The 115,343-nt window shown below is 49.6% G+C and carries 96 protein-coding genes (2 of these 96 only partly in view); 38 read left to right on the forward strand and 58 right to left on the reverse strand.

The window, feature by feature from the left end; translation table 11 throughout:
* On the reverse strand, nt 1-250 hold the 5' portion of the coding sequence (locus tag E8E00_RS16185) for an aspartoacylase (protein ID WP_069590448.1). It extends 638 nt beyond the left edge of the window; only the first 250 of its 888 coding nucleotides appear in the window; the start codon lies at nt 248-250; the stop codon falls past the left edge of the window.
* A 230-nt stretch (nt 251-480) separates the two neighbouring features.
* Between E8E00_RS16185 and E8E00_RS16190 the strand changes: the two genes are divergently transcribed.
* Nucleotides 481-1,908: a 6-phospho-beta-glucosidase gene (locus tag E8E00_RS16190; RefSeq protein WP_096631872.1), complete on the forward strand. Its 1,428-nt coding sequence runs from the start codon at nt 481-483 to the stop codon at nt 1,906-1,908.
* A 180-nt stretch (nt 1,909-2,088) separates the two neighbouring features.
* On the opposite strand, the gene E8E00_RS16195 is transcribed toward E8E00_RS16190, so the two are convergent.
* The 5 genes from E8E00_RS16195 to E8E00_RS16215 form a co-directional block, all read right to left on the reverse strand.
* Nucleotides 2,089-3,081 carry an OmpG family monomeric porin gene (locus E8E00_RS16195; RefSeq protein ID WP_096631869.1) on the reverse strand — a complete coding sequence of 331 codons (993 nt, stop codon included), beginning with the start codon at nt 3,079-3,081 and terminating at the stop codon, nt 2,089-2,091.
* Nucleotides 3,082-3,104: 23 nt separating this feature from the next.
* Nucleotides 3,105-4,997, reverse strand: coding sequence for a glycoside hydrolase family 3 protein (locus E8E00_RS16200; RefSeq protein ID WP_096631866.1), 1,893 nt, complete (start codon nt 4,995-4,997; stop codon nt 3,105-3,107).
* An 854-nt stretch (nt 4,998-5,851) separates the two neighbouring features.
* Nucleotides 5,852-6,391 carry a histidine phosphatase family protein gene (locus E8E00_RS16205; protein ID WP_096631863.1) on the reverse strand — a complete coding sequence of 180 codons (540 nt, stop codon included), beginning with the start codon at nt 6,389-6,391 and terminating at the stop codon, nt 5,852-5,854.
* Nucleotides 6,392-6,562: 171 nt separating this feature from the next.
* Entirely contained in the window at nt 6,563-8,398 is a 1,836-nt protein-coding gene (locus tag E8E00_RS16210; RefSeq protein ID WP_096631861.1) for a diguanylate cyclase domain-containing protein, read from the reverse strand.
* Nucleotides 8,395-9,468, reverse strand: a complete 1,074-nt coding sequence (locus E8E00_RS16215; RefSeq protein ID WP_084781503.1) for an ABC transporter substrate-binding protein — start codon at nt 9,466-9,468, stop codon at nt 8,395-8,397. The genes E8E00_RS16210 and E8E00_RS16215 overlap by 4 nt, the downstream gene beginning before the upstream one ends.
* A 285-nt stretch (nt 9,469-9,753) precedes the next feature.
* On the opposite strand from E8E00_RS16215, the gene E8E00_RS16220 reads away from it, so the two are divergent.
* The 4 genes from E8E00_RS16220 (at nt 9,754) to E8E00_RS16240 (ending at nt 12,618) form a co-directional block, all read left to right on the forward strand.
* Nucleotides 9,754-10,140 (forward strand): hypothetical protein, encoded by a 387-nt coding sequence (locus E8E00_RS16220; protein WP_136588414.1) that lies wholly within the window; start codon nt 9,754-9,756, stop codon nt 10,138-10,140.
* 56 nt (nt 10,141-10,196) lie between these two features.
* Complete coding sequence (locus tag E8E00_RS16225) at nt 10,197-10,553, forward strand: NADH:ubiquinone oxidoreductase (protein WP_069590438.1); 357 nt, start codon at nt 10,197-10,199, stop codon at nt 10,551-10,553.
* Nucleotides 10,554-10,602: 49 nt separating this feature from the next.
* Nucleotides 10,603-11,157: a GNAT family N-acetyltransferase gene (locus tag E8E00_RS16230; RefSeq protein WP_069590436.1), complete on the forward strand. Its 555-nt coding sequence runs from the start codon at nt 10,603-10,605 to the stop codon at nt 11,155-11,157.
* A gap of 156 nt (nt 11,158-11,313) precedes the next feature.
* Nucleotides 11,314-12,618, forward strand: coding sequence for an MFS transporter (locus E8E00_RS16240; RefSeq protein WP_096631858.1), 1,305 nt, complete (start codon nt 11,314-11,316; stop codon nt 12,616-12,618).
* Between the two features lie 62 nt (nt 12,619-12,680).
* Here the strand turns inward: E8E00_RS16240 and E8E00_RS16245 are convergent, their stop codons facing one another.
* Together E8E00_RS16245 and trpS are read right to left on the reverse strand one after the other, a co-directional pair.
* On the reverse strand, nt 12,681-14,351 hold the full coding sequence (locus E8E00_RS16245) for a methyl-accepting chemotaxis protein (RefSeq protein WP_096631856.1): 1,671 nt from the start codon (nt 14,349-14,351) through the stop codon (nt 12,681-12,683).
* 221 nt (nt 14,352-14,572) lie between these two features.
* The gene (trpS, locus tag E8E00_RS16250) at nt 14,573-15,595 is read right to left on the reverse strand and encodes a tryptophan--tRNA ligase (protein ID WP_096631854.1); all 1,023 of its coding nucleotides are present in this window, start codon (nt 15,593-15,595) and stop codon (nt 14,573-14,575) included.
* Nucleotides 15,596-15,883: 288 nt separating this feature from the next.
* Between trpS and E8E00_RS16255 the strand changes: the two genes are divergently transcribed.
* The 3 genes from E8E00_RS16255 to E8E00_RS16265 are packed head-to-tail and all read left to right on the forward strand — an operon-like array spanning nt 15,884 to nt 18,242.
* Entirely contained in the window at nt 15,884-16,615 is a 732-nt protein-coding gene (locus E8E00_RS16255) for a 5-oxoprolinase subunit PxpA (protein ID WP_371414246.1), read from the forward strand.
* Nucleotides 16,612-17,307 carry a 5-oxoprolinase subunit PxpB gene (gene pxpB, locus E8E00_RS16260; RefSeq protein WP_096631849.1) on the forward strand — a complete coding sequence of 232 codons (696 nt, stop codon included), beginning with the start codon at nt 16,612-16,614 and terminating at the stop codon, nt 17,305-17,307. Before E8E00_RS16255 ends, pxpB begins: the two co-directional genes overlap by 4 nt.
* Nucleotides 17,292-18,242 carry a biotin-dependent carboxyltransferase family protein gene (locus E8E00_RS16265; protein ID WP_096631846.1) on the forward strand — a complete coding sequence of 317 codons (951 nt, stop codon included), beginning with the start codon at nt 17,292-17,294 and terminating at the stop codon, nt 18,240-18,242. Before pxpB ends, E8E00_RS16265 begins: the two co-directional genes overlap by 16 nt.
* Before the next feature lie 73 nt (nt 18,243-18,315).
* Here the strand turns inward: E8E00_RS16265 and E8E00_RS16270 are convergent, their stop codons facing one another.
* On the reverse strand, nt 18,316-20,145 hold the full coding sequence (locus tag E8E00_RS16270) for a DUF3413 domain-containing protein (protein WP_096631844.1): 1,830 nt from the start codon (nt 20,143-20,145) through the stop codon (nt 18,316-18,318).
* Nucleotides 20,146-20,218: 73 nt separating this feature from the next.
* Nucleotides 20,219-20,620: a diacylglycerol kinase gene (locus E8E00_RS16275; RefSeq protein WP_096631842.1), complete on the reverse strand. Its 402-nt coding sequence runs from the start codon at nt 20,618-20,620 to the stop codon at nt 20,219-20,221.
* 96 nt (nt 20,621-20,716) lie between these two features.
* On the opposite strand from E8E00_RS16275, the gene E8E00_RS16280 reads away from it, so the two are divergent.
* Nucleotides 20,717-21,760, forward strand: a complete 1,044-nt coding sequence (locus E8E00_RS16280) for a glycosyltransferase family 9 protein (RefSeq protein ID WP_096631840.1) — start codon at nt 20,717-20,719, stop codon at nt 21,758-21,760.
* Nucleotides 21,761-21,799: 39 nt separating this feature from the next.
* Here E8E00_RS16280 and acnA read toward each other — a convergent pair whose 3' ends face one another.
* The gene (acnA, locus tag E8E00_RS16285) at nt 21,800-24,544 is read right to left on the reverse strand and encodes an aconitate hydratase AcnA (protein WP_096631837.1); all 2,745 of its coding nucleotides are present in this window, start codon (nt 24,542-24,544) and stop codon (nt 21,800-21,802) included.
* A gap of 162 nt (nt 24,545-24,706) precedes the next feature.
* On the reverse strand, nt 24,707-25,312 hold the full coding sequence (locus tag E8E00_RS16290; protein ID WP_096631835.1) for a DUF6151 family protein: 606 nt from the start codon (nt 25,310-25,312) through the stop codon (nt 24,707-24,709).
* A gap of 425 nt (nt 25,313-25,737) precedes the next feature.
* Here E8E00_RS16290 and E8E00_RS16295 point away from each other — a divergent pair, with 425 nt between their 5' ends.
* The 3 genes from E8E00_RS16295 to E8E00_RS16305 all read left to right on the forward strand — a co-directional run bounded on the left by E8E00_RS16295 (nt 25,738) and on the right by E8E00_RS16305 (nt 28,319).
* The gene (locus tag E8E00_RS16295; RefSeq protein ID WP_069590414.1) at nt 25,738-26,373 is read left to right on the forward strand and encodes a 2OG-Fe dioxygenase family protein; all 636 of its coding nucleotides are present in this window, start codon (nt 25,738-25,740) and stop codon (nt 26,371-26,373) included.
* A gap of 2 nt (nt 26,374-26,375) precedes the next feature.
* On the forward strand, nt 26,376-27,623 hold the full coding sequence (locus tag E8E00_RS16300; protein ID WP_096631833.1) for a cysteine desulfurase-like protein: 1,248 nt from the start codon (nt 26,376-26,378) through the stop codon (nt 27,621-27,623).
* A 228-nt stretch (nt 27,624-27,851) separates the two neighbouring features.
* Nucleotides 27,852-28,319, forward strand: coding sequence for an ASCH domain-containing protein (locus tag E8E00_RS16305; RefSeq protein ID WP_096631830.1), 468 nt, complete (start codon nt 27,852-27,854; stop codon nt 28,317-28,319).
* Between the two features lie 27 nt (nt 28,320-28,346).
* Here E8E00_RS16305 and E8E00_RS16310 read toward each other — a convergent pair whose 3' ends face one another.
* Nucleotides 28,347-29,117 carry a helix-turn-helix domain-containing protein gene (locus E8E00_RS16310; protein WP_096631828.1) on the reverse strand — a complete coding sequence of 257 codons (771 nt, stop codon included), beginning with the start codon at nt 29,115-29,117 and terminating at the stop codon, nt 28,347-28,349.
* A gap of 102 nt (nt 29,118-29,219) precedes the next feature.
* On the opposite strand from E8E00_RS16310, the gene E8E00_RS16315 reads away from it, so the two are divergent.
* Complete coding sequence (locus tag E8E00_RS16315; RefSeq protein ID WP_096631825.1) at nt 29,220-30,353, forward strand: multidrug effflux MFS transporter; 1,134 nt, start codon at nt 29,220-29,222, stop codon at nt 30,351-30,353.
* Nucleotides 30,354-30,398: 45 nt separating this feature from the next.
* Here the strand turns inward: E8E00_RS16315 and E8E00_RS16320 are convergent, their stop codons facing one another.
* Nucleotides 30,399-30,683 carry a hypothetical protein gene (locus E8E00_RS16320; protein WP_077641331.1) on the reverse strand — a complete coding sequence of 95 codons (285 nt, stop codon included), beginning with the start codon at nt 30,681-30,683 and terminating at the stop codon, nt 30,399-30,401.
* A gap of 160 nt (nt 30,684-30,843) precedes the next feature.
* On the opposite strand from E8E00_RS16320, the gene E8E00_RS16325 reads away from it, so the two are divergent.
* Nucleotides 30,844-32,229 (forward strand): aspartate ammonia-lyase, encoded by a 1,386-nt coding sequence (locus E8E00_RS16325; protein WP_096632752.1) that lies wholly within the window; start codon nt 30,844-30,846, stop codon nt 32,227-32,229.
* A 3-nt stretch (nt 32,230-32,232) separates the two neighbouring features.
* Here E8E00_RS16325 and E8E00_RS16330 read toward each other — a convergent pair whose 3' ends face one another.
* The 5 genes from E8E00_RS16330 to E8E00_RS16350 all read right to left on the reverse strand — a co-directional run bounded on the left by E8E00_RS16330 (nt 32,233) and on the right by E8E00_RS16350 (nt 36,727).
* Nucleotides 32,233-33,630, reverse strand: a complete 1,398-nt coding sequence (locus E8E00_RS16330) for a GGDEF domain-containing protein (protein ID WP_096631823.1) — start codon at nt 33,628-33,630, stop codon at nt 32,233-32,235.
* Nucleotides 33,631-33,755: 125 nt separating this feature from the next.
* The gene (gene msrB / locus E8E00_RS16335) at nt 33,756-34,199 is read right to left on the reverse strand and encodes a peptide-methionine (R)-S-oxide reductase MsrB (protein ID WP_069590400.1); all 444 of its coding nucleotides are present in this window, start codon (nt 34,197-34,199) and stop codon (nt 33,756-33,758) included.
* A 114-nt stretch (nt 34,200-34,313) separates the two neighbouring features.
* Nucleotides 34,314-35,375, reverse strand: coding sequence for a succinylglutamate desuccinylase/aspartoacylase family protein (locus E8E00_RS16340; protein WP_069590398.1), 1,062 nt, complete (start codon nt 35,373-35,375; stop codon nt 34,314-34,316).
* On the reverse strand, nt 35,362-36,267 hold the full coding sequence (rimK, locus tag E8E00_RS16345; protein WP_069590396.1) for a 30S ribosomal protein S6--L-glutamate ligase: 906 nt from the start codon (nt 36,265-36,267) through the stop codon (nt 35,362-35,364). Before rimK ends, E8E00_RS16340 begins: the two co-directional genes overlap by 14 nt.
* A gap of 13 nt (nt 36,268-36,280) precedes the next feature.
* A complete protein-coding gene (locus E8E00_RS16350) occupies nt 36,281-36,727 on the reverse strand; it encodes an ATP-dependent zinc protease (protein WP_077641337.1) in 447 nt (148 codons plus the stop codon).
* 318 nt (nt 36,728-37,045) lie between these two features.
* On the opposite strand from E8E00_RS16350, the gene E8E00_RS16355 reads away from it, so the two are divergent.
* Nucleotides 37,046-38,386, forward strand: a complete 1,341-nt coding sequence (locus tag E8E00_RS16355) for a magnesium transporter (protein WP_069590392.1) — start codon at nt 37,046-37,048, stop codon at nt 38,384-38,386.
* Nucleotides 38,387-38,444: 58 nt separating this feature from the next.
* Here the strand turns inward: E8E00_RS16355 and E8E00_RS16360 are convergent, their stop codons facing one another.
* The 6 genes from E8E00_RS16360 to E8E00_RS16385 all read right to left on the reverse strand — a co-directional run bounded on the left by E8E00_RS16360 (nt 38,445) and on the right by E8E00_RS16385 (nt 58,210).
* A complete protein-coding gene (locus E8E00_RS16360; RefSeq protein WP_069590390.1) occupies nt 38,445-39,356 on the reverse strand; it encodes a mechanosensitive ion channel family protein in 912 nt (303 codons plus the stop codon).
* A 117-nt stretch (nt 39,357-39,473) separates the two neighbouring features.
* A complete protein-coding gene (locus tag E8E00_RS17405; protein ID WP_096631820.1) occupies nt 39,474-53,495 on the reverse strand; it encodes an S-layer family protein in 14,022 nt (4,673 codons plus the stop codon).
* A 255-nt stretch (nt 53,496-53,750) separates the two neighbouring features.
* Nucleotides 53,751-55,622, reverse strand: a complete 1,872-nt coding sequence (locus E8E00_RS16370) for a PhoX family phosphatase (protein WP_205907448.1) — start codon at nt 55,620-55,622, stop codon at nt 53,751-53,753.
* Nucleotides 55,623-55,848: 226 nt separating this feature from the next.
* A complete protein-coding gene (locus tag E8E00_RS16375; protein ID WP_096631818.1) occupies nt 55,849-56,700 on the reverse strand; it encodes an Mbeg1-like protein in 852 nt (283 codons plus the stop codon).
* 127 nt (nt 56,701-56,827) lie between these two features.
* Nucleotides 56,828-57,331 carry a hypothetical protein gene (locus tag E8E00_RS16380; protein ID WP_069589796.1) on the reverse strand — a complete coding sequence of 168 codons (504 nt, stop codon included), beginning with the start codon at nt 57,329-57,331 and terminating at the stop codon, nt 56,828-56,830.
* A 144-nt stretch (nt 57,332-57,475) separates the two neighbouring features.
* On the reverse strand, nt 57,476-58,210 hold the full coding sequence (locus E8E00_RS16385) for an ABC transporter substrate-binding protein (protein WP_096631816.1): 735 nt from the start codon (nt 58,208-58,210) through the stop codon (nt 57,476-57,478).
* A 452-nt stretch (nt 58,211-58,662) separates the two neighbouring features.
* Here E8E00_RS16385 and E8E00_RS16390 point away from each other — a divergent pair, with 452 nt between their 5' ends.
* Entirely contained in the window at nt 58,663-59,328 is a 666-nt protein-coding gene (locus E8E00_RS16390; RefSeq protein ID WP_077481052.1) for a TetR/AcrR family transcriptional regulator, read from the forward strand.
* A gap of 33 nt (nt 59,329-59,361) precedes the next feature.
* On the opposite strand, the gene E8E00_RS16395 is transcribed toward E8E00_RS16390, so the two are convergent.
* The 11 genes from E8E00_RS16395 to E8E00_RS16445 all read right to left on the reverse strand — a co-directional run bounded on the left by E8E00_RS16395 (nt 59,362) and on the right by E8E00_RS16445 (nt 72,006).
* Complete coding sequence (locus tag E8E00_RS16395) at nt 59,362-60,081, reverse strand: YebC/PmpR family DNA-binding transcriptional regulator (RefSeq protein WP_077641132.1); 720 nt, start codon at nt 60,079-60,081, stop codon at nt 59,362-59,364.
* Between the two features lie 152 nt (nt 60,082-60,233).
* Nucleotides 60,234-62,468 carry a methyl-accepting chemotaxis protein gene (locus tag E8E00_RS16400; RefSeq protein ID WP_096631814.1) on the reverse strand — a complete coding sequence of 745 codons (2,235 nt, stop codon included), beginning with the start codon at nt 62,466-62,468 and terminating at the stop codon, nt 60,234-60,236.
* A gap of 192 nt (nt 62,469-62,660) precedes the next feature.
* The gene (locus E8E00_RS16405; RefSeq protein WP_096631812.1) at nt 62,661-64,190 is read right to left on the reverse strand and encodes a bifunctional GNAT family N-acetyltransferase/carbon-nitrogen hydrolase family protein; all 1,530 of its coding nucleotides are present in this window, start codon (nt 64,188-64,190) and stop codon (nt 62,661-62,663) included.
* A gap of 32 nt (nt 64,191-64,222) precedes the next feature.
* Entirely contained in the window at nt 64,223-65,083 is an 861-nt protein-coding gene (locus E8E00_RS16410) for a GGDEF domain-containing protein (RefSeq protein WP_136588415.1), read from the reverse strand.
* A gap of 557 nt (nt 65,084-65,640) precedes the next feature.
* A complete protein-coding gene (locus E8E00_RS16415) occupies nt 65,641-66,276 on the reverse strand; it encodes a LysE family translocator (RefSeq protein ID WP_096631810.1) in 636 nt (211 codons plus the stop codon).
* A gap of 212 nt (nt 66,277-66,488) precedes the next feature.
* On the reverse strand, nt 66,489-67,916 hold the full coding sequence (locus E8E00_RS16420) for an aspartate kinase (protein WP_069589806.1): 1,428 nt from the start codon (nt 67,914-67,916) through the stop codon (nt 66,489-66,491).
* Between the two features lie 78 nt (nt 67,917-67,994).
* Nucleotides 67,995-68,384 carry an ectoine synthase gene (locus E8E00_RS16425; RefSeq protein ID WP_077457892.1) on the reverse strand — a complete coding sequence of 130 codons (390 nt, stop codon included), beginning with the start codon at nt 68,382-68,384 and terminating at the stop codon, nt 67,995-67,997.
* Between the two features lie 45 nt (nt 68,385-68,429).
* Complete coding sequence (ectB, locus tag E8E00_RS16430) at nt 68,430-69,707, reverse strand: diaminobutyrate--2-oxoglutarate transaminase (protein WP_077457894.1); 1,278 nt, start codon at nt 69,705-69,707, stop codon at nt 68,430-68,432.
* 11 nt (nt 69,708-69,718) lie between these two features.
* Nucleotides 69,719-70,276 carry a diaminobutyrate acetyltransferase gene (gene ectA / locus E8E00_RS16435; protein WP_077457896.1) on the reverse strand — a complete coding sequence of 186 codons (558 nt, stop codon included), beginning with the start codon at nt 70,274-70,276 and terminating at the stop codon, nt 69,719-69,721.
* A gap of 358 nt (nt 70,277-70,634) precedes the next feature.
* Nucleotides 70,635-71,633: a bacteriohemerythrin gene (locus E8E00_RS16440; RefSeq protein ID WP_069589810.1), complete on the reverse strand. Its 999-nt coding sequence runs from the start codon at nt 71,631-71,633 to the stop codon at nt 70,635-70,637.
* Nucleotides 71,634-71,799: 166 nt separating this feature from the next.
* Nucleotides 71,800-72,006, reverse strand: a complete 207-nt coding sequence (locus tag E8E00_RS16445) for a cold-shock protein (RefSeq protein ID WP_069589811.1) — start codon at nt 72,004-72,006, stop codon at nt 71,800-71,802.
* Nucleotides 72,007-72,555: 549 nt separating this feature from the next.
* Between E8E00_RS16445 and E8E00_RS16450 the strand changes: the two genes are divergently transcribed.
* Both E8E00_RS16450 and E8E00_RS16455 read left to right on the forward strand, forming a co-directional pair.
* A complete protein-coding gene (locus E8E00_RS16450; protein ID WP_069589812.1) occupies nt 72,556-73,503 on the forward strand; it encodes a slipin family protein in 948 nt (315 codons plus the stop codon).
* A 1-nt stretch (nt 73,504) separates the two neighbouring features.
* Complete coding sequence (locus tag E8E00_RS16455) at nt 73,505-73,999, forward strand: NfeD family protein (RefSeq protein ID WP_069589814.1); 495 nt, start codon at nt 73,505-73,507, stop codon at nt 73,997-73,999.
* Between the two features lie 337 nt (nt 74,000-74,336).
* On the opposite strand, the gene E8E00_RS17215 is transcribed toward E8E00_RS16455, so the two are convergent.
* The gene (locus E8E00_RS17215) at nt 74,337-74,510 is read right to left on the reverse strand and encodes a hypothetical protein (RefSeq protein ID WP_167370411.1); all 174 of its coding nucleotides are present in this window, start codon (nt 74,508-74,510) and stop codon (nt 74,337-74,339) included.
* A gap of 268 nt (nt 74,511-74,778) precedes the next feature.
* Between E8E00_RS17215 and metC the strand changes: the two genes are divergently transcribed.
* Complete coding sequence (metC, locus tag E8E00_RS16460; RefSeq protein WP_096631805.1) at nt 74,779-75,975, forward strand: cystathionine beta-lyase; 1,197 nt, start codon at nt 74,779-74,781, stop codon at nt 75,973-75,975.
* A 49-nt stretch (nt 75,976-76,024) separates the two neighbouring features.
* On the opposite strand, the gene E8E00_RS16465 is transcribed toward metC, so the two are convergent.
* From E8E00_RS16465 to E8E00_RS16485, 5 genes are all read right to left on the reverse strand, one after another.
* Nucleotides 76,025-77,623 carry a methyl-accepting chemotaxis protein gene (locus tag E8E00_RS16465; protein WP_096631802.1) on the reverse strand — a complete coding sequence of 533 codons (1,599 nt, stop codon included), beginning with the start codon at nt 77,621-77,623 and terminating at the stop codon, nt 76,025-76,027.
* A gap of 155 nt (nt 77,624-77,778) precedes the next feature.
* The gene (locus E8E00_RS16470) at nt 77,779-79,005 is read right to left on the reverse strand and encodes a glycine betaine/L-proline ABC transporter ATP-binding protein (RefSeq protein ID WP_096631800.1); all 1,227 of its coding nucleotides are present in this window, start codon (nt 79,003-79,005) and stop codon (nt 77,779-77,781) included.
* On the reverse strand, nt 78,998-79,894 hold the full coding sequence (locus E8E00_RS16475) for a proline/glycine betaine ABC transporter permease (protein ID WP_096631797.1): 897 nt from the start codon (nt 79,892-79,894) through the stop codon (nt 78,998-79,000). The genes E8E00_RS16470 and E8E00_RS16475 overlap by 8 nt, the downstream gene beginning before the upstream one ends.
* Nucleotides 79,895-79,956: 62 nt before the next feature.
* Nucleotides 79,957-80,952, reverse strand: coding sequence for an ABC transporter substrate-binding protein (locus tag E8E00_RS16480; RefSeq protein WP_096631795.1), 996 nt, complete (start codon nt 80,950-80,952; stop codon nt 79,957-79,959).
* Between the two features lie 166 nt (nt 80,953-81,118).
* Nucleotides 81,119-81,658, reverse strand: a complete 540-nt coding sequence (locus E8E00_RS16485; RefSeq protein ID WP_069589827.1) for a hydrolase — start codon at nt 81,656-81,658, stop codon at nt 81,119-81,121.
* A gap of 159 nt (nt 81,659-81,817) precedes the next feature.
* Between E8E00_RS16485 and E8E00_RS16490 the strand changes: the two genes are divergently transcribed.
* Nucleotides 81,818-82,693 (forward strand): DMT family transporter, encoded by an 876-nt coding sequence (locus tag E8E00_RS16490; protein WP_096631792.1) that lies wholly within the window; start codon nt 81,818-81,820, stop codon nt 82,691-82,693.
* Here E8E00_RS16490 and E8E00_RS16495 read toward each other — a convergent pair.
* Nucleotides 82,690-83,664: a lipid A deacylase LpxR family protein gene (locus tag E8E00_RS16495; RefSeq protein ID WP_168174077.1), complete on the reverse strand. Its 975-nt coding sequence runs from the start codon at nt 83,662-83,664 to the stop codon at nt 82,690-82,692. The genes E8E00_RS16490 and E8E00_RS16495 overlap by 4 nt on opposite strands.
* 138 nt (nt 83,665-83,802) lie before the next feature.
* On the opposite strand from E8E00_RS16495, the gene E8E00_RS16500 reads away from it, so the two are divergent.
* A complete protein-coding gene (locus E8E00_RS16500; protein ID WP_069589833.1) occupies nt 83,803-84,642 on the forward strand; it encodes a sulfurtransferase in 840 nt (279 codons plus the stop codon).
* 8 nt (nt 84,643-84,650) lie between these two features.
* Here E8E00_RS16500 and E8E00_RS16505 read toward each other — a convergent pair whose 3' ends face one another.
* A complete protein-coding gene (locus E8E00_RS16505; protein WP_069589834.1) occupies nt 84,651-85,490 on the reverse strand; it encodes a phosphate ABC transporter substrate-binding protein in 840 nt (279 codons plus the stop codon).
* A 361-nt stretch (nt 85,491-85,851) separates the two neighbouring features.
* On the opposite strand from E8E00_RS16505, the gene E8E00_RS16510 reads away from it, so the two are divergent.
* Nucleotides 85,852-87,525, forward strand: coding sequence for an AAA family ATPase (locus E8E00_RS16510; protein WP_096631788.1), 1,674 nt, complete (start codon nt 85,852-85,854; stop codon nt 87,523-87,525).
* Nucleotides 87,518-88,987 carry an ATPase RavA stimulator ViaA gene (viaA, locus tag E8E00_RS16515; RefSeq protein ID WP_096631785.1) on the forward strand — a complete coding sequence of 490 codons (1,470 nt, stop codon included), beginning with the start codon at nt 87,518-87,520 and terminating at the stop codon, nt 88,985-88,987. Before E8E00_RS16510 ends, viaA begins: the two co-directional genes overlap by 8 nt.
* Here viaA and E8E00_RS16520 read toward each other — a convergent pair.
* From E8E00_RS16520 to E8E00_RS16535, 4 genes are all read right to left on the reverse strand, one after another.
* Nucleotides 88,981-89,898 (reverse strand): EamA family transporter, encoded by a 918-nt coding sequence (locus E8E00_RS16520; RefSeq protein ID WP_069589839.1) that lies wholly within the window; start codon nt 89,896-89,898, stop codon nt 88,981-88,983. The two genes, viaA and E8E00_RS16520, sit on opposite strands and share 7 nt — an antisense overlap.
* Before the next feature lie 151 nt (nt 89,899-90,049).
* Nucleotides 90,050-90,844 carry an ABC transporter ATP-binding protein gene (locus E8E00_RS16525; RefSeq protein WP_069588411.1) on the reverse strand — a complete coding sequence of 265 codons (795 nt, stop codon included), beginning with the start codon at nt 90,842-90,844 and terminating at the stop codon, nt 90,050-90,052.
* Nucleotides 90,841-91,752: an ABC transporter permease gene (locus tag E8E00_RS16530; RefSeq protein ID WP_077765065.1), complete on the reverse strand. Its 912-nt coding sequence runs from the start codon at nt 91,750-91,752 to the stop codon at nt 90,841-90,843. The genes E8E00_RS16525 and E8E00_RS16530 overlap by 4 nt, the downstream gene beginning before the upstream one ends.
* Before the next feature lie 25 nt (nt 91,753-91,777).
* Nucleotides 91,778-92,746 (reverse strand): ABC transporter substrate binding protein, encoded by a 969-nt coding sequence (locus E8E00_RS16535; protein ID WP_096631782.1) that lies wholly within the window; start codon nt 92,744-92,746, stop codon nt 91,778-91,780.
* Between the two features lie 510 nt (nt 92,747-93,256).
* Here E8E00_RS16535 and nhaD point away from each other — a divergent pair.
* Nucleotides 93,257-94,687 (forward strand): sodium:proton antiporter NhaD, encoded by a 1,431-nt coding sequence (nhaD, locus tag E8E00_RS16540; protein WP_069588405.1) that lies wholly within the window; start codon nt 93,257-93,259, stop codon nt 94,685-94,687.
* Between the two features lie 102 nt (nt 94,688-94,789).
* Here the strand turns inward: nhaD and E8E00_RS16545 are convergent, their stop codons facing one another.
* From E8E00_RS16545 to dctP, 4 genes are read right to left on the reverse strand one after another with little or no spacing between them, the layout of a single operon-like run.
* Nucleotides 94,790-95,230: a universal stress protein gene (locus E8E00_RS16545; protein ID WP_069588403.1), complete on the reverse strand. Its 441-nt coding sequence runs from the start codon at nt 95,228-95,230 to the stop codon at nt 94,790-94,792.
* A gap of 21 nt (nt 95,231-95,251) precedes the next feature.
* Nucleotides 95,252-96,535, reverse strand: coding sequence for a TRAP transporter large permease (locus E8E00_RS16550; protein WP_069588401.1), 1,284 nt, complete (start codon nt 96,533-96,535; stop codon nt 95,252-95,254).
* Between the two features lie 12 nt (nt 96,536-96,547).
* Entirely contained in the window at nt 96,548-97,123 is a 576-nt protein-coding gene (locus E8E00_RS16555; protein ID WP_069588399.1) for a TRAP transporter small permease, read from the reverse strand.
* A gap of 57 nt (nt 97,124-97,180) precedes the next feature.
* Nucleotides 97,181-98,203, reverse strand: a complete 1,023-nt coding sequence (dctP, locus tag E8E00_RS16560; RefSeq protein WP_096631779.1) for a TRAP transporter substrate-binding protein DctP — start codon at nt 98,201-98,203, stop codon at nt 97,181-97,183.
* A 505-nt stretch (nt 98,204-98,708) separates the two neighbouring features.
* Between dctP and E8E00_RS16565 the strand changes: the two genes are divergently transcribed.
* The 9 genes from E8E00_RS16565 (at nt 98,709) to E8E00_RS16595 (ending at nt 106,665) form a co-directional block, all read left to right on the forward strand.
* Nucleotides 98,709-99,182, forward strand: coding sequence for an HIT family protein (locus E8E00_RS16565; protein ID WP_096631777.1), 474 nt, complete (start codon nt 98,709-98,711; stop codon nt 99,180-99,182).
* Nucleotides 99,183-99,249: 67 nt separating this feature from the next.
* Entirely contained in the window at nt 99,250-99,531 is a 282-nt protein-coding gene (ppiC, locus tag E8E00_RS16570; protein ID WP_069588393.1) for a peptidylprolyl isomerase PpiC, read from the forward strand.
* A gap of 151 nt (nt 99,532-99,682) precedes the next feature.
* A complete protein-coding gene (locus tag E8E00_RS16575) occupies nt 99,683-100,855 on the forward strand; it encodes a GGDEF domain-containing protein (RefSeq protein WP_096631775.1) in 1,173 nt (390 codons plus the stop codon).
* Between the two features lie 369 nt (nt 100,856-101,224).
* On the forward strand, nt 101,225-101,704 hold the full coding sequence (locus E8E00_RS17525) for an ATP-binding cassette domain-containing protein (RefSeq protein WP_205907446.1): 480 nt from the start codon (nt 101,225-101,227) through the stop codon (nt 101,702-101,704).
* A complete protein-coding gene (locus E8E00_RS17530; protein WP_256369736.1) occupies nt 101,680-102,609 on the forward strand; it encodes an ATP-binding cassette domain-containing protein in 930 nt (309 codons plus the stop codon). Before E8E00_RS17525 ends, E8E00_RS17530 begins: the two co-directional genes overlap by 25 nt.
* Nucleotides 102,581-102,754 carry a hypothetical protein gene (locus E8E00_RS17535; RefSeq protein WP_205911755.1) on the forward strand — a complete coding sequence of 58 codons (174 nt, stop codon included), beginning with the start codon at nt 102,581-102,583 and terminating at the stop codon, nt 102,752-102,754. The genes E8E00_RS17530 and E8E00_RS17535 overlap by 29 nt, the downstream gene beginning before the upstream one ends.
* Before the next feature lie 144 nt (nt 102,755-102,898).
* Nucleotides 102,899-103,546 carry a hypothetical protein gene (locus E8E00_RS16585; protein WP_069586803.1) on the forward strand — a complete coding sequence of 216 codons (648 nt, stop codon included), beginning with the start codon at nt 102,899-102,901 and terminating at the stop codon, nt 103,544-103,546.
* Nucleotides 103,543-104,301 (forward strand): DUF3307 domain-containing protein, encoded by a 759-nt coding sequence (locus E8E00_RS16590; protein ID WP_096631772.1) that lies wholly within the window; start codon nt 103,543-103,545, stop codon nt 104,299-104,301. The genes E8E00_RS16585 and E8E00_RS16590 overlap by 4 nt, the downstream gene beginning before the upstream one ends.
* Before the next feature lie 204 nt (nt 104,302-104,505).
* Nucleotides 104,506-106,665 carry a S9 family peptidase gene (locus E8E00_RS16595; protein WP_096631770.1) on the forward strand — a complete coding sequence of 720 codons (2,160 nt, stop codon included), beginning with the start codon at nt 104,506-104,508 and terminating at the stop codon, nt 106,663-106,665.
* 109 nt (nt 106,666-106,774) lie between these two features.
* Here the strand turns inward: E8E00_RS16595 and E8E00_RS16600 are convergent, their stop codons facing one another.
* Nucleotides 106,775-107,542 carry a siderophore-interacting protein gene (locus tag E8E00_RS16600; RefSeq protein ID WP_096631768.1) on the reverse strand — a complete coding sequence of 256 codons (768 nt, stop codon included), beginning with the start codon at nt 107,540-107,542 and terminating at the stop codon, nt 106,775-106,777.
* Nucleotides 107,543-107,708: 166 nt separating this feature from the next.
* Here E8E00_RS16600 and E8E00_RS16605 point away from each other — a divergent pair, with 166 nt between their 5' ends.
* The 3 genes from E8E00_RS16605 (at nt 107,709) to E8E00_RS16615 (ending at nt 109,664) form a co-directional block, all read left to right on the forward strand.
* Nucleotides 107,709-108,092 carry a cytochrome b562 gene (locus E8E00_RS16605; protein WP_069589925.1) on the forward strand — a complete coding sequence of 128 codons (384 nt, stop codon included), beginning with the start codon at nt 107,709-107,711 and terminating at the stop codon, nt 108,090-108,092.
* 37 nt (nt 108,093-108,129) lie between these two features.
* Nucleotides 108,130-108,867: a biotin/lipoate A/B protein ligase family protein gene (locus E8E00_RS16610; RefSeq protein WP_371414252.1), complete on the forward strand. Its 738-nt coding sequence runs from the start codon at nt 108,130-108,132 to the stop codon at nt 108,865-108,867.
* Between the two features lie 65 nt (nt 108,868-108,932).
* A complete protein-coding gene (locus E8E00_RS16615; protein WP_069589928.1) occupies nt 108,933-109,664 on the forward strand; it encodes a gamma-glutamyl-gamma-aminobutyrate hydrolase family protein in 732 nt (243 codons plus the stop codon).
* A 92-nt stretch (nt 109,665-109,756) separates the two neighbouring features.
* On the opposite strand, the gene pcp is transcribed toward E8E00_RS16615, so the two are convergent.
* Nucleotides 109,757-110,401: a pyroglutamyl-peptidase I gene (pcp, locus tag E8E00_RS16620; protein WP_069589930.1), complete on the reverse strand. Its 645-nt coding sequence runs from the start codon at nt 110,399-110,401 to the stop codon at nt 109,757-109,759.
* A gap of 161 nt (nt 110,402-110,562) precedes the next feature.
* On the opposite strand from pcp, the gene E8E00_RS16625 reads away from it, so the two are divergent.
* On the forward strand, nt 110,563-111,303 hold the full coding sequence (locus E8E00_RS16625) for an ABC transporter substrate-binding protein (protein WP_096631763.1): 741 nt from the start codon (nt 110,563-110,565) through the stop codon (nt 111,301-111,303).
* Nucleotides 111,304-111,375: 72 nt separating this feature from the next.
* Here E8E00_RS16625 and msrB (E8E00_RS16630) read toward each other — a convergent pair whose 3' ends face one another.
* The 3 genes from msrB (E8E00_RS16630) to E8E00_RS16640 form a co-directional block, all read right to left on the reverse strand.
* Entirely contained in the window at nt 111,376-112,521 is a 1,146-nt protein-coding gene (msrB, locus tag E8E00_RS16630) for a peptide-methionine (R)-S-oxide reductase MsrB (RefSeq protein WP_096631760.1), read from the reverse strand.
* A gap of 120 nt (nt 112,522-112,641) precedes the next feature.
* On the reverse strand, nt 112,642-113,352 hold the full coding sequence (locus E8E00_RS16635; protein WP_069589951.1) for an LrgB family protein: 711 nt from the start codon (nt 113,350-113,352) through the stop codon (nt 112,642-112,644).
* A 6-nt stretch (nt 113,353-113,358) separates the two neighbouring features.
* Nucleotides 113,359-113,790: a CidA/LrgA family protein gene (locus E8E00_RS16640; protein WP_046075946.1), complete on the reverse strand. Its 432-nt coding sequence runs from the start codon at nt 113,788-113,790 to the stop codon at nt 113,359-113,361.
* Nucleotides 113,791-113,919: 129 nt separating this feature from the next.
* Here E8E00_RS16640 and E8E00_RS16645 point away from each other — a divergent pair, with 129 nt between their 5' ends.
* The gene (locus E8E00_RS16645) at nt 113,920-114,822 is read left to right on the forward strand and encodes a LysR family transcriptional regulator (protein WP_096631758.1); all 903 of its coding nucleotides are present in this window, start codon (nt 113,920-113,922) and stop codon (nt 114,820-114,822) included.
* Nucleotides 114,823-114,910: 88 nt separating this feature from the next.
* Here the strand turns inward: E8E00_RS16645 and E8E00_RS16650 are convergent, their stop codons facing one another.
* Nucleotides 114,911-115,343 carry the 3' portion of a hypothetical protein gene (locus E8E00_RS16650; RefSeq protein ID WP_046075942.1) on the reverse strand. It continues 365 nt past the right edge of the window, so 433 of the gene's 798 nt are visible here — the last part of the coding sequence; its start codon lies beyond the right edge, outside the window; it ends in the stop codon at nt 114,911-114,913.

The following is a 115,343-nucleotide window of genomic DNA, read 5'->3' on the forward strand; positions in this document are numbered from 1 at the left end:
CTCTGCTCTGCTCATAGTTAGCAAGTGATTGATCAGCGAGTAACTTGGGATCAAATTGCCGATTAAGGTCACAATCGAGATAGCGCTTGTTGGCTTGATATGCGCAGGGATTTGCGAAAAATAACTCAGTAGAAAAACTGCTTCGTGTGACCGTCTCGCTATTCTGCTGCCACTGTTTAAGTGCGTAGATGCCACTGAATTCATTGCCATGGGTGCCACCAACAATCGCGACCTGACTAAAAATGCTCATTGATACTCCTTGTGGGCTGATCAAACGGTATCCGTTGTATATCACTTAAGCGTATCACTGCCAGCGAAATAAGTTAACAGAATAAATTGTCTTTTATTTTGCGTTTTTATTCACTCTGGCATGGCTGTTTCCAGCAACTATATTAACTATCAATTAATCTTGGATTCAGTTCACACTTCAGCAGTGTTGAACGGGGTAGGCTAGCGACGAAGACGGATAAGAGGTGATACATGAGTAAATTTCCTGAGAACTTCCTTTGGGGTGGCGCTGTGGCTGCGCATCAAGTGGAAGGCGGTTGGAACGCCGATGGCAAGGGGATAAGCATTGTCGATGTGTTGACCAAAGGTGAGCACGGTGTTCCCAGAAAGATGACCGATAACATTGAGGATGGCGAGGTGTATCCGAATCATCAAGCGGTTGACTTTTACCACCGATATCCGCAAGACATCGCTCTGTTCGCAGAAATGGGGTTTAAGTGTTTCCGAACCTCGATTGCATGGTCGCGGATCTTCCCTAACGGTGACGAATCCACTCCGAATGAAGCCGGATTAGCGTTTTATGACCGCTTGATTGATAACTTGTTATCACAGGGAATCGAGCCGGTGATAACTCTGTCGCATTTTGAAATGCCTTATCACCTTGTGAAAGCGTATGGGGGCTGGGCCAACCGCAAAGTGGTGGACTGCTTTGTCCGTTTTTGTGAAACGGTATTCACGCGTTATCGCGATAAAGTCACCTACTGGATTACCTTTAACGAGATTAACAATCAGCTGAATTGGGACTATCCGCTGTTTGGCTATTGTAATTCAGGGGTCATTTTTTCCGAACACGATCACCCCGAGCAGATGCTTTATCAGGTGCTGCACCATCAATTCGTGGCGAGTGCCAAAGTGGTCGCGCTGGGCCACGTCATTAACCCAGATTTTCAAATTGGCAGCATGATCCATATGATGCCGCTGTACCCGGCAACGTGCCATCCTGATGATCTACTGACATCTCAACGTGCGATGCGAGATAAATATTTATGCAGCGACGTGCAGGTTAGGGGTCACTATCCTCATTACATCTGGCCACAATGGGCTGCAAAAGGGATTCAGGTCGCAATGGACGACGATGACGTGCAAATTCTAGAAAATGGCCGCGCGGATTTTCTGGCGATCAGTTACTACATGACCAACATTGTCGATGCTAACCCACCCGAGGAAGATGAAAATGCATTGTTCAGCGCCAGTCGTTTGAATCCGCACTTACCGGCTTCGGATTGGGGCTGGCAGATTGACCCTAAGGGTTTGCGCTACGCGCTGTCGGAGCTTTACGAACGTTACGAGAAACCGATTTTTGTGGTGGAAAATGGTTTAGGTGCGCTGGATACGATGGAGGCATCGGGCGAGATTAATGATGATTATCGTATTAGCTATTTATCACAACACATCGAGGCGTTGGGAGAGGCAATTTCGCAAGATGGGGTGGATGTAATTGGTTATACCCCGTGGGGCTGTATTGATTGTGTTTCGTTTACCACTGGAGAGTATCGCAAGCGTTATGGGTTTATTTATGTTGACCGTCATGACGATGGCAGTGGTGACTTTTCACGTCATCGCAAAAAGAGCTTTTACTGGTATCAAAGCGTGATTGCCAATAATGGCCGGACAAAATAGTAGCGACGGCAAAGGGACGCTGTGGCGTCCCTTTTTACCGTACGCAAGGGGGAATGGTTCACCCGTGCCATTAATAGCCAAACGATGCGCACTCATCAAAACTACTGCCTGCCTGTTGGCTATTGAGTAGAAAAAACCGCAGGGGGTGCCTGCGGATTCAATGTATTTGCTTTTAAACCGTTACCACTGATACTTCCAACCTATTTGAGCAAGGTGGAATGTTTGGCGGTTGTCGGAATCACTGGTTAACCCCGCAGACTTAGGCTCTGACCATTTGGTTTCTTCGTAAGCCATACCAGCCCATAACGTTGATTTAGGGCTCAGTTTATAGTCGACATTCAAACCTAAACGCAGCCCATCGTCTGTTTCATTGATAACGCTATAGTTGTTAGAGGCATCATAAATCTTTTCGTTAATGAAGTAGCGGAAGTAAGGCATGACGCTCCAGTGGTCATTGATTTTTGTTGGGAAGTAACCGCGAATCTGGTTTTGTTCCCAGTTCTTGTTGCGGTCGTTATCCCAAGTCCAATCAGTGTATAGGTAGATTTTTGCCGTGAAGTCGTCGCTGTATCGGTAAGAAAAACCGTGCTCCGCTTCCCATTCGTAATCGTTTTGCCCCACAAAACGATCATAATAGTAAAATGCATCCCAGTAAGAGAACGAGAGTTTTTCGGTTATCTTGAACTCGCCACTTGGCATCACCCAGTAGAGGTTGTGGCTACCTCGTGCATCTGTGTCCGGCGCAGAATCGTTAGATTCCTTTCGGTAGGTCGCATTCAGATTAAAAACCACATCATCATTGCGAATCAGATTTCGAGTTGCCCCGAACTGAGTGCGGTTCCGTTGAAAGGAGTTTTCCGTATTGTTGAGATCTTCAGTGATTGAGCGGCGCGCCACTTTATGTTCAACAAAATAACTCCATTTTGAATTGGGGTTGTTAATGAATAGCTGCACGACAGGGGTCAGCTTGTCTATCACGGCATTACCATCTGGGTCTCTATGCCCTTCAAACTTTTCTAACTCCATGTAAATATTCGACGTTAGGTTCCACTCTGAGGTAAAGCTTTGGTCTTGCTCGTTGGTTTCAGAATCAACGACGTTGTCTTCTGTCGCAAAAACAAAATTGGGTAGAAGCACGGCTAATAGGATAAGTTTTGATTTATTGTTCAACATTTTATTATTCCTATAATTAATTATTAGTAGTTGACTGAATGACCCAATGGATAAATAACGTCACCGTTTTCATTTTTAATATTTACAGGTAGCGTCCCTGTTGGTGCGTTCAAAGGAAGCCCTGTTTCAGGATTCATAAACAAAGTACGAATACCAGAACGAATATTGGCTTCAAGTGAATTGCGGTCGTTGTTAGTCACGTCGAAACCAGTAATACCGTAAATCGCAATGTTTGCTTTTACACCATTGACATGGGCAATGTCGTAAGGGTTACGAGTGGAAATCATTACCAGCTTTTTGCCTTCCACATTCGCGATGTCTACGATTTTCTGGGCATTTGCTGCATGGGTAGTAAGGTTATACGTCGCCATGATAATTAAATCGGATTTTGCCACTGTTCGCTGAAGCGCTTGAGTATTGAGGTTGTCTTCCGCCAACACTGTTTTTAGTTTGCTAATGAACAGTGGATGATTACCGGTTTCTTGCTTCACGACGTTTAGATATTTGCTCACAAGTGCATTGCGGCTATCTTCGTCTGAAATGACGAGGATATTGGTTACTTCACGTGGGTCGATCGGCAGTACATGATTTTGGTTTTCGATAAGCGTGATTGATGCATCAGCGATTTTTCTTTCTTCATCTTTGTGTGCTTCTGAGCCCACAGTGTCGATGGCAAATTTTTTGTTTGTGTCTTGGTAGACTAGGCCCATTTGGAGCTTTTTCTTGACGACGCGCGTTGCGGCTTCCGTTATGCGCTTAAGAAACGCTGGATTGGTCTCCATTTTGTCTTCCAGATAGACAAATAGACTTTCCAATTGTTTGATTTGGTCTCGATGGGTAATTTGAAGCGGCATCAAAGCAATATCAGCACCGGCGACAAGTGCCGCATGAGCCGCATAGCTACGATCAAAGTTATCAGCGATAGCCCCCATATCTAGCGCATCAGTAACAATCAGACCGTCAAAGCCAACCTGGTCACGTAAAATACCTGTCAAAATAGGCTTAGAGAAGGTCGCAGGGACCAACATTTCTTTATCGCTTAAGGTCGCTTGAATCATGGTGTCATCCACACTTGGTAGCGTAACGTGCGCTGACATAATGGAATCGGCACCCTGCTCAATGGCATATTTAAAGGGAGCAAGGTCGATCGCTTCCCACTCTTCACGTGAGTAGCTCACTTCTGGTAAGTCGTAGTGAGAATCGACGCTCACGTTGCCATGCCCGGGGAAATGCTTCAATGCGCTGATCACGCCAGACTCATGGATACCCGCCATATAGGCGCTAGACATCGCATTGACCACATCTATATTGCTACTGTACGAGCGAACGCCAATGATTGGGTTTTTCTGATTCACATTCACGTCAACCACGGGGCCGAAGTTATAGTTAATGCCCAACGCGGATAGCTCAGCGCCATGCACTTTGCCGGCAATATAGGCATTGTTAGCATCGCCAGTTGCGGCTAACGCCATATTGCCCGGCATTTCAGTCCCCGTTTGCAATCGCGTGACGTAACCGCCTTCTTGGTCGGTTGCAATTAAAAGAGGCAAGTTACTACTCGCTTGCTGAAGCGCGTCTGTGAATTCGATAATTTGCGAAGCGTTCACTAAATTTTGGCGGAACAGAATCACACCACCGATATGATAATTGGTGATTATCGAGCTAATGTCGTCATTAATGCGAGTCACTGGGATGTCTTCATCCGTGTAAGAATCTTTTCCCCATGAGCGGAAATCCATCATCAGTGTTTGACCAATTATTTCTCTTTTATTCATCGTACTTACGATGAATTCAGCGTATTTCTCTGGTTGCTGATGGTACTGTTCTAGCTCTTGGTTGCTAAGTTTATTGATGCCACTAGAACAGCCGACAACAGACAATATCGCTGTACTCAAAATGATCTTATTCAATTTCATTACTGTATTTTCCTACGCAAAATCAAAGCGTTGTAATCAAACCCGTAGGTCACTAGAAAACCGATGACATACGAAATAAGCAGGTCAACGACAAATACCGCCATACCTGCAGGATGCTGCTTTAGGGTGTTATGAATGAAGTCGCCGTGCGCGGCATCGCTCCCACCGCTAGTGCCAGTTTTTGATCTGCTTGATAGATGACGCTGAGCATCTGGAAGATGGATAGGGTATCAACCTCTGTACTGACAGAGTCGGGGTGTTCAACAATCAACCGCCTCAAACAAACTTTCATGACGGACACTTCTCAAGAATGGGTTTTGAATTGATCGCGATTCTATGGAATAAAATATTCATTCATAGTGGCAAAAGTCACATTTAAGAGTATTCTTTAGACGGGTGAATACTGGAATAACGCGGCTAAACGCAGGGTAAGAGTGACTAGGAATAATCAAAAAGCTTATTTTATTAGTGCTTTGCTGGTTTCATTTTTATTTTCTGTTTGGAATAATTTATTCGTAATTTTTGTTCTTTGTTGATGTCGGTTATCAATAAGAAAGCAGCAATCTAGTATCAGTTGTCTATACGCCGTGTGAATCGTCAGTGGCAGTGTTATTCAATCTCAATTCGCGCATAGAGACATCTGATGAGGGGGACAAGTTCAGGGACGGCATGTGCTCGCTTGTTGAAGTCTGTAACAAACAAGGCATGTCGAGTGTATCTGCTCTTACGGAAATCGTTCTCAAGCAGTTACCCTTTGCATGCCTTACTCTGACTTTTTTGACCTGTAATCTGCGAAATTAGGAGACTACGGGTCAACGCTTACACGGTATGGGTGCGCTCCTGAGCGCGGAGGGTTATTGACTGGGCTGATAATCAAATTCGATAATTTCGCCGTATTCAATGCCTTGCTCACGATACCCCACAATCGCTTCTATCACATTAAAGTGAGCGACAACGGCGATGGTTGAGTAGGTTTGATAGCTATCGAGCACGGCACTGACGCGGCGGTGCAACGAGGTTGCCGATTCATAGCCAGCGTTGGTGACTTCGTTGCCATTGGCAAACAGCTCGCGATACTCAAGCCAGCGTCTATCACGCTCTGAAAGGGGAATATAGCTGCCTTTGACATCCGCTTGCCACTCGCGTAGGTCATGTTCCACAAACAACGGGTTTTGTAGCTGACGATTAAGGATTTCAGCGGTTTGTAATGCACGCGTGTAGGGCGAAGACAGAATAATCTCTGCTTGCTGTAAGCTAGGATGACTGGCCAAGACCTGAATGTCAGGGATACACGCACGCTGCAAGGGGGCATAGTCTTTTTCCAACTGGCTCATTTGGCGCGCGTCTGCCAGTGAGTAATCGGTTTTTCCATGACGGATAAAAACGACTTTCATAGGGCTTCCTTTTCTTGAGTCGATAACAATTTATTATTATGTTGCGCGGATGCGCTTATCGATGGGCATTGCAAAGGCAGCTGCCACACCATGATGTTGGCGTTGTAGCATACCGTCATCGTCCTGTCATGAATGTCGATGGCTAGTCGTAAACGGTCGTGAGCTGGCTCGCTATTTTTTCTCTCGCTGGTCGAGAATGTTAATGCAATCGCGGCCGTCGTCTTTGGCTTGATAGAGTTGCTGATCGGCGGCCTCTAACAGATAGGAGTCTGATATATCATCACCCGGTATCGTGATGATCCCGCCGATACTGACAGTGACATAATCGCCATCAGGGTTTTTCTCATGCGCCATCGCTAATTCAGCAATATCATCGCGAATCGCATTGGCTAAGTCGTCGAGCTGTGCGCCATGCTTAGGGGGCAGTGTGATGGCAAATTCTTCTCCCCCAAATCGTGCAACCGTGCCTTCATACTCCTGGGTGCGGGTGAGTAGAACACGCGCGATTTGAGTGAGTACGTCATCGCCTTGTAAGTGCCCATACTCATCGTTGTAGGCTTTAAAATGGTCGACATCGATCATCATGACCGCGACAGGGTGGTTTTTTTTGATGCCTTCGTAAATATGATTGCTGAGTTCACGTTTGAACGGGCGACGGTTCATGAGTCGGGTTAAATCGTCGGTTTCTGCTTGTACTTTGAGGCGCTCATTGGCAATGATCAATTCTTCTTGCAACTGCTCCATGGCAACATGATTGCGCTCGCGGATCATGACCTCACTGATTGCAGTCGCAAAGCGTTTGAGCAACAGTGTTTTATTGTTATCCCAAATAAAGGGTAAGTGACGGTTCGCCACCGTGATCATGCCAAAGCTTTTTCGGCCGTCAGTCAGCGGAAATGCGGCAATAGAGAGAATGCCGCGATGGCGTAACCAAGTTCGTTCGTTGATGGCGTCTTCACCCAACTGCCCGACATGGGGAACCACAAGCGCTTCTGTGTCCGCAAGCCAACGCTTTATCATGTGCATTTCACTTAGGTCGACCACATCTGGGGCGAAGGTAATGTCCTGTGGCCAATAGCAACGGCGCTCAGCGCGATAGGCATCGAAGGCATACCAGCTAATTGCTTCTACTCCTAAAAGCTTTGCCATGCTGGGGAGCACTTGTTCAACATCTTCCGTGATGTTGTGGGAGTCAGAGCTTAAAAACTGGATGGAAATATCTGCGAGCAAAGAGCTTGCGTTTGATTGCCAATTGAGTGCTTTGGTGCGCTGTTCGACCTGCTCTTCCAGTAAGGTTTGGTGTTGTCGTAGCTCTCGCTCGGTTATGCGCTTTTGCAGAAAGTCATCGCGGATACGCGATTGCATGGCATTGATAGAACGTGCCACCTTACCTATCTCATCGCTGCGTTGGATCAAACTTACCGGTACGCACGTTTGATTGGCTTTGTCTGCTTGATACCTATCCAGCGCATCGGTCAATTGTTTTAATGGACGAGAACACAGACGGGTGACCACCCAAAGCACAATCACTGTCATGATGAGCGCTTCGGTGAAGTGCACGAGTGCGAGGGGAGTTGCGCTATCTAGGGCCTCACGTTTTACCTCGTAGCGGTTAACGACCATGTTGAGTGTTCCGATGTTGTTCCCTTGCACGCTAAGAAGAACCTGATGATTGGCGTCACAATGACTACTAGTACTATTGACTTCACTTATTTGGGTTCCGTCAAAGCCTTTTACCTCAACGCGGCAAACGGTTGGGATCATCGACAGCCCTTTAACACTGCGACGCACGAGCTCTAAATCAACCACCCAGAGTGCATGACTAATCACTCTTGCGGCGTCCGTGCTGCGATTTTCTATCAGCGTGGTCGAGGTGGCTACCGCACGTTGGTAGTTGATATACATCTGAGACAAGGTGCTTCCGATAGAAAACAGCAGACTGAGTGCGAGTACCACAAAAGCGATACGGGCTTGAAGACCTTTTAAATTAATATCGAGTTTGGTCACTGGATGTTCCGTTCTGTTTTATCAGCACCGCAGTGCGAGCGTGGCTGGCGTGCCATTTTTTTGAAAGGGATACGATGCCAACTGTCAGCCTGTAAAAAAGAAAAATAGGATGTGTTGGGTTCTATCAACTGGAACAACTGGTCGGCGCATAATAACGGTAATGGGAGGCCTTTAGCATGGGCATAAATGCGCGTTAACGCTAAGCCTCCTGCAGAGAAATGTCCGCCTCCTAGTGCTGATACCGTTCCCTGCTCTCTGAGGGCGAGTACTTGTGCCGAGGTATTGATTGTGGCGAAAAAAATATCTTCACCCGGCTTTTTCCCCATTTCTTGCGCCGCTTTGATGGCGCCAAATGCCATATGATCATTCGCGGTCCAAACGTATCTCAACGCTGGGTAACGTTGCAGCAATGTGCCCATTTGTTCATAGCTGATTGCTTCATCCCATTGCCCATGAACGACCTGCATTAATTCAATTTGCTTATGGCTTTTGAAATAGTCGCGTGCGCCAGCTTCGCGGGCCACCGAGGCGGGGGTGGTGAGATCGCCCGATATCATCACCGCTTCGCCGGGTTGTTGGTGACCGGCTTTTACCATGGCGTCAGCAGTTTTTTCACCAATATAACGATTATCTGGGATCACGCTGGGTAACAAATATTGTTGCCAATGAGGATCGTTCAACAGTTTTGCGCGCACGTCTGCATCGATGTCATTTAAGATGACCTGAACGTAAATCGGGTGTTGACGTAAAATCGGAAAAAGGTGATTGGCTGCTAGCTTTTCATTCACAATGATTACGTAATTGGGGAGCGGGCGTTTATTCAGTCTTGCCGAGAGTATCTGACGCATCGCAAAGTGATTACGGGAGGCGTGGCGGATGTCTAACTCGATCCCAAGTGCGTCCGCTGCGGCTATGCTGTACTGATCGACTTCCTGCCAGAAGCTTTCTGATGCATGCCCAGGATTGATGAATAATACTCGGATTGGCTGCTCTGAGTATGCAGATGCACTCAGCATAATGCTGACAAGACTGATAAACATCCCCAGACAACGGATTATTCTATTTCTCATCCTCTCTCGCGGCCTCGTTGATGAAAATCTCCCAGTACAAATAATAGTTTAGCTAGATATTATAAGAATGAGGGTGTGGTTCAGTATTTTCACGACAAAACTATGATCATTGCTTTGCACTAAGCAAGGTTGCGAGGCTATTCATAATTTACATGTTTAATTGCTAGACGTTTGGGCATTGTCGCGTAAATTTGATTAGGCAAGCGTTGGACGATAGGGCATGATAATGCAGTAATTATGGCGATGATTGTCATTGATAGTGACGAAAAAAACGACAATTGAACAATGAAAACCTATAACGATAAAAAGAGAATAAAGCGTCATTTCCCAATGGATTTTTACGGTGACGGTGAAGGTTGGCGCTTTGCAGTACGGGCAGAAACGCCCCAACAAGTGCTGGCGGCAAAATGTTGGGTAGCGCTTTTAAGTGCGCGTCGTCGCGAGTTTCGGATTGTGGATTTAGCGATTGAGTGTTTCACCTACGTGGGTAGCGTGGATGAGGGCGCTGGACACATTGGGGCTGACTATGGCACGCGTGTTAGTGTAAAACGCCAAGGGCAAGTGATCACCGTGGATGCGCTGACACAACGCTACGGCGCCATCATGACGGTAAAATCCCGCACCCTTTCATCCATGTGCACTCAACCTGTAAGCGGCGTCGCACTCTCTTAAGCCTTCACTCTCACCCTTAGCCAACCAGTGGCATAATAGAGAAAAAGGCAGGAAACATGGCATTTATTCTTCTTCTCGTGCTGACCATAATCGGTGGTGTGTTGGCGGGTGATCACTTCCATTCTTATCTTCTTGGGCTGGGCGTCGCTAGTACAGCGGTGGGTGCTTGCTATTGGATCACGTTTCGTAGCAGCCATTACCCCCAGTTTGCGTTGTTTTTGTTGTTGCTCGGGGTGGTCGCTAAGATTGCAGTGACGGCGGCGGGTGTCCTGCTCGGGTTAAAACATGCGCTGATCACCTCACCTTTGATATTTTCGCTTTCGTATTTGTTTTTCTTGTTTGCCTCGACCTATTGCTATTTTCGCTATCGTGAATATTGGCTTACGCGCTTGCGCCACAAAGATTTACAGTAGCAGGCTCGATGGTGTGCAGCCTTGTATCTAGAGAGGAGTGGTATTGGCAATGTACTCGACGGAGCGACTGACGCTACGCGCATGGCAAGCGTCCGATTTGCCCCCTTTTGCCGCACTCAATAAAGACTCAGACGTCATGCGGTATTTTCCCAGTGTGCTCTCACGCGCCCAAAGTGATGCGATGGCGGCACATATTCAATCCAAACTGGCGGATAACGGGTTTGGATTTTGGGCGGTAGAACTGACGGAGACTCGGGAATTCATTGGCTTTGTGGGGTTAAACCGGCCCACCTTCGACCTCGGCCATCAGCCGTTTGTTGAAATTGGTTGGCGTTTAGCGTCGCCACATTGGGGAAAAGGCTATGCCACTGAAGCGGCACAAAAAGCACTTGCTATCGGCTTTGAGGACGCTGAGCTTCCGGCGATTTATGCGTTTACCACCGAGAGTAACCTGCCCTCACAAGCGGTGATGAAAAAACTCGGGATGACACCGGCTGCTCCCTCTACCTTTTCGCATCCTCATTTGGCGGCAGATCATCCGCTCGCCACGCATGTTTTATACGCGATATCGAAACCCACTTGGCAGGCAGACCATGCTGATTAATCGCCAGTACGATACCCCGTATGGGCAGTATTTAAAGCGACATATTCAGTTTTCAACGCGGCGGTCTTGGGTTCGCCATGATGAACATTATCACGTTGATTTTGCTGTGCCTTGCCAATAAGGGCAGAATAAAAACAAAAAAGACTGGGAGACAGTGTGCACAAACTAGCGGATGACTTACACCAAAAACTATTTAATGAAGAAGATGCGCGTGCCTGTAAAGACATTGATGGCAGTGCGTGTCGTGAGGTTCCGGGCAACTTTTTCCGCATCATCGTTAGCCAAGGACTCACCAAAATTGGCGACGCGGTATCTAACCCGAAAATTGTCTTGCCAGCGCTTCTCACCGCGGTTGGCGCTCCCTTGGCGCTAATTGGCTTATTGGTGCCAATACGAGAGGCGGGGTCGTTAGTGCCTCAGTTAGGTATCGCCGGTTATGTCCGCCAATTTGCGGTACGTAAGTGGGCATGGGTGGCAGGCTCTGTTATTCAAGGAGCGTGTATCCTAGCAATGGCGATCGCAGCGTTGCTTTTAACCGGTCAAGTAGCCGGCTGGAGCATTGTTGGCTTGCTGGTGGTATTTAGTCTGGCGCGAGGCTTGTGCTCGGTCGCTTCGAAAGATGTGTTAGGGAAAACCATTCCTAAGCCGCAACGAGGACGCTTGAATGGATGGTCGTCAAGCTTGGCGGGGGCGGTGACTATTGCCGCTGGTGTCGGATTATTCAGCGTCTCGGAACAACAGCATGTGTGGGTCTATTGCGCGCTATTGGCGTTCGGCGCAGTGCTTTGGTGGATTGCCGCGGCGGTTTACAGCCAAGTGGATGAATACGAAGGGGCCACTGAAGGTGGTGCCAATGCGCTGACGCATGCACTGTCTAAACTGCGCTTATTGGTGGATGATAGACGCCTACGCCACTTTGTGATCACCCGTTCACTGTTACTCTGTTCGGCCCTATCCGCGCCCTATTATGTGCTGTTAGCCAGTCAGCATAGCCAAGCGCTGGCGATCACCACCGCAAGCTTTGTCGCAATTAGCGGCATCGCAAGTTTGTTGTCGGCCCCTTTTTGGGGACTGTTTGCCGATCGATCTAGTCGCCAAGTGATGATAATGGCTGCCGTGGTGACGGCGTTATTGGGGCTGGTGGTGGTGAGTATCAGTTACTGGTATCCCGCGTTATTTTCTTCGCCATGGGTACTGCCTGCCGTCTATTTTGTTCTGACCATTGCTCACGAGGGTGTGCGCCTTGGGCGTAAAACCTATATCGTGAATATGGCCGAAGGCAATCAGCGCACCGATTATGTCTCGGTTAGCAATACGTTGATTGGCTTTGTGCTCTTATTTATGGGCGGCGTCACGGCATGGTTGAGCCAGTGGGGATTAATGGTGGTCATTGCGGTGTTATCGGCGTTGGGCCTGCTGGGTGCATTGATGGCGCGCGCGCTGCCCGAAGTAGAAAGATAAGCCGGCGGGCGGAGTAGAAAAAGGCGCTGGTGATCAGCGCCTTTTTGGTTTGGTGTTGCCGGTTAGACTTTAAACTGGCTGACCAGACGTTTGAGCTCTTCGCCTGTCTGGTTCAAGTCAGTCGCCGCTTGTGCCGAGTCATTACTGGCGTTGAGTAGCTGGCTAACAATGTCGCGAATCGATACCAGATTACGGTGAATGTCTTCGGTCACTGTGGTTTGCTCCGAGGCAGCCGAGGCAATGTAGCTGGTCATGTCATTGATTTGGGTAATGGCGTTACTCACCGAATCAATGCCGCTACCAATTTCATTGGATGCTTCCGAGGTTTGTTGGCAGGTATCGTTACTTTGCTTCATTCCCTCTACAGCCTGATTGACGTACGACTGTAGCTCATCCAGCATTTCGCGAATTTCGTGAGTGCTTTTTTGCGTACGGCTTGCGAGGGTTCTCACTTCATCAGCGACCACCGCAAAGCCGCGACCCTGTTCGCCTGCACGTGCGGCCTCAATGGCAGCGTTTAGCGCCAGCAAGTTGGTTTGTTCAGCAATATCGCCAATCACAGAAAGCACGCCAGTAATTTTATGAGACTGCTCATTCAGCGAATCCACATGTGTACTCGAGGTATTCATTTGCTCGACCAGCGCTTGCATCGAGGTGATCGAGAATTGCACTTTCTCTTGGGCGTGACGCGCATCGTCAGTAGCTGCACTGGTGGCATCAGCTACTTGGGTGGCGTTCTGTGACACCTCTTGCGCAGCCGAGCTCATCTGGGTAACAGCGGTGACCACTTGCTCAGTCTCGTTATCGTGAGTCTGTAACTGCGTGGCAACCATCTGGGTTTGTTCGTCAATCGTACGTGCGGTGTGACTCACTTTTTCTGTGACATCCACCACGCTACGTATGGTGGTTTGTAGCTTATCGATAAAGCGGTTAAACGCATCCCCAAGCAGCGCAATCTCGTCACTGCCTTTAATTTTCAGGCGCTGAGTCAGGTCGCCATCACCGTCGGCAATATCATTGAGGTTGTCCAGCATGTCTTTCACCGGCGTTGACATCCGTTGGGCAACAAAGGCAACCGCGACAAAGGTAACAATCAAAATAAGAATGCCTGCAATGACCATTCGCGCAGTTTGTGCTGCTAAAGCCTCTTCTGCATTTTCACGGAAATCGGTAACACGTGCCTCAATGTCGTCAATGTACGCCCCCGTTCCCAACATCCATTGGCCGTTGTTGACCATATCGGCATAGCCAATCTTTTCGATCAGTTCATCGGTACCCGGCTTTTGATAGAGGTAGGTGAAGGTGCCATCACCGTTTTGCGCCGCTTCGAGCAGACCCACAATAATTTTGTTGCCTTTGGGATCAGTAAGGTTAATTAACGATTGTCCTTCGACTTCAGGTTTCAGCGCGTGAAAGATATTGGTTCCCTGACGATCGTAAATATAAAAGTAGCCCGCCTTACCAAAAGTCACTTCGCGAAGTGCGTCTTTGACATTTTGCGTAGCATCGCCCCCCGCTTGCTGTGCGTTTTTTACCACAGTCGCGGCAATTTCTGTGGCTTCGCGAAGCTGCATTTTTCGCTCATCAATTAATTTGGTTCGAAAAGTGGCAATGTTCTCGTCGACCAGCTCCCGCTCGTAGTAGGTAGTGATAAACAACGTAACGAGAATGGATAATACCAAGGGTACGATGGCGAGCACTAAGAGCTTTCCGCGCAGCATTAACTTCAACATACCGGATACCTTGTGTTAATTATGGTTTCGATTTCGCTAAAGTATGGAAGACATTTTTTCCGTTTGCCGCGCAAAAAGCCCTTTTATTTGATGTGGATTGGGAAACATCTTGCAATCTTTTACATCTGTCTAACTCGTTATGCACAAGAGATTGCGATAACTATCTGATTCATCACTGGTAAGTAAATATAAGCCATTTTTCACTCACTCCTCTTACCTCTTTATCCCACAAGCAGGCCCAACGCACGCTTAACATTCTGGCATGTTTGGTCTGTCTGTATACGCGCCTTTTTCTGCCCACATTTTAGGACATCATACAAGTAATCAGGGGCGTTCATGAGTGCTTTTCGCCGTTCTCGAATGGGTGATATCAGGGAGATCAAGCTATCGGTCAGCACGTTTTTCACTGTCATATCCCCCAGACCGCCGCGCTGATAATGGGCTTTGAGTTCGGCGACGTGTTGAGCGTCAGGGTGGAAAGCATCCAAGTAGGTAAAAACGACATTGCCCTCGACTTGGCCGGGATCTGAGACGCGCAGGTGTTGAGGGTCTGTGTACATGGATCGTACCGCGTCACGTATGGTGTCATTTTCATCGCTAAGATAGATAGCGTTACCCAAAGATTTTGACATTTTACTTTTACCATCAACACCCGGCAAGCGCGATGCTTTGCTGGTGAGTGCACGACATTCGCGTAATACAGGCTCGCCGACAACGTGATTAAATTTGCGCACAATGTCGTTGGTTTGCTCGATCATAGGAAGTTGATCATCGCCCACTGGCACGAGGTTAGCGCCAAATGCGGTGATGTCGGCAGCTTGACTGATTGGGTAGGTTAAAAAACCGACGGGAACTTGCTGTCCAAACTGCTTGTCGTTGATTTCGTGTTTTACTGTGGGGTTGCGGACCAGTCGTGCGTAACTCACTAAATTACTGTAAAACATGGTGAGTTCTGCGAGCGCAGGAAGTTGGGATTGCTGACAAATTGTGACCTTATCAGGGTCAAGCCCGACCGCGAGATAGTCCGCGACCAAGCCTAAAATATGCGTGGCGACGTGACTCGGTTGATGGCCATTGTCGGTTAATCCCTGCATATCTGCGACCAGAATGGTTTGAGCACATTGTCCTTGTAAGGCAAGTCGTTGGCTAAGTGAGCCACTGTAATGACCAAGATGTAAGCGGCCAGTGGCGCGATCGCCGGTCAGAATAACGTCGTTTTTATCGATAGCGTAGGGGGTGTGCATTGTTGTCTCCTTGAGGATAAAGGCCGACGGAGACAGGGAAGTTGAAAACGATTCATTGACTGCCTACCGGCGGCCAATGAATACCCAGACTCAATGGCACGCTAAAGCGCGCGCCACCACTGGGTGCGAAAAATCAATAGAGTGTGTGTATCAAATACCGTTTTCATAGTGGTTTAAACTATCAGTCTTATGAGTACGACACAAGACTCACATCCTTACTATTTTGTTGGTTTATCCGCGGGTTAAAAAGCCGTAAGGTAAAGCAAAGTCAGTGAAATCGAGGGAGTGATGAAACTAAACGCAGACATGGGTGAAAGCTTTGGTGCGTGGACAATGGGAATGGATAGCGCGCTGATGCCGTGGATTGATATGGCCAATATTGCGTGTGGCTTTCATGCCTCTGATCCTGATGTAATGGCGGCCACGGTAGCACTCGCAGTGAAGCACAATGTGAGTATTGGTGCTCATCCTGGCTACGCCGATAAGCAGGGCTTTGGCCGCCGTCATATTGATCATACCCCGGCACAAATTAGTCACCTCGTTCGCTATCAAATCGGCGCGTTACAAGGGATCTGTGCACGCTTTAATGCGAGCCTTGATTATGTGAAGCCTCATGGTGCGCTGTATAACACCATGATGGTGGACAATGATTGCTTTGAAGCGGTGTTGGCTGCGGTGGCTGATACGCTACCAAATACGCCATTAATGGTGTTGGCATTGCCTGATAACCGTCAGCATCGCCAGCTTGCCCAACGAGCTGGTGTGCCGCTGATTTTTGAGGCCTTTGCTGATAGAGCTTATCTGGCGTCAGGGCAATTGGCGCCGCGCGATCAACCGGGCGCGGTGTTAGATGACGCCAACGCGATGATTGCACAGGTGTTGCAGTTATCCCAACATGGCACGGTGACAACCCTCGAGGGACAAACGCTCTCTCTTTCGCCGGATACGGTGTGTGTGCATGGAGATAACCTACAATCGGTCGAGGCGATAAAACAACTCAGAAAGGCCTTAACACCATGACACTCAAGGTTGAGCAGGTCAGTGAAACGACGGTAATGATCCGGTTGGGCAATGAGATCGATCTTGCCTTAGTCCCACAGTTATCCGCGCTGTGTGAGCGAATCCAGCAACACTTTGGCCGTGGTGTGGTTGAGTTAATTCCCGCCTACACCAGTGTTCTGGTGGAAGTGAATGTTCGCTTACTCTCGCCAGAAACGTTGAAAACCTGGGTGATGAATCAAGGCGACTCACTGCGAGTCACCCGTGACGCTGGGAGCGGAAAACACGTGTCGTTGCCGGTGTATTATCACCCCTCGGTCGGACCCGATCTGGCTGCGGTCGCCGAGTTTGCCGGCGTAAGTGAACACGAGGTGATTGCGCGACACAGCCAACAAACTTACACGGTTTGTGCGATTGGTTTCGCGCCCGGCTTTGCCTTCCTTGCGTCGGTGGATGAGACCATAGCCATGCCACGTCATACCACGCCTCGTCATCAGATCCCCGCTGGTAGTGTGGGCATTGCACAACAGCAAACTGCGGTGTATCCGGCGGCTTCGCCCGCAGGCTGGCAAATTATTGGCAACTGCCCCAAAGTGCTATTTAATCCCCGTCAATCGCCCATGATGCCGTTTGATGTAGGTGATACCGTCTGTTTTGAGCCGATGTCAGAGTCTGATTACCGCGCGGCAGGAGGTCAATGGTGGCAGGATTAACGGTGCTCGACCCCGGCGTATTGAGCTTGGTGCAAGACACAGGGCGCTACGGGGTGGGCCAGCTTGGCTTAAGCCAAGGCGGGCCGGTCGATTGCCACGCATTTGCTTGGGCGAATTATTTACTCGATAACCCCGCGAATACACCGCTTGTCGAGATAACCATGGGTCAAGCACGTTTTCGTGCTGACCACGCGATGTCGATCGCTATCACCGGTGCAGACATGCAACCTTGTATCAATGGTCAGCGCGTGGGTATATGGCAGACGTTGACGCTAAATGCGGGTGATGAATTGCGTTTACGCTACGCGCGCCGTGGTTTGCGGGCCTATCTCGCGGTGCGTGGCGGCTGGACGGTCGATGGTGCATTTGGCAGTGCCGCGACGGTGATGCGCAATCAACTCGGCGGCCTGTATTCCGGATTAGGTGAACAGGCGGGAGGCATGGCGCTCACCAAAGGAGATGTGTTGCCTTGCCGACCGCATGCGCTGTTGCCGAGGGTGCGCGGTGTACCGACACGTTTTATTCCTGACTACAATGCCCTGACTCCACTGGCGCTTGTGCCGGGGTATCAGTTTGATAACTTCAGCGCCGAGGCGCTAACGGCATTTTTTGATGGTGAATACACGGTCGATCAGCACAGTGATCGTATGGGTGTGCGGCTCAATGGACCGAGCGTCGTAAGCAAGCAACCGGGTATTGTCTCCGAAGGCATTGCGCTCGGGGCCGTGCAAGTGCCCCCTGACGGTCAGCCAATTGTACTACTCAATGATCGGCAAACACTCGGTGGCTATCCTAAGCTTGGCTGTTTAACCCGTGCCAGCTTGAGCATGTTGGCGCAAACGCGACCCGGCCAGACCGTGCGTTTTTATCCGGCGCGGCTGGCGGATGCATCAGTGCAATGGCAGACGTTTGTGCAGTTTTTTGACTGGCTGTAGTCCGAAGAAAAACGGAAAGATGAGCCTCTGGAAAACAGAGGCTCGTGAAGGGTAATCACGCGCAAACAACGGACTAGCGGAAACGGCTAATTTGCTCGAGGGCTTTTTCCATTTGCGCAAAGTCAGGTGACGCGTTTTCTATCGGTCGGTTGGTGTTATCCATGTATTGATATTGCCCCCCCGCACCCACTTCTAAAATGGTGTCGTCGGTGACCAATGCATAGCCGCTGTAGTTTGACGACAACACCCAATCTTGCCCAGGGTTTGGTGCAAGTAAGTCATGACCAATCGCGTAGCTGGCCGGATCGGACGTTACGCCTAAGTAATGCTTCATCAGGGTGGGCGCAACATCTTGGTGGCTGGTTAGCTGCTTGCCGGTATCGATCTGCTTTGCATCGATGCCGGGGCCTATCATCGCGAAAGGCACATGAATTTGTGGGTCAGTAAAGTTACTGTTGTGCCCCCAAAAATTCAGTTGGTTGTCGTTCATTTCTTGGCCGTGATCGCCGGTAACAACAATCAAGGTATTATCGAACTCTCCGCTTTGTTTTAGCTCCTCAATGACCTTGGCCACCAAGCTATCCACGTAGCGCACGCTGGTCTTATAGCGATTGAAAAACGGTGTCGGATCTGTCTCGTTATTTAATTTGAGATAGTTAATTTCGTCCAACATTGGTTGATACTTGGGGGTAAAGTCCGCAGGAAAATCATAGCCATGTGGCGCATCGTAAAACAAAAACGAGAAGGTGGGACGATTGGGGTCACGCTTTTGGTGCCAACGGATCCAATCTTGGGTCAGATCTGCGTCTAGCTCGGCGGGAGAGTCGCCTTCAGAACCGTTACGTAAATCGGATACCTTGGCAAACACGGTTTGGTTAAATTCCGGCTTTTCCAATTGCGCGGCGGTAAAAATACCCAGTTGATAATCGAGTGCCTGTAGACGATCCATCAATACCGGTGATTGTTGATTGGCAAGAAAGCTGTGCCAATAGGTGCCAGGCATGCCATAAAACAGGCCAAAAATGCCGGTACGGGTGGCGTTCCCCGTTGCAAGATGATGTGAATAGGTACGACCATTTTGTGCCAGTGCCCAAAGATTGGGCGTGTTGTCAGCATTGAAGGTGTCCGCGCGCCATGAGTCAACCACCAAAAACATGATATTTACCGGTTGTTCAACTTGGATGGTTTCTAATGGTGAAAGCGGGTAGTTCAGGTCGGCTTCGCGATCTACATCCATGGCTTTTTGGCGCGCGAGAGCTTGTTCATCAATCCAGCCGTTTTTGCGCATCATGCTGTTGGCCGTGGCTGGATAGAAAAGTGGCAAATAACGTTTCACCGTTGTCACGGGTTGGTACGCGTAGGCCGCAGCCCAAATATGAATCCCGTGGGTGGCGAGTAAGGTCAGAAACGTGAGCAGCGCAAATTTTTTGCCGACTTTGTGCTGGGAAGAAAACCGTGTCCGTGATAATGCAGCCAGAAGTGCCCATTGCGCAGCGAGGCAGGCAATCACGCCACCTATCACCATCAGCCAAGTGATCAGCGGGAAACTGACAATCTGCCCGGCGAGAATCAGATCCAGCACCATGGCGTTGATATGGAACCGGTACTGGGCAAACACGATGGTATCGATGAAAAGGGTGATCACACCCACCGAGGCTATCAAGGCGAGCAATGGTTGGCGTACCTTGGTTGGCAGTAGTAACAGCGGGAGTGTTAGCAGGCCAACAATGGCGGCAAGCAAGGCCATCTGGCTAAAGGTGCTGACCACGATAAAGGTAATGCCAAGTGGCTCAGTGGGAAAACTCGGTAGAAATGCAAAGTAGCGGCTGGCTATTGCCATCAACACAAGGGCGTTAATGGCAATAAACCAGCTATGGGTTTGAAGTCGCGATTTAAAAGACATGGTTTCTCATCACAGTTGAGTTAATCAATTGGCAACGTAACGGGCGCGTTGCCGGGTTGTATGTCGACGTGTGTTATTGAATAAGTGGGACACTAAAGTGATGCCATAAAATGGTAAGCCAGACCACACCCGCCAAAAGCAAACTGACAAATACCGCCGCAGAGCCGATGTCCTTTGCTCTGCCACTGAGCTCATGACGTTCTTCTCCCACTCGGTCGACCACGGCTTCAATGGCGGAGTTAAGCAGTTCGACAATAATCACTAACACAATGACGCCGAACATCATCAAAGATTCCATCACAGGCAATTGTAGCCAGAGTAATACGGCTAACGTCGTTGCCAATAATACAACTTCTTGACGGATCGCGGCTTCATGGTGATATGCCGCTTTTAATCCAGCCCAAGAATAGCCAGTGGCTTTAATGATACGTATCAGCCCTCGTGGCTTTTCTGAGGGGGATGTATTAGCGCCCATAAATACATTCTCGTAACAATTTGATCGATAGGCTGGCATTTTACATTTTACCGAGCCAACTGCATAATCGGCGCGATAACTTAATTGGAATTTGTTATGCCTCTGTTTACTCACGCCCCACGCTCCCTGTGTTTTTTACGCCTATCTGCGATTGGCGATGTTTGTCATGCGGTCGCGGCGATTCAAGCCGTGCAGCGCCATTGGCCTCAGACGCAGATCACTTGGGTGGTTGGTAAAGTTGAAGCACAGCTTTTAGCTGGGCTTGATGGGGTGGAGCTAGTGGTGTTTGATAAAAAAGCGGGCTTAGCAGGCATGCGTCACGTCTGGCGGCAGCTGAAAGGGCGCCGGTTTGATGCGTTAGTGCATATGCAGCTTGCTTTGCGCGCGAGCTTATTGACTGTGGGGATCGGCGCGCGCTATCGCGTGGGGTTTCACCGCCACCGGGCGAAAGAGGGACAGTGGCTGTTTACCAATAAACGGATCCCTGATACCCAATCTTGCCATGTGTTAGATAGCTTTTTCGCCTTCACTCAATATTTGGGCGTGCCGGTTACGCCGCCGCAGTGGCAACTACCACTTTCTGAAGACGATCATGCCTTTGCCAAAGCGCAACTGGGTGACAAGCCCACTGTCGTGATCAGTCCTGCCGCGAGTAAAGATGAGCGTAACTGGTTGCCAGAGCGCTACGCCCAATTTGCCGACTACGCGGTCGGTAAAGGTTATCAAGTGGTACTCTGTGGTTCACCGGCGGCGCGTGAAAAAACGCTGGCCGCTCGCATTATTGCCGCTGCTAACGCGCCACTGGTTAACTTGGTGGGACAAACCAGCCTTAAGCAATTAGCTGCGGTGCTCGCACGCGCCGATGCGGTGCTGGCCCCCGATTCCGGCCCCGCGCACATGGCAACCACGCAAGGCACGCCCGTCTTAGGTCTTTACGGGCATAGCAATCCGAAGCGGACCGGCCCTTATAACAACCTCGCGGATGTGGTCAGTGTTTATGAAACCTTTGCTGATCAGCAACATGGCAAGCCCGTTGAGCAATTGGCATGGAGCACGCGGGTGAAAGGCGATCATGTGATGGCTGCCATTGATACACAGCAGGTGATCGACGCGTTTGAAACCATGATGGCGAAGCAATAAAAAAGGCCCCGCGGGGCCTTTGTGGTAGCGGTGCGAGTACTAGCTGGCGAGTTGGCGCAGCACGTAGTGGAGAATACCGCCATGGCGGTAGTAATCCCATTCAACTGCAGTGTCGATACGGACGTTGACGTCAAACTCGATGGTTTTATCATCCCGAACTGCACGCACCTTGAGGATCGAGGGCTCGCCGTTGATCTCCTCAAAGTCGAACACTTCTGTGCCGTCCAATCCAAGTGATTCAACGGAATCACCCTCTTTAAATTGCAGTGGCAACACGCCGAAGCCCACTAAGTTAGAGCGGTGAATACGCTCGAAGCTTTCAGCAATGACGGCTTTGATACCCAGCAAGTTGGTACCCTTGGCAGCCCAGTCACGGCTCGACCCTGTTCCGTATTCTTTACCCGCAAGCACAACTAATGGCGTGCCGTCCGCTTGATAACGTTGCGCAGCATCGTAAATACTCATTTGTTCATTGGTTGGCAGGTAGGTAGTCATACCGCCCTCGGTGCCCGGCGCCATCTGGTTTTTCAAGCGCACGTTGGCAAAGGTGCCACGTACCATCACCTCGTGGTTGCCTCGGCGTGAGCCGTAGCTGTTGAAATCTTTTGGCTCAACGCCTTTAGATTTCAAATACTCGCCCGCAGGGCTATCTGGTTTTATCGCCCCCGCAGGTGAAATATGGTCGGTCGTGATCGAATCACCGACTTTCACCACACAGCGCGCGCCTTTGATTGGTTTCATCTCAGGCAGTGCCATGGTCATGCCGTCAAAGTACGTTGGCTTTTTAACGTAGGTGGAGTCAGGCCACGAGTAAATCTCATCTTCAGGCACGGGCAGCTGACGCCAAGCGTCTGTACCGGCAAACACGTCCGCGTATTTGTCTTGGTACAGCCCGTCGGTCATTGCTGTCTGAATGGTTTGCGCGACTTCCTGTGGCGTTGGCCAAATGTCGTTGAGGTAGACTGGCTTACCGTTTTTATCCTGTCCGAGTGACTCATTCAGAACATCCACGTTCATATTACCCGCCAGTGCGTAGGCCACCACAAGCGGTGGCGAGGCTAAATAGTTGGCTTTTACATCTTGGTGAATACGGCCTTCAAAATTACGGTTGCCGGACAGCACGCTAGTCACCAATAAGTCGCCAGCGCGAATGGCTTCAGTGATAGGCTCTGGTAGAGGCCCTGAGTTACCAATACAGGTAGTACAGCCAAAGCCGACGATGTTAAAGCCAAGCTCAGCCAGAGGTTCGAGTAAACCCACATTCTCTAAATAGGCAGGGACAACCTGTGATCCGGGAGCAAGCGAGGTTTTCACCCACGGTTTTGTTTTTAAGCCAAGCTCGCGTGCTTTCTTAGCGACCAGCCCAGCAGCAACAAGCACGGCAGGGTTCGAGGTGTTGGTGCAGGACGTGATTGCTGCGATGACGACGGCCCCGTTCTCAAGCGTAAATGTTTCTCCCTTATACTTGACTTGAGTATCACCTTGTTCGCGTACACTGGGGTTATCGACCGCAGTTTGCCCGCCTTCACTGGCAAAACTGGCGATCAGGTTATTTGCTGCCGCTTGCTCTTTTTCCAACAGCTGATCGAATTGGGTTTTGGCATCGGTTAATGCAATTCTATCCTGCGGGCGTTTGGGGCCGGCAAGGCTTGGAACCACATCACCGAGGTCGAGATGGAGTGTGTCACTATAATCAGCCACCGGTGCATCGTCATCTCGCCACAAGCCTTGTGCTTTGGCATAGGTTTCGACCAGCGTGATTTGATCGTCGGTGCGTCCTGTTAGGCGCATGTAGCTTAGCGTTTCTTCATCAATCGGGAAGATGCCACAGGTTGCACCGTATTCGGGCGCCATATTGGCAATGGTTGCGCGATCAGCCAACGGGAGTTTAGCGAGACCCGGGCCATAAAATTCAACAAACTTACCCACCACGCCGCGCTCGCGTAGCATTTGAGTGACGGTGAGTACCAAGTCAGTTGCAGTGGCAGATGCAGGTAGCTCGCCTTTAAGCTCAAAGCCGACCACTTCAGGAATGAGCATGGTGATAGGCTGGCCGAGCATCGCCGCTTCCGCTTCGATGCCACCCACGCCCCAGCCAAGCACACCTAAGCCATTGATCATGGTGGTATGTGAGTCAGTGCCCACTAGCGTGTCTGGCATGGCTAGCTTATTGCCGCCTTGCGCTTCCACTAATACACCGGGTGCTAAATACTCGAGGTTCACTTGGTGTACGATCCCCGTGCCGGGGGGGACGACGCGGAAATTCGAAAAGGCTTGCTGACCCCAACGTAAAAATTGGTAGCGTTCGCTGTTGCGCTCGAACTCAATCTCGGTATTTTTTTGCAGGGAGTCAGGATTGCCGTAGTCATCCACCATGACTGAGTGGTCGATAACAAGATCAACCGCACCAAGCGGGTTAATTTTGGCTGGATCGCCTTTTAAATCGCGCATGGCGGCACGCATGGCTGCGAGATCCACCACGGCAGGTACGCCAGTGAAATCTTGAAGCACGACACGTGCAGGGGTGAAGTTTACTTGATCTTTACCGGCATCATCAGCTTGCCACTGGCAAAGGGTTTTAATGTCCTCTGCTGATACATTCTTACCGTCTTCTTTGCGCAGCAAGTTTTCAAGCAGCACTTTTAGGCAGTAGGGCAAGCGGCTGATATTAAATTGATCAGACAGTGCATCGAGACGGAAGTAATCGTAGGTTTCACCATTGACGTGTAGGGTACGTCGCGTGTTGAAACTGTCTTGGCTATTGGAATGAGATGTGTTGCTCACGGGTGCCTCCCCAAGTCCGTTATTGTGAGTAGAAGCGAGGTAGATAAGGACACCTCGCTCGGGGGATTGCTTGTTTTTACAGCGCTATTGTAAATGCGAGATTGATTTAGTTAAAGCTTAGTTACTATCGTGTGGCCGATAATTGCCATCGATGAAACCTTTCTATTCAGGGTGAGGCTGTTTGTCGGGTTTGGCGATCATCGCGTCTTGTGGGTAGTAAACAACGCCACGTGGCTGACCTTGGCGATCGAAGAAAGCGTTGGGACGATGGTGACCGAGTAAACGTGCCCAGCCAATGCGGAGGGCAGTTCTGATCACTAAGCTAAGCGGAAAGCGAGGGTGGACATTTTTTTCTGGGATGGATGAACGTGCGTCTTGTCCTTGCACGTACCAACGGACAGGGCCAATTTCTTCTTCGTTATCGCCTTCGATGTGATAACAACTGCTAATAATGCCGATAAAAGGGATAGCTGCACTAATTGTATTTGCTATCGGTGTATGGCAACAGCTCGTGTACCAGCGATAAAGCCCTTTTTCGGATAATCTCGCGCAGGAAAGCTTGTCTCTCCCTCGGTACACGCGTAACTGGGCAGGTGTGATTTGTAGGATTTCTGTGCCGCCCCCGGGCCTAAGCTCGGTATGGTAACCCAGTTTTTCAGCGAAGGCTTGGCAGTCTTTGCAGTAACAAACGCAACGCTGACTGCGTTGTGCATCAATAATTTCTCCCGTCACTTGGCCACAAGCACACTGGATATTCAACCTTGTCATTCTATCCTCTCCCGCGCATCAAAGCGTGTCTTAATAGTGTAGAGGATGAGCAAAAAAACCGATGCAGAGTGTTTGATTTATAACGCTATCTGAACATGAAATTCCTCTGAATTACGCAGAATGGCAACTTTTCGTGACATTTTTGTCCCATTTCCACCTTCTAAAATAGGGCAATAGACCAACTATGCAGTGATTAATTCTTTTGTTTAATAATTGTTAATCTTTGTGGTGGAGCCTTTCAACGGCTTAGCGAAATTTTTTAGACAAAAAAACTGAACGAGTGGTTTATGATCGATAAATATAGTGCTCGATCTGGAAATAACAGTGTATATGGTTGATGATTGGATGTATCATGTTTGTTAAATAAATGTATTTCAAACGTATTGGTTTGAATGCGCGGCACAGTCGCGAAACAGGAGGAAGCCATGAATACGTCAACATTACTCATGCAGCTTAATCAACTGGACGATAATCATATCAAACAATTACAGCCTTCGTTTGATAACCTTCCGGGTACATCTCACGCAGACGGCGGTTATCGCTTGCGTCGTTATTCAATCGTGCATGCTTTCGATGGGGGCATCGAGAAGTTACCGACTCGCCCATTTATGCAAACATCTGACATCAATGAATTCCAAGGGGATGTGGCCAGAACCTTTGAGGATATCGAGCCCCAGACTATTCAGGCACCGGGCTTCCATGCCATGTGTCGGACATTCCGCGACCTTTACCAGCTTAGCGATGACAACGACATTGAAATCCACCAAATTCGTATTCAGGCGGATAATCAATCCGTGCAGGTTGCCCCAGAAGGGGTTCATCAAGATGGCTTTGATCATATCGCTATTGTGAGCATTGGCCGCGATAATATTGAGGGAGGAGATTTCCAAGTGTTCCGTCACAAAACGAGTGCACCATTGTTTAGCTTACCGCTGGAACCGGGGCAAATGGCGGCACTTGATGATCGTACGTTGTGGCATTACGCTGAGCCGATTACGCCCGTTGATAATCAGAAGCCGGGCACAATGGATGTATTTGTACTCACAGCAACAAGGAAGTAACGATGACATCGGCAGGTTTTTCACCCCATGCTGTTCGGGGCCACTTTCCCGCGCTCTCCCAAATTATTGAAGGCCAACCCGTCGCATTTTTTGATGGCCCAGGGGGCGCGCAAGTGCCCCGCGCAGTGCTTGACGCTATGGTGGATTATTTAGGGCACTACAACGCCAATCTGGGCGGCCAGTTCTTTTCTGGTCGTTACACGACCGAGCTTATGCAGCGCGCGCGGGATGTAGCGGCCACCTTTGTGAATGCCTCATCGTCAGAAAGCATGGTATTCGGCCCCAATATGACCACCTTGACCTTCTCGTTGAGCCGCGCCATCAGTCGAGACTGGCAGGCGGGGGATGAGGTGATTGTCTCCGCGCTAGACCACTATTCAAACGTGTCCAGCTGGCAGCAAGCGGCCCACGACAAGGGTGCGGTTGTGAAACAGGTACGTGTTGATGAATCGACGTATTCTATCGATATGGCACATCTGGCCAGCCTAATGACCGATAAAACCAAGTTGGTTGCGGTGACGTTAGCCTCAAATACCACAGGCAGTCTGGTCGATGTGGCAAAAGTGGTGGAGATGGCGAAACAAGTGGGCGCCAAAGTGTATGTGGATGCGGTGCATTACGCGCCTCATCACTTGGTGGATGTGCAAGCACTCGGGTGCGACTTCCTTGCCTGCTCAGCATATAAGTTTTTTGGGCCTCATGTTGGTTTTGCCTATGTCGCGCCTGAGTGGGTACAGACGTTAAAACCGTACAAAGTAGAACCTGCGACTAATCAAGGTCCCGGCCGATTTGAAACGGGCACCCAAAGCTTTGAAGCGATAGCGGGCTTTATTGCTGCGGTCGACTATCTTGCGCAATGGGGCGATCCGACGTCTTCACTGCGAGAAAGACTAGCGGCAAGCTATGCGCAGTATCAAGCGCATGAGCAAGCATTGTCAGCACACTTTATCCAGTTGATGCGCGCTTATCCTAAAGTACGTATTTATGGTATTACCGACGATAATCAGCTCGACAAACGCACTCCAACGTTTGCTATACGCATAGAGGGAACAGAGCCGGCAGAGGTTGCTCAAGCACTTGGCGAGCAAAATTTGTGTGTCTGGAATGGACACTTCTATGCGCAAGGCCTGTGTGAGCAGCTTGATATCTTAGACAAAGGCGGTGTGATCCGCATCGGTATGATGCATTACAACACCATTGATGAAATTGACCGACTACACCAAGCCTTATTGCCATTTATTAGCGATTAAGGTTAATCAATCTCTCAAGCGGCCAAAAAGGCCGCTTTTTTTTGATCAAAATTGGCTTCAGTTGATGTTTAAGTGTGAATTTATTCACAATGCAATCTAGAAACGTTAGCTAGCGCATAGGCGAATGTGCGGCTGCACGTTATGATCAACATCGTTACTGCTGTCCAAGAACCTGTTCAGAAAGAAATCATTTAAAAAACGAAACCAATAATAATCAAGGCGAGACCCATGACTGAAGAACAAAACGCCTTTTGGCACCGATATCTAGCGACCCTTCCCGCGGACCAACGGCCAACTGATGATCAAGTGGTGGTGGACACCTTAAGTCATCACACGGTGAGAGCGAACGAAGTTGCGACATTGGTTAGTTTGAATAAAAAGAAAGCCCACTGCCGATTGCGCAGCTCTTTGGAAGAGAAAAGTGCGGTGATCCCGCAAAAAGGACATTATAAGATTGTTCTTAATGGTCACCAGCGACCCGTGTGTATCGTCAAAACCACTCAGGTGAGCTATTGCCCGTTCAACCAAGTCAGTGCGGAATTTGCGGCACGTGAAGGAGAGGGAGATGGCTCTTACCAGTGTTGGCACGAAGCGCATTGGGGGTACTTCTCCCAGTACGCCAAAACACACGGCCTACATTTTGATGAGCACTCGGATGTGGTGCTTGAAGAGTTTGAGAAAGTCTATCCACTCTAAAAATCAAAGCCGCGCTGAGCGGCTTTTTTAATGGTGATTCATCTTCATGTAAGTGCGAGGTGACTCTCCCAGCATGGTTCTGAAAAATGTGATAAATGCACTGTCACTGGCAAAGTGTAATCGATGGGCGATATCACCTTGCTTTTTTCCCGCGGCGAGTAGCTCTATCGCTTTAATGATCCGCCATTGTTGTCGCCATTGCTGATAGCTCATCCCCGTTTCTTTCTTAAACAAGCGCGTGATCGTTTTTTCAGAGGCGGCGCATCGTGTTGCTGCTTCTTTTAACGGTGGGAGTACATCCATTTCGAGGAGAGGCGATAAACGATAATCCGTCGGCAAAGGCAACGTCATTGTTTCTTCTTTAGCGCTTGTCAGCTCATCGATACATACAGCGAGAAGGTTGGCTGGGGCGCCACATTGCCAATTCGTCGTAAACGGAGAAAGAGCAATACGCTCCATAACTGCTGTCAGTAATGGTGTCGTCGTCAGGATCCTTAACTGAGTAGGTAATTGGGTGATTACCCTTTGGTCAAAATAGATCGAGCGGTAGCCTACTGTGTGTTGCATCTCAACCCTATGCTCGCAGTGTCCCGGAATCCAGGCAACTCTAGTGGGAGGCAAGATACTGACTGAGTTCGCGAGGGTTATCCGCATACAGCCATGCTGACTAAAGAGTAATTGGCCTTTTTGGTGATAGTGAAAGCCTGAGTCGTGCGAGGTTAAGTCAGCACCGATCCCCAGCACCGAGTTATCGAGCATATCAGGATCAAAGTTATCGTCGCTGTTGAGCCATGCCATTACAAATTGTCTTATTTTATAAACTTATTGTCTTTTATATTATAATAGACAAAGTGCTGATGTTGGTAGCCTAAGACCTCATTGTTTTCTCCAGAGGTCATTATGCAAACACGGACTTTCAGCCTGACTTTAGCTATGGCTTTAATGATGTTTCCGCAAATTGCAGAAACGATTTACAGCCCGGCGCTCCCCGAACTTGCTTTACACTTTTCGGTTACTCCCGATATCGCTTCGCAAACCTTATCTAGCTACTTTGTTGCTTTTGCATTTGGCGTTGTTTTTTGGGGGAGAGCTTGTGATGTTATAGGTCGTCGGCTGAGTATGCTCGCTGGTTTGGGGGTCTATGCGATGGCATGCTTGTTTGCCGTGTTTAGTTCTGATTTTAGCCTTGTTTTGATAGCCAGAGTCATGGCGGCTTTTGGTGCCGCGGTTGGGTCAGTTGGTACGCAAACGATGATTAGAGATTGCTATAGTCGTACCCAATTGGCGCGAATGTTCGCAGTGATGGGGATTGCCATTGCACTGAGCCCTGCTATTGGCGTGTTGGCTGGAGCGTTATTGGTAGGTTTTCTTGGTTATCAAGGGGTATTTATTGGGCTGGCTATTACGTCTGTAGGGCTTTTCCTCTACGCCTATCAGTGTTTACCTGAGACCCTAAAGGCTAATAACTCTCTTCCTCCGATAGCGCCGGTTTTACGGCGCTTAATGATGGATGGTGATGTCTGGTTCAGTGCAGTCTTGGTGGCTGCATTTAATATTAATTTATTTGCTTACTATCAGCTTGCGCCTTTCTATTTTAGCGCTTTGCGTATCCCGCCCTCATGGTATGGCTACTCAGGTTGCATCTTAGCACTAGGGATTGGTATGGGAGCCATCGTGAATAAGAAGCTTTTAGCAAGAGGCTGGGTGTATAAGCCGTTACTTTTATTGTCTGGCCTCGTCTCTATCGTAGGAAGTATTGTGGTTTGGAGACTAGAAAACAGTCCTTGGTTTGTGCTGCCTATGATATTCGTTGTGATGGCGTATGGGATTGCGATCCCTAACATCCTCGCATACGCGCTTCGCCACTACGCTGATTGTGCCGGTACGGCTGGTGCCCTATTCGGTATGCTCTATTACGGGTTAATTGGTATTGGATTAGCAAGCGTAGGAACAGAGCAAGCTCTGGGGATAAGCTTAACTGTCAGTAGTATAGTCGCGATGTGCATTGGGTGGTGGCAGACAAAATCGGTCTGAACTGCGTTTTTAGGCGGGCACTGTCGCGACTAAGCCAATCAAGGTTTACTCACCGATATCCAAATTAATCTCATCGGCCCATGGCATGTCTGGCAAGGTGTCTAAGTTAGCTTCATAGCGGGACAGGGTAAACTGCCCGTTGTGATTGCTAACATCATAGATCTCAACCATTAACGCACAGGCAATGTACTCGATAGCTTCGTCGCGTGAATAGCCGGTCATACGCAGGCGCATCAAGGTTTCTGCTACCTTTTTAGGATCTTGGTCGGCGATCTGGTTCTCAACCACTTCAATCAAGTTAGCGATACTGGTACTGGTTTCATCTTGCATGGTATTGCTCGTTATGGGTGAAAGTGACGTCATACTAGGGGATGCAAGCCTGAGAGGCACGAATTTTTTGTCAGCCTATGACGTCACTAACTTCATTTAGTGAACTCAATATGTTAATGATAACCATTATCGAAATGGTGTGGCGAATGAAAAGGATATAATCATGGCGAAAACACGTATCGAAAAAGACAGTATGGGTAATGTTGAGGTACCCGCGGATGCGCTGTATCAAGCACAAACACAGCGAGCCGTGAATAACTTTGCGGTCAGTGACCAGACAATGCCTGAGGATTTTATTCGCGCGTTAGCCATGGTGAAGCATGCAGCGGCAACGGCTAACGAAGAGCTGGGCTTACTGGATGGCAATATCGCACATGCGATTCGCCAAAGTGCCGAAGCCATCATGGATGGTGAGCATTTAGTGCAGTTTCCCGTTGATGTATTTCAGACCGGCTCAGGCACGAGCTCAAACATGAATATGAATGAAGTGCTGGCAACGTTGGCCTCTGAAAAGTGTGGTGAAACGGTCAGTCCTAATGATCATGTTAACATGAGTCAAAGTAGTAACGATTCTGTTCCTACGGCTATCCAGATCAGTGCCACATTAGGCTGTGAAAAAGCCTTACTTCCCGCGTTAGCGCATTTACGTGACGCGTTACAGGAAAAGAAACGCACAGTCGGTCATATCGTGAAAACGGGTCGCACCCACTTGATGGATGCGATGCCTGTGACTCTTGGCCAAGAGCTAGATGCTTGGACTCAACAGCTCGAACACGCGATGGTACAAATTACCCAAAGCCTATCATCGGTGCGCGCACTGGCTCAGGGTGGCACGGCAGTAGGGACGGGAATCAATGCTCATCCATTATTTGCCGAACGTTTTGCCAACGCAGTCTGTGCGTGTAGCCACTCCTCATTCACGGCGAGCGAGAATCCCTTTTTTGCGATTGGTAGCCAAGATGCGCTGGTGGCATTGCACGGCCAGTTAAAGACAACCGCGGTTGCGGTCATGAAACTGAGCAATGATTTACGTTGGATGAACTCGGGCCCACTCGCCGGGCTCGGAGAAATTGAGCTAGAGGGGTTACAGCCGGGATCGTCTATTATGCCGGGGAAAGTGAATCCTGTTATTCCAGAGTCCGCTGCAATGGTTGCAGCGCAAGTGATGGGCAACGACACTACCATCACGGTGGCGGGGCAGTCGGGGAATTTTGAGCTGAACGTGATGTTGCCTGTGATTGCTGCTAACTTACTGCAAAGTATTCGTCTATTGGCGAATGCAGCTCATCTGCTAGCAGATAAAGCGGTGGCGACCTTTAAAGTGCGAGAAGATAACTTACAGTCAGCGTTAGCCCGTAACCCTATTTTAGTGACGGCGCTTAACCCAGTTGTGGGTTACCTTAAAGCCGCTGAAATTGCGAAGAAGGCGTATCAACAGGGCCGGCCTATCTTGGATGTCGCGGAGGAAGAAACGGATCTCGGCCGCGAGCATTTGTCCCAATTGCTTGACCCAGCCAAGCTCACCGAAGGCGGTATCGCTGAATAGATATTAGGGTGGGGGCGCCACAACAACACGGTTGCGCCCCGTCTTTTTGGCCTGATATAAGCAATCATCGGCTCGGTCAAAAACACGCTCTGGGTGAATATCGTCCGTATGGTTTTCAGCCAAACCGCAGCTGACGGTATAGGCCAGTGACTGGTCATCAATGTGAGAAACACTAGCGGCGATACGTTCTCGGATCCGTTCTGCCACATGAGTGGCATCGCTTGCGCGCGTGTTGCGAAAGATGACCACGAACTCCTCACCGCCATAGCGAGCAACTAAATCGTTCTGGCGCACTGTGTCTGTGATGATGCCAGCGACATCTTTCAATACTTGATCGCCAGCAAGGTGGCCATAGTTGTCATTGATCTGTTTAAAGTGGTCAATATCGATAACCGCTACTGTGTAAAAGTAACGTGCGCGTTTAGCGAACTCATGCTCGATGGCTAATTCGGGTAGTAGGCCGTAGCGGTTCACGGTGCCGGTTAATGGATCAAGGCTAGCTTTTCTTTGCCAATTATCTCGAGCTGCCACAGCGTTTCTTAGTTCTGAGGCATGGATAGATATACTGATACTAACGAGCACTGTCGTGAATACGTAAATTAATAAAGCCAGAATTCCATCATCAAGATCTGGAATCGCAAAAGCGCCTAGACTGTGCGGGACCATCACTAAGATCGAAGTAATCAGGATCACAAGCGAAACGAGCAGTGTTCGCCAATACCCAGAAGATGCAATATAAACTAGTAGTGCGAGGATAATAAAAATAGCACCGGGGAAATAGGAAAAGCCCGCGATTGCGAGCATCAGAGCGCTTAATGTCATGCCCGTATTTTTTTTGTTTATCTTATCTAATTGAAACCCACCTCGTCGCCATGTCGTGTAAAGACTCACCCAGATCAATAGAGACGTTGTATAGGTCATTGAGAATTCGATATATAGAAACTTTAATCTTCCTGGGATGAGCTGGTTATCTATATAGAGAGGCACCGATACGAGCAAAATCATTGCGACTGAAGGAATGAAGCAAGCGATAAGAATAAAGCGAAACAAGACACTCACGTTATCTAAGCATTGCTGACACCGCGATATCCATAACCTTGCGGAGATAAACGCGATAACAGTAAGTAGGGCGCCAAATAAGAGCGACACTGCGACGTGCAAATCATCAATCCGAGCGGTGGCGGCGAGAGAGTGGCCAAGCGCACTAGTGATTAAAAATGGCACGAATAGCTGTCGACCGTAGTGATAAAACAAAACGACCGCGAGACCACTCGCAATATTAGTCAGTGTCGAGGTATGCACATCCACTAATACAGCAATATATCGCATATCAACCCAGATAAGGGCGCCGTAAACTGCGACCCAGAGCGCTAAATAGGAGAATGAAAGAGTGGATGCCATATGTCTCCTACAAGGTGTCGCCGATGATGAGCATTTTCAGTGCTTGATATAAAACCACTTGATGGTGATGGAGTAAATATAGCAGAGCCAGCATGCACCGGCTCGGCAACCTGAGGAGAGATGGGTTAATCTAGTTTCTTTAACGCGACGGCGTTCATACAAAAACGTAATCCAGTCGGAGGGGGACCATCGGGAAACACATGTCCCAGATGAGCATCACAGCTGGCACAGGTGGTTTCAATGCGCGTCATCCCGTGACTGGTATCTTTATGGTATGCGATAGCGCTATCTTCGGCTGGTTGAGTGAATGAAGGCCAGCCGGTGCCAGAGTCAAACTTCTCATTCGCATCAAACAACAGTGTGCCGCAACAAACGCAGCCGTATAGGCCTGGCTCAAACAAGGTACACATGCCCGAGCTAAAAGCACGTTCAGTGCCCTTTTGACGCGTAACGCGATATTGCTCGTCGCTGAGCTGTGACTGCCATTGTTGATCTGATTTTTCCACCCGCTGGCGCGGCGCCACATTACCTTGTTCGCTTCGTGTGACGATCTCTTGCCATGTCAGCATGATGTCGATCCTCTTGTGTGGCGGGCAACTGCCCGTGCTACAAAAACGCGTAGTGTTATGAATCTGAGTGCGCGATGCAAGTAGTACGGTGATGATTCGCTTTTAAGATCAAAGTTAAAGTGTGCCGATACCCCATCGTAATTCATCGTCTTGATCGTCTCGCACTTGATCTAAATAGCCCTCTAAGTGTTGCTCAATCAGTTCGTCAGATTGCGAGAAAAAAGCAATATGAAAGACCGCATCCCCTTCATTGACAACAGGGAGGGTTTGTTGGCCAATCAAAATACCGCTTTGCGAGGCTTTGATTTCCACTTCATTGCTGCCAGCTGGGTCGCTGATGATACCGAGTATTTGTCCCTTATTAACTCGTTCACCCAGCGCAATATGACTACGAAAAATCCCATCAGCTTCAGCGCGCACCCATCGCGTAGCCCGGGCTGTAACCGGTTGATAGGGTAAGGTACGCCGAGATTGACGTAACATCCCCAAATGACGCATCACTCGAATGACACCCCGCACGCCTGCATTAATAGCGTAAGGTTCAAATCGCAGCGCTTCCCCTGCTTCGTAGGTGATGACCGGAATACCGATCGCTTCTGCTTCGGCACGGAGAGACCCATCACGTAAGGCGGCATCAACCATAACGGGAGCTGCAAAGGCTTTCGCCATCTCGGCCGCTCCTTCATTATCAAGATTGGCGCGTATTTGAGGCAGATTGGTGCGATGAATCGCTGCGGTATGAAGATCAATGACGTGCGTACACTGACTGATCACTTCATTAAATAATTGATATGCCATACGCCCGGCAATGGAGCCACGCTCGGAGCCGGGGAAAGAGCGGTTTAAGTCCCGTCGATCGGGTAGATAGCGGGACTTGTGAATAAAGCCAAAGACATTGACGACGGGAATAGCAATCAAGGTGCCACGAAGCTTTTCGGTATCGACTTTGGCTAATATTTGACGAACAATTTCAATCCCATTGAGCTCGTCGCCATGAATGGCGGCGCAAACAAGCAGAATAGGACCCTCTAACTTGCCGTTTAACACCTCAATGCTGACATTTAATGGTGCGTGAGTGTATAGGCGCGCCATTTCCAGTTCCAAGCTGGCATGCTCGCCAGCTTGGATTGTTTCGCCACCGATGTCGATGGCATTGTTTTTTTTAGCCCTTGCCACGTGTGCGTGTCCTTTGGGGTTTAGCCGTCTTTTCAATATACTCGACGATCATGCCCGCGACATCTTTTCCTGTTGCTTTTTCAATGCCTTCTAGCCCAGGAGAAGAGTTGACTTCCATCACAAGGGGCCCGCGCTCGGAGCGAAGAAGATCAACCCCTGCCACGTTAAGTCCCATGGCTTTCGCGGCCGCGATCGCGGTTCGACGCTCGGCTGGCGTAATACGGACAAGGCTTGCCGTCCCGCCGCGGTGCAGGTTAGAGCGAAACTCGCCCGGTTGCGCTTGACGTTTCATCGCGGCAATCACCTTATCACCAATCACAAAGCAGCGAATGTCGGCACCGCTAGACTCTTTAATGTATTCTTGCACCAAAATATCCGCTTTTAAGCCCATAAAGGCTTCAATCACACTTTCTGCGGCTTTTTTCGTTTCAGCGAGCACGACGCCAATACCTTGGGTACCTTCCAAGAGTTTGACCACCACGGGTGTTCCCCCCACCATGGTCAGCAAGTCAGCAATATCACCGGGCTTACTGGCAAATCCAGTATGAGGCATGCCGATCCCTTTACGTGACAACAATTGCATTGAGCGTAATTTATCGCGAGAACGACTGATGGCAACCGACTCATTGACGGGGAATACGCCCATCATTTCGAATTGGCGTAGTACCGCGCAGCCATAAAAAGTAACGGATGCACCAATCCGCGGTACGATAGCGTCGAATCCTGACAGCTCCTCACCGGCTAAATGAATCATCGGCTGCGTTGAGTTGATACTCATGTAGCAGCGCAGCGCATCAATGATTTTATATTCGTGACCGCGTTGTTCGCAGGCTTCTATCAGGCGACGCGTAGAATAAAGATTTTTGTTACGCGACAGAATGCCTATTTTCATGGTTTAACCGCTCCTACTTACCGAGCAAAAAAGAGTGCATGGGATCGACGGTCATTTGTCCCGCCATAGCTGTGCGGCCGAGTAGCATGCGAAAACGCATGTTGTCTCTTGCCGTTAGTGTCATTTCTATCGGGTAGCGTAATGTACCTGCTTGAAGTGTGGTTTGTATGACATACCTAAGCTGTTCATGACCGCCCGAGTCGCGAACAACGCGTCTGGCTACCACTTTGGCTTCTGCTTGGACGTGTGTTTCATCGTCACCTTGGTGAGGGTGAACCCAAAAGCGAACCCAAGCTTCTCCGTTTTGGTCGAATTCTTCGATCTTAAACGTATGCAGGCAAGAAGTCCGTGCTCCGGTATCAATTTTGGCTTTCACCCGAGCAATACCTAGGTCGGGGAGGGCGACCCACTCTCGCCAGCCGACGCTGACTTTAGGTGTTTTGTGTTGCACAGTGTTCATTTTGATCCGCTATAACAAAGTCCCTTACTCTACCGTAGAAGGGATTACGATTACTCGTGGTAAGAATCTGAAAAATAAGCGATGATGTGTGATAACCATCGCATACATTTACTACGCATTGACGCAGATCTTATCGTAGTGTCAGCAGTATGAGGTGCACGCGGATGCGCGCACTTACCGCTTTGCGGCAATACGAGAGAGTCTGGGATTCGTCGTGGCAACGTCATGGCATCTCTGGGCAGGGCGACGAAATAATAGTCGCTAAATACGCCGTGATGGCGTCAGAGAGCACACGAAAAGTTTCATGAAGGAAATACCATGCAAAACAGTGATAGACAAGAAGTAATTGAGGATTTGCTCTCAAAAGTTGATGAGGGAACGCCCGAAGTGGCACAAGAGATCGAGCAAGCCCACAGTCTTGATGACCTCGCTCTATTACTTGAGTCTTTACCCGTTACTGATCGTGTGAGTTTTTGGGAGCAATTATCGCCTGCAATACAGCTGCCGGTGTTGGCGGAAATGCGTGCTGATGCGAGTGAAGCGATTATTCGCGCAGTGGATGAGATTCGCCTGCATGACTTGTTTGCGGAACTGGATGCCGACACCTTGCTGGAGCTGCAAGATGTGCTCACCGAACCTTTGCTGGAAGAAGCATTGGGGCGCATGGATACGGAGCAAAAGCAACGTTATGCCTCTGCTCAGCAATATGCAGATAGCGAAGTGGGGCACTGGTGTGATCATCAACCATTAGTGGTACCCGCCAAAACAAAAGTGAATGTCGTGTTGCGTTTATTGCGCCGTGTGATGCCGAAATACTGTGATCATGTGTTCGTGGTTGATAGCCGTGGCGTATGGGTCGGTGCGGTGCCGATTCACAAACTCTTTGGGGCCGATGGCGTATTAAAAATCAGTGAGTTGGTGCGCGAACAATTCCCGAGTCTCAATGCTCGCGAGGATATTTATGTGAGTGCCGATAAGGTTGCTAGCAGTGAGGAAGTTGCCTTACCGGTGCTAGATGATGGTGGGATGTTGATTGGCCGGCTTGATCTCGGTACCGCGTATGAAATGCAAGCCGAGCGAGCTGAAGCACAAATTATGGCGACGGCGGGTTTGGATGAAGATGAAGATTTATTCTCCCCAGTGATGAAAAGCGCGCGCAATCGTGCACTATGGCTTGGCATTAATCTAATGACGGCTTTTCTTGCTTCTTGGTTTATTGGTTTGTTTGAAGCGACACTGCAACAAGTGGTCGCGCTGGCGGTATTAATGCCCGTGGTGGCGTCAATGGGTGGGATCGCCGGAAGCCAGACGCTAACTCTGATTGTGCGAGGCTTAGCATTAGGACAAATATCTAAAAGTAACTTAAGGCCGCTATTGAACAAAGAGCTGCAAGTGGGGTTACTAAATGGTGTGCTTTGGGCGATAGTGATTGGTTTGATCGCCGGTTACTGGTTTAACAGCTGGGGACTAGGTATGGTGATTGGTGCTGCTATTGTCGCCAATATTATCAGTGCCGCCTTGGCGGGTATCTTTCTTCCGGTCATTCTCGATAAGCTTAAAATTGATCCGGCGCTTTCAGGATCGGTCATTCTAACCACGGTGACGGATATTGTTGGTTTTGTTGCCTTCCTTGGGTTAGGAACCTTGTTTTTGCTGTAAACCTTTACCAAGAAAGCAGGGATTGAAAAGCGCTCGCCGTAACGACGAGCGCTTTTTGTTATGAGTTTGCTGGTGGCGCGGGAGTATCTGAGGCAGCAGCGTCGGCGCTCTCTGGCCGTTTTCCGTCAGCGGCAGGGAGCAGTTTTTCGCAATAAAGCGTCATAATGTCTTCCCGTATTAATTGTTCGAGTTCGGCGGCGCGTTCGGTCGGACAGAACAGGCGGACGTGAACATGCTGCTCGCCAGTATCGGTATGAGACAAATAGACGTGTGGCTCAGGCCCTGGTAAATCCACCCCCGCATGACGCTCAATCACATGGTTATAACGTCGAGCGACATCGAGAAAATCTTCGCTATGATCGTCAATGCGTGCCAGCAGCGCGGGAATATGAGGGTATAAATTAATATCGCCACGGATTACCAAAAAAAAATGGTGATAGACATAGCGCTTCATAAAATTAAGGTTTTTTACCGTGGTGGTAAAAAACAAGCTGTTGGGCAGCGTCGCGGTCTTTCCGGTGTAACAATAGTGCCCATGATGGGTATCAATTTCTTGAATTTTGGTCGCCATCAAATTGTGCTCGATCACTTCGCCGCGTGAGTTACCCACTTCAATCCAATCCCCGATACGAAATGATCGAGAACTAGCGCGTTGAATGGAGCCGGTAAAGCACAAGATAATTTCTTTCGATGCCACCACGACAGCCACTGCAATGGCAGTCAGCGAGAGGGCAAACTCGCTAATTTCCGTGTTCCAGAATAAAAATAAAAACAGTAACAGTAAGCTAAATGCCCCATTTTTCGTACGAGATATCCACTTACGTTGATCTTCACTGAGAAAGTTACTGTCTCCGCGAATATGACGCAGGATCAGGCGGCGAATAACGCTCACAACGACAACGACGCCGATGGTGGTCAATAGCTTGTTATCGACCAACAGTTGGGCAATATTTTTTAACTCAGATAACAAAGTTGCTCCCTATTGTTTATTTCCCGAGCTTTGGCGCTATTCTGCCCCTTTGGCGAGAAAAATAAAACGTAAAGTTGCCGATACCTCAGGGCGAGGTATCGGCGTGTGAGGTGGGTGCTAATCTGTCATCAATTTGCTTTGTTGGATCATGGCATCAATCACTGAAGCGCTGAGCTCCTGGCTACTCAGGCCACTAATATCAATCTCGTAGGCTGCCGCCATATCTGCCACGCTGAGGTTCTCGAACACCACGTGCTGGTCGATTTGATTATCGCCCGCAGAGGCAATGTATAAGGTGGCTTCACCTTGATCGTTGTCCTCAAGGGTTAGATAGTCTTCAAGGCTTGCACCGGCTTGGTCTTCATCAATCAGCAGCTCGGAGAGATCGAGAGTGTCTTTTTGTACATCAAAATCCGTAATGCGATCGACCGCTTCTGCGCCGACAGAGCCTTGGTCACCGTTTAAAAATGCGAAGGTGTCTGACCCAAGCCCACCAGTCAGCGTATCGTCACCTTTACCGCCAACCAGCAAATCATCGCCAAGGCCGCCATCAAGCGTGTCATCGCCGAGATTACCAAGAAGGCTATCATCTCCCGCATTACCAATTAGGGTATCGTCGCCTGTACCGGCGGCGAGAATTTCACTTTGATAGCTGCCTTCTAGTGTTTGGTCATCAATGGCAATAATATCGACCAGTGCACTGTCCACATAACTGCCGTTAGAGGTGGTGTATTCAAATTGATGCTCAGGCTCTGGCAACACCGCGTTTGAGCTATCCAAAGTAAGATAAATCTCGTAGTCCTCAGTCGTATTTAATGTATTGTTGGAAACGATCTCAAAGTAATAAGTGCCTTGTTGACCGGCGGTAAAGCTATTGCTGCCAGTATCTGGATTGAGAGTATCCAGCAGCTGTTGGTTTTGGTCATAAACCCTAACGCTGAGGTCATTCCACCACCGATCATCATCAAAAAGTAAGGTCTCGTTTTGGTAGAGATCCATTTTTGTCATATCACTGTCGGTGCCGTTTTGGACCGTACCTGTCAGAGCTGCGTTGGCACCGAAGTTACCGACATCAATGTGCGCCCATACCTCCTGTGTCATGGTCCCGAACTTACCACGGTCTAGGCTCTGTGCCTGTGCAAACGAGTTGGAGAAATCACCCAATTCGGATTCTGCAATAAACTCGGAATCGTTACCGATTGGATCAAGGAAGGTTTGCGGACTCATTGCACTATCGGGCGTGAAGATGACGTCATCCGTGCCTGCTACCGACCCTTGTACCGCGTTACTGGTGGCTGTAATTGTGCTACCCATCGATGGAATATCGTTATGGGTTAAGGCCAAACCTGGAATGACGATCGGACTACCATCGTGAATATTGGTGATCACTATATCGTGATTGGCATCTAGCCGTGCCTCGTAGTAGAGGTTAATGGCGACATTGACGTTACTGGTATCGCCGTCGTTGTCGGTAAGCGTTAGTGCGATTTGCTCTTGCTCGTTGAGAATATCTCTGTCGACCGCCACGCGATAGTCGTATTCGCCGGTATCAAAGTTGATGGTGAGGATACCACCTTTTTCGGTTTCAAAGGTCTGCTGTGCGCTGTCAGTCGCCGGATCATAGTTGTACGTTTGTCCATCTAGGGTGAGCGCGGAGATATAACCACCGTCAGCCCCGAATAAGGAAACAGTATTGCCGTCATCATCCATCAGCACGAGGCCGCCTGACACTTGTCCACTTTCAATGGTTTGTAGCAGCGAGTAGGCGAGTTCATTTTCATCGGTGACCAGCAATACGTTGTCACTGGTACTTCCCGAACTACTTGCCGCGATGGGAGTTAGTGGCGATGTTGTAATACCGTCTCCAACCCCGACACTGAAGGACTCGTCAATACCTTGCGTACTCACATAGTTTTGCCATGCGTTTTGCAGGTTGCTGTTGTTTTCAAAGTCATCATTGGGCATCCCATCCGAGATAAAATAAGAGATGGTTTTATCCGCAGTCAGCCCTGAGGTATCGACAGTATTGATGATCTCGTTAAGCGCGTTATCGTATCGGGTTGCGCCGCCAGCATATAGGCCTTCAATAGCATCCAACGCGCTGCCGACGTCATTCAGAATCCAGCCCGAAGAGCTCGCCGTATCCGAAAACGAGACAACTTGGATGTTGATATCGCCGAGCTTGTCGTACTCCTCTACCATGGATTTTAGTGCGGCTTTGGTCACTTCCATCCGAGTCGGTGAATCCGGATCGCTCGGATCAACCGGATCGGCCATACTGCCCGAAAGGTCAACAGTAAGAATCAGGTTAAAGGTCGAACTACTCTCTGCCGTGGCGTATAAGGCACTTTCGATGTTGTCTGATGTCGGCGTGTCATCTTGTACATTGACGGTTAATGTCGATGAGCGATACGCGGTAGACGCCGTCGGATCATAGGTGGTGTAGGTGAAGGCTTCGCTCACGTTATCGCCACTGGTGGCATTATTGAGCGTATAGGTATAGTCACCCGCACGATACCCTTGGCTGTTGTTTTCGTTATAAATGGTCAGGGTGCCGCTAGCTGTGGTGAGGGTTAATACACCGTCAATGCCGAAACTCTGCCCATTAACTTGATAGAGGCTAACATTGACGCCAATCCCCGTATCATTATCCAACAGGTTACCTTGGGTAGTGTGACTATTATCGTCGCTCACCAACCCTTGCTCGCTGACTGAAGCGATATCGGCGTTTAACTGGGTGTTGTTGTCATGACCGAGTGTGAGCTGCGCCTGACTAGTATCACCATCGCTGTCGGTGAGGGTATAGGTGAATACCTCATCATCCAAGGTGCTGGCATCGGTCGTCGATGGCACGGATGATTGATACAGGTAGCTGCCGTCAGGTTGGATGGTTAATTGCCCTTGCGATGTGGCAATCACAGTACTGCCGCTAACTGCATAGGTGGTGCCATTAAAGCTAACCGCGGTCACCGTGGCGGTATCCGCCCCAAGGGTATCAGCGCCAGTGCCAGCAGTAATAACGTTACCGCCTGTCGAGGCACCAGAGGCCACACTATCGCTATCATCATGGGCAACAGGTGCAGAGTCACTGACATCAAAGGTCACGGTTGTCCACTCGCTATTCTCGCTACTTTGGTAGGAGAAGCTGTCATAGACTTGACCGCCGCCTGCATGATTCACCGCCGGTGCAGTATAGGTAAAACTGCCATCGGCATTGACGGTCACACTGCCGCCCAATGCGGTAGTGATAGTGGCAGGGCCGATTACAATTTCACTGTTACCATTTTCTCCTTGGCTAGCATTGGTGGCAACACGGGTGACAGTGGCCTGTGTGTCTGTATCGTTGCTAATCAATCCGTCGACACTGGCAATGCTGCTGGTTTGCCCTTCGGTCAGCGCAAAGCTGTCATTTTCTAAATTCAACGTCACGGTGGTTGATGCCTGATCCGTGCCGTCGGTACTGATAGCGGTAATCGATAGCGTAATGCCAGTAATATCGGCAGGAGAGGCAAGATTAAGGCCACTCAGTTGCGCGTCCGTGAGCAGCCAATCGCCGCTGCTTGCCTCTTTTGTTCCTGCTGATAATACTGCATCATCCGGTAAGCCGCCGATTCGATAGGTGAGTGTTTCACCCGTTTCATTAGATGTGCCGGAGATTGTTAAGGGCGAAAGAATGGCTCGAGACCCGCCCGCTCCGGGATCAGTGGCGGAGATTTGTCCAGCGCTGTCGATATAAGTCAGTGATTGATCGCCACGGCTGACTGTGAGGGTAGGCGCAGTAGCGACCCCTTCGATGTTGAAGATGACATCATGGGTCAGGCTCGCATTTTGGGTATCGGTGGCACGAAAGCTCACCGTCTCTGTACCACTCCAATCAGCGACCGATGAAATGGTTGCGATACCATTCGCATCAATAGAAACAGAGACCCCACTAGGTACATTCGCTACATCAAAGCTTAACGTGTCATTGCTGTCGACGTCCGAAAATACTGTATTTAGATCAATGGTATAGCTAACAAAATCCTCTTGCAGAGTTTGTGTTGAAACGGCTTGAGTCAATATGGGGGCGTCATTGGTACCGGTAATGGTGATCGTGATCGCTTGCTCGACACCATTAGATACAGCTACGGTGATTACATCTGTTATCGATTGTCCATTATCGAGATGTTGTACCGCAGCCTGGTCTAGCGTATAGGTCCATGTATTGTCACCATTGAGCACCAGTTGGCCGTAATCGCCATCATCAACCACACTCAGAAAGTTACTATTACCCGCATTGTTGACTTGAATAGTCCCAGTGGCTGTAACGGGAGAATCGCCAACATCGCCTTCAGTGACAGAGCCTGTAAAGGTACCGGTTATTGAGGGGTGTGCCTCTGCTGTGCCTGTAATCGTAATTGTAATTGTTTGTTGAGAATTATCACTGGCTGTGACTGTAATCTCGTCTGTGACGACTTCAGCGGCAGCAAGGCTTTGAACCGTTGTTTGATCCAGCGTATACGTCCACTGCCCATTCACCAACTCAAGTTCACCGTAATCCCCGGATATCACAGTATCTGGGAAGGATGGAGTATCACTACCATCAGCATCCGTAATGGTTAGCGAGCCAGATGCGGTGACTGGATCATCACCGACATCGCCCTCTACGACAGATCCTGTAAAGTCACCAACAATCACCGGTGCATCCTCACTACCGGTAATGGTGATGACAATAGCTTGCTCAGTGCCATCAGAGGCCGTCAGGGTAATAGTGTCGGTGACCTGATCGCCAGCATCTAAATTCTGCACCGCAGACTGATCGAGGGTGTAGGTCCATTTCTCACCGACCAGTTCCAGCGAACCGTAAGTGCCGGTCTCTATGGTATCGGTAAAGGCCGGGGTATCGTCGCCGTCGATATCACTGATCGCAAGGGTACCGCTTGCAGTTACTGCCGTGTCACCAACGTTACCTTCGGTCACCGAACCAATAAACTCACCGGTGACTTCAGGTAGGTCCTCGCTACCGGTAATGGTGATAACAATATCTTGCGGTGTACCATCAGAGGCCGTCAGGGTAATGGTGTCGGTGACCTGATCGCCAGCATCCAAGTTCTGCACGCTGGCTTGATCGAGGGTGTAAGTCCAATTGCCGTTGACCAATTCCAACGAACCATAGGTACCTGTCTCAGTGGTATCCGCAAAGGTTGGACTATCGCCGCCGTCGACATCGCTGATCGCAAGGGTACCGCTTGCAGTTACCGCCGTGTCACCAACGTTACCTTCGGTGACCGAACCCACAAACTCACCACTGACTACAGGGTCGTCATCTGTCCCGGTAATGGTGATGACAATGGCTTGCTGGGTGCCATCAGAGGCGGTGAGGGTAATGGTGTCGGTAACCTGATCGCCAGCATCCAAGTTCTGCACGCTGGCTTGATCGAGGGTGTAAGTCCAATTGCCGTTGACCAATTCCAACGAACCATAGGTACCTGTCTCAGTGGTATCCGCAAAGGTTGGACTATCGCCGCCGTCGACATCGCTGATCGCAAGGGTACCGCTTGCAGTTACCGCCGTGTCACCAACGTTACCTTCGGTCACGGAACCGACAAACTCACCGGTGACTTCAGGTAGGTCCTCGCTACCGGTAATGGTGATAACAATATCTTGCGGTGTACCATCAGAGGCGGTGAGGGTAATGGTGTCGGTAACCTGATCGCCGGCATCCAAGTTCTGCACCGCAGACTGATCGAGGGTGTAAGTCCAATTGCCGTTGACCAATTCCAACGAACCATAGGTGCCTGTCTCAGTGGTGTCCGCAAAGGTCGGTACATCGTCACCGTCGACATCGCTGATCGCCATGGTGCCCGTTGCGGTGACAGGCGCATCGCCTTCATTACCTTCGGTCACGGAACCCACAAACTCACCACTGACTACAGGGTCGTCATCCGTCCCGGTAATGGTGATGACAATATCTTGTTGCGTGTTATCGCTTGCTGTGAGGGTAATGGTGTCGGTGACCTGATCGCCGGCATCTAAATTCTGCACCGCAGACTGATCAAGCGTATAGGTCCAATTGCCGTTGACCAATTCCAACGAACCATAGGTGCCCGCTTCAGTGGTGTCCGCAAAGGTTGGACTATCGTCGCCGTCGACATCGCTGATCGCAATGGTGCCTGTGGCAGTGACAGGTGCATCGCCTTCATTGCCCTCAGTGACGGAACCCACAAACTCACCACTGACTTCAGGCGCATCTTCGCTACCAGTAATGGTGATCACAATGGCTTGCTGGGTGCCATCAGAGGCAGTCAAAGTGATGGTATCGGTAACCTGATCGCCGGCATCCAAGTTTTGAACGCTGGCTTGATTAAGTGTGTAAGTCCAATTGCCATCGACCAGCTCTAGCGAACCATAAGTGCCGGACGCAGTGGTATTGGCAAAGGTTGGATTATCGTCGCCATCGACATCATTGATCGCAATGGTGCCCGTGGCAGTGACAGGCGCATCGCCTTCGTTACCTTCGGTGACAGAACCCACAAACTCACCGGTGACTTCGGGCGCATCATTGCTACCGGTAATAGTGATGACAATATCTTGCAGGGTGCCATCAGAGGCGGTGAGGGTGATGGTATCGGTAACTTGATCGCCGGCGTCTAAATTCTGTACCGCAGACTGATCGAGGGTGTAGGTCCAATTGCCGTTGACCAATTCCAACGAACCATAGGTACCTGTCTCAGTGGTATCCGCAAAGGTTGGACTATCGCCGCCGTCGACATCACTGATCGCAAGGGTACCGGTGGCAGTGACAGGGGCATCACCGACATTACCTTCGGTCACGGAACCGACAAACTCACCGGTGACTTCAGGTAGGTCCTCGCTACCGGTAATGGTGATCACAATATCTTGCAGGGTGCCATCAGAGGCGGTGAGGGTGATGGTATCGGTAACCTGATCGCCGGCATCCAAATTCTGCACCGCAGACTGATCGAGGGTGTAAGTCCAATTGCCGTTCACCAATTCCAGCAAACCATAGGTGCCTGTCTCAGTGGTGTCCGCAAAGGTCGGTGCATCGTCGCCATCTACATCACTGATCGCAATGGTGCCGGTGGCAGTGACAGGCGCATCACCTACGTTACCTTCGGTGACCGAACCCACAAACTCACCACTGACTTCAGGCGCATCCTCGCTACCAGTAATGGTGATCACAATGGTTTGTTGGGTGTTATCGCTTGCTGTGAGGGTAATGGTATCCGTCACTTGATTGCCAGCGTCCAAGTTCTGCACGCTGGCTTGATCGAGGGTGTAGGTCCAGCTGCCATCGACCAATTCCAGCGAACCATAGGTGCCAGACGCTGTGGTATCGGCAAAGGTGGGCGTATCGTCGCCATCCACATCACTGATCGCAATGGTGCCGGTGGCAGTGACAGGGGCATCACCGACATTACCTTCGGTGATGGAACCGATAAACTCACCGGTGACTTCAGGTAGGTCCTCGCTACCGGTAATGGTAATGACAATATCTTGTTGCGTGTTATCGCTTGCAGTCAGGGTAATGGTATCGGTGACTTGATCGCCAGCGTCCAAGTTCTGCACCGCAGACTGATCGAGCGTATACGTCCAATCACCATCGACCAGCTCGAGTGAACCATAAGTGCCAGACGCTATAGTATTGGCGAAGGTTGGATTATCGCCATCGTCGACATCACTGATCGCAATGGTGCCTGTGGCAGTCACGGCCGCATCACCTACGTTACCTTCGGTCACGGAACCGACAAACTCACCACTGACTTCTGGGGCATCCTCGCTACCAGTAATCGTGATAACAATAGCTTGTTCAGTGCCATCAGAGGCAGTGAGGGTAATGGTGTCGGTAACCTGATCGCCGGCATCTAAATTCTGCACCGCAGACTGATCGAGCGTATACGTCCAATCACCATCGACCAGCTCGAGTGAACCATAAGTGCCAGACGCTGTAGTATTGGCGAAGGTTGGATTATCGTCACTATCGATATCACTGATCGCAATGGTGCCGGTGGCGGTGACAGGGGCATCGCCTTCATTGCCTTCGGTCACGGAACCAACAAACTCACCGGTGACTTCAGGGTCGTCATCCGTCCCGGTAATGGTGATGACAATATCTTGCGGTGTACCATCAGAGGCGGTGAGGGTGATGGTATCGGTAACCTGATCGCCAGCATCTAAATCCTGCATGCTGGTTTGGTTGAGGGTGTAAGTCCAGTTGCCGTTCACCAGCTCTAACGAACCATAGGTACCGGTTACTGTGGTATTGGCAAAGGTGGGTGCATCGTCGCCATCAACATCACTGATCGCAATGTTGCCCGTCGCGGTGACAGGCGCATCGCCTACGTTACCTTCGGTGACCGAACCAATAAACTCACCACTGACTACAGGGTCGTCATCCGTCCCGGTAATGGTGATGACAATATCTTGTTGCGTGTTATCGCTTGCTGTGAGGGTAATGGTGTCGGTGACCTGATCGCCGGCATCTAAATTCTGCACCGCAGACTGATCGAGCGTATACGTCCAGCTGCCATCGACCAGCTCGAGTGAACCATAAGTGCCAGACGCTGTAGTATTGGCAAAGGCCGGGGTATCGTCCCCGTCGACATCATTGATCGCAAGGGTGCCACTTGCAGTGACCGCAGCATCGCCCACATTGCCTTCGGTCACAGAACCGACAAACTCACCGGTGACTACAGGGTCGTCATCCGTCCCGGTAATGGTGATGACAATATCTTGTTGCGTGTTATCGCTTGCTGTGAGGGTAATGGTGTCGGTGACCTGATCGCCAGCATCCAAATTCTGCACGCTGGCTTGATCGAGGGTGTAAGTCCAATTGCCGTTCACCAGTGCGAGCGAACCATAGGTGCCTGTCTCAGTGGTGTCCGCAAAGGTGGGTGTATCGTCGCCGTCGACATCACTGATCGTAATGGTGCCGGTGGCAGTGACAGGCGCATCGCCTTCATTACCTTCGGTCACGGAACCCACAAACTCACCGGTGACTACAGGCGCATCCTCGCTACCAGTAATAGTGATAACAATAGCTTGCTGTGTGCCATCAGAGGCAGTCAGAGTGATGGTATCGGTGACCTGATCGCCAGCATCTAAATGCTGCACCGCAGATTGATCAAGCGTATACGTCCAGTTGCCATCGACCAGCTCGAGCGAACCATAAGTGCCGGTTGCTGTGGTATCCGCAAAGGTGGGTGTATCGTCGCCATCAACATCACTGATCGCAATCGTGCCCGTGGCAGTCACGGGCGCATCACCTTCATTACCTTCGGTCACAGAACCCACAAACTCACCGGCAACTTCAGGGTCGTCATCCGTCCCGGTAATGGTGATAACAATAGCTTGTTCGGTGCCATCAGAGGCAGTGAGGGTGATAGTATCGGTAACCTGATCGCCAGCATCTAAATTCTGCACGCTGGCTTGATTAAGCGTATACGTCCAGCTGCCATCGACCAGCTCTAGCGAACCATAAGTGCCTGTTTCTGTGGTATTGGCGAAGGTGGGCGTATCGTCGCCATCCACATCACTGATCGCTAGGGTGCCCGTGGCAGTCACGGCCGCATCACCTACGTCACCTTCGGTCACGGAACCGACAAAGCTACCGGTCACTTCTGGGGCATCCTCGCTACCAGTAATAGTGATGACAATGGCTTGCTCTGTGCCATCAGAGGCAGTCAGAGTGATGGTATCGGTGACCTGATCGCCAGCATCTAAATTCTGCACCGCAGATTGATCGAGCGTATACGTCCAATCACCGTCTACTAGCTCGAGCGAACCATAGGTGCCGGACGCAGTGGTATTGGCGAAGGTTGGATTATCGCCATCGTCGACATCACTGATCGCAATGGTGCCCGTGGCAGTCACGGGCGCATCACCAACGTTACCTTCGGTCACGGAACCGACAAACTCACCGGTGACTTCAGGCGCATCTTCGCTACCAGTAATAGTGATCACAATGGTTTGTTGGGTGTTATCGCTTGCTGTGAGGGTAATGGTATCCGTCACTTGATTGCCAGCGTCCAAGTTCTGCACCGCAGACTGATCAAGCGTATAGGTCCAGCTGCCATTCACCAGCTCCAGCGAACCATAAGTACCAGTTTCAGTGGTATTGGCGAAGGTGGGCGTATCGTCGCCATCCACATCACTGATCGCTAGGGTGCCCGTGGCAGTCACGGCCGCATCACCTACGTCACCTTCGGTCACTGAACCCACAAAGCTACCGGTGACTTCAGGGGCATCACCAGTACCGGTAATGGTGATGACAATATCTTGTTGGGTGTCATCAGAGGCAGTCAGGGTAATGGTGTCGGTGACCTGATCGCCAGCATCCAAATTCTGCACGCTGGCTTGATCGAGGGTGTAAGTCCAATTGCCGTTCACCAGTTCGAGCGAACCATAAGTGCCAGACGCTGTGGTATTGGCAAAGCTCGGAGCATCGTCACCATCAACATCACTGATCGCAATGGTGCCGGTGGCAGTGACGGGCGCATCACCAACGTTACCTTCGGTCACGGAACCGACAAACTCACCGGTGACTTCAGGCGCATCCTCGCTACCGGTAATCGTGATAACAATAGCTTGCTCGGTGCCATCAGAGGCGGTGAGGGTGATGGTATCGGTGATCTGATCGCCGGCATCCAAATTCTGCACGCTGGCTTGATCGAGGGTGTAGGTCCAATTGCCGTTCACCAGCTCGAGCGAGCCATAAGTGCCAGACGCTGTGGTATTGGCAAAGCTCGGAGCATCGTCACCATCAACATCAACATCACTGATCGCAATGGTGCCCGTTGCGGTGACAGGCGCATCGCCTTCATTGCCCTCTGTGACGGAACCCACAAACTCACCACTGACTTCAGGCGCATCCTCGCTACCGGTAATGGTGATAACAATAGCTTGTTCGGTGCCATCAGAGGCAGTGAGGGTGATGGTGTCGGTAACCTGATCGCCAGCGTCTAAATCCTGCACGCTGTTCTGATCAAGGGTGTAAGTCCAATCGCCATCGACCAATTCCAGCGAACCATAGGTACCTGTCTCAGTGGTGTCCGCAAAGGTGGGTGTATCGTCGCCATCAACATCACTGATCGCAATCGTGCCCGTGGCAGTCACGGGCGCATCACCTTCATTACCTTCGGTGACCGAACCAACAAACTCACCGGTTACTTCCGGCGTATCCTCGCTACCGGTAATCGTGATGACAATATCTTGTTGGGTGTTATCGCTTGCGGTGAGGGTGATGGTATCCGTCACTTGATCGCCAGCGTCCAAGTTCTGCACCGCAGACTGATCCAGCGTATACGTCCAATCACCATCGACCAGCTCGAGCGAACCATAAGTGCCAGACGCTGTGGTATCGGCAAAGGTCGGACTATCGCCGCCGTCGATATCACTGATCGCAATGGTGCCCGTGGCAGTCACGGCCGCATCGCCCACGTTACCTTCGGTCACGGAACCAACAAACTCACCGGTGACTTCTGGCGCATCCTCGCTACCAGTAATGGTGATCACAATGGTTTGTTGGGTGTTATCGCTTGCGGTCAGGGTAATGGTATCCGTCACTTGATCGCCGGCATCCAAATTCTGCACCGCAGACTGATCGAGGGTGTAGGTCCAGCTGCCATCGACCAGCTCGAGTGAACCATAAGTGCCAGACGCTGTGGTATTGGCAAAGCTCGGAGCATCGTCACCATCAACATCACTGATCGCAATGGTGCCGGTGGCAGTGACGGGCGCATCACCAACGTTACCTTCGGTCACGGAACCGACAAACTCACCGGTGACTTCAGGCGCATCCTCGCTACCGGTAATCGTGATAACAATAGCTTGCTCGGTGCCATCAGAGGCGGTGAGGGTGATGGTATCGGTGATCTGATCACCGGCATCCAAATTCTGCACGGCAGACTGATCGAGGGTATAGGTCCAGTTCTCACCGACCAGTTCCAGCGAACCATAAGTGCCGGACGCTGTGGTATCGGTAAAGGTTGGATTATCGCCATCGTCGACATCACTGATCGCAATCGTGCCCGTGGCAGTGATGGGCGCATCGCCCACGTTACCTTCGGTCACTGAACCCACAAAGCTACCGGTGACTTCAGGGGCATCACCAGTACCGGTAATGGTGATGACAATATCTTGTTGGGTGTCATCAGAGGCAGTCAGGGTAATGGTGTCGGTGACCTGAGCGCCGGCATCTAAATTCTGCACGCTGGCTTGATCGAGGGTGTAGGTCCAATTGCCGTTCACCAGCTCGAGCGAGCCATAAGTGCCAGACGCTGTGGTATTGGCAAAGCTCGGAGCATCGTCACCATCAACATCACTGATCGCAATGGTGCCCGTTGCGGTGACAGGCGCATCGCCTTCATTGCCCTCTGTGACGGAACCCACAAACTCACCACTGACTTCAGGCGCATCCTCGCTACCGGTAATGGTGATAACAATATCTTGTTGGGTGTCATCAGAGGCAGTCAGGGTAATGGTGTCGGTGACCTGATCGCCGGCATCCAAGCCTTGGATAACGTTACTGTTATTGTCTAGCGTATAAGTCCAGGTGCCATTCACTAGTGATAACTCACCATACTGACCCGACACATTGCCATCGGAAAAGCTTGGCGCATTGTTGCCATCTGCATCCGAAATACTGAGAGATCCTGTCGCTTCTAAAATGCTGTCTTCGACCACATCGCCAAGGGTTTGGCCGCTAATTACAGGATCATCATTTGTACCTGTGATAGTTATCGCGATCACTTGGCTGCTGCCGTCTGATGCGGTCACAGTGAAGTTATCCGAAACCGCATCACCCTCGCTAAGATATTGCACTGCATCGCTGTCTGCGGTGTAGGTCCAGTTGCCATCGGTGAAGACGAGCTCACCATACTGGCCGGATTGCGTGCTATCGATCCATGTTGGGTTATCGTCGGAGTCGGAAATTGACAAGGTTCCGGAAACCGAGTCTCTGGCTATCAAACTTCCGTCAGAGCCATCGATTTCTCCCTCCGAGAGGGTGCCTGAGGTATCACCTGTGATGGATGCGGGATCGTCAATACGTTCCACTGCTGAGGTGAAGGTTTGAGAGGTGCTCGTTTCGCCGTCTGAGGCGGTGATTGTGAATGTCAGCGAGGCGATATCTAGCGCATCGTTATTGATTGCATCTACGCCTGCCTGAGTGAGAACGACATTATTGCCCTGTAATTTGACATAGTTTTGTCCGCCATCAGTCAACGACAAAGTGAGGGCATCACCTTCTATATCCGTCGCCGTCACGGTGCCGACGCTATCGCCAGCCGCGACCGCATCCTCGGTGACCGTCGTCGCTGAAAATTGCAGTGTGGGCGCATCGTTGACGGGATTCACGGTGACCGTGATATCGGACGGCGTTTCTGCTTGGCCATCAGAAACAATGACGGTGAGATCAAGGTCACCATTGAAATTGGGCGGTGGTGTGATAACGATATTGCCAGACGCATCTTCGTCGATTTCGACATCTGGATTACCACTGGTGATGGAAACAATAGTGAGAGTGTCACCATCTGGATCGTTGATTTGCTGCAGTATTTGATTGGGCGTCAGCACTAATGGCTGATCTTCATCGGTGCTAAAGGTCAGCGACTCGGCACTCGGCGCTTCATTGGCCTCTGCGGCGGGGAATACTGCATCTGCGCTTGCCAATCTTAACGCCGTTAAAGCAAATAGCTGTTCGTCGGTTATGCCTCCATCGGGGCTGGTAATGCCCTCAGTTTGGAAACCCGCAATGATTTCACCAATACGGCCGTTCGCTTCAATAATCGCCATAGCCGTGATGGCAGACCCTGAGGCCGCTGCACCGGCTGCGGTCGCAGCATCCTCAATCGCATTGGGATCTTCACCCCGTTGGATGGCCTCGATGATTTCAAGCACATCCTCAGGTAAATCTTGTACCAGTGTATCGTCTTCACCTTCGCCGACAAGTAAGGCAGATAAGGCGAGGTTGGCATCGACACCATTCTCAAGGCGCACAGAGGCGGGCTCGTTGCCTACCGCGGTGACGAGCTCTCCCGTCGAAACCGTTTGATTGGCCTCAATTTGACGCACTTGGCCGTCAGGCTGAACGGCAGCAACCGTTCCTTGTGTCTCGGTGACTTGTGTCTCTGTCGCCATGCTGTCGGCTCCTTCGGTAACTGCATTCTGCCAACGTGTTGTTTTTGAATGAGTTACATTCTTTTATCAACCTGTTAGGTGCAGTTTGGCGCATTATCGATACATATACCCTCTGTAAATATAGTTGATAGTTTGCAGATAAGTGCAAAATTTGCGTGTCTGTCATCGTCGCGCAAAGTAAAAAGCCCTTGTCAGGACAAGGGCTGAATAGCGTTGTTTAAATCGCGCCAGTACGGATATTTCGTGGCGGGGCTGTTAGGTCCCGATCACGCCACCATCGTCTTTGGTGATCATGATGACTGAAGAGCGAGGAATGGCATCACCACCAGTGGGGAAGTGAGCGCCTGGATGTTGCACGCCCACAAACATAGTGCGTGAGTCAGGGGTAAAGGTTAGTCCCGTGATCTCACACGATGTTGGCCCGGTGAGGAAGCGGCGAATTTCCCCTGTTTGCGTGTCGGCACACAGCATTTGGTTATTGCCCATACCCGCAAAGTCTCCTTCGTTGGAGTAATCACCGTCGGTTTGGATCCAAAGGCGACCGGCACGATCAAAGCCGATACCATCCGGGCTGTTAAACATGTTGTCTTTGTTGATGTTATCGGTACCCGCCATTAACCCAGATTGCTTCTCAGGGTGGCCGGCCATCACGAAGATATCCCACTCAAAGGTAGGCTGAGTATGATCGCCTTGGGTCGGTGCCCAACGAATAATATGGCCATACGGGTTTTTGGTACGTGGATTGGCCGCGTTTAATGGTTGGCTGTCTTTCACGCCACGGTACTTATTATTGGTGAGGGTGCAAAAAACATGCTTGTTGTCGGCGTGCACGGCGACCCACTCAGGACGATCCATGGTGGTTGCACCCACTTGCGTCGCGGCTTCGCGGGCAAAAATGAGCACACTGGCTTGGTCGGGAAAGCCATTTTCTGGGGTTAGGCCATTTTTACCAAAGGTGAGCTCTAACCATTCTCCTTGACCTTTTAGCTCATCGTCGCTGCCAGTAAATTTCGCGACATATAAGGTGCCGTTTTCGAGCAAATCGCGATTAGCGCTACCTTTACTCGGATCGTATTTTCCGTCAGAGACAAATTTATACAGGTGCTCGCCACGTTCATCATCGCCCATATATACCACGACATGGCCATCATCATTGACCGTGAGAGCGGCATTTTCGTGCTTAAAGCGGCCCAGTGCACTGCGCTTTTTCGGGGTTGAGTTGGGATCCATAGGATCAATTTCGACCACCCAGCCAAAACGATGGGGCTCATTGGGGTGTTTGGCGACATCAAAGCGCTCGTCGTGTTTGTACCAGTCGTATCCCCAATCGGTATCGCTGATGCCATAGCGCTGATAGGTTTTACCCAAGGTCACGGTTTTTTCGCTGGCAAAATAGCCGTTAAAGTTTTCCTCGCAGGTGAGATAGGTTCCCCAAGGCGTTTCTCCGTTGGCACAATTATTAAAGGTGCCGAGGATCTTTTTACCCGAGGGATCAGCCGCGGTTTTAAGCAGCGAATGACCGGCGGCTGGGCCTGTCATTGCCATCTCCGTATACGCGGTAATACGACGGTTTAAGCGCCCTTGCGGGTTCACCGTCCAGCGGCCATCAACTTTTTTTAGCTCAACCAAAGAGACGCCGTGTGCTGCTTGTGATTTACGCGAATCATCGGCTGAGATGTTTTTACCACCGTGCGTAAACAGAAACTCATCGTTGATGTACTCGTTATTGACGGCGAGTAAGGCGCGATCATTGGCGAGAGGGAAAAATGTCATGCCATCATTATTGTCACCAAACTGTTGTGCTTGGGTGCTGGCATCGTTTTGCTGCGAAAAGGCGGGGGCATTGGCAAAGATAGGATCGCCCCATGATACCAGTACCTCCGCTTTGTATCCTTCGGGCACAGTGACGGTGTCAGCCGTCGAGGTTGGGATGGCTTTAAAACCGAGTAATTCACTTTTACTCAAGCTGCCAGCCACAGCCTTTGCAACCGGGTTAGCGGCGAAAAAAGCTACGGTACTTGCCGCGCCTGCGCCTTGTAAAAAGCGGCGACGGCTCACGGCGGCGTCAATAAAACGGTTGAATTCGGGTTCTGCATCCAGCGGACGCTGATCAATATGCTTGCTCACGACATGACTTCCTTTCTGTTCGTTATCGTATTTATGGGTTTAGTGATAGCGAGGCTCTGCACCACCGGGCGCAAAGTTGGTCGAGAGTCTGGCGAGTCAATATGAAACCGCGGTGACTGTTGGGTGACAGTCTTGGGACACGAAAGTGGGCCGTTAACTCGATCACAGATTGGTTTGGATAAACGGTATTTAGTGACGGCGTCACGTTTTGACTATCATGAAACGATCAGTGTTGGTCAAAATAGTCTTTGCGTCGGATATATTTGTCCATGTAGTGATAAGCAATCGGACGGGTTAGCCAGCTGAACAAGACGCGTAGTACACGAACGACGGAAGGTGTGTCGGTGTAGATCTTGTTCTCATGTAGCCAAAGTAGCCGTCCGACATGCCAATACAGCATGGGAATACCGGGTAAAAATGTAATGATGTCGACATCACAACAAATACGGTAGGTTTTGGTGTGAAAAGGATAATATCGCTTAAAACGCCACATACCGGCAGCCGGTTGGCCAAAAGTGACAATGCGCTTGATTGCCCGTCCCATTGAGGGATAAAGCATTGCGGCGGCAATGACGGCCATTGCGCCTCCTGATGAATGGCCAATAAAGGAGACCTTTTTGTTGGCTTTGAGCAGTGGCGTGAGTGCTGCCTCTAGCTTATCCAGCACTGTGTTTCCTGCCAGTGAGCAGGTGTCGGCCGCTTGCGCTACATCCGCATACTGGCTTGTGGTCATGGATTGATAGCGGCGCTTGTGCTGTTGCCAGGGTAAGCTTTTTTGAGTAAGGAGATAATGAAATCCCCAGTGCACAAAGCACCTAACATTACCTATTCGTATTTGCTTAGGTCCACACGCGCAATTAACCAGCCAGTCCCACGCGGTTTGTGAGCCGCGAAATACCACCACCACATCGTCATCATCGCGCCAGAGCACGCGAATAATGCACCGTCCCCAGCGATCATAGATATCCCGTCGTCCGTTTGGGCTAAATCCATAATGGGTATGATCAAAATAGCTCGGATAGGACGCGCGGCATAAAATGGCATAACGCTCGTATTGATATCGCTTTAATCGTTTCACAGTCGCCCAATTAATTGCCTGTTTGGAACGAGGTTACGCAACTAAGGTGACGAAAAAACGAAACTATCGTAACGAATGAGTGTGAGAGCGTCAGCGTGAACACACTGACGCAAGACGCCGAGTCTAACTAGTCGTAGCTCGCGAGAAATGGCTCTAAATGGGTGTCGTAGGTCAGAGCTTGAATGGGGCCTCGATGCGTGAGGATCCACTCCGCGTTGGTGCAATTGCCAATACCGATAACCACTTGCACGAGTAAACGCAGGTCTTTTAGCCAACGCTGGGTTTGCTCGTGGCTCCAATCGTCACGGTAGTGAGCCATGTGATACTCCACCCACCAGTAAGCGCCTCGAATAAAGGCCTTCATGACGGATTCTGCTGCCAAGATCTGCTCCGCACTGCCCGAAAAATCAAAATCCGGAGAGATAGGGTGGCCTTGTGTAAATGCGACATAGTTGCGGCAGTGCCGAAACAATGCCAATTGTAAGCCTGCCGCAGAATCATAATGGGTTAAAGGCAAGGTTGTTACTGGAAGGTGTTTGACGGATTTACGGAATAGGGCGACAGTACGTTTCCCTGGCATCAAATGCTCAATCGCGTAAAACAGGTCCAGACTAATCAGTTGGTTACTCAAGGGGCTCCTTCGCGATATCTATCCATGTTGTTGGGCACAGTCAGAAAGCTGGTCGCTGTAACAACCAGCATCTTGAAGGATTACGAGTATACAACACCCGAGCGCGAAATGAAGTGGGAATACAGATGGATGGCGATAAACTCGTTACTCGAGTCCGTAGCGGGCTTTTAATGCCTCGACATCCTCTTTGTTATCAACTAAAAACCGATTGAATTCGGCGATCACTTCGGGATACTTGATGGTTGAAAGGTGGCGGGTGCCCTTGCTGTGTGGCAGGGTATCGTCAAACCGTACCGAGCCTTTTTGAAATCCCATTTGCTCTAAGTAAAATTGCGCAACGGCAACGTTTGCGTATCCGCCATCAACGCGACCGCTCACCACTTTCATCAACAGTGAGTCGTATTTGTAACTCTCATCAACCTGAATTTGACCGGCGCTGATCCGAGACTGGTAGGGATAAGGCGTAAACCCTGCCACAACACCTAAATATTTAAGCCGATTAAGAGACTTGCCATAGTTGTCATCAATGACCATGACGCCATCAATATAGTTGACGACAGGCTCGCTGTAGAAAATTTTTGACTTACGCTTGATTTCTGGGCTCCACTTTGGATTATCGGGATATTTAAAATCGACAGCCCCGTCGACAAAGCGGTGATATAAGCGCTTTAAAGGGAGAGGTTTATAGATAAAACGGTAATTTTGGGTTTTGGCAAACATATCGAGCAACTCCCGATTGAAGCCAGAGTAATTACGGTTTGCATAGGAGGAATACGGATAATACTGCGAGAAATTTTGCACGCCAATCACGTAGGTGGGATTCGCACCCACAGGAAGTGTAGCGAGTATTGTCAGTAGTAAACACCATTGCCATTTCATTCGAACGTCACCGACTCATTGCACTATTACTATTGTAGACCTTGGCCCCAGAAGTGTCTGTGGACGGCATCGTATTCGCGTGTATATCAACTTGTTAAATCTGATCAGCAGTCTTAACAATCGATGTGTCGCCACCCAATGCAGATACCATTGCTGTTGTTTAATGCGATCACCGCTCCTTTCCTCATTCTGAAAGTCTTTCCTGTCATCCTGTTATTTAACTACAGGTTAGCTCTGTTGGTGATCAATGTGTGTCATTCCTCTCGCTAATCCGCCTTTTATCTGAGTGTTATGCGTAATGTGTCACCGAATAATGATCGTCTAGAAACGGGCTCGGAGGCTGTTTTTGATCACCTAACTGACTGATCTGTCCTTAATGCCATAACTTTCAACTACTTCCAAATTGCCCACCAAGATCTGTTGAAAAAACATTCGGTTATTGGTCACATTTTATGCAAATAAAATTGAATGAACATTCGGTATGTTTTATTTTTTCAACTAGTCTTTCATTTTTTGATCAAATCACGATGAATAAGAACGAAATTGCTTCTCAGGCGATGCGGCAAAGAATTCTCTCGACGACCTTAGAAATTGTTGGAAATGAGGGGCTTGCAGCATTAACTGCAACAAAGTTAGGTAAGAAGGCGGGGATCAGCAAAGGGGCGCTTTATCATCATTTTGACAATCTAGATGCGGTAAAACACGCTGCGGTAGATGAGCTGATTTCAATGTTTCTCGCGGTGGCAGAGCCCGCGAATTTTGATGATTTTGAGAGTTATCTCGAAGTGACGGGTGATACCTTGTATCTCACCATGAAATGCGAACCTTATGCGATGAAAGCCATGTACAGTTTCACCGCGCAAGCGTTATTTGACGATCAGTTCAGAGCGTCAATACAGCGCTTTTCTCAGCATGGACTTGCAGAGTACACTCGGGCGATAGATTACTTCTATCAAGGCAAAATTCCTCAGCACCAAATTGATACCGCAATCCGTGTTGTAGATGCCTTTTTTCTAGGGGTTGGCTTGCAAAGCTATTTATTGCAGGGGGAAGATAAGTTCCGGCAAAACTGGGCGTTGTTCTCTCAAATGCTGCTCAAGCAACTTGGTGAGAAATAAGGCGCCTTTTCAAAGGCGCCTTGAGTGAACGGCTTAAACGAGCTCAGCATTGTGATAAACGTTTTGTACGTCATCACAGTCGTTTAGCATATCGAGGAACTTTTCAAAACGTTCAACATCTTCGCCACTGACTTCTGTATTGGTCTGAGGAACAAAGGTAATCTCTTCCAAGTCCAGAGGCGTATCACCAAGGTGATCGCTGAGTGCGTTTTTCACTTTGAAAAACTCTGTATGCGGCGCAAATACGGTGATCACACCATCTTCTGCTTCAATATCGGTCACGTCGACATCTGCCATTACTAGCGCTTCGAGAACGCCTTCTTCATCGTCGCCCGCAAACTGAAATACCGCTTGATGCTCAAACATGTGTGACACGGCGCCCGGTGAGCCAATCTTGGCATCATTCTTTACAAAGCATTGGCGCACGTCCATATAGGTGCGATTGTTGTTATCAGTCAGACAATCGACGATAACGGCACAATTGCCAGGACCAAACCCTTCGTAGCGAGCTACTTCATAGTTTTCGCCGCCACCACCATTGGCTTTATCAATGGCTTTATCGATCACATGGCCAGGTACTTGGTCTTTTTTCGCTTTTTCAATCAAACGGCGTAGTGAAAGGTTGCTGTCTGGGTCACTACCGCCATTTTTGGCGCACACGTAAATCTCTTTACCGTACTTTGAATACACTTTGATTTTTGCGCCCTGGGTTTTGGCCATCGACGCTTTACGAACTTCAAAACTACGTCCCATTCGGAATCTCTCTTGTTACGCTTACGCAGAAATGCGGTGATTCTATCAAGATAGCCATTCTATGTGCTAGCGAATGTTGAGAGTTTGCGCGAGGTCAGGCGATTGTGTGGGAGAAGATAGGTGCTCGGCACATAAGGTGCCGAGCGTGAGCGTTAGGCAAGCTTGCCTTGGCAATGAAATTTACTGGTATGGCCTTTGAGCACTTGGGAAAGGGCACTTAAGTCTTGTGTTGCTTGCGTGATCTGGTCCATGGCTTGACGGTTTTCACCTGTCATGGTGTTAATTTCCTCGAGGTTTTGATTGATCTCTGTCGCGACCAAGGATTGCTCTTCAGAGGCGCTCGCCATCTGCAGTGACATATCGGCGATCTCTTCGACGGCCATCACCGCTTGTTTTAGCGATGCAATACTCGACTCTGCCCGTTCCGAGACATTGCCTGCAGCGTCCGCACTGTCGACCATTGCTTGCGTTGTGTCGCTGGAATCGCGTTGCAAGTTTTCAATCAATTGGGCAATTTCACCCGTCGCGTCTTGTGTACTTTGCGCGAGGGTTCTCACTTCGTCGGCAACCACCGCAAATCCGCGTCCTTGCTCACCCGCACGTGCCGCTTCAATGGCCGCATTAAGCGCGAGTAGGTTCGTTTGATCGGCAATTTGTCCAATGGTTTGTAAAATGCCTGAAATGTCTTCCGCACTGCGGACTAACGAGTCAGATTTGGTGCGCGCACTTTGTAATCGCGCGACTAAGTCACGCATTGAATCGACGGCGAGTGAGACCTGACTGTCACCATCGTGGATCATCTCACGCGCTTTCTCCGCGGCATCGGCCGTGGAAGAGGTACTGGATGAGATTTGATTGGCGGTCGCGGTCATCTGCTCCATCGCTGCCGCAACCTGTTCAGTACGTGCATTTTGCGCTTCGAAGTTGGTCAAGGTTTCAACGGTTGACGCTGACAGTTGTTCGGCCGCTGCGGCTTGTTGGCTGGTAGCGCCGATAATATCACACACCATTGCGGTGAGGTTTTTGGTCATTTCTCGCATTGAGCGATAAACACCAGTCGCGTTCGGATCTTGATTAAAGGAGACGGTGAGATCGCCATCGGCAATGGTTTGCACAATTTTTTCCATTTCTTCAGGTTCACCGCCAATCGGACGAGTAATTTTGCGGGCAAAGATAATGGCGGTTGCAACGATACCCATCACGGCAATCACAAAAATGACCGCGACAGAAAGTTCGAGCGCGTTTAAAGCAGCAAAGGCTTCTTTAACGTCCATTTCTGCAATGATCGCCCAGGTTAGCCCTCCAGCGGTCACCGGTGCATAAGCAGACAAAACGGGATTACCGTTATAATCGCTAATGATATCAATGCCTTTTTCTCCGTTAATTGCACGTTGAACGGCTTGCGTGTTGACGGCACCTTCGGCGGGGTTCATAAACGAAGCAAAGACGGTGCGATGTTCTGGGTCTAAAAATGAGTTGGACCGCATTAATCCGTCGCTACCCACCAAATAGGTTTCACCGGTTTGGCCTAAGCCATCACGCTCGGTCATGATTTCGCTCAATCGGTCAATGGGGAATTGGTACGCTAACACCCCTAGTAACTGATTGTTGCGGTAGACAGGTGACGCCATAAAACCAGCGGGAGCATTGGCGGAAGCAGAATAGGGCGAAAAATCGATAATCACGGCATCGCCATTGCTAAGTTGACGGCCTTGTTTAAAAGCCTCGGCAAGCCCTGAGCGTTGAAAAGGCCCGGTGAGTATCGAGGTGCCAAAGTCGACCTCTTTGGAGACCGAGTAAACCACCGTGCCCCGCTGCGCTTCAATGAGAAAAATGTCGTAATAGCCAAATTTCGCTTGGACGTCTCTTAAAAAGGGGTGGATAGCTTGATGAGCGCGATCGTAAGCGGGCAATTGGCGACTGGTTTGATAATTCCCTTTTTCGCCGACGGGACTGGGGTTATTCACCAAATACGCGTTTTGCAGGGCAATAGTTTGTGGCGAAAGCTGCGAGACAATTTCTTGTGCGTTCGGTAAGGTTGTGTTGCCAGTCGCTTGTAACTTACTGGTTAGGTTCTGCTGATAATAGCGGACTAACGATGATGACGCGGCCGTATCTGAAGAGGCCAAGTTGGTAAAGGCTTGGCTCATGGAAGCCATCGCATCAGCGATAGAAGGGATTTCCGCTGTGGTAATGATTTGCCCTTCTGCGGTTTTAAAGTAGCGCTCCACTGCAGATTTTTTCACCTCTCGCAGTGCTTCTAACTGGTTAAACGTTTGAGTTTCGAGCGAGGATGATGCCGTATTAAGCGACAGCAATGTGATCACCAACGCAGGCACGATGCCCACGCCAAGCAAGCTGACGAGCATTCTATGTTTGAGCTTCATGGCCTTTCACCTCAATGATTAATTAGCCGACTGGATAGGTAAGCCAAATTGGTTGCTTTTTAATCAATGGTAGTTAGTGATTGGAAGGTGTGTCGTAAAAATTAGGCGTTTGTTGTGCTTCTTTTTGTTCACAATGTGAGCAAGGCCAATAAATAGAAGTGATTTGCCCCGCAATTGACGGGGCAAAAGCCTTTACTCCTGACTCAGGTGATTGGCATACAGTTTTGGTCGACGGTGCTTGAGGTTGGTGACTGAACCTCGCTCGTGCAGCATTTTAAGTTTGTCTAAATCGACATCCGCAAAGATCATCATTTCTGTATTGGCATTCGCTTCGGCGAGTGTTGCATCGTGGGGGAAATACACATCAGACGGCGAGAATACTGCTGACTCAGCATACTGAATGTCGACGTTATCTACTCGAGGGAGGTTGCCCACGCTGCCTCCAATGGCGACATAGCATTCGTTCTCAATCGCGCGCGCTTGAGCGCAGAGACGAACGCGTAGATAGCCGTTTTTGGTATCGGTCCAGAAGGGGACAAAGAGGATCTGAACATCTTGTTCCGCGAGGATGCGTCCCAGTTCAGGGAATTCGACATCATAACAGATGAGGATCCCCACACGCCCTGCATCGGTTTCAATGACTTTGACGGTTTCGCCGCCATCAATCACCCAGTCTCGCTGTTCATGCGGCGTGATATGTATTTTGTACTGTTCATCGATGCTGCCGTCTCGATGCATCAGGTATGACACGTTGTACAACTTTTCATCTTCTAGTACCGGCATACTGCCTGCAATGATATTGATGTTGTAAGTAACGGCAAGTTGCGAGAAGCGTTGCTTAATTGTCTGCGTGAATTCACTTAAAAAGCGGATCGCTTCTACAGAGCCTTTTTCTGGGGCAAGTCCCATCAAGGGCGCACAGAAAAACTCAGGGAATAGGGCAAAGTCCGATTGATAATTGGATAGCGATGAGACAAAAAACTCCGCCTGATTCAGCAGATCATCGACGGAGAGCACGTGACGCATTTGCCATTGAACCACCCCAATACGAACAATGGTTTTCTCTATATCGTGGACGGATGAGGCATCTTCTTCATAAAAGAAATTATCCCACTCTAACAGAGTGGCATAACCTGCGGATTTACCATCCTCTGGGAGATAGCGGTTCATCAAACGTTTCACATCAAAGTCATTTGACAGCTGAAACGACAAAATCGGATCGTGGATTTCTTTACGACGCACTTTGTTGATGTATTCAGTGACCGTCAGGTCATTATGCTTGTGATAACCGGGAATCCGCCCACCAGCAAGAATAGCTTTGAGGTTAAGCGCTTGGCAGAGATCTTTACGCGCTTCGTAAAGCCGACGTCCCAAGCGGTGACCACGATAATCAGGGTGAACAAAGACATCGAGGCCGTAGAGCGCATCCCCTTTGGCATCATGAAATACCACCCCATCATCGGTGATGATATCCGCGTAAGTATGAGGAAGAGAAAAGCGGTTATAAGCCACTTTTAGCGTGAGTGCCGCGGCGACAATCTTACCATTGTCTTCAATACAGATTTGTCCATCCGGAAACGCGGTCACCAATTGCATGATAGTACTCTTGGGCCACGCGCCCCCAACATCGGGAAAAACGAGATCCATCAGTTCTGCAACTGGCTGGTAATCACCTACCTCTATCACACGCAAGTTCAGCAGCGTGTCGGCATTTTCGTCCATTACATGATCTCCTTAGGATGTCTGACTCCCCATTATGTCAAAGATTGTCGTGTGAGATAACGTTTAGGAAGATCTGTGTTCGACTCTTCGCAAGGAATAGAGGTTGTGGCTCGCATGGGGGCGACACTTGACGGCGCGGCTTGATGCTCGGTGAGGGCAAATTCGATCCGATTCCGGCCACGTGCTTTTGCCTCATAAAGCGCGCCATCGGCACATTCGAATAGCTGATTTATTGTCACAGGCTGATGGCGGCGATGGATAGCGACACCCACACTGACGGTAAAGCGAATGATATGTCCTTGTTCTGTCCTGACTTGGCAGGCTTCAATTTGTCGGCGAAGCTGCAATGCGATGTGCTGAACGCGTTTAACTGAATCCCCACTCAATAACAGGATAAATTCTTCTCCGCCCGTTCTCGCGCACAAGGCGCCTTCTTGTTGAGCGATATGCTGTAAATGCTGGCTAAAAGCGATCAGGACTTGGTCACCGGCGAGATGGCCATACACGTCGTTAATACTTTTAAAGTTATCCAAGTCAGCCAATAACAAGGCGTGAACGGTATCGTCTTCAAGACGTTGAGTGGTTTGGGTCACAAAGGCACGACGATTGGGGAGTTGAGTGAGCGTGTCTTGCAAAGCCAGTTGGCACAAGGTGTATTCGAGCCGCTCAAAGCAAAGATAAATAAAGGTCACAAATTTGACGAACTCGGCCATCAAAATCATGTAGTAGACGAAGATATAGCGATGGGACAGCGTGGTTTCGTTGAATGGCGTATCAAACGCAAACTGGATGCGCAGGCCATACAGAACCAACAAGATAGAAGCGATACCAGCATATAAGCGATAGCCAGTGCGTGCGCGATACGGGCTTTTGAGCAGTATACGAAGCACCATCAGGTGTATAACTGCATAGAATAGGCAATAAAAACTGATGCGTATGGCAAGGGGCGCATCATTGACAAGGAACAATGAGTATATCCCGACAGCCAGTGTAAAGAGCAACCCGCCGACACGCCACCAAGGTGGCTGTTTTTCGAGTGATTGGGTCCCCCACCAGACGAAAACTTGGGCGCTTATGGCTGCTACGACACCGAGCCAAACAAGCGCTGATATCTCTGTACTATTTCCGAGGTTATACACGGACGTGCCTGCTGAGATCAACAAGCACGCTATGCCCCACAGCTTTATATCTCTGTGTTGATTAAACTGCCAACCAATCAATAACACGGCGACCGTCAGTAACCAAAATATACTGATGCAGGCTAGTGTGAGTGTGGGTAAATGAAGGTCAAACACGTACTCGAATCCATCCGATACAACTGTCTAAGCGCCTAATGTTAGGCAATAAAAGCCTATTAATAACGTGCTTGCGCACAATATACCAGACAAGGATGAGACCTTTTATCGCACCACAAGGTTTTGTTGATTTTTGGTGTCTGGTCGTTCAAAACTTAGACGCCATTCTGCTGTAAAAACAGCCAAATAGCCAGAATTGCAAAGACGATCGCCATCAATTTATGCTGGTATTTCTGAACGCTAGGACGTGTGAATAAAGCGTTACCTAGACGACCAACTATCACAACAAGCAAGACATTAAACGCCAATCCGAGAATATTGAGCAATAGGCCAAGACTCAAAAGCTGCATGCCTGAGGATGCTTGGATTTGTTGCGAGATGAACTGAGGTAAAAAGAGAACAAAAAAGAGTAGAGCCTTGGGGTTGAGTAAGTTGGTCATCACCGCGCGTTTATAAAGGTGTCGGCCCATCTTTTGACGAGGAGCAAGCGCTTCACTATCCGTTGGCGAAGCTCGCCATGTGTCGATGCTCATTTTTAGCAGATAAGCGGCGCCTACGTACTTTAAAACAGTGAGCGCCATAGGCGACATGGCGATCATCGCTGATACGCCCGTGGCAGCCAAGAGGGTCAGAATCAATCCGGATGTCGCATTCCCTAAACTTGCTGCTAACCCGACTCGCTTTCCATAACTAAGACTTGCACTAATGATAAGTAGCATGTCGGGACCGGGGATAAGAAGCAGCGCCACAACGGCCGTTAAATAAACAGGGAGCAAGGTTGGATCAATCATGGAATGCGCGTATCACTGACAAAATAAAACGCGGCATTTTACCCGCTTAGGTAAAAGGATCAACGGAACTTCGCTATTATGATAATCATTAGTACTAAAATTAGTGTAAACAGGCGTGGAAACTTAATGTGATAAGCATAAAAAAACGCCTCTCGAAAGAGGCGTTTAATGGTAGAAAAATTAACTGAGCAATTAACTGCTTAGCGCTGCGGTTATGCGGCTTTGATGGTCGGCTTTGGGGCCGGTTTCTCAATAAAGCATGCGTGTAGTGCGCAAATCGCCGCGTGATAGAATTTATCCAGTACCACGTACTGTACATCCACGTCGCGCATCGAGGAGTGTGCGGCTTTTGGATTAATTTCTGCGTCCAGTAGCGCGAGCATACCTCGGCTCATGGTCTGGTTGGAGTCAATCCGGCTACCAATGACCGAAATCAACGCAACCATCTCGCCAGTGATCTTCGCTTTAGGATACAGCTTCTCTACGCGATTAATCACTTTGTCTTGGCTGGCGGTCTTACCATCCAAATAGTAAGTGATCGAGTTGGCGTTCATTTCTTTACTGATTAGCTGAACGTTTTCCTCACGAATAATTTCCATCACGTCGTAGCTGACGCGATCGACATGGCCAACCATTGATTGATCAAAGATATGCAGCGCTAGCACTTTATCACGACCTGCAATGATCTCGATTTCATTGTCTTTCGGACGATATTTGTGGGAAATCACCGTACCTGGATGATCGGGTTCGAAGGTATTTTTCACCACAAGTTCGATGCCGACCGCGCGCATCCCTGATGCGGCATTCGGGTGAATTGCTTCCATCCCCAAGTTGGCAAGCTGATCAGCTACATCGTAGTTGCTCAAGCCCATCGGCTGAACGCGTTCTGGACCGACGATACGCGGATCAGCACTGCTTAAATGATACTCTTTATGGATCACCGCGCTGCTTGCTTTGGTCAATACCGCAATACGACTGAACGTCATTTCGCTATAGCCGCGATCGTATGTTTTCATCAAACCTTCATCGCAGTATACGTAGCCGGTAACGATGGGCAGCTCATTGCTGAGATCGATATCTTCCATGGCACGCGCAATCACGGTGTTTAAATCACCCTGTGCTTCGTCGGGGTTGTCCCAGCCAGAAAGGTCAACAAACCGTGAGTTAATTCCCACGCTCTCAAGCAAAAGAGAAGAGTTGTGCGCACTGTGAGCTTCTCCAATTGACGAGAGGAACTCGCGCACTTGGGGCAAATAGCTTTCTAGAGAAAACTGCCCATAGTTACAGGTTTCGAGAATACCTTCGATGCAGCTGTGCGCTTTCTCCATACGTTGACGAATGAAGTTGTCTGCACGCTCGCGGTAAACAGGGTCTGGGAACATGTTGCTGTTAATGAGCAGCATACGTTGTTCCAACTCTTCCATGGCATCGCGCCACTTCGGATTGTTGGCGGCGAGTAGGCGATAGATACCCGGCTTGCCAGACCGCTTACACTCCAGCAATGCATCCGTGATGCCAGCATAAGCAGAAACCACAAAAATTCGGTTATAAGGGTTAGACGGGTACAAAAAGATATTATCCATGACAGCGTCGAACGCTGACATTGATGTACCGCCGATCTTTTCAACGGTATGATTCATGTGAGCTCCTTGTGGGCTTTTATGAATTGAAGTCGTCGATTGGGTTTACAGGGGCAGCATCCCGCTGCCCCAAGACGGTTAATCGACCAGAGGGTAAACACCGTTTTCGTCATGTGTCTCTTGCCCAGTAATCGGTGGGTTAAAGACACAGGCCATGACCATATCAACACCCTTATTAGCGCGAAGCTGGTGCTCGTCATGTTTGTCAAGAATGTACAGTGTGCCAGGTTTGATTGGATACACTTTACCGTCGTCGGTCGTTTCAATCTCACCTTCACCTGACATGCAATACACAGACTCTAAGTGATTCTGGTAATGGATATGTGTGTCAGTATTGGCGTAAATAGTAGTAATGTGGAATGAGAAGCCCATGTTGTCATCGCGCAACAACATACGGACACTTTCCCAATTTTCAGCCACTACGCGGCGTTCACTGTTTTGGCATTCTTCTAATGTGCGAACAATCATGTCAATCCTTTATACGTCTGTTTGTTAGTGGGTGAGAGCTTTGAATTAAGACGCTTTTTTCAATTTGTCTTTTTTGTATTGCTCAACCGACTTAACAAAAATCTGCAGGCCTTTCTCCATTTCAGCTTCGCTGACTGTCAATGGTGAGAAGAATTTGATCACTTCATCATCAGGGCCAGCTGTTTCGATGATCATACCGTGCTCGAAACAAAGGCTTGTGATGGCATCTGAGATATCACCATTCTTACATGCGATACCCTGCATCAGGCCACGACCTTTGATGGTGTCGAACAGATCACCATTTTTCGCTAAAACGTCTTTCAACACTTTATTGAGTTGATCAGCACGCGCTTGGATATGGGTTTGGAACTGATCATCTAGCCAGTAAGTTTCAATCGCTTCTGCGGCTGTCACAAATGCATGGCTGTTACCACGGAATGTACCGTTATGTTCGCCAGGTGCCCATTGATCCAGCTCAGGTTTCAGTAGAACCAGTGCCATTGGTAGGCCATAACCACCAATCGACTTCGACAAGGTCACGATATCTGGGTTGATACCTGATGGCTCGAAGCTAAAGAAAGTACCAGTACGGCCACAGCCAGCTTGAATATCATCGACGATCATCAATATGCCATGTTCTTTACAGATGCTCTCTAGGCGTTGCAGCCACTCATTAGAAGCCGCATTGAGACCGCCTTCACCTTGAACGACTTCAAGTAAGACAGCGGCGGGTTTATCTCCACCTGTTAGACCGCTTGAGGCATCGTTTAGCATGGTTTCGAACAGTGTGAGACCGTCAACATCGGCATAGCCGTCATACGGAATACGTGTTACCGCGTTATTCACTGGCATACCGCCGCCACCGCGATGATGATGATTACCGGTCACAGCGAGTGCGCCGTAGGTACAGCCGTGGAAGCCGTTCGTAAATGAAACGATGTTTGGGCGACCTGTCACTTTTCGTGCCAGCTTCATCGCCGCTTCAACAGCATTTGTACCGGTTGGACCCGTGAACTGGAATTTATAGTCCAAGTTACGTGGTGCCAAGATGTGCTCTTTAAATACCTCGAGAAAGCGTGCTTTTGCACCGGTGTGCATATCCAAGCCGTGGGTAATCCCATCTTTCTCGATGTACTCAATCAGCGCTTTTTTCAGCGTCGGATTATTGTGTCCGTAGTTAAGCGAACCGGCGCCAGCAAGAAAATCGAGGTAGCGCTTGCCGTCAACGCCAGTGATCCAACAGCCCTTCGCGCTTTCAAACACGACGGGGAAGTTGTTGGCGTAACATTGAACATTTGACTCCTGCGATTTAAAGATATCCATAACTCATCCTGTTATTTTTTGAGTGGAATTCGGAAAAGGTATTCGGTGTCATGTTCACCGTTAAAGTGCTCTTGTTCATCAAGGAACACTGAGCGCTGACCACCTGTACCGTAGAGGCGGTCTACCTTTTTGAACAGCGCCCAAGATCCGGCGTTGTCTTCTGTGATCGTGGTTTCAATGAATCGAATGTCTTGTGACACTTTGCGCGCCAGTAACGCTTCGACCATTGAAAGGGCAAGCCCTTCTCCACGTGCTTTGGGCGATACGGCTACCTGCCACACAAAAAATGTGTCTGGTTGCTCTGGACGAATGTAGCCAGAGACGAAGCCGTGAATGTCGCCGTCACGCTCTGCCACAACACAGGTCTCTTTGAAGTGCGTTGCCTGTAAAAAGTTGCAGTAGGCGGAGTTCACATCCAACGGAGGGCACTGGGTGATTAATCGATAGATGTCGCCACCATCACGAATCGATGGCTTACGAAACACAAACCGCGTGCTCGGTTTTATCTGTTTACGGTCAAGGACTTCGTTTTCAAGAACTGCCGTATCTGTCGTTTTTGATCGCCACATAATTGTTTTGTGCTCTAACGAATTCGTTATATATAATAGGCGCTGAATTTTGTTTATCAACCCCGGATTTCGCTAATCGGTTTATCACTACTCAGTAAGTAACTGATATTAGTAAAATTTGTTAATGTTAAAATTTTTATTAACCATAATACTTTGATGCGTAACATTTACTGGCCTAAATGTATTGACGATTCTCAATCTGGTGTGACTCATGCCACAAAGATGGGGGAGCGGCTTGGACTTCGTCTCAGTTGAAGTTGAATGAGGTGAAAAGAGTGGCTTTAAAAATAGACGTAAAAGAGATTTTACTAGACAAAAAGCCTAGTCACCTTTGATGCTTGTGAATCTAATAGGGTGACTAGGCGGATTGAGGCGACTGGCTAAGGAATTCGCGATATTGTCTGTCTTCTTTGACGACGTGGTGCACCCACCAGTAACGCAAAAACTTGAAAAAGACTGAAGGGTACAGTTCAGGATCCGCCTGGCATTGCAGTAACACATAATGTGCTTGCCGTGATAAACGTTCATGGATGGCTGCATGTTCTTTGTATTTGGGGTAGGCGAGATCGTGAAGAATGTCTTCTTCTAGCTGGAAGTGGGACACAATGTAGTCTCGAAACCGCTGGGCGAGATCATCAAAATCTCCTTTTTCACCATCTGCATGGTGATACGCGATAGCCTCATAGGTGTCATTGATGATAGCCAGTAATTGCTTGTTACTGGCATCGAGATCTGGGTGCCCCACAGAATATTTATCCTGCCAACGAATGAACTTTCTGTCTTTGCTCTCTGCTGTTGGATGTTCAGGAGTTACTGGGGGGGCTGTTACGCCAACGGTTGGACTCGCCTCTGTAATTCTTTCGATTTTCTCCTGTTCTTCTTCAGTGAAGACAACGGCACCATTGTGCTCAAAATCGGTCGATTTGGCCGGATCGGCCTGATACATCTCAAAGTAGTACTTAGGTGGCTTTTTGGATTTTGTATCTCTGGCTAGTTGTTGAATGCGATTTTCGAGGTCTTGTTTTCTAACGGGTTTGACCATGAATGCGTCAACATCATAGCGGATGCATTCGCTTATCACTGATTGGGAGGCATTAGCGGTGAGAATGATGATCGGGACATCGTGCTGTAGGTGGTAGCGACCACTACGGATAAGCCTAAGCATCTCCAAGCCATCGATAGGCTCCATCTGTAGGTCAGTGATAATTAAACTAGGTTGTTCGTGAAAGGCCCTTGATATAGCTTCAGCACCATCAGCCGCCGTGATAACGGATTTGATCCCTAGCGCTTGTGCCATCAAACCTATGGTATCTCGAATCATCTCATGATCATCTACCACTAAACAACGAGATAGCATACTCCCTCCTGCTAAAGCGCTAACCGTCTTAAAAGCGTAGTAAATGGCGAGTTTTGCTGCAGAGTGATTTGTAGAATTTTTTATACGTTTTTGCGGGGAGTGAGAGATTACGCATACAAAAAAAGGCGCCTAAACAGGCGCCTTTTCTTCTTAAATCTGGTTTAGCTTACAGGCGAGTTACGTTCGCTGCCTGTGGGCCTTTTTGACCTTGCTCGATATCGAACTCAACCTGTTGGCCTTCTGCTAGAGTGCGGAAGCCTTCACCAACGATGGCGCGGAAGTGAACGAATACGTCTGGACCGTTCTCTTGCTGGATAAAACCGAAACCTTTTTCTTCGTTAAACCACTTAACGGTACCATTAGCTTTAGACATGATGTCTCCTGAATATATTAACTAGGTGTAGCAGTGACGCGAGTGCCATTAATCGTTCTATGGGCAAATGTAGCGAATATCTTCAGGACAACTAACTTTCCAGCCAAACGGTAGGGTGTTTCGATGTTTCTATATTCAATTGCTGCATAAATTTCCGATTAGCGAAGCCGCTTAACAGCTCCAAGAGGACTACGCGTAATTTGCGCGTCAGTTTACTGTTGGCTGTGACGATGGTCGCCTTTCAGCTTTCAGTAACGTCAACCAACACGGTTGAACAGTAGCGAGAATACACGCAAAAGAATGTGAGGTAAATCTCTTTTCGCACTTTATATCCGGTTTATTTTGAGTGAATGATTGAAAGTGAGATCAAGCGCCGAGATTTTTGTCAGGATTAAGCAAATCAATGGCGAAAACCGCGTCCTGTATTGGGATGGATGTCAAAGATGCTATCGGACGCTGTCTTTTTTCATCGACATTGACGTACTCTTAATGCTTTCTACGAGTAGCAGCGCGTTGCTGTTTGTCGATCCTCTACTGATAGGAACCCTAATGAACGAAATGGTCTCTCTTACTAGCGCGTTTAGCGTTTGGATTGTACTCGCAATCCTAGTGATTGTTTTCTTGCGTGGCTCGGTAAAGTTTGTTCCGCAAAACACCGCCTATGTGATTGAGCGTTTTGGTAAATATTACAAAACGATGGAAGCGGGCTTGAACTTTATTGTGCCTTTTATCGACCGTCTAGCCTATGAACGTACGCTAAAAGAGCAAGCGTTCGATGTGCCGAGTCAGTCGGCCATTACCCGAGACAACATCTCTCTAGTCGTAGATGGTGTGCTTTATATCAAAGTGCTGGATCCTTACAAAGCTTGCTACGGCGTCGATGACTATATCTACTCCGTGACTCAACTGGCGCAAACCACAATGCGTAGTGAAGTGGGTAAGATGGAATTGGATAAGACCTTCGAGGAGCGTGAAAGCCTCAACACGGCAATCGTCTCGGCGATTAACGAAGCCGCTCAGCCTTGGGGCGTACAAGTCCTCCGCTATGAAATTAAGGATATTGATCCGCCGCGTTCAGTATTGGATGCGATGGAGCGTCAAATGAAAGCCGAACGTGAAAAACGTGCGGTGATCCTTGAGTCAGAAGGGGCACGTCAGTCGGATATCAACGTTGCAGAAGGGCAAAAACAAGCACGCGTGCTTGCCGCGGAAGCGGAAAAGTCTGAGCAGATCTTGAAAGCGGAAGGTGAAGCGAAAGCGATTATCGCGGTCGCGGAAGCACAAGCTGAAGCGCTTGAAATTGTCGGTTCACGAGCGATCACGGAAGAAGGTCAGAAAGCTATCCAATTAGACTTGGCAGAAAAAGCCATCAGTGCGAAAGAAGCGATCGCGAAAGAGTCTTCTGTCGTATTGCTTCCAGAGTCGGGGACTGGCGCGGCGAGTACGGTTGCTGAAGCGATGACCATTATTCAAACACTGAACAAAGTGAAAGGCTAATATGCACAACTGGTTTACCACCCATCTAGCTGAGATGACGATGATTATCGGGCTGTTACTGCTCGTGGTCGAAGTGTGGTTGCTGGGCTTATCGACCATCGTATTACTGGCGACCGGAGTTGCTGCGGTACTGGCGGGACTGTTAGCGATGCTTGGAGTGCTGCCGGAGACTGTGACCGTGATGTTCAGCGCAACCGGGATCGGGGCTGGGCTGTTAACCGCCGCGCTGTGGCAGCCGTTAAAGCGGCTACAACGTGGTGCACGTAGTCCCGACAATACGCACAGTGACTTTATTGGCTTGACGCTGACATTGACTGAGCCGTTAACGTCCGCACATCCAGCGACAATTAAGTATTCGGGTGTGACGTGGCAGTTGGTGCTCAGTGGCAGCTGTCATGATGCGAGCTTGCAAGCAGGCGACAAAGTGCGGGTGATCGGTGTTGATGTCGGTCGCTTTACGGTAGAACCGGCCGGTGAAGCGGAGTCGAGTCACTAGGCGTTGTTTGCCATTCTGGTTTAATTGAGCCAAATAAAAAGCTCGGGCATCATGTCCCGAGCTTTTTTGCGTGATACGCGCTATGCCTAGCTAACCGAGAGCCTCGATAAGTGGAGGCGCTGTATTTAGGCTTTTTTCAGCTGTTTTTTCAGCTTTTTCAGTTTGCTTTCTTGTTTAGCAACTTTTGCTTTGGTCTTTTTGATCGATTTTTTCAGATCTTTCTTTGATGCTTTAGCCATCGGTTTTCTCCTTTCTATGTCATTGCCGGTGTTTTCGCCACCGCAATACGGCTTCAATGCCGTGGACAGGTGCCGGCAAGTTGCACCTAAAACTGTGATTATGAGCTCTTTTTTTCTTCGTGTTCTTTTAAAAATTGTTTGATAAATCGACGGATCTCTCTAGCGGCTGATGTGTCGAGATCCTCGCATTTTGACAAGAAGGCATCGCGTTGCTCACTATTAATGCGAATGAGTAACTGACTGTCTTTTTTGCTTTTTTCTTTTTTTGTCATCTGCATTTGCCTATCGTTTGGATATACAATGTATATACACTTTCTTCGCTTTTCCACCTAGTGTGCTTAATTTGTGATCTGTTTAGTGATCTAAACAGTTATTTGCATACAATTCGACATTGTAGCCGCGGGGCTTCGTCATCCATGCCATAAATAACAAGGAGACGAGTGGTTGATTCTGTTGAAATAGATGGCTAAATGTCTTTACTGCTAAAGAAATAATGCTTAGGGTAAGGTATCCATGGAGCAAATATTTGGGTAAGGAATTATGGAAAAAAAATACCTGAGCACGCAATTGATTCACGCGGGGCGCGACAAACGTTATACCCAACAAGGTGTGAACCCTGTGATCCAACGTGCTTCCTCCATTGTTTTTGACACGCTCGCCGACAAAAAACATGCGATTGCGCATCGACACCAGCGCACCTTGTTTTATGGCCGCCGTGGCACCCAGACGCATTTTGCCCTGCAAGATGCGATGACAGAGCTCGAACAAGGTGAAGGGTGTGCGTTGTTTCCGTGTGGCGCCGCAGCCATTGCCAACAGTATTTTGGCATTTGTGAAAACGGGCGACCATATTCTGGTGACTGGCTCGGCTTACGAGCCCACACAAGACTTTTGCCAAACTATCCTTGCCGATATGCAGATTGAGACTGAGTTTTTCGATCCGCTTGAAGGAGCCCAAATCGTTGAGCGTATCCGGCCTAATACTCGGATTGTGTTTCTCGAGTCGCCTGGGTCGTACACCATGGAAGTCCATGATACGCCTGCCATGGTGCAAGCGATTCGCGCCAAAGCGCCAGACGCGATCATTATGATGGATAACACCTGGGCTGCTGGCGTTTTATATCAGCCTTTAACACATGGGGTCGATATTTCGATCCAATCGGGCACCAAGTACATTATTGGCCACTCCGATCATATGCTCGGTACTGCTGTAGCGAATCGTCGCTGTTGGCCGCAGCTACGAGAACGTGCTTATTTGATGGGGCAAACCATTGATGCCGAGACGGCATATCAAGCGGCAAGAGGGTTGCGTACCCTGGGCGTGCGTTTAAAGCAACACCAACAAAGTGCTCTACAAATTGCGCAATGGCTAAAAGAGCAGCCAGAAGTCGCGCATGTCCTGCACCCTGCGTTTTCTGATTGCCCCGGACATGTCTTTTTTGAGCGAGACTTTTCTGGGAGTAATGGCTTGTTTTCGTTTGTTTTTGACCAAAGACTTACCGATGCACAGCTGGAAGCGTTCTGTGATCATTTACAGCATTTCAGCATGGCGTACTCATGGGGTGGATTTGAGTCGTTACTGTTGACCAATCAACCTGAACAACTCAACCGTATTCGTCCTGCCGGTAAGGTAAGTTTCAGTGGCACCTTAGTCCGTGTGCACATTGGTTTGGAAGCGGTAGAGGATTTGATCACTGACTTAGCAGCAGGCTTTGAACGCATTAAAACGGCCCAGTAAAAGTGGATAAGCCACCTTAAGTTGATGAAGGTGGCTTTTTGATGTCGGTTTAAGTCTGGAACTGGTCGGTCAGCGTGGTGAGTGCACTCGATTGATGACTCAGTTGGCCACTGACGTCGCTGGTGGTATTGATGGCTTCAGTGAGTGACTGGCTGCCTTGCTTAAGCGCACGACGGCCGGCGGTGAGATGTTCTATCTCCTTATGCTGTGAGGCCAGGGCGGCTTCTACCTCGGCACTCAACTGTTCCAAGCCTTGGAATGTGGAATGCATATCACTGAGAAAGCCTTGAAGACGAATGCTGGCTTGCTGGTTGGAGGCACTGGCCGTTTGTGTTTCTGTGAGCAGTGAACTGGCGGTATCAACTTGTCCTAAGAGATCGTTAATCCAATTGCGAATATCACCGGTCGATTGCGCCGTGCGCTGTGACAGGCCTCGGACCTCATCGGCAACGACCGCAAACCCTCGGCCATGCTCGCCGGCACGCGCGGCTTCAATGGCTGCATTTAATGCCAGTAGGTTAGTTTGCTCCGCAATCCCCTCAATCACATCCATGACCCCTGCAATTTGTTCACTGGTTTGTTTCAGTGTTGCCATGGTCGACGATACCTTCTCCACGATACCCACACTGTGTGCGATAGCGGCGTCGGTAGTTCGCATTTGTTGCTGGATCTCGTCGTTATCGTGAGACACTTTGCTAATGTACTCGCGCGTATCATGAATGGCACTGGCAATTTCTGTGGTGGCACTTTCCATGACGCTGAGAGATTGGGCGACGTTGTCGACTTGACGACGGGTCTGCTGGTTAATCTTTGCGACTTGTTTGCTTTGGGTATCGAGCGTGTCAGATTGACCATCTAACTCGGCGGTTCGTGATTGAATGTCAGTGACAAAATGCGAAAACTTGTCGAGTAAGTTATTGGAGGCCCGCGCCACTGCACTGACCTCATCACTGTATCGATCGGTGAGGCGGGTGCTCAGATCGGAGCGCTGGTCAATATCTGTTAAGGCATTAGCAATATGATCCAAGCGAACCACCACAGTTTTGCGCAACCATGTCATCAATACCAATGCCAAGAGTAAGGTGGCGCCACAACCAATATACACGGTATGTGCTTGTTGGTTTAGAAAGGTGATCAGCCCGCTTGCAGAGTGTTTCGCATGAGCTTGTCTTTCGGTCAGCTTCTCGTTGAGAGCGAGCAGCATAGGATCAACGGCCGGATACATATCAAAGTCGACCAATCTCCCCGCATCATAGAAGCTTTTGGCCGCGATGGTTTTTTCTAGCTGGGCGAGATAGTCATCGAATGCCTGTTTATCGGCTTGATGCTTCGCGCGCCAGGTTGCGAGCGACGGAGAGTGAGAGAGTGCTTGCCAGCTTTGCTGATAGTCTTGATGAAGTTGTTCAAACTGCGGCTGAATTTCATTCCAGAACAGCAACTGTGCTTTGATTTTTTGCGATAAGTTGACCAAGTTGCGGTGATCGCGTTCCAGCGCGAGCAACGCCCAGACTTCAGGCAGCTGTTGATTGACATACTCCGAAGAGGCTTGCGCAGAGCGGGATGAAATCCACAGCGATAAGCTTCCTAACCCAATCGTGGATGCAATAAAGAGGGAAAATGCGATTAACAGTCGCTGTCGTACACTCATGTTGTTTCCTACCAACTACTCATGTTCGGATGAGGGGCAGGTTAGGCAGCGACTGTTGCAGGGGAATGACACCTGTCTCAATAGTGTGATTTGCGACTGATATCACTGTTTAGTTTAATGAACACAGCGGCTAACCCAATAGCCGCTGTCACCGGTTAACTCGCAATCGCGGGCGAGTCAGGATCCTTTGTGGAAGCGGCTTTCTCGCTGAGAATCGTGGCAACCGTTTGGCGCGAAAGGTGGCCAATCAACTCCCCTTCTTTATCAAAAACAGGAAGCGGCCATTTCGATGCCAGCGTGTCTGGGATCACTTGTTCAAGCAAGGAGTCTTGGTCGATAGCAGGCACATCTTCAATCATGCTGGCATCAATTTGTGTACTGGGATCAGCTTTGCTGAGCGCTTTTTCGCTCAGTGTACCCTGATAGCCATCCTCGGTGACATAATAGCCATAGCTGGCTTTCTGTTGACGCATTTGCGTGATGGCATCGCCAATGGTATTGGCGCTTATGCGACAAATTTGCGGCTGCATCACCGTCTCTACCGTAAGCGCGCGAGCGCGATTCACATCTTTGACAAAGGCTTCCACATAGTCATCTGCTGGACGCAATAGAATATCGACGGGTTCACCAACCTGTACGAGTTTACCATCGCGCAAAATCGCAATGCGATCGCCCAAGCGTAAGGCTTCATCCAGATCATGCGTAATAAACACAATGGTCTTATGGAGCTTCTCTTGTAACTCAATCAATTGATCTTGCATCTCGCTGCGAATAAGCGGGTCCAGCGCAGAGAAGGCTTCGTCCATGAGCAATATATCGGCATCGGTACATAAAGCACGCGCGAGTCCTACTCGTTGCTGTTGGCCCCCTGACAATTGCGCAGGGTATTGGTCCGCGTAACCCTCCAAACCAACGGTTGATAACCACTGTTGGGCTGTGGCATCACGATCCTTTTTGGCCACGCCTTGAATGTGTAATCCAAACGCGACATTTTCTTTAACGGTCCGGTGCGGTAATAAGCCAAATCGTTGAAAGACCATCGACATTTTATGACGGCGGAATTGCTGCAACTCTTGTTGAGAGAATTGCATAATATCCGTGCCCTCAATGCGAATCGCGCCCTCGGTAGGATCAATCAGACGGTTAAAGTGACGGATAAGGGTCGACTTCCCTGATCCCGATAGGCCCATGATCACGAAGACTTCACCGCGTCGAATCGAGAGGTTGATATCACTTAACCCAATGGTATGCCCAGTTTGCTGAAGCAAGTCATCTTTGCTTTTTCCGTCTTTCACACTGGCCATCACTTTGTGAGGGTGTTTACCAAACACCTTGTACAGGCCTTCAATTTCAATCAGCGTGTCATGGGTTGGCTCAGTCATGCTCACTTCCTTTTAAATGCTGCTGCGCACGTTTGGCGTAGCTTTGTGAAACGCGGTCAAAAATGATGGCGAGCGCGACAATGGCTAAACCGTTCAGAAGACCTAGGGTAAAGTATTGATTAGTAATAGATTTGAGAACGGGTTGTCCCAAGCCTGCCACACCAATCATGGATGCGATAACAACCATGGCCAAGGCCATCATGATGGTTTGGTTAATACCGGCCATAATGGTGGGCATTGCCAAGGGGAGCTGAACTTGAAAAAGCCGCTGCATGCCGCTGGCACCGTAGGCGGTAGCGGCTTCGAGAACATCTTTATCGACCAATCGGATGCCTAAATTGGTCAATCGGATCACCGGCGGAATGGCATAAATCACCACGGCAATGACGCCGGGAATTTTCCCGATCCCAAGCAACATGACTACTGGAATTAGATAGACGAATGCCGGCATGGTTTGCATCACATCCAAAAGTGGCGTGACAATCGCTTGGGTACGGTCTGACTTCGACATGGCTATCCCAATCGGTACACCGACACCAATAGCGAGCAGGGTACAGACGAGAATAATACTCATGGTGCTCATGGTATCTTCCCACATCCCTAAATACCCGATGGCAGTGAATGCGACCACCACGGCCAGAGGCAGCTTCCAAGAGCGGCTGGCGAGATAGGCAATGCCGGCCAGAATTGCGATCACCAACCACCACGGTGTCGACAGTAACAAATCTTCGAACCAAACCAGAAAGTTAAGTAAGGGGTCGAAAAAAGACTCGATAGATTCGCCGTATTCACTGGAGAAGCTACGATAGGCACCGTCGAGGGTTTTACGTATTTCAAGCAGATCTCGTCTGCTCATTTCAGGCACATCAGTTAGCCATGAATTTGCCATTTTCAGGGGGTTCCTTTACTGCAGGGAAAGCGCAGCGCAGCCAAAGACTGCGCTGAGTGAGGTTAAAGTGCATTGTTGATTTTATCGGCGACATCGTCGGACACCCATGATGTCCAGATCTCAGGGTGCTCAATTAAAAAGTGTGTCATGGCATATTCGCCATCGGCCTGGTTTTCTTCCATCCAGGCAAGCAGTGTATTCATTTGATCGTTAGTAAAGCCTCGTGTTTCTAGATAAGCCACGGCGTCTGGTGCACGCTTTGCGAATCGTTCGGTGATCACGGTATCAACATCAGCTGCGGGATACATAGTGACCCTTGGGTTGAGACAGTCATTTGTGGTCACACATTGTTTGTAGTGATCAATATCGGTGCCGGATTCAAAGTCTATTTTGACCATATCATATTTGCCGAGCACGGCCGTGGGCGCCCAGTAATACCCGAACCAAGGTTCTTGGCGTTCATAAGCTTTGGCGATCGAACCCGCTAAGCCAGCGCCAGAGCCCGGGTCAACCATTTCAAAGCCGCTATCGGCAAGGTTGAGGGCGCGAAAGAGGTTGGTTGACGTGATCTGGCAATTCCAACCGGCGGGGCAGCCATAGAATGCAGATTTAGAGGGGTCTTCAGGGTGAGTAAATAGTTCGGCATTAGCCTTCACCCCCGAAATGGTTTTCAGCTCAGGGTAGTCATCGACGAGATATTGCGGCACCCAGAATCCTTCTTCACCGCCGTCAATCAAGGCTTTGCCTGCATAGCGAATCCGACCCTCGTCGATGCCACGTTGCAGCCCTTCACGCATTGAGTTGCTCCAAAATTCCGGCGCAATATCGGGCTCTCCTTTTTCGACCATCGAGGTACCGGTCGGCATGGTGTCACCCGGCACCAGCTCTGCATCACATCCGTAACCATGCTCGAGAATAAAACGGTCGATATTGGCAATTAAGCTTGCAGAGTTCCAGTTCATATCGGCAATGGTCACTTTGCCACAGGTGTGATCATCCGCATTCACAGGTAGCGCGCCTACCGCTAACAGGCTGGCGGCAATGATTCGCTTGTACATAGTGCTTCCCTTCTTCTTTTACACGCATTCCCAATAATATTAGACCACTAACCAAATTGTTAGTGCATGTCACGTCAGATGGATCACGATGTGCCGCGAGCTCGGTCGAAATTACCACAAGCATCGGTCAAAGAAGTAGAAGGCTTCGCATGGCGCTGACCTGCGCTTATTTGATCAACGATAAAAAGCGTTTGAAGTCGTCGCCACCGGCTTGTTGTTGCCACTCGAATAATAAAGACTCAACCACGGTTATCCATGCACCATGTTGTTGCATCATGCTCAGGCCTGCTTGATGGTGGTTGGCATGGCACGAAGACGTCGCGTCGACTGCCACGTGAACATGATAATGAGCACGTAAGAGGTCGCAAGCGGTTTGGTAGACACAAATGTGCGTTTCGATGCCACATAAAATCACTTGTTTACGGTTGAGCGTTGTTAGTTGTTGCTGCACATCGGGATGGGCGTAAGCGCTGAAGGTTTGCTTCGCAATCGGAGTGTTATCAGGCAATAGCGCGGAGAGCGATGGAGAAGTTGGGCCGAGTTTATCTGGCAGTTGCTCCATCCAAATAACGGGCACATCAAAATGCTGACAGGCGCGAAGCAGTTGCGCGGTCTTTTGGTGTAGCGCATCGCTATTTACCACTTTTTGCGCCAGTTTTCCTTGTACGTCAATCAGAATGACGACAGCATTTTCTGTATTAATCATCACACTATCCTTTTGTTTTCACGAAGTAATAAGCGTAGCAGGACGGATTTTTTCTCGCCGAGGTCCATCGCACAAGTTATTATCATCACATAAAGATACTTGATATAAATCAATTGGAGCACTAATATATCTTCACATTAAGATAAGTGAGGGCAAGGTATGCATTATTTGATTGCGGTGTTGGCACCGATTTTTTGGGGGAGCACCTACTCCGCTGTGGCACTGTTCTTGGCAGATCTGTCTCCCTATTGGATGGCAGTATGGCGCGCGTTGCCAGCAGGCCTGCTGATGCTATTGATTAGTCGTCGAGGCTTACCGTTGAGCGTGCCGCGCATGCTCGCGGTGAGCTTTTTTAATATCGCCGCGTTCTTTTTGTTGTTATTTGTGGCCGCCTATCGTTTACCGGGTGCAGTCGCTGGGACGTTAGGAGCGACCTTACCGCTCGTATTGATGTTGTTGCAGTGGTTAACGGAAGGGAAACGCCCTCAGTTAAAGATGTTGATGTTGGCACTGCTCGGTTTGGCTGGGGTGGGGCTACTCCTTAACCCTTCTACCGACATTGATTGGGTTGGTGCAGGGGCGATGTTAGCCGCCACCGTTTTTGTCGCGCAGTCGACCTTGTGGATGAAGCGCTGGGAGGCCAAAGATATCTTTGGTTTAACCGCGTGGCAGTTAGTCATTGGTGGCGTGATGTTGATCCCGTTTGCGTGGTTGCTGGCAGGACCGCCACAGGCAATCAGCCTTCAAGCCGTTCCGGGTTTGATCTGGGTAATTGTGTTGAATACTGCGGTAGGTTACTGGGCTTATATACGCTCGATTACCGTGTTAGGTCCTAATCGTCAGTCGATCATTATGTTTTTGAACCCACTGACTGCTGTCACCCTTGGGGTCTTGTGGGTTAATGAGACACTTCAGCCCATGCAGTGGGTCGGTATTGGATTGATCCTTGCTTCTTTGGTATGGATGAAATGGTCTGATCGAGGCGCACGACCTGTGGTGAAACAAGCCGTAGAGCCTCTGCCAGTTAACCGTTAATAACGATAGTGGACTGTCCATGACACATAGCTGTAGGTGTCGTCAGTTGCTTGTTGATAGTCTTTACTGTGCAGCGCAACGCTCACGTCAGTGCCCCAGCGCGGTTGGTAATAAGCGAAACCGGCCGCGGCACTGGCTTGCCAATGGGTCATATCAATATCTGCGTTTTCAGGGGGCTTATCGCCATTAATGGTGATGTCATTGGCGCGATATCGACCTTGCACAGCGGTGTAAAAAAATGCGCCTTGGGTGCTGGCATCAAACATTCGGCTGTCAAGGTGGCGACCGGGCTCAAAACTGATCCCACCATAGGAATTCGCTAAGTCTAGCCCGATGCGATAGCTGAGCCCGGCGGATACTTCACTGCGAAAGTTACCAATATCTGCGCGACCAGATACGCCCCACTCTTGATATTCGCTCCGATGAAGAAGCTGGTGGCGTTCATAGGCAAACTGTGCCACCGGCGTATTTCGCACCTGATAGTCCCATCCTTTGGGGTCCGGTGAGTCGATAAGCTTGTGCACATAAGATTGCCCTTGTTCGGTCAAAGAGGCAGGCCCCACGATGCCAAACAATACTGACCATTTATCGACGCGTTCAGGCGTTTGCTGATACATACTTGGCTCGATAAAAATCAGCCCCGCGTAGGGACGCTCGTTAGGTTGCGGTGTGGTGAAGGTGATGTCATTCGGTGTCCACATCATCTGGCCGATGTCTAGACTCCAAGCTTGACGGGCCTCTGGGTTTAAAGGCAGTTGCTCTGCAAACCAACGTATTGGCGCCACCGATGTGGTGTTGACATCGTCAGACCAATCGCTGTGCCAATGGGCATATACGCCACTGGTATATTGATTATCTTCGCCGAGTGGGCTGTCATTTTCGATCGTTACGCCAAACCCTGCTGCATGGCCGAGTGTGGGAAGCACGAGCAGGGCTAAAGCGGTTCGACGAATTAGGGGCAGCGATGTCATTAACGTCCTCATTGGCTTGCATCTTGATGGCGACAGAATCAGTATGAAGAAAAACTGAGTGTTACTCTATGTCACGCTCGTCAGTATCGAGTGAAATATGAGTAAGGCCTCCATCAATAATGAAAAGGGATCGTCAAGATGTCAGTGTTTGTCAGTGCGCAGTGGTTAACGTCGCGATTAGAGTCGGTTGTCCCCGTAGATGCTAGTTGGTTTATGCCCGACGTGGCGCGCGATAGCTATCAGGAGTGGCAGCAGCGCCGTTTACCCGGTGCCATATTCTTTGATTTTGATGGCGCTATTAAAGATACCCAATCGACGTTACCTCATATGTTACCCAGTGCTGAGGAATTTGCGAGACACATGGGCAAACTCGGCATCGCGCCACAAGATACTTTGGTGATCTACGATACCCAAGGCCTGTTTTCTGCCGCCCGTGTGTGGTGGATGTGTAAAGTCATGGGTCATGAAAATGTCTTTATTTTGGATGGTGGACTGCCGGCTTGGTTGGCACAAAATGGACCTTTGGATGAGTCGGCCGCGAAACCCCGTGTCGAAGCAACATATGTGTCGAGCTTCAAACCTTATCGCTACATAGATGGAGAAACACTGGCGGCAAAACTGGCGGCTGTGAATGTGATTGATGTCCGTCCAGCGGCACGGTTTAACGGGACGGTGCCAGAGCCAAGAGACGGTGTGCGTGCAGGGCATATGCCGGGCGCAAAGAACTTGCCGTTTGCTAGCCTTACTGACCAACAAGGCTTTGTGATTGATCAAACAGAAGCCAGACGCGTCGTGCTTCCGTTACTCAGTGATACACGTCTTAATGTTGCAAGCTGTGGGTCTGGCGTGACGGCTTGCATTCTCGCCGCAGTGGCCGAGCATTACTTTGGCTACCCGATTGCTGTCTACGATGGGTCATGGACAGAGTGGGGTAGCCATAAAACATGGCCGGTGACTAAGGAAGCCAGTACGGCCTAATTGCCCGCTCAGGGCGTTGTCAGTGCCATGTGTGGCGACTGACTCGCGACGTAGCCGGCATTGGCAAACGCTTGCTGGCCTTGCTCAGACAGCAAGTAATCATAAAAGCCGTTAGCGGCGGATGACAGTGGCGCGGTTTTGCGCAATATCACAAAAGGGCGCGCCAACTTATAGCGCCCATCAGCGATGGCGGCCAAGGTTGGTGCTTGACCATCCACCGATAGCGGTTTGATGCCTGCATCGACCGAGCCCAGCGAGACATAGCCGATAGCGTGAGGGTTCTTGGCGACTAGGGTTTTCACCATGCTATTGCTATTCACCACCATTAAGCGTGGACTCACTCCCGATACTGTCTCACCTTTCACGACCTTGGTCAGGTCGAGTAAGGTTTCAAACGAAAAGCGCGATCCCGAGGCTGACTCACGGGACACCGCGGCGATTTCACGATCCGCTCCCCCGAGTGCTTGCCAGTTTTTAATCTCTCCCAAATAGATCTTCCGAATTTGCGCTTGGGTCAGGGCCGTGACGGGATTGCTGGGATGAACCACCAAGGCAATGCCATCATAGGCCAGAATATCGGTGGTGAGATCGGGAGCCATTTCTTCTTGCTTTAAGTACCGCGAACTCATGCCCATGGGTGCAATCCCTTGTTTGACTGCAGCAATGCCCGCGGCCGAACCCGTTCCTTGTACCTGAATGACCACATCATGGTCGCGCTGATAGCGCTCGGCAATCACTTCCATCACATGGCTCACAGACGTTGAACCCGTGATAGTGACTGGTGGCGCGGCGATCGCGAGTTGGCTGATGCAAAGGAAGAGGAAAGAAAAAAGTGTGTGTTTAAACATGGGTTAACGTCCTGTTGCGATAAAGAGGCAACGGATTCTATGACAATGATGTGTCATTCCAGTGACAACGTGAGCCAAAACCATGCTGAGTTAACAAGATCAATGCGTTCCTGATGCTTTAACCATCAGCTTCTTCGAGCGACTACACAATATTGACTTTAAGGTGATCTGTGTCACTATTTGATATCTCCATCAATGATATATCCATACATTACTTAAAATTTACTTACACATTAGTTTATTTATTGTGCGCTTGTTCAGCGTGTTGATGGCAGCCTTGGATGGGCTTGCCATGCTTTATGTAGAAGCAGGAAGCCGCCTTATCACCGCGAGAGGCCGCTCAGACTGAAACCAAATCAGAATGCGGGAGTGTCACTTGTCTCAAAACCTCGCCACCGTCAGCCGCCGTGCGCTATTGCCTGAGCGCATTTCTCAACTTATTGATGCCCTGTCCAGTGGCGTCTATGAACGTGAACATACGATCAAAATGTGTTTGCTCGCCGCGCTTGCTGGCGAAAGTGTGTTCTTGTTGGGGCCACCGGGCATCGCCAAGAGTTTTATTGCCAAACGTCTAATCGATGCGTTTGAAAACAGCCAGTTCTTTGAGTATCTAATGACCCGCTTCTCCACCCCTGAAGAAGTTTTTGGGCCGTTATCCATTCAAGCGCTAAAGGATGAAGGTAAATATGTTCGTCTCACCGAGGGCTATCTGCCCAACGCCGATGTGGTGTTCCTCGATGAGATTTGGAAAGCTGGTCCGGCGATCCTCAACACGCTATTAACTGTGGTCAATGAGCGTACGTTTCGTAATGGCGAGCATGTTTATCCGGTTCCCATGCGGCTTCTCGTCACGGCCTCGAACGAGCTTCCTGAGCCTGATAGTGGGCTAGATGCTTTGTATGACCGAATGCTTCTGCGGGTATTTGTTAACCGTATTCAAGAGAAGAAGAATTTTAAACTGATGCTCACTGAGCCGAGCCAAGATGAAACCTCGGTGCCGGATAAAATTAAAATTGGTCATGAGGAGTATCAGCAATGGCAAAGCATTATTCCTAGCCTTTCTTTGCCCGATGCGATTTTTGACAAGCTCTATACCTTAAAGCAGAGGCTCGAGCAGGCGGGCGAAGACAGTCCAAACTTCAATCCAGCCGAATTATACGTGTCGGATCGCCGCTGGAAAAAAGCGGTTCGCCTCTTAAAGGCGGCGGCGTTCTTTAACGGACGTGATGAAGTCGGACCGCTCGACTTACTGCTACTCGAAGACTGTCTCTGGCACAGCCCTGAATCGCGCGACGTGGTACAGGATGTGATGCGTCGGTTTGCGGCTGAGATTTTGTTCGATCAGCAAGAAGCTTTAGCGTTAATGGATGATGTGAAAGTGGCTTTGCGTGACATAGAGCAAAGCACGGTCGAGGCGCTCGCTTACCAGCAAGACAGCGCAAGTTCGAGCTTACGAAAACCCACCATTGATATCAGCAAAGCCCCGCGTTTTAGCGTCAATCAAAGTCGCGACCTCGTCCGCTGTGTGCTGCTCACTGCCAACCCGTCGGTCTCGGAGCAAGAAAAGGGCGATAGTCGCTGGATATACCTCGATGCGGCTGATGTGGAGAAGAAGCTTAAGCCCGGCAGCACGGATCTTTATGGCTACGTCAACAAAAACACCCATTTGTGTCGCCTCACGTTAGAGTGGGACGCACAGGGCATGCTGGTGGTCAAAGACATTGCCAATCGTGCTGTGCCGGTTGCACTGGCGGGGGTGAATAACCCAGACGCCGAACAGCTTGACACCTGGCACGCGCAAACCGACCAAGCGCTTGAACAATTAAATCAGGCGCAGTTTCTTATTCGTCGCGCCCGTAGTCAGCTAAATGCAGGCCTACCGCATCTTTTTGCCCAGCCAGAGTTACTGGAAGTCGCATCTGCGAGCTTGGTGGATGCCGAGCGGGATGTAAAAGCTCACATGGCCACGCTAGAACAGCAAGCGCGCCGTTTACGTCGTCTCGATACGTTTTTTACTGGAGCGGACGATGCTTAGCGCGGAAAGCTTAAGCATGGGCTTGATGTTGGCGGAATCCGGCTTGCTTGATGCGGCAATGACCGAGTTGATGTCGCACCCCCAGTTACTGCTTCTCACTGAGCGCAGCCCGGCGATCAAACGTGCGGTACAAAAACAGCTCGATAAATGGCGAGGCCACACCAAGCGCAAACTCATGCAGCAAGGGTTGTCATCGGCCCTGAAGCAAGAAATTCAGTTGTATGAGCAAGCGACAGAGAAGTCGGCACGCGCCTTTGAGTCGGATATTCAAACACTCCTTGCTGATTTGGAGCCGGTCTCCTCGTTTCACGCGCAAGCGTCATCATTGGCGGCACAACAGGCCGAACATCCTGACCCAATGTTTCAATCGTATTTTTGCAATAAATGGCATGCGCATTTGAAGGCAGAAATCCACGCGTTACAGTCGAAAAATTTGGAAGCGCAAAAAGAGAAGCTTTTAGACGATCTTTACCGTCGTATTGCAACCTATCAAACGATGGATGGCGTCGATCAATCCGGTGATATCAGTAAAGTGGGCCGGTTGTGGGATATGGCCGCGAGCCATTTGTCTCAACATGACGTGACCTTACTGAAACGTTTTGTCACTTTCTTAGAGAAAAATCCTGATCTTCAAGCGATTGCGGAGCAATTAGGACGGATGGCGAATCAAGTCAGTGCCAGTGGCCCCAGCCAGCAACCGACTGAAACCTTAAAAACAGTGCCAGAGCGACAAGTTGACGTTCCTGATGATATTACGGGTATTTGTCAAAGCGACCGTGTTGATCGCTTACTTCCTAATGAAGCGGTGCTGCTCTCAGATCCCGCTCTCGAAGTGGTGTTTTACAAGCAATTGGTGGATAAACAGCTACTGAACTATCAATTGTCGGGGAAGGCGCATCGTCGCCAAAAGGTAGAAACCAATGCACCGAGTCAGTCTAAGCCTGAGCAGATAAAAGGCCCATTTATTATTGCGGTCGATGCCTCTGGCTCCATGAGTGGCTTTCCGGAACAATGTGCAAAAGCCTTGGCGTATGTATTAATGCGTATCGCCGCCACCGAGCATCGTGACTGCTACGTGATGCTGTTTTCCACTGACCATATTAGCTATGAGCTGACTGGCGAACAGGGGCTACAAGAAGCGATGAGCTTTCTTTCATACCGTTTTCATGGTGGTACCGATATGGCGCCAGTGATTGATAAAGCGCTCGACTTAATGGCAGGTGACCGTTACCAAAATGCTGATCTGGTGGTGGTGTCTGATTTTATCGCGCCCAAACAATCGGATGCGATGATCGAAAAAGTGAACGCACTGAAAGCGCAGCAAAATCGATTTCACGCCGTGAGCCTGTCTAAATACGGTAATCCAGAGCTGATGGCGATGTTTGATCACTGTTGGCGCTATCAGCCATCCTTAGCCGGGCGCTTAGTTAACCAATGGTGGCCGGGTAAACGCGATCACTGAGCGGACGCAGACGGGGCTTTTTTCGCCGATGTTTTTCTTGCCTGCTTAAGATAACGCCACAGTCTCGCGCCAAGTACGGAAATGGTTAGCCCAACCACGATCAATCCTGCCCCCACCCATTCGATGGGTGATAATCGCTCCCCCAGACCTATCGAGGCGGCACTCATTCCCACAATAGGGATTAACAACGCGAACGGTGTGACCGACGCTGAGGTATGTTGATTTAATAGCCAGCCCCACAAAGCAAAGGCCACCAAAGTAGAAATGTAGCCGACGTAAGCGATGGATAACCAGCCAGATAGCGGTGTAGCTTGCAGCAATTGGAGCGGATGTTGGCTCTCCAGTAAATAGGATAGGGCGAAGAGTGGCAGGGGAGGGATCAAGCTCACCCATACCATAAAATGCATGAGATTCACGCCTGGCATCTGTTTCATCACCAGATTGGCAATGGCCCAGAAAAACGCCGCGGCGACGATCATCGTCACACCTGTGAGGGTGGCGCTACCTGTGGTGGTAAGAAAGAAAAGTGCAAACCCAGACAGGGCAATGAACAGCCCCAGTCCTTGCGCGCGAGTGACGACTTCGCGCAGTAACACCGCACTCAGTAAGATGGTAAAGATCACCTGCGCTTGCAACAGCAAAGACGCAATCCCTGCCGATGCGTCGGCGTCCATCGCGACAAAGAGCAGGCTGAACTTAATCACGCCAAGACTGAGCCCGACGGTCAATAACTGCCACAGTGGGACGCGAGGACGTGGGACAAACAATACCGCTGGGATAGCAACAATTAAAAACCGCAACCCAGAGAAAAGAATTGGCGGCAGTGTGTGTAAGCCTACCTTGATAACAGAGAAATTCACGCCCCAAATAACGACCACGGTAAGGGCGAGTGCGATACTTTTTGCGTTCATACCTAATTCCTTGGCAATACTGGCGTTAGGCTAGCATGGAAATGTCATAACCCCTAATTGTTAGACAGCTATGCCAATAAATTAGATCTGTTGATGGGGCCATCACGAAAAAAGACGCCTAGAGGGCGCCTTATGGTTTAGTAGGTGTGGGTTAGCTGAGGAGCAAACTGTCGTCTGCCAGTGTCTCGCCGCGCACTTTATTGAACATCTCAAGCAGATGTGGCACATCCATGTTTTTGCGCTCATCGCCATGCACATCAAGCACTATGTTACCTTGGTGTAGCATCACGGTACGGTCGCCGCAGGCAAGGGCATCTTTCATAGAGTGGGTGACCATCATGGCAGTCAGATTAAATTCGTTGACGATTTTTTTCGTTAAATCAATCACGAATGCAGCCATGCGAGGGTCGAGCGCGGCAGTGTGCTCATCCAGTAACAAGAGTTTGCTTTCCGACAAGGTCGCCATGACCAAACTGACCGCTTGGCGTTGGCCGCCGGAGAGCAAACCAATACTGTCGCTCAACCTGTCTTCAAGGCCTAAACCTAAAATCGCGATCCTTTCTTGAAAGAGCTTGCGGCGCTTGTCACCGAGCGCACGTGTCCAGCCACGTCCTTTACCGCGACGATAAGCCAGTGCAAGGTTTTCTTCAATGGTAAGCGAGGCGCAGGTGCCTGCCAGCGGATCCTGAAACACACGGGCTGCGAGAGTGGCGCGTTCATGAACGGCTTTCTTAGTCACGTCGACGCCATCAATATTGACGCTTCCGCCGATCATTGGCGTCTCGCCGGTCACCGCTCCGAGCAGTGTTGATTTGCCTGCGCCATTAGAGCCGATAATGGTGACAAACTCTTTTTCTGGAATCGTCAGACTTACGCCACGTAAGGCGCGGTTTTCAAGCACAGTACCGGGGTTAAAGGTCACTTGAATATTGGTTAATGAAATCATTCCGACACCTCTGCCTGCTTGGCGCGTTTTGATTTTTGATACTGCTGACGCATTTTAGGCGCGATAAGCGCGACGGCGACCAGTACTGCGGTAACCAGATTGAGGTCCGAGGCCTGCAAGCCAAACATACCACTAGATAGCGCAAAGGCGACGGCAAGACGGTAGAGAATCGAACCAACAATAACAGCAACCACCGCCACCCACACTTTGCGGCCCGGTATCAGTGTTTGGCCTAGAATCACAGCCGCAAGGCCAACCACAATGGTGCCGACCCCCGAAGTAACATCGGCAAAACTATTGGTTTGTGCAAATAGCGCCCCAGCAAAGCCGACAAAGGCGTTGGATAGGGCTAAGCCAAAATACGTGTACATGGCGGTACTGCCGCCCTGCGCCTTAACCATGCGAGGGTTTACCCCAGTGGCGCGTAGGCCGAGACCAAAATCACTGGCGAGTAAGCGGATCACCAACAAACCACTGATAATCACCAAAACACCGACCACGAGGGGACGCAGATAGACAGGTGCAATACCCAGCTGTTCGAATGGGGTAAGAATTGTTTCCTCACCCAACAAGGCGATATTCGGCCGGCCCATAATACGAATATTGATCGAAAAGGCGGCAATCATTGTCAAAATGCTCGAGAGCAGATTGAGGATGCCACACTTCACCGTCAAAAACGCCGTCACCAAGCCGGTGATTCCACCGGCCAGAATAGCGACTGCGGTAGCAAACCAAGGGTTGTAGCCTGCGACGATAAGGGTGGCCGCCACCGCAGCGCCCATCGGGAAGCTGCCATCAACGGTAAGATCGGGAAAATCTAGCACCCGGAACGTCAGATAAACCCCTAAGGCGACCAAGCCATAGATAAGGCCTACTTCCAAGGTGCCAAAAAAAGCAATGGCAGTCATTCACTACTCCTAAGACTGATACTGACTAGTCTTGAATACGCGCGGCACGATCCAAAATTGTGTCGGGAACCGTGATGCCAAGTCGATTGGCTGCTGCCCGATTAACGGCTAAGTCAGAGCCGAGCGCGACTTTGGCCGGCAGTGAAGACACGGGTTTCCCTTCCAGTACCGCAGCAACATAATCGGACGTTTGCACACCAACGGAGTAGTAATCAAAGCCGAGCGCCACCACGGCGCCGTTAGGGATATACGATGTCGATCCGCCAATTACTGGGGTATCAGCAGAATTAGCCGCTGCGATAAGACCATCGATGGCGCTGGCAACGGTATTATCGGTTGGCGCATAAATCACATCCGCTTGGGTGGCCACAACTTGCGCAGCAGATTGAACATCGGCACTTTTTAGCGCTGTTCCTTCCACAACCTTAATGCCTTGAGCATTTGCGGCTTCACGGAGTAATTCGACTAAGGTGACGGCATTAGCTTCCCCTGGATTGTAAACCACCCCAATAGTGGTGAGTTCGGGGAGTAACTCTTTGGCCAATGCAACGTGTTGCGCGACAGGTGAGAGGTCAGACAGACCCGTTACGTTGCCACTGGGAGCGTCCATATTCTTGACCAGTTTCGCCCCCACAGGATCGGTAACGGCGGTAAAAATAACGGGGATATCTTTGGTAGCGGCTGCCAGTGCTTGCGCGGAAGGCGTCGCGATGCCAACCAGCACATCAGGTTGTTCTCCAACATATTGACGTGCGATTTGAACGGCAATAGCCGGGTTACCTTGCGCTGTTTGATATTTAAAATCTAGATTTTCACCCGGCGTATATCCTTTGGCTTTCAACCCATCGAGTAGACCGTTTCGCGCGGCATCAAGCGCAGGGTGCTCGACAATTTGGGAAACCGCAACCGTCGCGGTTTCTGCCAGTGCCGTCACAGAGGCGCCAACAGACAGCGCGGCAGCGCAGGCCAATGTGGCGAGTTTAGGTGCTTTCATAGTGACTCCCTTCTTCTCATCATGCATGCCATGGGTGGTGATCAAGCAAGGATGTTAGATTGCGATGTTGTTTGTTAGTTAAAATATGGGTTTTGTTTTTATAGCAATTGAATTTATTTGCTTTTTATTCAAACTTAGTCGTTTTTTGCTGACGATGACAGCGTATGTCGACTAGTAAGTTGATATTATTAAGCTTGACAGTAAGCAATGTCATCTCTTTTTTGCCGATTCACCTCGCTTAAAGATAGACGTTCACGCCACATTTGTTAATATTATGTTTGCTTTTGTGCTGCTGCGCGGCAAATGAGCAAAATAAACGATTATGAAAACCCGTTGAGTGCAAAAGCGTGCGCTGTTTGAGGTCTTTTTCGAGGCTGCGAATCGTGTCACGACAGGGCGCTGACAGGTATTTATCCCCTATCGATATAGGGTTTTAGACGACACGGCCGACTAGGCCGGTTTTTTATGCAATGTAGAAAAGTTAGGTAATCAATACTTGGAGGCTCAAGGATGAAGCGTTTGGTTGCGGCACTGGCGGTAGTTTCGCCGAGTGCATTTGCCGCTACGACAGGACAAGGACTGGATTTAACCCAGAACTGGGTAGGCTATGCCTCTTTAGCCATTTTTGCCGTGGCTTACAGCTTGGTGATGCTAGAAGAAAAGCTTCATCTGCGTAAGTCAAAGCCCGTGTTACTGGCGGCGGGGTTAATCTGGTTGCTAATTGGATATGCGTATTCTCAATGGGGAGATATGGCCCCCGCGCATGCGGCGCTTGAGCACAACCTCCTTGAGTATGCAGAGCTACTGCTATTTTTGCTGGTGGCGATGACCTATATTTCTGCGATGGAAGAAAGGCGTCTATTTGATGGCTTAAAAGCGTGGATTCTAAGCAAAGGTTATGACTTACGTACCTTGTTTTGGATCACTGGGGTACTTTCCTTCTTTATCTCTCCCATTGCGGATAACCTCACAACGGCACTATTGATGTGTACGATTGTGCTAAAAATCGGCGGTGACAACCCTCGCTTTGTGAACCTCGCGTGTATCAACATTGTGGTTGCCGCGAACGCAGGGGGCGCCTTCAGTCCCTTTGGTGATATCACCACACTGATGGTTTGGCAGGCGGGCAAAGTGACCTTTGCTGAGTTCGGAGCTTTGTTCATTCCATCTGTGGTCAACTATGTGATCCCCGCTTTTATTATGTCACTGTTTATCCCACGGACGCAGCCGGATGTGATGCAAGAGCACGTCGAGCTTAAGCGTGGCGCGCGTCGTATTATGGTGTTGTTTTTACTCACCATTGCCACCGCGGTTGCGTTCCATGGCTTTATTCACTTCCCACCGGTGATGGGGATGATGATGGGCCTGGCGTATCTACAGTTCTTTGGCTTTTATTTGCGTCGCACCCTACCGCGCTCATTGGCACGTAAACGTGCGATTGCGGAGGCGAAGAATGATGAAGCGGCGTTGCGTCGCTTGGGCTCAGTGGTGCCTTTTGATGTGTTTCGTCGCATCTCGCATGCGGAGTGGGACACCTTGCTTTTCTTCTATGGGGTCGTGATGTGTGTCGGTGGACTTAGCTTGATTGGTTACCTCACCATGGTCTCAAACGTTATGTATCTTCAGTGGGATCCTATCTGGGCGAATAGCTTGGTTGGGGTTTTATCCGCGGTGGTCGATAATATTCCTGTGATGTTCGCCGTATTAACGATGAGCCCAGAAATGTCGCACGGAAACTGGTTGTTGGTGACATTAACGGCCGGTGTTGGCGGCAGCTTGCTCTCTTTGGGGTCAGCCGCAGGGGTGGCATTGATGGGGCAAGCGCACGGCAAATACACCTTCTTTGGTCATTTAAAGTGGGCACCTGTCATTATGCTGGGGTATATCGCCTCTATCGCTGTACATTTAGTGCTTAATAGCCACTACTTTCATATTCAATAGCTGATAAGTTGGCATCATAGAAAAACGCCGCTATTCAATAGCGGCGTTTTTCTGTTTAGCGTAAGGGATTGTGTTGTGCAGTGAAGCAAAGCCATTATAGCGTTAGACGACCATCGTAGGGCAGTGGGCGCGTCCAGCCACGCGATGAGACACACTGCCAAGGAACATGCCGTCTTTATCTGAATGTGTCCCGTGAGCCCCCATCACAATCAAATCTACCTCTTTGCTTTTGGCAAACTTAATGATGGTTTTAGAGGGGCGACCGCCTTTTACAAAACCACGTACATTTTCGCCACCATTTTCAAGCGCATGTTGTTTGGCTTGCTCGACGATGTTACGCGCGTATTCGCTTAAGGTTTGATCTGGGATTTGTAATCGATCAGGGCGCACCATCGATAGCGACGCCTCAAACAAACTGTGATGCTTAAACACACACAAAAGATACAACTCTGCACCGGTGAGTTGTTGAATTTCTATCGCTTTATCCAATGCGTTCAAGGCTGAAAAAGAGCCATCAACCGCAACGAGTATTCGTTTAAACATCCAGTTACTCCTGTTGTTAGGTTATCCAAACGCGATATCACGCAGGAATAACGCAATCTGAGGGAACATCACCAGCAGTGCGGCAGAGAGAAGCAGCATCGCAATAAAAGGGCCTGTCCCACGGATAACTTCCCAATAGGGTTTTTTGAAAATCGCAATCGCGGTAAAAATATCGCAGCCAAAGGGTGGTGTTGCTGAACCAATCGCGACTTGCAAGGTGATCACTATCCCCACATGTACAGGATCAAGACTAGTGGCTTCTATCGCAGGTGCAAATATAGGCGTTAACACCAAGATAACCACAATGGGGTCTACAAACATGCAGGCGACGAAGAAAGCGATAGAAATTGAGGCAAGGACACCCATAGGGCCCATTTGACTAATCCCGACAGCTTCTAGAATGGTTTGCGGGATTTGTGCGAATGAGATAATCCAAGAGAATCCATTACCGACCCCCACCAAAATGAAAACCACCGCAGTGATAAGACCGGTTGAGCGCGCGATGGTAAAGACATCCCGACTGCTTAATGATCGGAATACCCCAAACTCCAAAATCATCGCATAAAGTACACACACGGCAGCCGCTTCGGTGGGACTGAACACACCGCCATAAATCCCTCCCACAATAATTAATGGGAACATCAGTGGCCAGAGCGCTTTCCGCGTGGCCTGCATACGCTCTTTCCATGTGGCCTTTGGCTCAGTCGGCACTTTATTGACCGTCGCGTAATAGAGGCAGTACAAAGAGAAAAAGCACAGAATCATCAAACCTGGGCCGATCCCAGCGATAAATAGCTCGGCAATCGAGGTTTCAGAGATCACCCCGTAAATGATCATCCCGATACTCGGTGGGATCAAAAAGGCGATATCACTCGAGTTGATAATCAGCGCGAGTGAGAACGAATCGCTGTATCCGGCGCGCAATAATTTAGGACGTAAAGCAGAACCCACTGCGACCACTGTCGCTTGGGTTGAACCTGAAACGGCGCCGAACAGCGTGCAAGACGTTGCAGTACTGATGGCTAAGCCGCCACGAATATGGCCGATAAACGTCATGACCATATCTATCAAGCGTGAGGCTGATTGACCACGGGTCATAATATCTGCAGCAAGGATAAACATGGGCACAGCAATCAAGGACGCTGGGCGGATGCCGCCTAACACTTGTTGGATAAAGGTATCCATTTGACCGACGCCACCAAACATCATGTAAAAACCGGTTAAGGCGGCAGCCGTAAGGGGAATCATCATCGGAAAGCCAAGCACGAGCAAGACAATCATGATGAACATTAAAGTCAGGGCCATAAGAGTGCCTATTTAAACTTCACTTTCAGTCTCAGCGTAACCGTCAAGCACGCCGGCGGAGAGATAAACATCGGGAGCGGTTAGGTTTTTATATACAGTTAGTCCGTATTGGATCCCTGTGATGACAAACCCAAGAGGAACCCAAATATAGATCCACCAGATTTCAAAGCCGAGGGCGGGCAAAATACGGCCTCGGTCGTATACCGAAACGATGTATTGATAAGAAAAATATGCGAGAACCAGCATAATCAAGCCAGTTACCAGCGCGATAGTGATCATTAGGATCTTACGTCCCTTAAACGGCAGGGTGTCGTAAAGGGCGGACATACGAATATGTCGGCCATGGCGAGCGGCATAGCCAATCCCCGCGAACGTGATCAGAATGATCAGAATGCGGTTTATCTCACCGGAAAAGAACAGCCCTTGACCAAAGCCAAAACGCGCCACAACGTTCACGCAGGTATTGAGCGCCATTAACAGCACGCCTGCGGCGAGCATAAACGACTCGATTTTGCAGATCAGGGTGTCCAATTTACCAAGAAGGCCGGGAAGCTCTGAGTGATAAGTGAGAGAGTCGGAATCGGTCATTACGTATTCCTCAAAATAAACAGGCACCGCAAGGCGCGGTGCCTGAACAACTGACAACTAGTTAGTAACGGCTTCGAGATCTTTCTTAAATTGATTAAGAAGGGCTTTGCCGCTTTCGCCGGTCATTTCATAGAAGGTTTCTTCAACCTGAGGTGCACGTGCTTTGAACTTAGCGATTTGCTCATCCGTCAGGCGTGTGACAGTCACGTCGTCGCTCGAAGCTTGAATTTTCTCCAATGACTTCTCAGCAAGGCCACGGATATGTTTCACCGTTTCGTTGAAGGCATAATCAGCCGCGTCACGGATCATTGCTTGATCGTCTTTCGACAATCCGTCAAAGAAGTCTTTGTTTGCCATGGAGGCAGTGGTAAACCAACCGTGGTGCGTGAAGATCAGGTTCGGCGATACTTCGTACAAACCACCTGATTCAATCCAGAAAATCGGATTTTCTTGGCCTTGGATCATATTGGTTTGGAGTGCGCCATATACTTCACCCCATGGTAATGGCGTTGGCGTTGCACCAAAGGCTTCATAGGTTGATGAAAGCAGTGGGTTAGTCATGACGCGGATCTTCTTGCCTTTCAGATCGGCCGGCTCAGTCACAGGCTCGTCGGCAGTCATGACCATTTCGCCCTCAGGATACATCTTGAGAAGCTCAAGGCCTTGCTCTTCATACAGTTTCGGGAAATCTTCATTCACTGCCTTGCTCTGACGGAAGAACTCGATCACGGTTTCCATGTTGGTTGGCATCAGATAAGGGATGAAGAAGATTTGTGCCTCTGGGATCAATGAGCCAGTAAAGCCCGGCGATTGGTTAACAAATTGAAGAATACCGGCTTGGGTTTGCTCCATGATGTCATCAGACTCACCCAGCTCGCCGAAGCGATAGATTTGCAAAGAGTGTTCAGATTTATCTTCGATGTATTCCTTAAACTTGTGTGCATACACGTCTTGTACGTCACCTTCATACTCTTCGTGCGCATAGCGCCAAGTATCGGCGCTGGCTAGGGCTGAAAAGCCAAGCGCAGCAGCAACGCATGAAACCGCAGTCAATTGCTTAAGATGGCTATAAATGGACATCGTGTCCCTCCGATATGTGGTTTAGCTTTCACTCGTGGTTAACGAGAGTGTGATTAAGATCTTTTTCTCACTTGACGAGTTGGCACTTTGTGCCTGTCTCTCCTATACCCGTGGAAGCATCTGCCGATGTTTTTGGCCACCAGACAGACTATCCCAACAGCTTAAACATCAGAGCTGTAATTATTAAAGCCAGATGAATTTTGGCGTGTTTGCACTGTGACTGAGATCTTGTTTTTGCATCAAAAGAGAAAATCTCAGCGCAAAATAACGGCAAGATACTGAATAAGACTAGATTTATTCAGCGTTTTGTAGTGGTTTAACGATAAAGCGGATATTGGTGAAGTGGCTTTTAAAAGAAAAATATAGATACAATGCAAAAAGAAAAATCGACGATAAGACGATTTATCGAACAGTATTGGTTTTAACACTAAATAATGTGTGCTGGTTTTTTAGCCTGTTTGGGTAAGGGATATTAAGCCATGTTACGACGTAACAGGAGCCATGTTTGCTAAGCAACAAGTCGTGCATCATATGCGAGATCCACAGCAATCAACTTGAACATTTCAGTGTGGCAGAGCGTCATGGATTGAAGGCAATCCTCGATATCTATCCCATCACCGAAGGTCATGTTCTGATTCTGAGCCGCAGTCACGCCTCACACCTTGAGCAACTCTCTGCGCAAGAACATACCGAGTTATTTCAATTTGCACATCAAATCGGCAAGCGGATGTTTGACGTGATGGATGATGTGAGCGATTACACCTTAGTAGTGAATAATGGTCGCGATGCTGGGCAACATATTCCCCATGTTCATATTCACCTGATCCCGCGACGCAAAGGAGACAGTCTGCGTTTTTACTGGCGACTCATGACACGATTTATCAACCCATTGGGTGGTAAGAAACGTGTCCAGCAGTTAGTGGAGTGGCAACGAAGGTGGCGAATGCACGGTAATTATACGGACGGCGCAGAGAGATAAAATTCAGTCCCCTTTAATGACTGGATTCGTTATAATCGCGGGCTTTTGTGGCAAGTAGGGTAGCATCATGGCCAAGAAAGCAGCGGCTTTGCACATACTGGTGAAAGATAAAACGCAAGCGACAACAATTCTCGCTCAGCTCAAACAAGGTGCGAATTTTCAGGCGTTGGCGAAAAAATACTCGCAATGCCCATCGGGAAAACGCGGTGGGGATCTGGGCGAATTTCGTCGCGGTGATATGGCTCCCTCTTTCGACAAAGCGGTATTCAATGGCGAATTATTGCGTCCTCTTGGGCCAATAAAAACCAAATTTGGTTGGCATATTATTAAAGTGTTATATCGCAACTAACCCTTGTGCGTTACGCCTTGCGATAAGCACAAGGTGACTGAAACTGTCACAAAAATTAACGCATAGAAATTGATATCGCGCACATCGATTACCCCAAGCTGCCACTGAGAAAGTGGTACAGTAAAATTACGCCTTGAATAATGTCCACCTTATGTTTGAACTTGATGCGCCTACATTACTGATAACGCTTACGGCAACCCAATGGTTGCTTGCTGCATTTTTGTTGGTGCAAAACCGTAAAGAGCCCGGTATTAATGGATGGGCGTTGTCTCTGTTTATCCATGGGTTTAGCAATCTTTTCTTATTTGCCCGTCCGTACCTTCATCCTTATCTCGGGATCGTCTTTTACAATGCGTGTGTGATGGTAGCATTTTCTTTGAGCCATTGGGCACTGGGGCAAGTCTTTGCCCGCGATATACCGCGCTGGCAGTTGGCGCTGCCCGTCGTGCTCTCGGTAGTATTGATGGCATCACACCTCGATGATATCGGGAGCCGCGTAGTTTACGCCAGTTTGATTGTCAGTATGCAGCTTGCGTTGATGACGCGAACCATTGTGAGGAGCACAAACACCGGCGGTCAGCGTTTAAAGCGTTGGCTAATGATGGTGATGGGTGGATTTAGTGTGGCATACATAGGCAGGGCGACGTTCGCACATTTTTATCCTGATCTGTTTACGCAGCTGCTTGGCACGTCACTGTTGCAAGCGGGACTGATTTTATCGGGCATCGCTTACAGCGTGATCAATACCCTGATTATCTTCTTGTATAAATTAGAGCGCGTTCACGAGAAACTTCATCGTGAAGCGACCCGAGACAGTTTAACGGGGCTATTAAATCGTCGTGCCTTTTTGGCCAAAGCGAAACGGCGCGTTGAGACTGCTGCTTTCCCTCTCAGTGTACTGATGATCGACTTGGATGACTTTAAAACTATTAATGACTCATTTGGCCATTCTGTTGGTGATAAAGTATTGATTCATTGTGCTGACGTTTTCGAACAAGTGGTTGATGACGATGGCATTGTCGGCCGCTTAGGAGGAGAAGAGTTTGCGGTCGTGCTCCCTTACAGCGACGGTGCTCGTGCACAGCAAATATCGGCTGGTTTGCTCCGCGCCGTTCAAAACAGTCGCGCTGAACTTGAAATAAGCTTGTCTGCCAGCATAGGAGTAACGACGACCTCCGAGGCGATGGATATCGACGGTTTGTTAGCCCAAGCCGATGATGCGCTTTATCAGGCGAAGCATGATGGAAAAAATACCTTTAAAGTGTACGTCTCGGCACTGGAAAGCGTCCCTCATGACGCCGAGCATATACCTAATATCGCTTGATGTATGCATATCTAGATTTCATGTACAAAATTGACTTCACCGATGAGGTTCATTATTCTCCGACGCTCATGTTGATATTTCGACTCTCTATTATGGCTTATATTCTATTTAAGAACTTCGTAAGAAGGCTGGGCTTCGCGCAAATACACGATGAAGTGTTGCTCGGAGCTTAACATCACATCTTCATCAGATATTGTCATACGCCATCCGCGTAGGGCTCTCAGTATCTGATGTAAAGACGCGATAGAGAGTGAGGCCGGTGATGCTCCATCACCGGCCTTTTGCATTCTACTCACAGCAGAATGCATTCAGTTTAATGATGACGAAAGGCCGGTACTTGTTACCGGCCTTTTTTTATGGGAAAGAAACATGAGTTTATTAGTGATTGAAAACCTCCGTTTTCAAATTGAGGAAAAAGTGTTGTACCAAGGTGCGAGCGTGGTGCTACATCATGGTGAACATGTTGGCGTGACGGGTGCGAACGGTGTGGGGAAAAGTACCCTGTTGAAAATGCTGCAAGGGGAGCTGCTGCCGGATAGTGGCGAGATTGTTTGGCAACCGAATATCCAAGTCGGTTATTTAGACCAGCATTTAACGATCGACCCAACACTGTCTATCTATGACTTTATGGCGTTGGCATATCGCGATCTTGTTGAGGTTGAGCGAGCGTTAAATGCTATCTACGCATCGATGTCGGCGGACACGTCAGACGCGGTGCTTGCCAAAGCGGCACGACTGCAAAGCCAATTAGAGGCACAAGATTTTACCGTATCTCTCATCGTATTGAACAGGTCTCGGCTGGGCTGGGTATCGCGCCGTTGGGCATGCAAACCGCAATGGGCCAGTTAAGTGGCGGTCAACGGCATAAAGTGATGTTGGCAAAGTTACTGCTTGAACAAGCCGAAGTGATGTTACTCGACGAGCCGACGAACTTCCTCGATGCTGAGCACGTTGCTTGGTTGGCGGAGTTTCTTAATCACTATACGGGTACCTTTATGGTGGTGTCGCATGATGAGGCGTTCCTTGAGTCGATCACGACAGCGATTGTTGATATCGACCAGAGCAAGATACGCAAATACAAAGGATCGTATCAGCAAGCAATGGCACAAAAGGCGCAGCAGAGTGAAACACGGCACAAGCAATACCTCGCACAGCAGAAAAAAATGGATAAGTTGGCCACCTATATTCGCAAGAACGGCGCAGGTGTGAATGCGCGTATTGCCAAGGGGCGCAAGAAACAGCTTGCGAAAATGGTGTCGATTGAAAAAAACCAGACGCGTGAGCCGGTAAGCTTTGCGTTCCAATACAAACCATTACGGTCGCAACATGTATTGGCCGCCAAGGGGTTGCAGATTGGCTATCGAACGCCGCTTTTGCCGCCGTTATCACTTCAGATTCAACGGGGCGAAAAAGTCGCGATTATTGGCTTCAATGGCTTGGGAAAATCGACACTGTTAAAAACCTTATTGGGAGAAATCCCTGCACTACGGGGCCACATTGACACGGCAAACGGTATACAGTGGGGATATTTTGAGCAAGGCTTACACTGGCGCTTTCCGGAAAGCTCTCCGGTTCAGGCCGTGTGTGGGGTAGGCCAGCTCACAGATAAAACCGCGCGCCAGAAGCTGGCTGAATGTGGTCTCAGTGGTAGAAAGGCGGTGCGGCCATTGCATACATTGAGCGGGGGGGGAGCAAACCAAAGTAAAGCTTTGTTGTTTAGCCGTGATGGCAACCAATGTACTGGTGTTAGATGAGCCCACCACACATCTTGATGTCGATGCAAAAATGGCGTTGCAGCACGCCCTTAAAGCGTATGCAGGCACCGTAATTGTGGTTTCTCACGAGCCACAATTTATTGAGCACTGGCCGGATAAGGTGATCGATATGACCCAGCTTTAGTAGCTAATGCGTTGGTAATAGTCACGTCAGTAACAGCGAGGTCGCATGATGCGGCCTCGCTTATATTTTTGCTATTTATGGGTAAATTTGTATTTTTTGCTAAAAAAGGCTAAATTTGGCGGAGTTGGTTAACAGGGACGAATAATGGCGACAGAAAGCGAGGCACCCATTGCGGTGATCAGTGGCGATCTGGTGGATTCGACCGCCTTAAATCGAGATGAGTATGAGCGAGTACTGGCGCAAATCAAAACCATACAAGCCCATATTTCACAAGCGCATCGCGCTAATCAGCACAGCATTATACGCGGTGATGAGTTTCAATCTGTGATCCATGATGTGGCGAACGCGCTTCATTATGTCGTGATGTATCGTGTTGCGATCAAAGCACTAGGAAAACCGTTTGATTGTCGCATCAGCTTTGCGATTGCTGAGCAAGCGGATTTGCGTAAGACGGTGGCAGAGTCGATGGGACAAGCGTTTGTGCTATCTGGTCGCGGCTTAAAAGCAATGAAAAACCAGCGTCTGGCTTTTTTCTGCGCCAATACCGATCTTGAAGACAGATTTGCATTGCTGATCCGTTACCTTGACCGGCAACTCAGCGATGCGACGTCTCGTCAATGCGAAATGATGTTGCCTTTATTACAGCGTGATCAACCACTTGCGTACGGCGAGTTAGCGGCCGCACTTGGGGTCGCGAATGCAACCGTGAGTAAGTCCCTTAAAGCGGCGGGCTGGGGGCTTATCGAGGCATTGTTGGCTGAGTTTCAGCAAGCCGTGGGAGCACACGTATGATGGCCTTCCTTTCTTTGCTAGTTCCCTTGTTACTGACTCATCTTATTTATGATTTCTATCTACAGCCTACGAATTGGTGGACGAAATCGACACCACGCGCGCGAATAATGGATTGGGCGGTAGGACCGCTCCTCTACGGTTTATGTTTACTGGTACCTGCGGTGTTTTGGACTCAAAACATCTCGCCGCTGTTGGGCGTATTGGCGGTTGGCATGATCACCAAGCGCGTAGTGGCCGTGCTTGATCGTCAACTTGTCGCGCAGTCATCACTGGCCCGTTTTACGTTGAGCCAAGGCATACACCTTTTGATACTAGGGCTCATTGCCCTCAGTTTTGTGGCGCAGCCACCTTGGGTTGGGCTGACCGAGATGCCTCTGTTTAGCGAGATCGTCGTGATTGGCACGGGCTATTTATTGATCTTAAAGCCGACATCAGTATTGATTGGTCATGTGTTACAGCGCTTTACGTTCACGTTGGACTCACCCTCTGATCATCAACACGACTATCATGGCCTCGTGGCGGCGGGGGCGTTGATTGGCTATTTAGAGCGTATCTTGATCCTGACCTTTACCTTACTTGGCAGCTATACGGCGGTCGGTTTTGTGCTGGCAGCTAAGTCGATTTTCCGCTTTGGTGAGCTGACGAGGTCTGCGGATCGTAGCCTGACCGAATACGTTTTAATTGGTTCGTTATTGTCGGTAGTGATCACGACATTAGTGGGCGTTGTGATCACACAAAGCCTCACTTTGCTTTAATTAACCTTTTATGGCTAAAATAAAAGAATTAGCCGTTTTAAGCTTAAAGCGCGGGCTGGTATTAAAAAACGATGCGTCAGTCAGTCGTTTGGCGAACGATAAAAAGAACACTGTTTATTGGAACTTGCTTGATGCCCTCAGGTCAGTAAAGAGATGCTTGTTTGTTAAATTACTGTTATGGCTAAATAAACCTGAAGGAAAAGTATGTCCCGACACATTTTACTCACCGGAGCACTGGCGGTGTCTTTGCTCTCAGGGTGCAGTTTTCAAGGAGAGTCACACGTGAAAGCTTCCAGCCCAGGCGAACTGAGTGCGCCTGTCGCGAAAAAAATCCCTCATGAAATGACCATTCACGGCGACACGCGCGTGGATAACTACTATTGGATGCGTGACGATGCACGCCAAGATCCCGATGTGATCGCCCATCTTAATCAAGAAAACGCTTATGCCGACCAGGTGCTCGCGCACACTGAGCCAATGCAGGCCAAACTATTCGATGAAATCAAAGGGCGTATCGTCAAAGACGACGCCTCGGTTCCCGTCAAAAAAGGCAGTTATTTCTATTCCAGTGAGGTGGAAGGCGATAATGAATATCGCACTTACGTGCGTGCGAAAGACTTTGCCGGCACCGACAAAACGGTAATTTTGGATGTCAACGCGCTCGCGAAAGGGCATGAGTTTTACAGCATTGGTCAACTCAGCGTTAGTCCAAACGAAAACCTATTGGCCTATGGGGAAGATACCCTTAGCCGCCGCGTTTACACCATTCAAGTTAAAGACCTCACCACCGGTGAGTACCTCGATGATAAAATTGAAGGCGCCTCGAGCAGTATTGTGTGGCAGAACGACAACCAAGCCTTCTACTACATCAAAAAAGATCCGCAAACCTTGCTGGGATATCAGGTGTATCGCCACCGTTTGGGCACCCCACAATCCGCTGATACGTTAATTTACGAAGAAACGGATACCAGCTACTACACCGGCTTGAGTAAAAGCAAAGACGGTGAGCAGATCTTTATTTGGCACTCTAGCACTGAAACCAGCGGCGTATCGCTCGTGGATGCCAATGACCCGAATGCCACCGCCCAAGTGTTTTATCCGCGAGAAACTGGCATCGAATATGAAGTGGCGAAGCGTGGCGAGTGGTATTACATCTATACCAACTACCAAGCAGTCAACTTCCGCTTGATGAAGGTTCATCAAAGTGAGCGTAACGATCGCAGCCAATGGCAAGATGTGATCGCACCAAATGATAAGGTGCAGTTGGTTGATTTTACGCTATTTGATAACCACTTGGTCTACGAGCAGCGCGAGAATGGCTTGCCGCGTACCACAGTGCGTAACCTCACCACTGGGGAGGAATATCAGCTCACGTTTAACGACTCGGCTTATGCGTCCTACCTGACCGGCAATGCGGAAATGGACAACTCTGCGGTGCGCGTGTATTACACCAGCTTGACCACGCCGGGCACCTATTACGAGTTTGACTTGGCGTCGGGCGAGCGTGAAATGCTCAAACAAAACCAAGTGCTGGGCGATTTCAACCCGGACAACTACCAATCCGAGCGGGTGATGATCACCGCACGTGATGGCGCGCAAGTGCCTGTATCTTTAGTGTACCGTAAAGACCGCTTCAAAAAAGACGGCACCAATCCTCTCTATCAATACGGCTATGGCTCCTATGGCGCGACCATGGATCCCATGTTCTCTACCACGCGTTTAAGCCTATTAGATCGTGGCTTTGTCTTTGCTATTGCTCATATTCGCGGCTCTGAAATGCTGGGACGCCCTTGGTATGACGATGGCAAAAAACTCAACAAAAAGAATACCTTTAACGACTTTATTGATGTGACGAAAGCGCTGACCGCGCAGGGCTATGGTGATAAAGACAAGGTGTTTGCCGTTGGTGGTTCAGCCGGTGGCTTGTTAATGGGAGCGATCATCAACCAAGCGCCTGAGTTGTATTTAGGCGTGGCGGCGCATGTGCCGTTTGTGGATATTGTCACCACCATGTTGGATGAGTCGATTCCACTGACCACCAACGAGTATGACGAGTGGGGCAACCCGAATGACAAAACCTACTACGAGTACATGCTTAGCTATTCACCGTACGACAATGTCACCGCGCAAGATTACCCCAACTTGTTGGTCACCACAGGCTTACATGACTCACAAGTGCAGTACTTTGAGCCAATGAAATGGGTCGCAAAACTGCGTGAACTCAAAACCGATAACCATACATTGGTGTTTAAAACTGATATGGAAGCCGGCCACGGCGGCGCATCGGGGCGCTTTAAGCGGATTAAAGAAGATGCATTGGAATATGCCTTCTTCTTAGACTTGCTCGACAAGCAGGGTAAGTAATCAAAGGGTAACCTTCTGAAAAGAGAAAAGCGCCGTTGTCGGCGCTTTTTTTATGCGGATAGAGACGCGATAAGCACGCTCAATGTCGATAAAAACGAGTTGCTCAGGCTTACTGATTGTTCTCCGCATCTTCGCGCTTGATCACCTTGTGGCCTTCTTCGGTCACGCCATTTTTCCAATAGCTGCTGATGTAGATAAACTCGCGCTCAACATCACGATCGTTACGGAAGTATTGGCGCAGTGCGCGCATGCTTTCAAACTCACAGGCACACCACACGGACACTTGCCCGGCTAACCAAGGCTGAGCTTTTACCGTCTCGGCCAACGTCGGGGTGGTCAGCCAAATAATCTCCATCCCCGCGGGGGCGTCGAGTGGTTGGGCATCCTCTGCGGTATCGAGCTGGATCACTGCATAACCTTTGGCATCGTGAGGCAAGGTCTTGATCTTGGCCGATAGTGCCGGCAACGCGGTCATATCGGCCGCCATAAAGAACCAATCCGCATCGCGATTAATCGGCGCAATCGTCCCAGGGCCGGCAATATTAATGGTATCGCCCACTTGGGCATTCAGAGCCCAGCGCGCGGCAAAACCACAGTCGGCTTGCTCGATTTGGTGGCGAACCATATCCACTTCAATTTGTTGCTGGCTAGGCATAAAGCGGCGAATGGTGTAGGTACGCATTACGGGACGCTCGCCTTCTGCTAATCCGCTCAGATCGGTGCTTCCCGCTTTATCAAACAGTAACTTGATATAGCCGCCTTCACACTCTGCAGGGAACGCCGCGAAAGCGTCGCTTTGTAAGGTCAAGCGTTGCATATTAGGTGTGACGGTTTGGGTATCAATAACGTGAGTGAGGTGATAGTTCGGCTGTTTCATGTTTTCTAACTTAAAATCATTATCATTTACAATTAATCATACCATTCGGATGCGGGATGTGTAAGTGCTTTACATTGTTTTACGCTTCTATACTAGGCAATACCCTGAGAAGTGAGTAAGATACATACGCATTATTATTACTAAAAAACAATCACATGGAGCAAAAATGAAGAAAGTCATACTCACGGGCGCGATGGCGGTGCTGCTGTCGTTGAACGTCTCGGCCTCTGAGCTCAAGCCGATCATGAAAGAAATGAAAATGACCTTTAAAGAGGCGGCGAGCGCACAAAGTATCGAAGCCATGCAAGCCCCGGTTGCGAAATTAGAAACCCTGATTGCGCAAGCTAAAGCGGGTAGCTATCCACCGGAAAAAGCAGAGACCTTCATGGAAGGGTTCGATAAGCTGGCGGTGACAGTAGAGGAAATTGATGCCGCGCTGAGCGAAGGCGACCTTGATAAGGCGCAACAAGGTTTGCGCCAAATTGATGCCTTGCGTGAAGAGTACCACGACAAACGCAACCCAAGCATTTGGCAGCGCTTATTCGGTTAATCGCGCAATCAGTGAACGTGACGATAGCGAGGGTATGATGGCGACTCAAAAAACGATTCTGCGTTATCCCTCGCTGTCGGTAGCATCTGCATTTGAGAAAGAACAGGCGTTGATCCACCGAGTAGAGCAGGGTGAACTCAACGAGGCATTACTGCTTTGGCAGCCAGATGCGCAAACCTTGGTGCTGCCAGCAGGCCAAAAATGGCCCCAAACGCCTGAATTGCGTCTCGCCCTATCAGCGTTAGGTTGGCAAATACAGAGCCGCCGAACAGGCGGGGCGCCGGTGCCGCAACTACCCGGCGTGATTAACGTGTCTTACCTGACGGTGTGGCCGAATAACACCCCTTATCATATCCAAACGGCTTACAAATATTTTTGCACCATTTTGCAGTCTTTTTTCCATCAGTTAGGCATTACGACCACGGTGGGTGACACGCCCGGATCGTATTGTGATGGTGACTACAACCTCAATATTGCCGGCAAAAAAGTGGTGGGCACCGCTCAGCGTATTCTGCATTTAGGCACGGGAGCAGGTTCAGCCAAACAAACCGTAATGCTGGCACAAGCGTGTCTGCTGATTGATGCCGATTGCCAACATATTGTTGCCCCTGTATCGCTGTGTAATCAGCTTTGTGGTCACCCCGATCGCATTGAGGCCGAGGTACATACCCCATTATCGGCGCACCTAGATGAACTGCCGACAACCGAACAGCTGTTTCAGTTGTTGACTCAAGCGTTTATAGCGAGGCCACCACTTGTGGTGGGCAAGGCTTGAGGCCGCGGCTCAATATAGTATGCTTTAGCACAATCGTGCCTAAAACAAATCCCAAGGAGAGAGGAATGCGCGTCCATCTTGTTATTCACGAGGCGTTTGAAGGCCCAGGAGCCATTTTAGATTGGTGTGACGAGCGTGCCTATCATGTGACCACCAGTCATTTGTATCGGGGCGAGCCGTTGCCAGAAAGCGGTGAAGGCATTGACCTGCTGGTGGTACTCGGCGGGCCGCAGAGTCCAGATACGCCACAGTCTGAGTGTCCGCATTTCGATAGCCAACGCGAGCAAGCGCTGATTAGGCAGTGTATCGAACAAGGCAGCGCGGTGTTAGGGATTTGCCTCGGCGCGCAACTGATTGGTGAAGCCTTGGGCGCGCCGTATCAGAAAAGCCCTGAGCCCGAGATTGGCTATTTCCCCATCCAATTAAGCGAAGATGGCCACATCGACGAGCACATTCCGCACTTCGCACCGCAAGAAATTGTGGGCCATTGGCACAATGATATGCCGGGGCTGACACCCAATAGCCGTGTATTGGCTAGCAGCGAAGGCTGTCCGCGCCAGATCGTGAAGTACGGACCAAGGGTGTATGGCTTTCAATGCCATCTTGAGTTGACGCCTCTGGCGGTTGAAGGTTTACTGCAAGCCGCCTATCCAGAGGGCGAGGCCGCTAACAAGCGCTTTATTCAAGACCCTGCCTCCATTCGTGCCTTTGATACGGCTCCGATGAATGCGCACTTGTTTGCCTTTCTCGATAGTGTGCTGACTGACAACGATCTCGTCACTGAGTGGCTGTTTTAAGCAATTAGGTTAGGAGCACGGTAACCGCCACTGTGCTCCGCTGCTAGGCGTCATTGTTTGAGCGTCATCGTCTGAGCGCCATCTACCGCGTCTTAGTGCAACATGCCTTCACACACGGCGGTGACATCATCATCCAATAAACTCAACTCGACGGCTATCTTCATCGCTGCCACCACATCACTTACCGGCATGCTCGGGGCGCGGTGTTTGCACGCTTGTGCTGGGCTGTAGGGAATATGAATAAAGCCGGCGCGTACCTCGGTGTGATGAGCCAGCGCATGCATCAAGCCATAAAACACGTGGTTACACACAAAGGTGCCCGCGGTGTAAGAAACACTGGCAGGATGATGCGCTTCGTTTAATGCGTTCACTAAACGATTGAGGGGCAAGGTAGAGAAATACGCAGTGGGTCCAGATGGCACCACCGGCGTACCATGCGGCTGCTTACCGGCGTTGTCGGGAATGGGCGCGTCCTGATAATTGATCGCGACCTTCTCTAAGCTTATCTCTGCGCGACCACCGGCTTGGCCAAGGGCGATCACCATTACCGGACTGAGCGATTCTAGCGCGCTGTGTAACGTCGGTAAGCTGTCTGCAAAGGTGCAGGGCAGGCGCACGGCTTTAACAATGCACTCCTCATTAGGCTGCCAGCCTTCTAATGCTTTTGCCACTTGCCAAGACGGGTTATCGCTCTCGCCGCCGAACGGTTCAAATCCAGTAATTAAGATGGTGTGCATGCCATGTCCCTATTGATGTGATATGCCTGAGATAAAAGGACTTTACCGCAAACACTGACAGGGGTCACCTTTGTGTTTGTTATGAATACTGATTAAAAAATAGGCGCATTTGCAAAGGTCTCGCTACGCTTACTGAGTATTGTTCACAGTGAGGGTAAACAATGAAACACTTACTTTTAGCACTGATACTTGTCGCGGTACCGGCGACTGCTGATACCTTTAGAGCCCATTGTCGTGATCGTGCGCCTGAGTTGATCCCTACCGAAACGGGATGTGATGGGCCAGTGGCTGAAATCATTACTGTCGCGCTTGAGAAAATGGGCCATACCGTCGATTGGTCAACGGTACCTTGGGCAAGAACGATCAACGTGGCCGAAGTTGGGGAAGTTGATATTATTCCGCGTCATTCGATGAACAATGAGCGTGAGGCCTTTTTGAATGCCGTTCCGTATGGTTACAGCGTCCGTGAAGTGTTTTATATCATCGGTCCAAACGTTAACCAGCAAATCAACAGTTTTGAAGAGCTAAAGCAGTATCGGATCGGCGCACTGCGTGATAGCTTCTACTCCGATTTATTTAACAATACTGACGATCTTAAGCGTCGCTATTACAACGACACGGAACAAATTATCAAGGTGCTGGAAAACGGGCGCATTGATGTGGCAGTGACATCTTCCAGTCATGATATTGATAAGTTCACTGCGGTGAGTGCGTTCACTCAAGCTAATTTTGTTGACCGTTTTTATAATGGACGCTATGTCAGCATCCCGAAAAAATCACCGGTGGCGAATTATTTCCCTGAGTTTGAGCGGACTATTCAGCAAATGGTTACCTCAGGCGAAGTCAGTGCCATTTTTGAAAAATACGGTCAAACGCCGCCTGAACAAAAACCGGCGAACTGATTGTTTAATCATTCACATATAAAAAACGCCCCAGTGAGAACTCGCTGGGGCGTTTTCGTGTCGGCGTTAACTTTATTGGCTCTCAAACAGATAGAGATAATCCTCATAACCGGCATCGGCCATTTTATCGACGGGCACAAAGCGCATCGCGGCTGAGTTCATGCAATAGCGCAAGCCGGTGGGGGCGGGACCATCCTCAAATACATGGCCAAGGTGCGAATCGGCGACCTTGCTGCGGACCTCGGTGCGCGTGTAGAACAGGGAGTTATCCGGCTTGGTAACCACATACTGCTCATTAATGGGCTGCGTGAAGCTTGGCCAGCCCGTACCGGATTTGTATTTATGAGTAGAGGAGAACAGCGGCTCGCCCGATACGATATCCACATAAATCCCCGCTTGCTTGTTGTCCCAATATCGATTGCGGAACGCGGGTTCAGTGCCGTCTTCTTGAGTGACTTCGTATTCAATGTCTGACAACATCGCGCGGATTTTTTCATCCGAGGGGCGCGAGTAGCGGGTGTTCGTTGATGTCATCTCTTCCGCTTTTTGCGCATCAATCATCTCACGCAAGGTGACCGGGTTGTCTTTGCGATCATCACCAAAAATCTCGTCCAGATACTGGTCACGCCCTGATGCATAGCGATAGTAGCTATAGCGAATACTGTGGTTTTTGTAGTAATCCTGATGATAACTTTCTGCGGGCCAGAATTTCTCAAACGGGATCAACTCGGTTTTCAGCGGCTTTTTAAACACGCCTAACGCTTCAATCTCCGCCATAAACTTCGCGGCAATTTGCTTTTGTGTTTCAGAGCGATAAAAGATCGCGGGACGATATTGCGGGCCACGGTCAACGAACGAGCCTTGGTCATCGGTGGGGTCGATATGACGGAAAAACTGATCCAGCACCTGTTCATAATTCACGACGTTAGGATCATAGGTGACATCAATCACCTCAATGTGTCCACTGGTGCCGGACGAAACCTCTTTATAGGTGGGATTTTCCAGCTCACCGCCTGAGTAGCCAGACACCACATCAATCACACCGTTGAGCTTTTCAAGATCAGATTCTGTACACCAAAAGCAGCCGCCCGCAAGGGTCGCTTTTTGGTAACCTTGGTCTGTGGTGGCGGTATCTTTCACCGCCGCATAACTTGCTATCGATAGCAAACTGAACGCTGTAAACGCGATAACGCGCCACATTGATTTGTGCTGTTTCATGATCGCCTCGTTATTGGGGTTGGTGAGGATAAAGACCTGCGCGCCAAGCAGAAACTTTCATCCTCTCCCACTTTTCTGTTGTTACAGATAACGTAGCGCAGAAAAGCCCTTAGCGATCACCTACCAAAGCAGCTGACCCAACACAGGGGCAAGCAACACAGTGACCATGCCAGCAATCATCATCACCACACTCGACACCACCCCTTCGGCATGGCCTATTTGATAAGCTTTAGCGGTGCCTGCTCCGTGTGCTGATGCTCCCAAACTTGCGCCGCGTCCTAAGCGTGAGCGAATTGCAATCACGGTCAGAATACTTTCACCAATCGCCATGCCAATCACCCCAGTGAGAACCACAAACAGCGCAGTGAGATCGCTTTGCCCGCCAATCGCTTTGGTGGCTTCTACGGCAAAAGGGGTGGTGATTGAGCGCATCGCCAAACTGCGTTGCAGCAATTCAGACAGCTCAAACACCCGTGCTAGCACCACAGTACTGGTAATCGCGACCAGCACCGACACGGTGACACCGATTGACAGGGATAACCAATGGCGGCGGATGAGCGCGCGGTTATCATACACAGGGATCGCAAACGCTACAGTCGCCGGACCCAGCAGCCACAGCAGCCAGTATGATTGCGCCATGTAGTCTTGATACGGAATATTAAACCCGACTACCACCGCGACAATTAGCAAGGGCGCGAGCAACAATGGCATCACCAGAATGGAGGGATGACGGCGATACAGCCATTTACTCATGTAATAAAAGCCAAGGGTCATTAAAAAGCAGGTAACGCTTAATAACGAGGCGTGAAGCCAAGCAGGTAACGCAGACATCATGGCTTAGCACTCCGGTTTTAGATCAGGGTGGTGCGTGTGGTGATGGTTACTGCGGCGGCGCGCCATTTTAACCTCAAAACGATACACTTTATCGACCACCCAAGCGGTTGACGCAATCACCATTGCGGTACTGAGAATCAGTACAACCATGATCTTACCGCCTTCTTGCAGCAATAAATCTTGGTAGTTGACCACCGCCACCACCGCCGGCACAAAAAACAGCAACATCTCGGCTAACAGCCACGCCGCCCCGCGGCGCAACCAATCGGCACGGACAATTTTCAACATCAATGCGCCTAACAACAGCAACATACCGGTGAGGTTGGCCGGTAGTGGAATAGCAAAGGTTGTGACCAACCAATCAGACAAAAACCAAATGCCTGCTAAGACAAAGACTTGCAGTAAGGTAAGTAAGGCGTTTTTAATCAATTGCATCGAAGGCGTGCCAAGAATCTGTGAGATGGCTCATAGTTTACGTCTTGGCAGAGAGTGAATAAAGTGACTTTTTTTTATTTAAACTATGCCAAAATGGCATGATTAACGATTAGCTTTTAAGGACTGTTTATGGATATTCGTGCGTTGCGCTATTTTATTGCCTTGGTGGAAAAGCAGAGCTTTACTGCCGCATCGGCGTCGTTGCATGTGACGCAACCGACAATCAGTAAAATGGTGCGTAACCTTGAGCAAGATGTGGGTCAGCCGTTGTTGCACCGAGAGGGAAGGCGGTTTTGGTTAACCGATGCTGGTGAGGTGGTGTATCAGCGCGCGCAGAGCATTATTGCTGAGTTCGAGCAGCTAAATTCCGAGCTGGACGATCTCAACCAATTGGCGCGCGGCCAGCTTAGATTGGGGATGCCACCGATGATAGGGCCGCTGTACGCCAACGTGTTGCGTGAATACCGCCAGCGATATCCGAACGTGGCGCTCAGTATTGTCGAATACGGTGGGCGGCGCACCGAACAAGCGCTGATCAATGGTGAGATTGATGTGGCAATCACCATGCTCACTGACACCCAGCCTGAGTGCTTGCAAAGCTTACCCTTACAAACTCACCCCATTTATGCAGTGCTACCTAACCAAGCCGCGTGGCGTGCGCAAAAAAGCCTGACATGGCAGGCAGTCAAAGACGAGCCGTTTTATCTATATAGCGCTGAATTTACCTTAAGCGATCGGATTATTGCCCGTTGTGAAGAGCATGGTTATCAGCCCACCATTGCCGCGCGTAGCAGTCAGTGGGATTTTTTAGCCGCCTTGGTGAAAAGTGGTGCAGGGGTGGCGTTCTTACCTGCGCCCTTATGTCAGCGCCTCAGCGCCAGCTTGGAAGACAGTGAGTTATTGCTGGTGAAACCAATAAGCCCAGCGATTGAATGGCAACTGGGGTTAGTCTGGCACGGCGAGCGTTATGTCTCACGCACCGCCGAGGCCTGGATGCAGTTGTGTCAGTCGACAGAGGTGATGGAGAAATAACCGTCCCCCTTAGCTAAGCTAGTGCTGAAAAATGGAATTGTGCAACATTCAAATAAAATGTAGGCCTCGCGACACTTATTAAGTGCGACTACTGTTGGTCTGTGTGGAGGTTCTCAAACTTCTCTGCATGTGTCCCCATCTCTGCCAGTTTAAATGATATTTCAGATATAATTTCTGAAACAACATTACCCTCAGGTACATCGCGAGCTTCATTCCAGTAGCTATCAGAAATACCATCACGTACATTTTTGTGAATAACTTCACGAGCTCGTTGCGGGACTTGTAAATAAAGCTCATAGGCACTATTGAATAACTCACGCCAACAGTTATCATTTGAAAAGTATTTTATTAGAGCATCTTCAAGCCTTTCTGATATAAAATCTACACCTTCGATATCCCGCTCATAACGTTCAAGCTCTTTTTGACTATCACTGATAAAAGCACCCAGTTTCCTTTTAGAAGCAAGAATCTCATAACCTAAATCGATACCTAGTAACTCAGAAATTCTTAACGCTAGAGTT

Origin of the sequence: Salinivibrio sp. YCSC6, assembly GCF_004916735.1 — a bacterium.
GTDB lineage: Bacteria > Pseudomonadota > Gammaproteobacteria > Enterobacterales > Vibrionaceae > Salinivibrio > Salinivibrio proteolyticus.

Excerpts from the sequence above, each read along its gene's own strand:
- E8E00_RS16190 (WP_096631872.1), top strand. The coding sequence starts at position 481 with ATGAGTAAATTTCCTGAGAACTTCCTTTGGGGTGGCGCTGTGGCTGCG.
- E8E00_RS16195 (WP_096631869.1), bottom strand. The coding sequence starts at position 3,081 with ATGTTGAACAATAAATCAAAACTTATCCTATTAGCCGTGCTTCTACCC.
- E8E00_RS16200 (WP_096631866.1), bottom strand. The coding sequence starts at position 4,997 with ATGAAATTGAATAAGATCATTTTGAGTACAGCGATATTGTCTGTTGTC.
- E8E00_RS16205 (WP_096631863.1), bottom strand. The coding sequence starts at position 6,391 with ATGAAAGTCGTTTTTATCCGTCATGGAAAAACCGATTACTCACTGGCA.
- E8E00_RS16215 (WP_084781503.1), bottom strand. The coding sequence starts at position 9,468 with ATGAGAAATAGAATAATCCGTTGTCTGGGGATGTTTATCAGTCTTGTC.
- E8E00_RS16220 (WP_136588414.1), top strand. The coding sequence starts at position 9,754 with ATGAAAACCTATAACGATAAAAAGAGAATAAAGCGTCATTTCCCAATG.
- E8E00_RS16225 (WP_069590438.1), top strand. The coding sequence starts at position 10,197 with ATGGCATTTATTCTTCTTCTCGTGCTGACCATAATCGGTGGTGTGTTG.
- E8E00_RS16230 (WP_069590436.1), top strand. The coding sequence starts at position 10,603 with ATGTACTCGACGGAGCGACTGACGCTACGCGCATGGCAAGCGTCCGAT.
- E8E00_RS16245 (WP_096631856.1), bottom strand. The coding sequence starts at position 14,351 with ATGTTGAAGTTAATGCTGCGCGGAAAGCTCTTAGTGCTCGCCATCGTA.
- trpS (WP_096631854.1), bottom strand. The coding sequence starts at position 15,595 with ATGCACACCCCCTACGCTATCGATAAAAACGACGTTATTCTGACCGGC.
- E8E00_RS16255 (WP_371414246.1), top strand. The coding sequence starts at position 15,884 with ATGAAACTAAACGCAGACATGGGTGAAAGCTTTGGTGCGTGGACAATG.
- pxpB (WP_096631849.1), top strand. The coding sequence starts at position 16,612 with ATGACACTCAAGGTTGAGCAGGTCAGTGAAACGACGGTAATGATCCGG.
- E8E00_RS16265 (WP_096631846.1), top strand. The coding sequence starts at position 17,292 with ATGGTGGCAGGATTAACGGTGCTCGACCCCGGCGTATTGAGCTTGGTG.
- E8E00_RS16270 (WP_096631844.1), bottom strand. The coding sequence starts at position 20,145 with ATGTCTTTTAAATCGCGACTTCAAACCCATAGCTGGTTTATTGCCATT.
- E8E00_RS16275 (WP_096631842.1), bottom strand. The coding sequence starts at position 20,620 with ATGGGCGCTAATACATCCCCCTCAGAAAAGCCACGAGGGCTGATACGT.
- E8E00_RS16280 (WP_096631840.1), top strand. The coding sequence starts at position 20,717 with ATGCCTCTGTTTACTCACGCCCCACGCTCCCTGTGTTTTTTACGCCTA.
- E8E00_RS16290 (WP_096631835.1), bottom strand. The coding sequence starts at position 25,312 with ATGACAAGGTTGAATATCCAGTGTGCTTGTGGCCAAGTGACGGGAGAA.
- E8E00_RS16295 (WP_069590414.1), top strand. The coding sequence starts at position 25,738 with ATGAATACGTCAACATTACTCATGCAGCTTAATCAACTGGACGATAAT.
- E8E00_RS16300 (WP_096631833.1), top strand. The coding sequence starts at position 26,376 with ATGACATCGGCAGGTTTTTCACCCCATGCTGTTCGGGGCCACTTTCCC.
- E8E00_RS16305 (WP_096631830.1), top strand. The coding sequence starts at position 27,852 with ATGACTGAAGAACAAAACGCCTTTTGGCACCGATATCTAGCGACCCTT.
- E8E00_RS16310 (WP_096631828.1), bottom strand. The coding sequence starts at position 29,117 with ATGGCATGGCTCAACAGCGACGATAACTTTGATCCTGATATGCTCGAT.
- E8E00_RS16315 (WP_096631825.1), top strand. The coding sequence starts at position 29,220 with ATGCAAACACGGACTTTCAGCCTGACTTTAGCTATGGCTTTAATGATG.
- E8E00_RS16320 (WP_077641331.1), bottom strand. The coding sequence starts at position 30,683 with ATGCAAGATGAAACCAGTACCAGTATCGCTAACTTGATTGAAGTGGTT.
- E8E00_RS16330 (WP_096631823.1), bottom strand. The coding sequence starts at position 33,630 with ATGGCATCCACTCTTTCATTCTCCTATTTAGCGCTCTGGGTCGCAGTT.
- msrB (WP_069590400.1), bottom strand. The coding sequence starts at position 34,199 with ATGCTGACATGGCAAGAGATCGTCACACGAAGCGAACAAGGTAATGTG.
- rimK (WP_069590396.1), bottom strand. The coding sequence starts at position 36,267 with ATGAAAATAGGCATTCTGTCGCGTAACAAAAATCTTTATTCTACGCGT.
- E8E00_RS16350 (WP_077641337.1), bottom strand. The coding sequence starts at position 36,727 with ATGAACACTGTGCAACACAAAACACCTAAAGTCAGCGTCGGCTGGCGA.
- E8E00_RS16355 (WP_069590392.1), top strand. The coding sequence starts at position 37,046 with ATGCAAAACAGTGATAGACAAGAAGTAATTGAGGATTTGCTCTCAAAA.
- E8E00_RS17405 (WP_096631820.1), bottom strand. The coding sequence starts at position 53,495 with ATGGCGACAGAGACACAAGTCACCGAGACACAAGGAACGGTTGCTGCC.
- E8E00_RS16385 (WP_096631816.1), bottom strand. The coding sequence starts at position 58,210 with ATGAAATGGCAATGGTGTTTACTACTGACAATACTCGCTACACTTCCT.
- E8E00_RS16390 (WP_077481052.1), top strand. The coding sequence starts at position 58,663 with ATGCAAATAAAATTGAATGAACATTCGGTATGTTTTATTTTTTCAACT.
- E8E00_RS16395 (WP_077641132.1), bottom strand. The coding sequence starts at position 60,081 with ATGGGACGTAGTTTTGAAGTTCGTAAAGCGTCGATGGCCAAAACCCAG.
- E8E00_RS16400 (WP_096631814.1), bottom strand. The coding sequence starts at position 62,468 with ATGAAGCTCAAACATAGAATGCTCGTCAGCTTGCTTGGCGTGGGCATC.
- E8E00_RS16405 (WP_096631812.1), bottom strand. The coding sequence starts at position 64,190 with ATGGACGAAAATGCCGACACGCTGCTGAACTTGCGTGTGATAGAGGTA.
- E8E00_RS16410 (WP_136588415.1), bottom strand. The coding sequence starts at position 65,083 with ATGGTGCTTCGTATACTGCTCAAAAGCCCGTATCGCGCACGCACTGGC.
- E8E00_RS16415 (WP_096631810.1), bottom strand. The coding sequence starts at position 66,276 with ATGATTGATCCAACCTTGCTCCCTGTTTATTTAACGGCCGTTGTGGCG.
- E8E00_RS16420 (WP_069589806.1), bottom strand. The coding sequence starts at position 67,916 with ATGAATCATACCGTTGAAAAGATCGGCGGTACATCAATGTCAGCGTTC.
- E8E00_RS16425 (WP_077457892.1), bottom strand. The coding sequence starts at position 68,384 with ATGATTGTTCGCACATTAGAAGAATGCCAAAACAGTGAACGCCGCGTA.
- ectB (WP_077457894.1), bottom strand. The coding sequence starts at position 69,707 with ATGGATATCTTTAAATCGCAGGAGTCAAATGTTCAATGTTACGCCAAC.
- ectA (WP_077457896.1), bottom strand. The coding sequence starts at position 70,276 with ATGTGGCGATCAAAAACGACAGATACGGCAGTTCTTGAAAACGAAGTC.
- E8E00_RS16440 (WP_069589810.1), bottom strand. The coding sequence starts at position 71,633 with ATGCTATCTCGTTGTTTAGTGGTAGATGATCATGAGATGATTCGAGAT.
- E8E00_RS16445 (WP_069589811.1), bottom strand. The coding sequence starts at position 72,006 with ATGTCTAAAGCTAATGGTACCGTTAAGTGGTTTAACGAAGAAAAAGGT.
- E8E00_RS16450 (WP_069589812.1), top strand. The coding sequence starts at position 72,556 with ATGAACGAAATGGTCTCTCTTACTAGCGCGTTTAGCGTTTGGATTGTA.
- E8E00_RS16455 (WP_069589814.1), top strand. The coding sequence starts at position 73,505 with ATGCACAACTGGTTTACCACCCATCTAGCTGAGATGACGATGATTATC.
- E8E00_RS17215 (WP_167370411.1), bottom strand. The coding sequence starts at position 74,510 with ATGACAAAAAAAGAAAAAAGCAAAAAAGACAGTCAGTTACTCATTCGC.
- metC (WP_096631805.1), top strand. The coding sequence starts at position 74,779 with ATGGAAAAAAAATACCTGAGCACGCAATTGATTCACGCGGGGCGCGAC.
- E8E00_RS16465 (WP_096631802.1), bottom strand. The coding sequence starts at position 77,623 with ATGAGTGTACGACAGCGACTGTTAATCGCATTTTCCCTCTTTATTGCA.
- E8E00_RS16470 (WP_096631800.1), bottom strand. The coding sequence starts at position 79,005 with ATGACTGAGCCAACCCATGACACGCTGATTGAAATTGAAGGCCTGTAC.
- E8E00_RS16475 (WP_096631797.1), bottom strand. The coding sequence starts at position 79,894 with ATGGCAAATTCATGGCTAACTGATGTGCCTGAAATGAGCAGACGAGAT.
- E8E00_RS16480 (WP_096631795.1), bottom strand. The coding sequence starts at position 80,952 with ATGTACAAGCGAATCATTGCCGCCAGCCTGTTAGCGGTAGGCGCGCTA.
- E8E00_RS16485 (WP_069589827.1), bottom strand. The coding sequence starts at position 81,658 with ATGATTAATACAGAAAATGCTGTCGTCATTCTGATTGACGTACAAGGA.
- E8E00_RS16490 (WP_096631792.1), top strand. The coding sequence starts at position 81,818 with ATGCATTATTTGATTGCGGTGTTGGCACCGATTTTTTGGGGGAGCACC.
- E8E00_RS16495 (WP_168174077.1), bottom strand. The coding sequence starts at position 83,664 with ATGACATCGCTGCCCCTAATTCGTCGAACCGCTTTAGCCCTGCTCGTG.
- E8E00_RS16500 (WP_069589833.1), top strand. The coding sequence starts at position 83,803 with ATGTCAGTGTTTGTCAGTGCGCAGTGGTTAACGTCGCGATTAGAGTCG.
- E8E00_RS16505 (WP_069589834.1), bottom strand. The coding sequence starts at position 85,490 with ATGTTTAAACACACACTTTTTTCTTTCCTCTTCCTTTGCATCAGCCAA.
- E8E00_RS16510 (WP_096631788.1), top strand. The coding sequence starts at position 85,852 with ATGCGGGAGTGTCACTTGTCTCAAAACCTCGCCACCGTCAGCCGCCGT.
- viaA (WP_096631785.1), top strand. The coding sequence starts at position 87,518 with ATGCTTAGCGCGGAAAGCTTAAGCATGGGCTTGATGTTGGCGGAATCC.
- E8E00_RS16520 (WP_069589839.1), bottom strand. The coding sequence starts at position 89,898 with ATGAACGCAAAAAGTATCGCACTCGCCCTTACCGTGGTCGTTATTTGG.
- E8E00_RS16525 (WP_069588411.1), bottom strand. The coding sequence starts at position 90,844 with ATGATTTCATTAACCAATATTCAAGTGACCTTTAACCCCGGTACTGTG.
- E8E00_RS16530 (WP_077765065.1), bottom strand. The coding sequence starts at position 91,752 with ATGACTGCCATTGCTTTTTTTGGCACCTTGGAAGTAGGCCTTATCTAT.
- E8E00_RS16535 (WP_096631782.1), bottom strand. The coding sequence starts at position 92,746 with ATGAAAGCACCTAAACTCGCCACATTGGCCTGCGCTGCCGCGCTGTCT.
- nhaD (WP_069588405.1), top strand. The coding sequence starts at position 93,257 with ATGAAGCGTTTGGTTGCGGCACTGGCGGTAGTTTCGCCGAGTGCATTT.
- E8E00_RS16545 (WP_069588403.1), bottom strand. The coding sequence starts at position 95,230 with ATGTTTAAACGAATACTCGTTGCGGTTGATGGCTCTTTTTCAGCCTTG.
- E8E00_RS16550 (WP_069588401.1), bottom strand. The coding sequence starts at position 96,535 with ATGGCCCTGACTTTAATGTTCATCATGATTGTCTTGCTCGTGCTTGGC.
- E8E00_RS16555 (WP_069588399.1), bottom strand. The coding sequence starts at position 97,123 with ATGACCGATTCCGACTCTCTCACTTATCACTCAGAGCTTCCCGGCCTT.
- dctP (WP_096631779.1), bottom strand. The coding sequence starts at position 98,203 with ATGTCCATTTATAGCCATCTTAAGCAATTGACTGCGGTTTCATGCGTT.
- ppiC (WP_069588393.1), top strand. The coding sequence starts at position 99,250 with ATGGCCAAGAAAGCAGCGGCTTTGCACATACTGGTGAAAGATAAAACG.
- E8E00_RS16575 (WP_096631775.1), top strand. The coding sequence starts at position 99,683 with ATGTTTGAACTTGATGCGCCTACATTACTGATAACGCTTACGGCAACC.
- E8E00_RS17525 (WP_205907446.1), top strand. The coding sequence starts at position 101,225 with ATGAGTTTATTAGTGATTGAAAACCTCCGTTTTCAAATTGAGGAAAAA.
- E8E00_RS17530 (WP_256369736.1), top strand. The coding sequence starts at position 101,680 with ATGCAAACCGCAATGGGCCAGTTAAGTGGCGGTCAACGGCATAAAGTG.
- E8E00_RS17535 (WP_205911755.1), top strand. The coding sequence starts at position 102,581 with ATGGCAACCAATGTACTGGTGTTAGATGAGCCCACCACACATCTTGAT.
- E8E00_RS16585 (WP_069586803.1), top strand. The coding sequence starts at position 102,899 with ATGGCGACAGAAAGCGAGGCACCCATTGCGGTGATCAGTGGCGATCTG.
- E8E00_RS16590 (WP_096631772.1), top strand. The coding sequence starts at position 103,543 with ATGATGGCCTTCCTTTCTTTGCTAGTTCCCTTGTTACTGACTCATCTT.
- E8E00_RS16595 (WP_096631770.1), top strand. The coding sequence starts at position 104,506 with ATGTCCCGACACATTTTACTCACCGGAGCACTGGCGGTGTCTTTGCTC.
- E8E00_RS16600 (WP_096631768.1), bottom strand. The coding sequence starts at position 107,542 with ATGAAACAGCCGAACTATCACCTCACTCACGTTATTGATACCCAAACC.
- E8E00_RS16605 (WP_069589925.1), top strand. The coding sequence starts at position 107,709 with ATGAAGAAAGTCATACTCACGGGCGCGATGGCGGTGCTGCTGTCGTTG.
- E8E00_RS16610 (WP_371414252.1), top strand. The coding sequence starts at position 108,130 with ATGGCGACTCAAAAAACGATTCTGCGTTATCCCTCGCTGTCGGTAGCA.
- E8E00_RS16615 (WP_069589928.1), top strand. The coding sequence starts at position 108,933 with ATGCGCGTCCATCTTGTTATTCACGAGGCGTTTGAAGGCCCAGGAGCC.
- pcp (WP_069589930.1), bottom strand. The coding sequence starts at position 110,401 with ATGCACACCATCTTAATTACTGGATTTGAACCGTTCGGCGGCGAGAGC.
- E8E00_RS16625 (WP_096631763.1), top strand. The coding sequence starts at position 110,563 with ATGAAACACTTACTTTTAGCACTGATACTTGTCGCGGTACCGGCGACT.
- msrB (WP_096631760.1), bottom strand. The coding sequence starts at position 112,521 with ATGAAACAGCACAAATCAATGTGGCGCGTTATCGCGTTTACAGCGTTC.
- E8E00_RS16635 (WP_069589951.1), bottom strand. The coding sequence starts at position 113,352 with ATGTCTGCGTTACCTGCTTGGCTTCACGCCTCGTTATTAAGCGTTACC.
- E8E00_RS16640 (WP_046075946.1), bottom strand. The coding sequence starts at position 113,790 with ATGCAATTGATTAAAAACGCCTTACTTACCTTACTGCAAGTCTTTGTC.
- E8E00_RS16645 (WP_096631758.1), top strand. The coding sequence starts at position 113,920 with ATGGATATTCGTGCGTTGCGCTATTTTATTGCCTTGGTGGAAAAGCAG.